The sequence below is a fragment of the Reyranella sp. CPCC 100927 genome (assembly GCF_007859315.1).
Lineage (GTDB): Bacteria > Pseudomonadota > Alphaproteobacteria > Reyranellales > Reyranellaceae > Vineibacter.
In genome coordinates, this window is the sequence record NZ_VOHA01000008.1 from 113,978 (window position 1) to 229,320 (window position 115,343).

89 protein-coding genes (2 of these 89 running past the window's edge) are annotated in these 115,343 nt (G+C 66.7%); 30 read left to right on the forward strand and 59 right to left on the reverse strand.

Annotated elements, in window-relative coordinates:
• From tssF to hisS, 26 genes are all read right to left on the reverse strand, one after another.
• A protein-coding gene (gene tssF, locus FQU96_RS22040) for a type VI secretion system baseplate subunit TssF (protein ID WP_146543499.1) crosses the window boundary here: on the reverse strand, nucleotides 1-23 show its start. Its footprint begins 1,792 nt before the window's first position; the window shows 23 of its 1,815 coding nt (coding positions 1-23); it begins with the start codon at nucleotides 21-23; the stop codon falls past the left edge of the window.
• A gap of 8 nt (nucleotides 24-31) precedes the next feature.
• Nucleotides 32-517, reverse strand: a complete 486-nt coding sequence (tssE, locus tag FQU96_RS22045) for a type VI secretion system baseplate subunit TssE (protein ID WP_146543500.1) — start codon at nucleotides 515-517, stop codon at nucleotides 32-34.
• A gap of 21 nt (nucleotides 518-538) precedes the next feature.
• Complete coding sequence (locus FQU96_RS22050; protein ID WP_146543501.1) at nucleotides 539-1,375, reverse strand: type VI secretion system accessory protein TagJ; 837 nt, start codon at nucleotides 1,373-1,375, stop codon at nucleotides 539-541.
• Between the two features lie 9 nt (nucleotides 1,376-1,384).
• Nucleotides 1,385-2,890 carry a type VI secretion system contractile sheath large subunit gene (gene tssC, locus FQU96_RS22055; protein WP_146543502.1) on the reverse strand — a complete coding sequence of 502 codons (1,506 nt, stop codon included), beginning with the start codon at nucleotides 2,888-2,890 and terminating at the stop codon, nucleotides 1,385-1,387.
• Between the two features lie 9 nt (nucleotides 2,891-2,899).
• Nucleotides 2,900-4,381 carry a type VI secretion system contractile sheath large subunit gene (tssC, locus tag FQU96_RS22060; protein WP_146543503.1) on the reverse strand — a complete coding sequence of 494 codons (1,482 nt, stop codon included), beginning with the start codon at nucleotides 4,379-4,381 and terminating at the stop codon, nucleotides 2,900-2,902.
• A 3-nt stretch (nucleotides 4,382-4,384) separates the two neighbouring features.
• The gene (tssB, locus tag FQU96_RS22065) at nucleotides 4,385-4,894 is read right to left on the reverse strand and encodes a type VI secretion system contractile sheath small subunit (protein WP_146543504.1); all 510 of its coding nucleotides are present in this window, start codon (nucleotides 4,892-4,894) and stop codon (nucleotides 4,385-4,387) included.
• 92 nt (nucleotides 4,895-4,986) lie between these two features.
• Complete coding sequence (tssA, locus tag FQU96_RS22070; protein ID WP_146543505.1) at nucleotides 4,987-6,120, reverse strand: type VI secretion system protein TssA; 1,134 nt, start codon at nucleotides 6,118-6,120, stop codon at nucleotides 4,987-4,989.
• Between the two features lie 271 nt (nucleotides 6,121-6,391).
• Nucleotides 6,392-7,081 carry an OmpA family protein gene (locus FQU96_RS22075; RefSeq protein ID WP_178130643.1) on the reverse strand — a complete coding sequence of 230 codons (690 nt, stop codon included), beginning with the start codon at nucleotides 7,079-7,081 and terminating at the stop codon, nucleotides 6,392-6,394.
• 181 nt (nucleotides 7,082-7,262) lie between these two features.
• Nucleotides 7,263-10,337: a CHAT domain-containing tetratricopeptide repeat protein gene (locus FQU96_RS22080; RefSeq protein ID WP_178130644.1), complete on the reverse strand. Its 3,075-nt coding sequence runs from the start codon at nucleotides 10,335-10,337 to the stop codon at nucleotides 7,263-7,265.
• 17 nt (nucleotides 10,338-10,354) lie between these two features.
• The gene (locus FQU96_RS22085) at nucleotides 10,355-23,419 is read right to left on the reverse strand and encodes a filamentous hemagglutinin N-terminal domain-containing protein (RefSeq protein WP_146543508.1); all 13,065 of its coding nucleotides are present in this window, start codon (nucleotides 23,417-23,419) and stop codon (nucleotides 10,355-10,357) included.
• Between the two features lie 120 nt (nucleotides 23,420-23,539).
• Nucleotides 23,540-25,195: a ShlB/FhaC/HecB family hemolysin secretion/activation protein gene (locus FQU96_RS22090; RefSeq protein ID WP_178130645.1), complete on the reverse strand. Its 1,656-nt coding sequence runs from the start codon at nucleotides 25,193-25,195 to the stop codon at nucleotides 23,540-23,542.
• Nucleotides 25,196-25,502: 307 nt separating this feature from the next.
• Nucleotides 25,503-27,620, reverse strand: a complete 2,118-nt coding sequence (locus tag FQU96_RS22095; RefSeq protein WP_146543510.1) for a serine/threonine-protein kinase — start codon at nucleotides 27,618-27,620, stop codon at nucleotides 25,503-25,505.
• Nucleotides 27,610-28,473, reverse strand: a complete 864-nt coding sequence (locus tag FQU96_RS22100; RefSeq protein WP_218574810.1) for a PP2C family serine/threonine-protein phosphatase — start codon at nucleotides 28,471-28,473, stop codon at nucleotides 27,610-27,612. The genes FQU96_RS22095 and FQU96_RS22100 overlap by 11 nt, the downstream gene beginning before the upstream one ends.
• Nucleotides 28,470-29,693, reverse strand: a complete 1,224-nt coding sequence (gene tagF, locus FQU96_RS22105; protein ID WP_178130646.1) for a type VI secretion system-associated protein TagF — start codon at nucleotides 29,691-29,693, stop codon at nucleotides 28,470-28,472. The genes FQU96_RS22100 and tagF overlap by 4 nt, the downstream gene beginning before the upstream one ends.
• Nucleotides 29,666-33,199 (reverse strand): type VI secretion system membrane subunit TssM, encoded by a 3,534-nt coding sequence (tssM, locus tag FQU96_RS22110; RefSeq protein ID WP_146543512.1) that lies wholly within the window; start codon nucleotides 33,197-33,199, stop codon nucleotides 29,666-29,668. The genes tagF and tssM overlap by 28 nt, the downstream gene beginning before the upstream one ends.
• Nucleotides 33,200-33,235: 36 nt before the next feature.
• On the reverse strand, nucleotides 33,236-34,750 hold the full coding sequence (gene icmH, locus FQU96_RS22115) for a type IVB secretion system protein IcmH/DotU (RefSeq protein ID WP_146543513.1): 1,515 nt from the start codon (nucleotides 34,748-34,750) through the stop codon (nucleotides 33,236-33,238).
• 15 nt (nucleotides 34,751-34,765) lie between these two features.
• Nucleotides 34,766-36,112 (reverse strand): type VI secretion system baseplate subunit TssK, encoded by a 1,347-nt coding sequence (gene tssK / locus FQU96_RS22120; protein WP_146543514.1) that lies wholly within the window; start codon nucleotides 36,110-36,112, stop codon nucleotides 34,766-34,768.
• 262 nt (nucleotides 36,113-36,374) lie between these two features.
• The gene (locus tag FQU96_RS22125; RefSeq protein ID WP_146543515.1) at nucleotides 36,375-37,127 is read right to left on the reverse strand and encodes a metallophosphoesterase family protein; all 753 of its coding nucleotides are present in this window, start codon (nucleotides 37,125-37,127) and stop codon (nucleotides 36,375-36,377) included.
• Nucleotides 37,128-37,209: 82 nt separating this feature from the next.
• A complete protein-coding gene (locus FQU96_RS22130; protein ID WP_146543516.1) occupies nucleotides 37,210-38,496 on the reverse strand; it encodes an outer membrane beta-barrel protein in 1,287 nt (428 codons plus the stop codon).
• A gap of 282 nt (nucleotides 38,497-38,778) precedes the next feature.
• Nucleotides 38,779-41,412 (reverse strand): ATP-dependent chaperone ClpB, encoded by a 2,634-nt coding sequence (gene clpB / locus FQU96_RS22135; protein ID WP_146543517.1) that lies wholly within the window; start codon nucleotides 41,410-41,412, stop codon nucleotides 38,779-38,781.
• Between the two features lie 219 nt (nucleotides 41,413-41,631).
• Complete coding sequence (locus tag FQU96_RS22140; protein ID WP_146543518.1) at nucleotides 41,632-42,684, reverse strand: DUF4167 domain-containing protein; 1,053 nt, start codon at nucleotides 42,682-42,684, stop codon at nucleotides 41,632-41,634.
• 250 nt (nucleotides 42,685-42,934) lie between these two features.
• Nucleotides 42,935-43,792 carry a peptide chain release factor N(5)-glutamine methyltransferase gene (gene prmC, locus FQU96_RS22145; protein WP_146543519.1) on the reverse strand — a complete coding sequence of 286 codons (858 nt, stop codon included), beginning with the start codon at nucleotides 43,790-43,792 and terminating at the stop codon, nucleotides 42,935-42,937.
• Nucleotides 43,793-43,940: 148 nt separating this feature from the next.
• The gene (locus FQU96_RS22150; RefSeq protein WP_146543520.1) at nucleotides 43,941-44,435 is read right to left on the reverse strand and encodes an L-2-amino-thiazoline-4-carboxylic acid hydrolase; all 495 of its coding nucleotides are present in this window, start codon (nucleotides 44,433-44,435) and stop codon (nucleotides 43,941-43,943) included.
• Nucleotides 44,436-44,570: 135 nt separating this feature from the next.
• Nucleotides 44,571-45,302, reverse strand: coding sequence for a sulfite exporter TauE/SafE family protein (locus FQU96_RS22155; RefSeq protein WP_146543521.1), 732 nt, complete (start codon nucleotides 45,300-45,302; stop codon nucleotides 44,571-44,573).
• Nucleotides 45,303-45,314: 12 nt separating this feature from the next.
• Nucleotides 45,315-46,391, reverse strand: a complete 1,077-nt coding sequence (gene prfA / locus FQU96_RS22160; RefSeq protein WP_146543522.1) for a peptide chain release factor 1 — start codon at nucleotides 46,389-46,391, stop codon at nucleotides 45,315-45,317.
• A 17-nt stretch (nucleotides 46,392-46,408) separates the two neighbouring features.
• On the reverse strand, nucleotides 46,409-47,740 hold the full coding sequence (hisS, locus tag FQU96_RS22165) for a histidine--tRNA ligase (protein ID WP_146543523.1): 1,332 nt from the start codon (nucleotides 47,738-47,740) through the stop codon (nucleotides 46,409-46,411).
• Nucleotides 47,741-47,852: 112 nt separating this feature from the next.
• On the opposite strand from hisS, the gene FQU96_RS22170 reads away from it, so the two are divergent.
• Both FQU96_RS22170 and FQU96_RS22175 read left to right on the forward strand, forming a co-directional pair.
• Entirely contained in the window at nucleotides 47,853-48,443 is a 591-nt protein-coding gene (locus FQU96_RS22170) for a PadR family transcriptional regulator (RefSeq protein WP_146543524.1), read from the forward strand.
• Complete coding sequence (locus FQU96_RS22175; protein ID WP_146543525.1) at nucleotides 48,422-49,210, forward strand: SDR family oxidoreductase; 789 nt, start codon at nucleotides 48,422-48,424, stop codon at nucleotides 49,208-49,210. The genes FQU96_RS22170 and FQU96_RS22175 overlap by 22 nt, the downstream gene beginning before the upstream one ends.
• Before the next feature lie 4 nt (nucleotides 49,211-49,214).
• Here FQU96_RS22175 and ispG read toward each other — a convergent pair whose 3' ends face one another.
• The 4 genes from ispG to FQU96_RS22195 form a co-directional block, all read right to left on the reverse strand.
• Entirely contained in the window at nucleotides 49,215-50,327 is a 1,113-nt protein-coding gene (gene ispG / locus FQU96_RS22180) for a flavodoxin-dependent (E)-4-hydroxy-3-methylbut-2-enyl-diphosphate synthase (RefSeq protein WP_146543526.1), read from the reverse strand.
• Between the two features lie 156 nt (nucleotides 50,328-50,483).
• Nucleotides 50,484-51,608 carry a helix-turn-helix transcriptional regulator gene (locus FQU96_RS22185; protein ID WP_178130647.1) on the reverse strand — a complete coding sequence of 375 codons (1,125 nt, stop codon included), beginning with the start codon at nucleotides 51,606-51,608 and terminating at the stop codon, nucleotides 50,484-50,486.
• A gap of 202 nt (nucleotides 51,609-51,810) precedes the next feature.
• Nucleotides 51,811-54,018 (reverse strand): phosphoenolpyruvate--protein phosphotransferase, encoded by a 2,208-nt coding sequence (gene ptsP / locus FQU96_RS22190; RefSeq protein ID WP_146543528.1) that lies wholly within the window; start codon nucleotides 54,016-54,018, stop codon nucleotides 51,811-51,813.
• Between the two features lie 398 nt (nucleotides 54,019-54,416).
• On the reverse strand, nucleotides 54,417-55,664 hold the full coding sequence (locus tag FQU96_RS22195) for an aspartate kinase (protein ID WP_146543529.1): 1,248 nt from the start codon (nucleotides 55,662-55,664) through the stop codon (nucleotides 54,417-54,419).
• A gap of 199 nt (nucleotides 55,665-55,863) precedes the next feature.
• Between FQU96_RS22195 and ubiG the strand changes: the two genes are divergently transcribed.
• Complete coding sequence (gene ubiG / locus FQU96_RS22200; protein WP_146543530.1) at nucleotides 55,864-56,604, forward strand: bifunctional 2-polyprenyl-6-hydroxyphenol methylase/3-demethylubiquinol 3-O-methyltransferase UbiG; 741 nt, start codon at nucleotides 55,864-55,866, stop codon at nucleotides 56,602-56,604.
• Between the two features lie 9 nt (nucleotides 56,605-56,613).
• Here the strand turns inward: ubiG and FQU96_RS22205 are convergent, their stop codons facing one another.
• Entirely contained in the window at nucleotides 56,614-57,084 is a 471-nt protein-coding gene (locus FQU96_RS22205; protein WP_146543531.1) for a DUF1178 family protein, read from the reverse strand.
• 113 nt (nucleotides 57,085-57,197) lie between these two features.
• On the opposite strand from FQU96_RS22205, the gene FQU96_RS22210 reads away from it, so the two are divergent.
• Nucleotides 57,198-57,728, forward strand: coding sequence for a bifunctional 2-polyprenyl-6-hydroxyphenol methylase/3-demethylubiquinol 3-O-methyltransferase UbiG (locus tag FQU96_RS22210; RefSeq protein WP_146543532.1), 531 nt, complete (start codon nucleotides 57,198-57,200; stop codon nucleotides 57,726-57,728).
• Here the strand turns inward: FQU96_RS22210 and cobT are convergent.
• The 3 genes from cobT to FQU96_RS22225 all read right to left on the reverse strand — a co-directional run bounded on the left by cobT (nucleotide 57,725) and on the right by FQU96_RS22225 (nucleotide 61,379).
• The gene (gene cobT / locus FQU96_RS22215; protein WP_146543533.1) at nucleotides 57,725-59,650 is read right to left on the reverse strand and encodes a cobaltochelatase subunit CobT; all 1,926 of its coding nucleotides are present in this window, start codon (nucleotides 59,648-59,650) and stop codon (nucleotides 57,725-57,727) included. The genes FQU96_RS22210 and cobT overlap by 4 nt on opposite strands.
• 22 nt (nucleotides 59,651-59,672) lie before the next feature.
• Nucleotides 59,673-60,647, reverse strand: a complete 975-nt coding sequence (cobS, locus tag FQU96_RS22220; protein WP_146543534.1) for a cobaltochelatase subunit CobS — start codon at nucleotides 60,645-60,647, stop codon at nucleotides 59,673-59,675.
• Nucleotides 60,648-60,863: 216 nt separating this feature from the next.
• Nucleotides 60,864-61,379 carry a J domain-containing protein gene (locus FQU96_RS22225; protein WP_218574814.1) on the reverse strand — a complete coding sequence of 172 codons (516 nt, stop codon included), beginning with the start codon at nucleotides 61,377-61,379 and terminating at the stop codon, nucleotides 60,864-60,866.
• 167 nt (nucleotides 61,380-61,546) lie between these two features.
• Between FQU96_RS22225 and FQU96_RS22230 the strand changes: the two genes are divergently transcribed.
• On the forward strand, nucleotides 61,547-61,822 hold the full coding sequence (locus FQU96_RS22230; RefSeq protein ID WP_146543536.1) for a BolA family transcriptional regulator: 276 nt from the start codon (nucleotides 61,547-61,549) through the stop codon (nucleotides 61,820-61,822).
• 102 nt (nucleotides 61,823-61,924) lie between these two features.
• Here FQU96_RS22230 and FQU96_RS22235 read toward each other — a convergent pair whose 3' ends face one another.
• The 4 genes from FQU96_RS22235 to FQU96_RS42500 form a co-directional block, all read right to left on the reverse strand.
• Nucleotides 61,925-62,881 (reverse strand): acetyl-CoA carboxylase carboxyltransferase subunit alpha, encoded by a 957-nt coding sequence (locus tag FQU96_RS22235; protein ID WP_146543537.1) that lies wholly within the window; start codon nucleotides 62,879-62,881, stop codon nucleotides 61,925-61,927.
• Nucleotides 62,882-62,984: 103 nt separating this feature from the next.
• Nucleotides 62,985-63,965 (reverse strand): CoA ester lyase, encoded by a 981-nt coding sequence (locus tag FQU96_RS22240; RefSeq protein WP_146543538.1) that lies wholly within the window; start codon nucleotides 63,963-63,965, stop codon nucleotides 62,985-62,987.
• A 69-nt stretch (nucleotides 63,966-64,034) separates the two neighbouring features.
• A complete protein-coding gene (xerD, locus tag FQU96_RS22245; protein WP_146543539.1) occupies nucleotides 64,035-65,018 on the reverse strand; it encodes a site-specific tyrosine recombinase XerD in 984 nt (327 codons plus the stop codon).
• Nucleotides 65,015-65,365: a hypothetical protein gene (locus FQU96_RS42500; protein ID WP_218574815.1), complete on the reverse strand. Its 351-nt coding sequence runs from the start codon at nucleotides 65,363-65,365 to the stop codon at nucleotides 65,015-65,017. The genes xerD and FQU96_RS42500 overlap by 4 nt, the downstream gene beginning before the upstream one ends.
• Before the next feature lie 15 nt (nucleotides 65,366-65,380).
• Here FQU96_RS42500 and FQU96_RS22250 point away from each other — a divergent pair, with 15 nt between their 5' ends.
• The 11 genes from FQU96_RS22250 (at nucleotide 65,381) to FQU96_RS22300 (ending at nucleotide 77,190) form a co-directional block, all read left to right on the forward strand.
• Nucleotides 65,381-65,950 (forward strand): shikimate kinase, encoded by a 570-nt coding sequence (locus tag FQU96_RS22250; RefSeq protein WP_146543540.1) that lies wholly within the window; start codon nucleotides 65,381-65,383, stop codon nucleotides 65,948-65,950.
• Nucleotides 65,947-67,077 (forward strand): 3-dehydroquinate synthase, encoded by a 1,131-nt coding sequence (gene aroB / locus FQU96_RS22255; RefSeq protein WP_146543541.1) that lies wholly within the window; start codon nucleotides 65,947-65,949, stop codon nucleotides 67,075-67,077. Before FQU96_RS22250 ends, aroB begins: the two co-directional genes overlap by 4 nt.
• A 186-nt stretch (nucleotides 67,078-67,263) precedes the next feature.
• Nucleotides 67,264-68,559 (forward strand): HlyC/CorC family transporter, encoded by a 1,296-nt coding sequence (locus FQU96_RS22260; protein ID WP_146543542.1) that lies wholly within the window; start codon nucleotides 67,264-67,266, stop codon nucleotides 68,557-68,559.
• 333 nt (nucleotides 68,560-68,892) lie between these two features.
• On the forward strand, nucleotides 68,893-69,585 hold the full coding sequence (locus FQU96_RS22265; RefSeq protein ID WP_146543543.1) for a DUF2889 domain-containing protein: 693 nt from the start codon (nucleotides 68,893-68,895) through the stop codon (nucleotides 69,583-69,585).
• 111 nt (nucleotides 69,586-69,696) lie between these two features.
• Entirely contained in the window at nucleotides 69,697-71,133 is a 1,437-nt protein-coding gene (locus tag FQU96_RS22270; protein WP_146543544.1) for an amidase, read from the forward strand.
• A 5-nt stretch (nucleotides 71,134-71,138) separates the two neighbouring features.
• Nucleotides 71,139-71,900 carry an IclR family transcriptional regulator gene (locus FQU96_RS22275; RefSeq protein ID WP_146543545.1) on the forward strand — a complete coding sequence of 254 codons (762 nt, stop codon included), beginning with the start codon at nucleotides 71,139-71,141 and terminating at the stop codon, nucleotides 71,898-71,900.
• Nucleotides 71,901-72,041: 141 nt separating this feature from the next.
• Nucleotides 72,042-73,277 carry an acyl-CoA dehydrogenase family protein gene (locus tag FQU96_RS22280; RefSeq protein WP_146543546.1) on the forward strand — a complete coding sequence of 412 codons (1,236 nt, stop codon included), beginning with the start codon at nucleotides 72,042-72,044 and terminating at the stop codon, nucleotides 73,275-73,277.
• Between the two features lie 34 nt (nucleotides 73,278-73,311).
• Nucleotides 73,312-74,295 (forward strand): tripartite tricarboxylate transporter substrate binding protein, encoded by a 984-nt coding sequence (locus tag FQU96_RS22285; protein ID WP_146543547.1) that lies wholly within the window; start codon nucleotides 73,312-73,314, stop codon nucleotides 74,293-74,295.
• A gap of 62 nt (nucleotides 74,296-74,357) precedes the next feature.
• Nucleotides 74,358-75,509, forward strand: a complete 1,152-nt coding sequence (locus FQU96_RS22290; RefSeq protein ID WP_146543548.1) for a CaiB/BaiF CoA-transferase family protein — start codon at nucleotides 74,358-74,360, stop codon at nucleotides 75,507-75,509.
• Between the two features lie 8 nt (nucleotides 75,510-75,517).
• A complete protein-coding gene (locus FQU96_RS22295) occupies nucleotides 75,518-76,327 on the forward strand; it encodes an enoyl-CoA hydratase/isomerase family protein (protein WP_146543549.1) in 810 nt (269 codons plus the stop codon).
• 479 nt (nucleotides 76,328-76,806) lie between these two features.
• Complete coding sequence (locus tag FQU96_RS22300; protein WP_146543679.1) at nucleotides 76,807-77,190, forward strand: VOC family protein; 384 nt, start codon at nucleotides 76,807-76,809, stop codon at nucleotides 77,188-77,190.
• 196 nt (nucleotides 77,191-77,386) lie between these two features.
• Here the strand turns inward: FQU96_RS22300 and FQU96_RS22305 are convergent, their stop codons facing one another.
• The 8 genes from FQU96_RS22305 to FQU96_RS22340 all read right to left on the reverse strand — a co-directional run bounded on the left by FQU96_RS22305 (nucleotide 77,387) and on the right by FQU96_RS22340 (nucleotide 85,710).
• Complete coding sequence (locus FQU96_RS22305; RefSeq protein ID WP_146543550.1) at nucleotides 77,387-78,043, reverse strand: TIGR02466 family protein; 657 nt, start codon at nucleotides 78,041-78,043, stop codon at nucleotides 77,387-77,389.
• Nucleotides 78,040-78,723, reverse strand: a complete 684-nt coding sequence (locus tag FQU96_RS22310) for a TIGR02466 family protein (RefSeq protein WP_178130649.1) — start codon at nucleotides 78,721-78,723, stop codon at nucleotides 78,040-78,042. Before FQU96_RS22310 ends, FQU96_RS22305 begins: the two co-directional genes overlap by 4 nt.
• 139 nt (nucleotides 78,724-78,862) lie before the next feature.
• On the reverse strand, nucleotides 78,863-80,455 hold the full coding sequence (locus FQU96_RS22315; protein WP_146543552.1) for a bifunctional 3-(3-hydroxy-phenyl)propionate/3-hydroxycinnamic acid hydroxylase: 1,593 nt from the start codon (nucleotides 80,453-80,455) through the stop codon (nucleotides 78,863-78,865).
• A gap of 215 nt (nucleotides 80,456-80,670) precedes the next feature.
• On the reverse strand, nucleotides 80,671-81,519 hold the full coding sequence (locus FQU96_RS22320) for a fumarylacetoacetate hydrolase family protein (RefSeq protein WP_146543553.1): 849 nt from the start codon (nucleotides 81,517-81,519) through the stop codon (nucleotides 80,671-80,673).
• 205 nt (nucleotides 81,520-81,724) lie between these two features.
• A complete protein-coding gene (locus FQU96_RS22325) occupies nucleotides 81,725-82,561 on the reverse strand; it encodes a VOC family protein (RefSeq protein WP_146543554.1) in 837 nt (278 codons plus the stop codon).
• Nucleotides 82,558-83,466 carry an alpha/beta hydrolase gene (locus FQU96_RS22330; RefSeq protein WP_146543555.1) on the reverse strand — a complete coding sequence of 303 codons (909 nt, stop codon included), beginning with the start codon at nucleotides 83,464-83,466 and terminating at the stop codon, nucleotides 82,558-82,560. Before FQU96_RS22330 ends, FQU96_RS22325 begins: the two co-directional genes overlap by 4 nt.
• Before the next feature lie 10 nt (nucleotides 83,467-83,476).
• Nucleotides 83,477-85,144 carry an MFS transporter gene (locus FQU96_RS22335; protein WP_146543556.1) on the reverse strand — a complete coding sequence of 556 codons (1,668 nt, stop codon included), beginning with the start codon at nucleotides 85,142-85,144 and terminating at the stop codon, nucleotides 83,477-83,479.
• Between the two features lie 188 nt (nucleotides 85,145-85,332).
• Nucleotides 85,333-85,710 carry a DUF1330 domain-containing protein gene (locus FQU96_RS22340; protein ID WP_146543557.1) on the reverse strand — a complete coding sequence of 126 codons (378 nt, stop codon included), beginning with the start codon at nucleotides 85,708-85,710 and terminating at the stop codon, nucleotides 85,333-85,335.
• 152 nt (nucleotides 85,711-85,862) lie between these two features.
• Here FQU96_RS22340 and FQU96_RS22345 point away from each other — a divergent pair, with 152 nt between their 5' ends.
• Nucleotides 85,863-86,462: a TetR/AcrR family transcriptional regulator gene (locus FQU96_RS22345; RefSeq protein ID WP_178130650.1), complete on the forward strand. Its 600-nt coding sequence runs from the start codon at nucleotides 85,863-85,865 to the stop codon at nucleotides 86,460-86,462.
• Nucleotides 86,463-86,547: 85 nt separating this feature from the next.
• Here FQU96_RS22345 and FQU96_RS22350 read toward each other — a convergent pair whose 3' ends face one another.
• From FQU96_RS22350 to FQU96_RS22370, 5 genes are all read right to left on the reverse strand, one after another.
• Complete coding sequence (locus FQU96_RS22350) at nucleotides 86,548-87,864, reverse strand: FAD-dependent oxidoreductase (protein WP_146543559.1); 1,317 nt, start codon at nucleotides 87,862-87,864, stop codon at nucleotides 86,548-86,550.
• 64 nt (nucleotides 87,865-87,928) lie between these two features.
• A complete protein-coding gene (locus tag FQU96_RS22355; protein WP_146543560.1) occupies nucleotides 87,929-88,459 on the reverse strand; it encodes a GNAT family N-acetyltransferase in 531 nt (176 codons plus the stop codon).
• A 325-nt stretch (nucleotides 88,460-88,784) separates the two neighbouring features.
• Entirely contained in the window at nucleotides 88,785-89,276 is a 492-nt protein-coding gene (locus tag FQU96_RS22360) for a cupin domain-containing protein (protein WP_146543561.1), read from the reverse strand.
• A gap of 180 nt (nucleotides 89,277-89,456) precedes the next feature.
• Nucleotides 89,457-90,707, reverse strand: coding sequence for an epoxide hydrolase family protein (locus FQU96_RS22365; RefSeq protein WP_146543562.1), 1,251 nt, complete (start codon nucleotides 90,705-90,707; stop codon nucleotides 89,457-89,459).
• Between the two features lie 602 nt (nucleotides 90,708-91,309).
• Nucleotides 91,310-91,948, reverse strand: a complete 639-nt coding sequence (locus tag FQU96_RS22370; protein WP_146543563.1) for a TetR/AcrR family transcriptional regulator — start codon at nucleotides 91,946-91,948, stop codon at nucleotides 91,310-91,312.
• A gap of 309 nt (nucleotides 91,949-92,257) precedes the next feature.
• Between FQU96_RS22370 and FQU96_RS22375 the strand changes: the two genes are divergently transcribed.
• The 5 genes from FQU96_RS22375 (at nucleotide 92,258) to FQU96_RS22395 (ending at nucleotide 97,685) form a co-directional block, all read left to right on the forward strand.
• Nucleotides 92,258-93,808: an ABC transporter substrate-binding protein gene (locus FQU96_RS22375; RefSeq protein ID WP_178130651.1), complete on the forward strand. Its 1,551-nt coding sequence runs from the start codon at nucleotides 92,258-92,260 to the stop codon at nucleotides 93,806-93,808.
• A 102-nt stretch (nucleotides 93,809-93,910) separates the two neighbouring features.
• Nucleotides 93,911-94,867 carry an ABC transporter permease gene (locus FQU96_RS22380; RefSeq protein WP_146543565.1) on the forward strand — a complete coding sequence of 319 codons (957 nt, stop codon included), beginning with the start codon at nucleotides 93,911-93,913 and terminating at the stop codon, nucleotides 94,865-94,867.
• 1 nt (nucleotide 94,868) lies between these two features.
• The gene (locus tag FQU96_RS22385; protein ID WP_146543566.1) at nucleotides 94,869-95,684 is read left to right on the forward strand and encodes an ABC transporter permease; all 816 of its coding nucleotides are present in this window, start codon (nucleotides 94,869-94,871) and stop codon (nucleotides 95,682-95,684) included.
• A complete protein-coding gene (locus FQU96_RS22390; protein ID WP_146543567.1) occupies nucleotides 95,681-96,661 on the forward strand; it encodes an ABC transporter ATP-binding protein in 981 nt (326 codons plus the stop codon). Before FQU96_RS22385 ends, FQU96_RS22390 begins: the two co-directional genes overlap by 4 nt.
• Before the next feature lies 1 nt (nucleotide 96,662).
• The gene (locus FQU96_RS22395; RefSeq protein ID WP_146543568.1) at nucleotides 96,663-97,685 is read left to right on the forward strand and encodes an ABC transporter ATP-binding protein; all 1,023 of its coding nucleotides are present in this window, start codon (nucleotides 96,663-96,665) and stop codon (nucleotides 97,683-97,685) included.
• 397 nt (nucleotides 97,686-98,082) lie between these two features.
• Here the strand turns inward: FQU96_RS22395 and FQU96_RS22400 are convergent, their stop codons facing one another.
• The 4 genes from FQU96_RS22400 to FQU96_RS22415 form a co-directional block, all read right to left on the reverse strand.
• Nucleotides 98,083-99,291 carry a CaiB/BaiF CoA-transferase family protein gene (locus FQU96_RS22400; RefSeq protein ID WP_146543569.1) on the reverse strand — a complete coding sequence of 403 codons (1,209 nt, stop codon included), beginning with the start codon at nucleotides 99,289-99,291 and terminating at the stop codon, nucleotides 98,083-98,085.
• Between the two features lie 10 nt (nucleotides 99,292-99,301).
• Entirely contained in the window at nucleotides 99,302-100,531 is a 1,230-nt protein-coding gene (locus FQU96_RS22405; RefSeq protein WP_146543570.1) for a CoA transferase, read from the reverse strand.
• A gap of 89 nt (nucleotides 100,532-100,620) precedes the next feature.
• Nucleotides 100,621-101,766 (reverse strand): thiolase family protein, encoded by a 1,146-nt coding sequence (locus FQU96_RS22410; protein WP_146543571.1) that lies wholly within the window; start codon nucleotides 101,764-101,766, stop codon nucleotides 100,621-100,623.
• A gap of 19 nt (nucleotides 101,767-101,785) precedes the next feature.
• A complete protein-coding gene (locus tag FQU96_RS22415) occupies nucleotides 101,786-102,229 on the reverse strand; it encodes a Zn-ribbon domain-containing OB-fold protein (RefSeq protein ID WP_146543572.1) in 444 nt (147 codons plus the stop codon).
• Nucleotides 102,230-102,355: 126 nt separating this feature from the next.
• Here FQU96_RS22415 and FQU96_RS22420 point away from each other — a divergent pair, with 126 nt between their 5' ends.
• Genes FQU96_RS22420 through FQU96_RS22440 form a run of 5 tightly spaced genes read left to right on the forward strand, consistent with a single transcriptional unit; the run spans nucleotide 102,356 to nucleotide 107,157 of the window.
• Nucleotides 102,356-103,060 (forward strand): TetR/AcrR family transcriptional regulator, encoded by a 705-nt coding sequence (locus tag FQU96_RS22420; RefSeq protein WP_146543573.1) that lies wholly within the window; start codon nucleotides 102,356-102,358, stop codon nucleotides 103,058-103,060.
• Nucleotides 103,057-104,607, forward strand: coding sequence for a class I adenylate-forming enzyme family protein (locus FQU96_RS22425; protein ID WP_146543574.1), 1,551 nt, complete (start codon nucleotides 103,057-103,059; stop codon nucleotides 104,605-104,607). Before FQU96_RS22420 ends, FQU96_RS22425 begins: the two co-directional genes overlap by 4 nt.
• Nucleotides 104,604-105,398, forward strand: a complete 795-nt coding sequence (locus tag FQU96_RS22430) for an SDR family NAD(P)-dependent oxidoreductase (RefSeq protein ID WP_146543575.1) — start codon at nucleotides 104,604-104,606, stop codon at nucleotides 105,396-105,398. Before FQU96_RS22425 ends, FQU96_RS22430 begins: the two co-directional genes overlap by 4 nt.
• Before the next feature lie 11 nt (nucleotides 105,399-105,409).
• The gene (locus tag FQU96_RS22435) at nucleotides 105,410-106,183 is read left to right on the forward strand and encodes a crotonase/enoyl-CoA hydratase family protein (RefSeq protein ID WP_146543576.1); all 774 of its coding nucleotides are present in this window, start codon (nucleotides 105,410-105,412) and stop codon (nucleotides 106,181-106,183) included.
• 2 nt (nucleotides 106,184-106,185) lie between these two features.
• Complete coding sequence (locus FQU96_RS22440; protein ID WP_146543577.1) at nucleotides 106,186-107,157, forward strand: nitronate monooxygenase family protein; 972 nt, start codon at nucleotides 106,186-106,188, stop codon at nucleotides 107,155-107,157.
• A 210-nt stretch (nucleotides 107,158-107,367) separates the two neighbouring features.
• Here the strand turns inward: FQU96_RS22440 and FQU96_RS22445 are convergent, their stop codons facing one another.
• Entirely contained in the window at nucleotides 107,368-108,084 is a 717-nt protein-coding gene (locus FQU96_RS22445; protein WP_218574816.1) for a FadR/GntR family transcriptional regulator, read from the reverse strand.
• 140 nt (nucleotides 108,085-108,224) lie between these two features.
• On the opposite strand from FQU96_RS22445, the gene FQU96_RS22450 reads away from it, so the two are divergent.
• The 3 genes from FQU96_RS22450 to FQU96_RS22460 all read left to right on the forward strand — a co-directional run bounded on the left by FQU96_RS22450 (nucleotide 108,225) and on the right by FQU96_RS22460 (nucleotide 112,414).
• The gene (locus FQU96_RS22450; RefSeq protein WP_146543579.1) at nucleotides 108,225-109,703 is read left to right on the forward strand and encodes a PLP-dependent aminotransferase family protein; all 1,479 of its coding nucleotides are present in this window, start codon (nucleotides 108,225-108,227) and stop codon (nucleotides 109,701-109,703) included.
• A gap of 283 nt (nucleotides 109,704-109,986) precedes the next feature.
• Complete coding sequence (locus FQU96_RS22455) at nucleotides 109,987-111,171, forward strand: mandelate racemase/muconate lactonizing enzyme family protein (RefSeq protein WP_146543580.1); 1,185 nt, start codon at nucleotides 109,987-109,989, stop codon at nucleotides 111,169-111,171.
• Between the two features lie 40 nt (nucleotides 111,172-111,211).
• Nucleotides 111,212-112,414, forward strand: coding sequence for an ABC transporter substrate-binding protein (locus tag FQU96_RS22460; RefSeq protein ID WP_146543581.1), 1,203 nt, complete (start codon nucleotides 111,212-111,214; stop codon nucleotides 112,412-112,414).
• Nucleotides 112,415-112,609: 195 nt separating this feature from the next.
• Here the strand turns inward: FQU96_RS22460 and FQU96_RS22465 are convergent, their stop codons facing one another.
• From FQU96_RS22465 to FQU96_RS22475, 3 genes are all read right to left on the reverse strand, one after another.
• Complete coding sequence (locus FQU96_RS22465) at nucleotides 112,610-114,163, reverse strand: long-chain fatty acid--CoA ligase (protein WP_146543582.1); 1,554 nt, start codon at nucleotides 114,161-114,163, stop codon at nucleotides 112,610-112,612.
• Between the two features lie 181 nt (nucleotides 114,164-114,344).
• Nucleotides 114,345-115,196: an enoyl-CoA hydratase/isomerase family protein gene (locus FQU96_RS22470; RefSeq protein ID WP_146543583.1), complete on the reverse strand. Its 852-nt coding sequence runs from the start codon at nucleotides 115,194-115,196 to the stop codon at nucleotides 114,345-114,347.
• Nucleotides 115,197-115,214: 18 nt separating this feature from the next.
• Nucleotides 115,215-115,343, reverse strand: the final stretch of a protein-coding gene (locus FQU96_RS22475) for a dihydrodipicolinate synthase family protein (protein WP_178130653.1). The gene runs 777 nt beyond the window's last position; only the last 129 of its 906 coding nucleotides appear in the window; its start codon lies off the right edge, out of view; it ends in the stop codon at nucleotides 115,215-115,217.

Consider the following 115,343-nt stretch of genomic DNA (forward strand, 5'->3'; position numbering starts at 1 on the left):
TACAGAGGAAACAGATCGTCCATGGCACCGCCTACCGGTCGGCAACGGACATGAGGCGCGTAGCGCTGTCGATGTGCGTGTCGAAGGTTACGGGCTCAGGCGCCGGGTCGGCGTGCATCATGGCCTCGATGCGCAAACGAGCCGAGCGCTCCAGACCGTCGCCCCGCGTATCGAACTGTACCCGGACCGAAATCAGACGCGGCTCGAAGCGCCGGATGGCCTCCGTCACCCGCTTGCACAGCATGCTGCGCCATTCCCCGTCCAGCGACAGAGCAGAAAGGTCAGGCAATCCGTATGCCACGACCGAGCTGTCAATCTCGCCGAAGACTGACGGCCAGCCGCGGCACCGCTCCCGGGTATTGAGCAGTATTTCAAGATCACGACGAACGGCCTCGCGCAGACGGGTCATCGTCTGCGCGGCCGTCATCGCCCGCTCCCGTTGATCGTCCGGCCGTTCGTCGATCAGCCGATCCAGAACCGAGAGCTGAGCCCTTAAGGTGTCGTCATCCAGCGCCATGCCAATGTTCCGTCCGCCGTCTCAGGACGCTCCGAACTGGACAGTGCGCAATTCGTCGATGCTCAAACCGTCATCACCGACCAGGAACAGGCGCAGGCCGAGGCCGCGTGTCGGCGTGCCATCGCCGCCTTCCCACTGGGTGGTCTGCCCCAGGCGAAGCGCATCGATTTCACCGTCGGCCGGCAGCGCCGGGTAGGTCGCCGGTACATAAACGACGCCCTCTGGCCCACCACGCACTTCCATGCGGCACTGGCGCCAGATGATATCGCGCGGGCGCGACGGCTTCTCGAACTCCATAAAATCGATCCGGTCCGTCGGAATCCAAAAATACTTGCCGGTGCTGGTCAACACCTCGACGAAACCGGCACACAGATCGTCGGCATCCCGGAAATCCTCGAACGCCGCGCCATCCTCGCCCAACCGGCCCGGTGTGCGGGTGCGCTTCTCGTCCGCTTCGCTCAGGATGGCGGCCGCCTCCTTCGCACGCCCGTCGCGCAACTCCACCAGCGCCAGCAAAGCGGCCTGGACATAGGGACCTGGTTCCGTGGCAACCTCGGGCGCCCGGCCTTTTTCAAAGACCTCCTGGCGGGCGATGGCACCACGCAGGAGCTGGCGCGATAGCGCGACAGATACTCCTAGCTGGACGTTCTGCGTGGACAGCAGGTCAAGCTGTCGATCGGCTTTGTCATAGGCGCCGACCAGCATGTGCAGGTCGGCAAGAAAAGCCCGGCCATCGATGTCCGTGGGTTTGTCGCGGACCACGGCTGTCTGCGCCTCGATGGCTTCCTGCAGCTTGCCTTCACGGAATAAGGTTCTGGCGTCTGTCATCTTATTGCTCCCGTCGATCTGCCGCCCCAATTCACGGCATCACGATGCGCGTTGGGTCTGTCGAACCGTACTGATCAGATTGAATGTGGCACCCATCTCGTCGAGCTGGAACTGCGGCTGCAGGCGCGCGATCAAAGCGTAGTGCCCAGGCTTGTCCGGAAGTTCCCGGACGTCGATGTGCGAGCTTTGCAACGGATAGCGCAGCTTCAGCTCCATCGACGAGTCGCCGCCGCCGCCCATCGTATAGTCGAGGAGCCATGCCGACAGCCGCTCGCGGCACGTATCGGGTGTCGCCGTGGCACCAATGATGTCGCGCGCGATGACCTTGATGTAGTGCGCAAAACGCGAAGCGCACAGAATCTGCTGCAGCATCGACGACAGCTTCGCATTGGCGCGCGCCGCGCTGCGGTCATACTTGGTCGGCTGCCACACCGCCTGATTCGAGTTGAAAACGATGTACGACGTCAGGCGTGCCGTCATCACCGGGATAAAGCCCAGCTCCGACAACTCCCGTTCCTGACGCTCGGTCAGGAACGTTTCCACCGGCGGCCGTGTTGCGACGCCGGGCCGATCGGTGTGGAACCACGGCAAGGGCAGGCTGTCGACCATGCCGCCGCCGGGCAGGTCACGCCCGGCGCCGCGAATGTCGCCGAACCAGGCGTAGGTGCCGAAGGACCGGATTACAACGGCGGCAAAACCATAGGCCGCCGTGCCCCACAGCCAGTGCCCTGCATTCTCGGCATGCACCGTCTCGCGGTACACAAATCCATCCGCGCGCGATCCGTCCGGCCGATACGGCAGGCGGATCAATATGCGCGGCAGCGCCATGCCCAGGTAGCGGGTGTCGTCGGTTCCGGTGCGCAAGGAACGCCACCCGGTGAACTCGGGGCGCCGAAACATGCCGGGCAGGTCGATCGTGGGCACCAGTTCGCGGAAACGATCGACGCCGAACATGGCGGGCGAGCAGCCGATGATCGTCGGCGCATGAGGCGCCGCAACCACGCCGGCAAAAGCCCTCAGCGTTTCCATGTCCTTCGGATGCTTGCTTGGCTCGTAGTCGGCGACGATCAGGCCGAAGGGCTCGCCGCCGGGCGTGTCGAATTCCTGCGTGTAGATCTTGTCGAAGGCCTCGCTCTGGTCGAACTCGACAGCGCGCTCCAGGTCGCGCGTCAGCTCGCGCCACGACAGATTGAGCACCCTGATCTTCACGCCCTTCAATCCGTCGGACAGGCGCACCAGCCAAGCGATCCCACGCCACGACGCCTCGAGGCGTTGCAGCCGGGGGTGATGGAGAACGGCGTCGACCTGCGCCGACAAGAGCCGGTCGATCGCTACGATCAGCCGATCGATCCGGGCGCATACTTGGCGGTTACGGCGAAACAGCGCCGCCCGCTCCGCTGGCGTCAGACTGGCTGCCGACGCGACGGGGGCAGCCGGCATTGCCAGCTGCCCCTCGACTGTCGCGGCGACAAGTCCAGCGTCGGACAGCGACAGACCCGTGGAGCCTGCGTGTTCGCTGGGAACGGCGTCCTCGGGTGCTGTCACTTGCCTTCCTTAGGCGGCCGCCTTCGGAATGCGCGCGACCATCCGCAACGACGTCGTCAGTTCTTCCATCTGCAGCCACGGCCGCAGATGCGCCACCGCGTAATAGGATCCCGGCGCGCCGGGTACCTCCTGCACGGTGACACGAGCCTCGCGCAACGGATACTTGGCCTTCATCTCCGGCCCGGCTTCCTCGTTGGCGTTGACGTAGTTGTTGATCCAGCGGTTCAACCACACTTCGGCATCACGCCGCTCCATGAAGGAGCCGATCTTGTCGCGGCCCATGATCTTCAGGTAGTGCGCAAAACGCGACGACGCCATGATGTACGGCAGGCGCGACGAGATCGCCTCGTTGGCGGTCGCTTCTGCCCGATCGTACTTCTTCGGGCGGTGCGCGGTCTGCGCGCCGAAGAACACGGCGTAGTCGGTGTTCTTGTAGTGGCAGAGCGGCAGGAAGCCGAGATCCGACAGCTCCTTCTCGCGCCGGTCGGTGATGGCGATCTCGGTCGGGCACTTCTGGTCCTGATCGCCGTCATCGCTGACGAACGTATGCGACGGCAGGTTCTGGACCATGCCACCGTTCTCGGCACCACGGATTGACGTGCAGAAGCCGCTGCGCGCGAACGAGTCGGTCAACCGGGCGCCCAGCACGTAGGCTGCGTTCATCCAGCAGTAGTGCTCGTGAGTCAGCGCCTTGCCGGGTTCGCCTTCCTCGTAGTCGAACTCATCGATCGGCTTGGTTTCCGCGCCGTACGGCAGACGCGCCAGCGCCCGCGGCATGGTGAGCGTGACGAACCGCGAATCCTCGCTGTCGCGGAACGAACGCCAGCCCGCGTACTTGACGCTGTCGAAGCCCTTCTTGAGGTCGCGGATGTCCCGCAGCCCGCGGAAGTCGCTCAACTCGAACATCTTCGGGTCGGCAGCCGAGATGAACGGCGCGAAGGAGGCAGCCGCGACGCCGCCCAATCCGCGCAGCAACTCGACATCGTCCGGATGCGGCGAGAATTCATAGTCGCCGATCAGTGCGCCATACGGCTCGCCGCCGGGCGTGCCGAACTCGTTCTCGTAGATCTTCTTGAACAGCAGGCTCTGGTCGAACTCCGTCGCCTTGCTGAAATCGTTCAAGAGCTGACGCTTGTTCAGGTTGAGAACGCGGATCTTGAGGCTGGTGCCCGTCTCGCTGTTCATCACCAGGTGATGCAGTCCCCGCCAGCTCCCTTCGAGCTTCAGGAACTTGTCATGATGCATGACCTCGGCCAGCTGGCTCGAGATCTTGGCATCGATGAGCGCGATCGCGCGGCGGATCGTCTGGCTCAGGTTCTTGCTGAACTTGACCGTGCCGGCCATCGCCTGCTCGGTCAAAGCCTTCAGCAGGTCCTGTGCCTCGTTGGCGTCGGTCTGCTTGGTGGCACCGATGGCGGCATCGAGCAACGATGCGCCTTCTTCCGTCGCGACTTGCGCCGCCTGTGCCTGGGTCTGTGTCTCGCCAGCCATGGATTAGCCCTCCCCGCCGCGCTTCTTGATCTCGTCGTGCAGCTTCTTCACCGCGTCCTCATCGGCGAGAACCTTCTCGAGAAGCTGTTCGAGATCGTCGGAACGATCGGCCTTGGTCATAAGGTCACGAAGCTTGTCACGCGTTTCCTTGAGCTTCCGCAGCGGCTCGACCTGGTCGACGATCCGCTTCGGCTCGAAGTCTTCCATCGAGTTGAACTTCAGGTTCACGGCCATCTCGCTGCCGTCATCCTGCAGCTTGTTCTGAACCCGCATGTTCAAGCCCGGCGTCATGTTCGACATGATCTTGTCGAAGTTGTCGCGGTCGATCTGGACGAACTTGCGATCCCGAACCTCGGGAAGCTTTTGCGTCGGATCGCCCGAGAAGTCGCCCATCACACCAACGACGAAGGGCAGTTCCTTCTCGACTTGGGCGCCCTCGGTTTCGACTTCGTACTTGATGTGCACGCGTGGTTTGCGCACGCGATCCAGCTTTTCCTGAGTAGAACCAGCCATCGGAACACCTCCCTCGAACCCCTAGAAGAAAATAACACAACGGGTCTCGCATGCGCGACTCCCGTATTCCCGGCGACCCGCCCCGGCCGCGGCTACTCCTGAACTTCAGGCGGTTTGGGCGGCCGGATCCCGGCGTTTTGAAGAACACGCGTACGCACATCTTCGTCCGGCAACAAATCGGCCAGCAGGTCGAACAGAGGCATGCGAGCCCGTTCGATCATCGAGTCGAGCGCATAGGAAATCGGCGAATGCGGCTCGCGCTCGCGAAAGAATTTTGCGACGGCGTTCAACATCTCCAGCGCTTGCTCGCGGCTGGCAAAAGACCCCGGCCGCGCGATCATGGCGGCGACGCCACCACCGTCGGTGGCACCCGCCGTACTATCACCGCCGCCGGCGGAGGCGCCCGCGGCCGCCGACTCCTCGTCGGTCAGATAATGCCCGCCCAGGAGGCGAACCATGCGGTCGGCGGCTTCAAACGCTTCCCTGATCTGCGACGATCCGGGCGCGTCGCGGCCCAGCTTGTCGTCAAGCAGCGTCGTGACACGCTGATAGGCCGCCGCAGCAGCAGTGAGGTCCGCCATGAGCGGCTGGTAGAACGCGGCGCCACCCTGACGGGCCAGGTTTTCAGCCTCGGCTATCTGCTTGTCGCGCTGAAGCTGTTCGCACTTGCCCAGGCCAAAGGCACCGTTGTCCCCGACGGGGGTTATCGGCACATTCTTCAGCGGCCTGATCAGCGCCCCTTCGCGGTCGGTGCCATTGAGACCGGCGAATGGCTGCCCCTTGGCGCCGGCATCGCCGTCCTCGGTATCGTAGTTCAGGTTGTCCCAGTAGCGTTCGATCAGCTCAGCCGCCAGGGTAAAACCATCCCTGAGGCCGGCATAACCCTTGTCGTCGGGGCTCACGCGAACCAGCGCCTCGATCATCCAGGACACAACTTCAATGTCCTTGGTCGTCTCGCGCAGGGTTTTCTCGCACATGTCGAGAAGGCTCTGCCACTCTCTCTTGACGGCCGCGTCGTCGCCGGCATCGCTCTCGCCGTCCTGGGCGGCGACTGCCGCCATGGCAGCCTGGCGCTCGGCCGCACGCGCCTGACCCTGCAAGCGGCGCAATGCGTAGTACGGTGCATTGTCCGACTCATCCTGACGCAGGTTGGGGCCGCACGGGTTCTCGCCCTCGAACGGAGCCGCCAACGCCTCGATGTCAATCACAGGCGGCGTGCCAGCCATCACCGCTCCTTGGCTGCCGATATCAGAATTCCGGACATGGAGGCGTCCCCCACCGACTACATCCGATCATCCGGAATCGACCGGGCCCGCGCCAATCAGCAGCGCCCACGACCGCCCCGGCGGCCACAGCGCCCGATCACCGTTGCCCTCGCAGCCGCTGGTCCACACCATCAGCGCAAACCAGCGGCGACGATGCCATTCCGGCTTCATTCGCCCCAGAACGTGCTTTGCACCACACCGCCGCCTGAGCGGGGCGTGGCGTCCCCCAAAGTCACGAACCGATATTTAGCACCTGCACACGACGGTTGCGACCGTTCGTCGGGTCGTTCGGCAACAGCAGCTTGGCGCTGCCCAGCCCGCGCCCCTCAAATCGGTCGCGCGACAGCCCATGCTGACTGACGAGATAGTCGATCACCGCCTGAGCCCGCCGGTCGGACAGGCTCTTGTTGTAGGCTTCGCCCCCGGTCGTATCGGTGTGACCTTCGATCACGAACCGATCCGTTGGGTTCAGTTTGAACACTTCGGCGAGCTGATCGACGACGCGCTTGGCGTCCGGCGTCAGCTGATCCGAGTCGATCGCGAACTGGACAGCCAGTCCCAGGCCCTTCGGCGCGGAAGGCTGCGGCGCGGTCGTGCTGTCGGCGGCCGGCGCTCCGGCTGCGGGCGCCGCTGCCGCAGGTGCCCGTGTCCCGGCAGGTGCCCCTGCCGCCGGTGCCGCCGGCTTGGTGCCCGAGTCCGGCGTGCCGATGACGACGCGGCCGCGCGTCGTGTCACCACCAGGACGGCCCGTGCCACCACACTCGGGCGGCAAATTACGCCCCAGCGCGCGATGCATATCGCAGCGGCTGACTTTCCCAGCCGTGCCATCGACCACCTGCGCCTGGACCGGCAAGCTGCAGAAGGCCAGTCCGATGGCGGCCGACGCGGCAAGCGCGCTGGCCAGCTTGGTTCTCTGAAACATGGATCCCCTCCATGGGAATAACGACTGAGCCATCGAGTCATTCCCACTCAGCAATAACTCTATCGACTCTCTCGTCATACCGCAATATGAAGTGAGTGATTACTCGCAGTAATGCCTTACTCGTTACTCAACGTCAAGCGCGAAATCCGTTTTCCGTATCAGGATCCGGTCCGTTTCCGGATCAAGTTCCCGTCCGCGTTCCAGACCCGGCGAACACGAACGGCGCCCAATAGAACGGGTGCGCCCAGCGCGCCGGATCCTGGCCGGTCCCCGCGCCGCTGAGCAAGTCCAATTGAGTCTCGCGCAGAACGTGGGCCGGGTTGCCGCCTTTGCCGATCGCGGCCAGCACATTGACCATCATCAGTGTCGTCGTTTCGTCGGCGACATTCCAGTGCGATGCCATCAGGCCACGCGTGCCGGCCGTGAAGAAGGACCGCGCCAGCCCGGAAAACGCTTCACCGGCGCTGCGCCCATCGGGACCAGCCGTGTTGCAGGCCGACAGCACCACCAGGTCGGCATCCAGGCGCAGGGCCGCGACATCGGCCGCGGTCAGCAGCGCCTCGGCGCCATTACCCTGGCCGGTCAGGATGACCGGTTGGCGCAGGCAACGCAGTTCGGTCGGCAACAGGGCGTGGGCGGCAAAATGAACGACGCGATACTGATCCAGCCCGCCGCGCGTCACGGCGCTGCGGCTGAAGGCGGTGCCGAGACGGGTCGCGGCGGTACCGCTGCCGAGTTGCCGGGCCGCCAGTGTTACCTCGCCCTCCGCCAACGGAAGGCTCGGCAACGACGCCAATTCCCGCGCATCGCGATCGCACGACTGGGTCGTACCGTCGTTGGGGCGCGTTACCTGCACGACGCGCGCCGCCGTGGCCATGGGCAGGGGTGCGAAGCCGCCGAAGCCGATATAGCGGTTGGGCGCCCGGGATTGGGCAGCGGCGCGGCGCAGCAAAACCAGGGATTGCGGCGCCGGCACGTAGGACATCGCCAGAGACTTCGCCAACCACGCGACCTTCTTGTAGTCGGTGACGTCTGCAATCGGCGGCGGCGCGGTGCGGACCAGAAGCGCGAACGGCAAGGACTGCAGGGCACCGTTCGTGGCGATGACCAGGTCGTTCAGCCCTTTGAGCTGACCGTCCACGGGGCCCAGGAGGCGCTTGTAGAGGTCATGGGCCAGGGCTACGTCGTAGGCCGGCAATTCGCCGCGCCCATCCGGCATGAAAGCAGCGCGCAGCTTCGCCACCATGTCGGCGGCATCATCCAGCGTCAGGGCGACGCGATAGGCCGTTACGCGGCCATCCCGGGCCAGGAAGCCGTAGCTTCGTTTCGGGCCCAGCACGATTTGCAGGAACCCCTCGCCTGGCCTCAGTACGCCGATGATGTCCTTGGCGGCCGCCTGACCTTCGATCAGCTGGAAGTAGTTGGGCAGGATCCGGCGCACTTCCTGCTCGGCGGCGTCGCGACGCTGGTTGGCATCCGTGATCTGGGCGTCGATCGTCTGCAAGGTCGCCAGTTCGGCGCCGCGGTTGGCGGCGATATCGCGGCGCTGATAGAGGTCGGTCAGCCGCGTCTCGAGGTCCTGCAGTTCGCGCACCTTCTGGTTGCCGTCGCCCAGACGCACGGCTGCCTGCGCCACGTAGGCGGCCGTGACGCCGGTGCTGATGAGCTGCGCGGCATCAAACATCTCAGCCGCGGTCGCACCCTCCGACACGCCTGACCTGCCGGCCAGAACGTCGAGATACGGCAGGACCGCATCGCCCGGGACCGTGTTGCGCCGTGCCCGCAGGATCTGCGCCCCGCGGCGGAACTCCGACAAGGCCGCGGTGCTATTGCCGCGCTGCAACTGAATATCGCCGGACTCGAGGAACGTCTTGCCCGCCGGCTGCGACTGCGGCAGCGCCTCGCTGAGGCCACGTGCCGAATCGCCGAGATCGGCGCCGGCGGTTCCCAGATCCTTGGTCGACGCCGCACTCAGCCCAGCGATCCGGATCGCGCGCCAACGGATGCCGCCCGGGTCAATCCCGATCCCCTCGAGCAGGGTGACGGCGCGCATCGCGTACTCGCGACTCTGTGCCGGCTGCTTGTCGGCCAACGCCAGCAAGGCGCGTGTGCGATAGATTTCAGCGACGCCCTGGGCGGCCAGCTGCATCGCCGGGCTGATCGTCACGGCGCTGGCAAGGTCCTGCCCCATGCCCCGCTTGCCGCGCGGATCGGAGAATTGCTGGCCGCGAACGCCAAATCCGTAGGCCGGTATCTGGTTCTGGCGTGTCGCCTGGCGGGCCATGAACGGCCGCAGATCGGGCGCGCTCACGAAATAAAGCTCTTCGGCTTCGTCGAGCATCGTGCGCGCGTCGCTGCGCTTGCCTTGGTTGGCGAGGTTCTGCGCCGTGTATTGCCGCACGCGGGCCTTGACCAGCGGCTCCTGGACACCCGCCACCAGTGCCCCGGCGCGACGGTACAACTCCGCCGCCTCGTTGAACCGGCCCTGATTACTGATGTTCAACGCCAGATGCACCAGGGCATCGACTTGATCGGGGTTGTCGCGCCCGAACAGGCGTTGATGCAGCGCCAGCGCGTCACGATAGGCGCGCTCGGCCTGCTGATAGTCTTCCTCGACGTTGTGGCGCGCGCCGACCCGCATCAGGCTCTGGTAGCGGTCGATGTCGCCGGATCCGAAGCCCGTCGTGAAGCGGCCGCCCAGCGAATCGGTGATCGACCCGCGTCCGGCACCCGCGCCAGCGCCGCCCAGCGCGCTGATCGTCGCCTCGATCGCGGGCGCGGCCGTCGACAGGCCGTCACCGAGGAACGTGAAGTTGCCGCGGATCGTCACGACTCCGACATAGGGCACGCCCCCGGAGCGCCGCGCGCAGGGCAGCAGGACGGCCGGGTTGGATCCCAGTGTCGTGCTGGTGGGATTGTTGCAATGAGCGCGCCCATCGAGGTAGCTGCGCCACGGCCCCGTCGCAGCCAGGCCGCCGAGATTGGCGACCGGCTGCGCGCCGTCGAGCTGGAAGACCCGCGCGACCGGATCCAGAGCCTTGCCGCAGAAAATATCGTAGGCACCGCGCGCGGCCAGCGCCTGATCGACGCCGACCGCCTTGTAGGTGCACGCCTCGCCGGCGCGCGACTGACCCGCCGGCGCGCCGGCAGGCTGCGGCGCGGCCGGCGTCTGCTGCGCCCACCCGCCATCGGCGGCCCCGATCATGGCCAGCATGGCCAGGGTCAATGCCCGACCGCCTGCCCGATGATGTTTCACGACTATCACCTTGTCGCTCATCGCTTCTGGGCACGACGTCGTTCTTCGTCGTCGTCCTCAATGAAGTCCTCGTTGCCCTGGTTGACCAGGATGATGCTGGAATCGTCGAGCGAACTGCCGGCAACGCCGATCACGGCGTCGTCGGCCGCGGTTGGCGGATTGGCGATCTGCGTGAAGATCGTGGTGCAGCTCGGCCCGGCGATCACACAGTTGTTGAAGCGCTGATTGATCGACGGCAGGCCGCCCTTGCGCACGAAGTCGCGGGCGACGACATCGGGCGGCGAGCCGATCGCACCAGGATCATTCGGGCCGAAAGGCCCGATGGGCCGGATCGTCGTGTTGGGGATGGCGCGCACGACGGACTGCAGGTTCACCCGCGAGCCTTCCTGCGCGTAGACACCGAGGATGCCGAAGAACCCCGGGGCCGTGCTGGTCATCATGCTCGTGGCGCCGCCGGCGAGATAGATGGCGGCGTCGAGGCCCTGCAGCGCCCCGACGGTCAGCTGGCCGCCGCTGTTGGGGCCACCCAGGCCGGACGGAAACTGGGTCGTGGGCGGGGTCGGCGTCGTGAACAGGCCTCTGGGCGCACCGACGCTGCCGGCGCCGGACTCGGTGAGCCCGGTCAGCCCCAGTGACGAGGACCCGGTCAGATCGACGACCACGAGATAGGCGCCACCGACGCCGTTGCCGGGATTGCCGGCGGCACCGCCGACAGTGATATCGCCCACGGGCGCACCGGCAACGCGGCGGTAGAGAAGCATGCCGGCAACGGCGCCGACCGGCCCCTGAATGTCGAGGTCGCCGATCGACACGCCGAGATCCACCAGACGGCCGGTACCGGCCGTCACGCCGGTCGCACCATTGATGCCCAGCCCGGCATCACCGATGACGGCCATATTATTGACCGTGAGATCGTTGCCGTTGATGAAGCGGAAATTGCCGGCGGCCGTGCCGGCAACAAATCCGGGGTTGCCCGTCGCGCCACCCGCGCCGCTGCGCACCAGGTTGGTGTGATTGGTCAGAACGATGTCACCCGCCCCCACCGTGTTGGCGAGCAAGGTGCCGGCGATCACGTTGCCCGCCGCGCTCTGCGTAATGTTGCCGTTCGTGGCCTGCAGCCGCACCACCGCCGTGGTGGTGCCCGCCGCGCCGCGCGCATCGACGGCCTGGTTGAGCGTCAAGTCCCCACCGGCGTGGATGCCGATATCATGATCGTTCGCGGTGATGCCGGCGATGCCGCCGATCGCATCGATGGTGAGCGCATTGGCATCGCGGTAGCGGAACGTGCCGGTCCGTGAAATGCCGGCGATTCGGACGACATCGTTGGCCGCATTGGCCAGATCGACATTGCCCGTGGCATCGACCCGTAGATCGTTGCCGACGATGGCCGCGCTGCCGACCTGGGTAACGCTGCCGCCCTCGGCCAGCAACGTGATGTTGCCGGCGCCAGGGCCCGCCGTGGCATTGCCGTTGGCCGCATTCAGCATGCCGGCCAGCACGATGGAGCCGCGGCCTTGCAGCAGGATATCGCCGTTGTTGGCGACAATGCCGTTGGCGCCTGATGTGATCGTATCACCCGCGACCCCGGTCACGGTCACGCCGCCGGCATTGCGCAGCGTGAACGTGCTGCCCAACGCGGCGCCGGCCACATCGACGATGTTGTTGATGGACCCACCGAGTTCGACCGATCCATGAAGGGCAACGGCCAGAAGTGCCTGGGCCGTGATCGGTGATGCGGCGGCCTGGGTGATGTCGCCCTGGCCGGTCTGCAGCCGCACGGTGCCCGTACCGGCATTGATCGCGGCGTTGATCGCGATGCCGCCACTGACGCCGCCATCGCCGCCCACGATCGTGATATCCCGGTTGGCGGTGGTCACGCCGCTCACCACGGTCCCGGTCGAATCGACCAGCGTACCGATGGTCGCCGCTGTCGCGTCGCGATAGCGGAACGTGCCCGTACCGGACGCGCCGGCGATCACGCCGATGTCGTTCCCGGACTGCACCAGATCGATATCGCCGGGCGCACGCACAATCAGCGACCGGGCCGTGATGGTGCCGCCGGCTTGCGTGATCGCGCCGCTGCCGCCGGCCACGAGCTGAACCTGCCCGTTCACCGCCGACAGCGTGCTGCCCAGGTTGATCCCTGCCGTCATCGAGGTCAGCGAGATGTCGCCGTTGGCCACGACAATGCTGCCCGGCAACGTGAAGGCGCCTTGCGTGGTGAGGATGACGCCGCCATCGGCGATCACCGGCGCACTGAGGGTCAATCCGCCTGTCGAGTCGAAGACGGTGAGCTTGCCGGTGCCGAGGTTGGTGTTGCCGACCGCCTCGATGGCGTTGCTGGTATTGACGAGCATGGCGTCGCGACTGGCGGTCACGATTCGCAGCTCACCGCCCACGATCCGCGCGCCGGCAACCGCGTCCTGCCCGACCGTGCCGTTGTCGGACTGCAAGCTGACGACCTGGCCGAACGCAACGGAAGCTGTGACGCCATTGCCCTGGATCACGCCACCCGATTGTGACGTTACACCCACGGCGCCGATATTCACGGCACCGGCGTTGCGGAACGTCACGCTGCCGCCGGCGGCCGCGCCGAAGAAATTGCCGCTCACCGCGTTGGATTGGTCGAGCACAACGTTGCCATTGTCGGCGCGCGCGCCGAGCCCGCCGCCGGCCGCGATCGCCGCGGCCTGCGTGATGCTGCCGCTGCCGGCCGTCAGGATAGTGGCACCCGCCGACGTGATGCCGGCAACGCCACCGACGGTATCGACGTGGATCGCCGTGCTGCTCGAGAGGACGAAGAAACCGCCGTCGGCACGCCCCGCCAGCCCGCCGGCGCCGATCGCGTTACCGGCGCGCGCCAGATCGACATTCACGCCAGCCCGCAGCACGCCGCGATTGCCGGCCACGAGGCCTGCCGCCGTCGTCGATACGATGGAACCGGCGGTCGACGTCAGGCTGACCGTGCCGCTGGCGGCATTGGCATTGACGCCGGCGGCGAGGCTGAGATTGCCGCTGGCTGTGCTGATCGTCACGTCACCCGTCGCCGAGGCGACGCCGACCGTCGAGCCCACGGTGCCGACCGTCAATGCGCCACTGTTGCCATAGGAGAAGCCGTCCTTGGCCGAACCTGCCACGGTTGCGACGTTATGGTTGGCGGCCCCATTGGTCAGGTCGACCGAGCCATCGACGGCGACGGCCAGCAGAGCGTTGGCCTGGACGCCGCCTGTCGACGAGCCGGTGATGCTGCGCGCCGCAACAAGGCTGACCGATCCGGCAGCCGAAACGATACCGTCGACAGCGAGGTCACTGCCGACGCCGGCGGCCGTCAGCGTGACCGAACCAGCCACCGACGTAACCCCACCCACGCCCACAGTCAGCGACTGCGCCGACGTCACTCTAAATCCGGCAGAGCCCGCTCCCGTGACCACGTCGATGGCATTGAGTGCGACATCGAGCGCAACAACAGCGCCTGCACCGCTCGCCCGGGCATCGAGGCTACCCGCTGCAATCACGCCGCTGGCGGTCTGGGTAATGTTGCCGGAAGACGCCGCCAGGACAACACGCTCCGCCGCGATGCCGCCGGCCCCGATCGTGATGCCGTCACCGCCAACCGACGTGATCGTGACGGCGCCGCCCGTCTTCAACGCAAAGGTGTTGCCCAACGCGCTGCCGGCGACATTGCCGACCGCGTTGGTCGATCCGTCGAGTTGCACCAAACCGGATACCGCGTTGGCCAGCAGGGCCCCCGCTGTGATCGCAGCGCCCGCCGTCTGGGAAATGTCGCCCAGACCGGTCTGAAGCCGAACAGTTCCCGCGCCGGCATTGATCGCGGCGTTGACCGCGATGCCGCCGCTTGCGCCACCGTCGCCCGCCACCAGCGTAATGTCCTGACCAGCCGTCGTGATCCCCGCCACGGTGATGGCCGTCGCGTCGCGATATCGGAACGTGCCGGTGGTGGATCCGCCGGCGACGGTCACGACATCATTGCCTGCCTGGACCAACTCAACATTGCCCAATGCATTGGCAACCAGCGATTGAGCCGTGATCGTGCCTGCCGTCTGCACCAGCAGACCGCCCTTGGCGTTCAGCTGCAGTTGGCCACTTGCGGACACGTCGCTGCTCAGGCTGATCCCGCTGGTAAGCGACGCCAGCGAGATATTCCCGTTGGTGGTAGAGACACTCCCCTCAACCGCCAGCGCGCCGGCCTGAGCAGTCAGCAGAATATCGCCCTTGGCCGTCGTAATGATACCTTGAGCCGTTATTGCTCCCTGGGCAGTTATCGACACGCTGCCATCGCCAGCGATGATACTGCCCTGCGCAATCACGGCGCCGGCCTTGTTGACCAGCGATATGTCGCCGTTGGTGGCGGTGATGGTCCCCGGCACCGTCAGGAGGCCCCCCTGGGTCGTCAGATCGACGCCACCGTTCGCTTGCACCGTGCCTCTGACATCAAGTCCGCCTGCCGAATCAAACAACACAAATTTGCCGCTACCGAGGTTGACGTCACCCACCGCAACAAGCTGGTTGTTGGCATTGCCCAGCGTTGCATCCTTGTTGTTGGTCGAGATCCGCAGTTCACCACCGACGATCCCGTCCTTCGCGCCGGTGCTTTGCGCAATCGCGCCTGTATCCGAAATCAGGGATACGAATTTCCCGGCTGCCGTGGATGCCGTGATGCCGTTGAGAGTCGGCACATCGAGGCCGGCGGTGTTGATCGGACCGACCGTGCCGATGTTGAGGTCCCCCACCGTGCGGATGACAACGTTGCCGTTCGTCGTATTCGCCACGGCGACATTGCCGGTGACGACGTTGGCCTCGGTCAGAAGAACGGATCCGTTCTGGGCCTCGAGCCCGAGGCCGGCACCGGCGGTGATGATCCCCTTGCTCGTCTGGCTGATATTGCCGCTGGTCGTCGAGATGAAGACGGCGCCACCCGCGGTGACCCCGTTCACACCACCGACCTGGTCGAGTTCAATGGCACCGCTGTTCCTGAAAACAACGAACCCGGTCGTCGCCTGAGCGGCGAATCCCTTGGCGCCCACGACATTCGTCGACTGTGCGATATCGACGTTCACTTGCGCAAAGGCGAGCAACTCGGCCGCCGCAATGGAGCCGCTGGCGGTCTCGACGATCGACCCTGTCACCGACGTCAGGCTGATGCGGCCGGTGCTCGCGTTGGCGGTCAGTGCGCCGGCCACGTTGAGGTTGCCGTTCGATTGCAGCGTCACGTTTCCGCCGGCCGTGATCTTCCCGGCCGTCAACAGCGGCGTATTGTTGTCGACATAGGTGAAATTGCCGCTGGCGCTTCCGCCGACCGCGGAGACGTTATTGGACGCCGCTGCCTGTGACAGATCAACCGATCCGACCGCCGATGCCTGCAGGCTGGCTGCCGTGATGCCACCCGCGGCGGTATCGAAGATGCTGCCGCCCGCCACGAGCGATACGGTTCCCTTGGTCGCGGTGATCTTGTTGTCTACCGTGATGTCATGGCCGGCGCCGATCGTTGATAAACTGACCGAGCCGGACGCCGACTGTATGCCATCAACGCCAATGGTCAGCGCACGCGTCGTCACCGCACTGAACCCAAGGGCGCCGCTGCCGGAAATGACGTCGAACGCGTTCGCGCTGGAAATGAGCGAGACCGACCCGGCCAGTGCGGTCGCCTCGACATTGCCGGCTGTCACGGCACCGGAGAATTGCCTCACGCTGCCGCCGGCACGTAGCGCGATCACACCCGCTGCCCCAGCGGTGATACTGTCGTTGAGCACGATGTCCCTGCCGGTGCCGGCCGCGAGTGAAACGTTTCCGTCCGTCACCGCACCGCTGGTTGCCTTGCTGGTGTCGATCGTCACGCCGGACTGCTGGATCAGGGCACCGCTCGTGCTGACCGTGTAACCGCCACCGGCCCTGCCGTCCCCGACGAGCGTCAGGTCCCCAGCGTTGATGAGCGTGAAGGCACCCTGGCCGATTGAAATCGCGCCGAGGGACGCGACATCATTGCCGGCATTGTTGAGGGTCACGTTCGGATTGGACCCGGCTGCACGCGCAATACTGAGCGTGCCGGTCGAAACGATGTGCCCTGTACCGCTCGCTTGAGTGATGTCGCCGCCAGCAATCAGGCTGATCGAGCCGCTCGACGCGGTGCGCAGCCCCGATCCGAGACCCGCCGTCAGGGTGCCGACCGCAGTCGAGAGGCTGGCAAAGCCGCCTACCTGGTAGCTGCTGCTGTTCGTGAAATTGATATTTCCACCGGCCGCACCAGCGCTGAGTGTCACACGGCCAGTCACGCTGTTGCCGGCGCGGCTGAGAACAATATCTCCTGTCGGATCGACGATCGTCGCCAACAGATCAGCGGCGACGATCCGCCCACCCCCCTGCGAAATGCCGCCGGATGCCGAGAACAGTCCGACGGAGCCTGCGCCGGCGTCGACAGTCGCATTGAGACGCAGCGCCGACCCCGCTGCAAATGAGCCCAGCAGGATCGTGCCGCCATTGGAGGAGAGCGCACCGCTGACGATCAGATCGCCGGCAAAATTGCGGATGCCGATCTCGCCGCCTTGGGTCGTGATGCCGCTGACGACCATGTCGCCCGCGGTGCCATTCGACCTGATGACGAGGAAATCGCCTGATGTTGTGGAACCGCCGACGGTACCAACGACGACGCCAGTGCCATTCAGGTTGACAGTACCGCCTGCCGTCACATCCAGCGTGCCGGTACCGCCACCGACCGTCAGCAACCCGGTCTGGGTAATGCCGGCAGCTGTGATAAGGTTGAGGGCGCCGTTCGCCACGGTCGCGTCGGCGACACGAAGGGCGCCTGTATCGGACTTGCCGATCGTCAACGTACTCGCTGACGTCAGGAAGGCCAGCTCGCTGTTGTCGATGTGCAACCCGACCGGGCTGGCCGTGTCGCCGATCGTCACTTGCGTGTTCTTGGAGACCGGTGCCAGCGTGATGGTGCCGGATGTCGTCGCGTTGATCTTGGCGCGAATATCCATCTGATCGGCGAACAGGCTGACGCTGGGGGCGGTGATCTCGCCTGTCACGGTGAGCAGCAGGCCGGCACCGATCTGAATGGTCAGCGTATCGCCAACCGTCACGTTGCCGCCGACCGTGACCTGGCCCTGGTCGGAGATCAGCGAGACGTTCCCGCCGCTGGGATTCGCGGCCGTGATCACTGCCGTACCGGTGTCGAGCGCTTCACGAGAATGCAGCGTGATGCCACCGGTGTTCGACGTCACTTCACCGCCGGACAACACGATCTTCCCGGTCTGCGACGTCAATGCGATGTTGCTGCCGGCGACGATGCTGTCCGATATCGTGAGATCGCCGCTGGCGATGAGTGAAACGCTGCCGCCCGTCGAAAGAAACGCCGATGTCGAGAGGTCACCGCTGCTGTTGGTGATGCTGATGCCGCCGTTGGCGATGATCGTACCGACGTTCAGCGCGATGCCGGCGTTGTCGACAAACGTGAAACTGCCGGCGCCGACGTTGATTGTCCCCAGCTCCCGGGCATTGTTGGCGCCATGGTCCAGGGTGACGCTGGCGCCGGCTGTCGTGACGTTGAGCGTCCGGGTCGTGATCGCCTGCGTCTGCGTGATCGTCCCGGCCGCGGCCTGCAAGGTGACCGCTCCGGAGGCGCTGTTTGCCGTGATGCCGTTGATAGTGCCGACCGAGCCGATGTCGAAGCCGCCCGAGTTCTTGAACGAGACGCTGCCGCCGATGGCTTTCGCGGCGAAAACAGAGACGGTATTGCTGCTGGTATCCAGGTCGATGTTGCCGACTGTTGTTACCGCGCTCAGCTCGGCCGCAGTAACACCGGCACCGCCAGTCTGGGTGATCGGCCCATCGGCCACGAGCATGACGGTCTTGCCAACAGCCTTGATCTGACCGGCGACCTGCAGGGCGCCGCCGGTGTCGATCGCGATCGTGCCTGCTGCCGTCACCGGTCCGACGCTGAAGCCGGCCAGGCGACCTTGCTGGAATACCAGGCCACCGCTGCCGATCCCGATGCCGGTGGTGGAAAGAGCCGCGATATTGTGGCTGCCCGTGATCGTGGCCTTGCCGTCAGCGCCAGTCTCCAGCGTCAAGCGCCCCGCCGCGATGGCGGCTGTTGTCGCGGTGATATCGCCCAGGCCGCCCGACGTCAGCGCTACTGTCCCTGTACCGGCGCTCAACGGGGCGTTGATGCTCACCGCATTGTCGATCGAGGTCAGCGTGATGTTGCCGTTGCCGGCCGCCGTGTTGAGGGCGCCCTCAACGGACAATTTGCCCGAGGTCCTGAGGGCAAGGGCGCCCTGACCATTGATCTCCCTGACGACGAGTCCGCCATCACCATCGACCACCGAGACAGCGCCCGTCCCGAGGCCAGCCGTGCTCTTGACGGTCCCGATGCGATTGTCGGCAAGGGTCAATGCCAGGCTGGCGGGCCCGGTCGTGCCGATATCCAGCGTATCGGTGATGATTGCGTGCGTCTGGGTGACCGCGCCGGATGTCGCCACCAGCGTGACCGTGCCCAACGCACTGGTGGTGATCCCGGTGACACCGGCCACAGCGCCGATCACGAGATCGCCCGACGCCTTCAACGCAACGTTGCCCTTCGCGGCCTCGGCAGCAAATGTGGCCACGGTATTGGCGGCGCCCGCGAGCCCGACGTCGCCGTCCGTCGCCGTCGCAGCCAGGCCGCTGGCCTTGATCGTGGCCCCGGCGGCTTGCGCGATCGACAACCCCCGCAGCGCCACGTCGCCGTCGGCTGTGATGGCCGCGTTGATCGCAAGTGCACCGGCCACATCCAGCGTGATGTTGCTGCCGGCCGTAATCCCGCTCACAGCCGACAACGCGCCGACCGCCGTCACGGTACCCACCGCGACACCTTCGGCATGCTGCAGCGACACGGCACCGGTCGAGGATGCCGCAAACGTCGTGAATTTGTTGTCGGCGTGGGCCAGGGTGATGTCGCCCTGTGCCGTCACCGCCAGGCCGGATGCGATCACCGCCTTGTCCTGCGTCACGCCACCGCCGGCGTTCAGCATGACGTTGTTCTTGGCGGTGATCCCATCGACCCCGCCCACCGAGCCGATCAGCAAGTCTCCGGACGTCTTGAACCCGACGCTACCGCCCACGGCACTGGCCGCCAGCGTGTCCACTGTGCTGGTGGCCTGTGTGAGATCGATGTTTCCCGTGGTGGCCGTGACCACAAGGCTGCTGGCCTTGATCGCGCCGTCGGCGGTCTGACTGATTGACGTCGACGACAGCGTGACGTCGGCGCCTGCCGTGATGCCGCTGACTTTCGCCAGCGCACCCAGGGACGCTACGGCGCCGACCGCGAAGCCATCGGCCTCTTGCAGCGACACGGCGCCGGTCAACGCGGCAGCCGCGAACGTAGCGAGCTTATTGTTGGTGTCCGTGAGCGTGATATCGCCTGCTGCCGTGACGGCCAGACCGGCCGCCGTTACGGCGTTGGTCTGTGTCACCGCACCGCCGGCGTCGAGCACGACATTCGTCTTCGCCGTGATCCCGTCGATACCGCCAACCGACCCGATCACCAGTGCATCGGACGTCTTGAATCCGACGCTCCCGCCCGCGGCACTAGCCGCCAGCGTACCCACCGTGCTCGTTGCCTGCGTCAGGTCGATGTCACCGGTGGTCGCCGTCACCGCCAGGTTGGCGGCCTTGATCGCGCCGTCGGCCGTCTGGCTGACCGCCGTCGAGGTCAGCGTGACGTCGGTGTCCGCTGTGATGCCGCTCACGGCAGACAGCGCACCCAGTGCTGTCACGGTGCCGATCGTGACGCCATCTGCTTCTTGTAGCGACACGGCGCCAGTCGACGAAGCTGCGAACGTCGTGAGCTTGTTGCCAGCATCCGTGAGCGTGATATCGCCCGCTGCCGTCACCGCCAGGCCAACGGCCACCACCGCCTTGTCCTGTGTCACCGCGCCGCCAGCGTCGAGCACGACATTGGTCTTGGCCGTGATCCCGTCGATCCCGCCAACCGAACCGATCGCCAATGCACCCGACGCCTTGAACCCGAGACTCCCGCCAGCGGCCTTGGCAGCCAGCGTGCCCACGGCGTTGGCAACCTGGGTCAGATCGATGTCGCCCGCGGTCGTCGTGACGGCCAGTCCGGCCGCGGTCACCGCTTTGGTCTGAGTCACCGCGCCGCCGGCGCTCAGCACGACATCGGTCTTGGCCGTGATGCCGCCGATGGCGCCAACAGAGCCAATCGCCAAGGCCCCCGAGGTCGTAAATCCGACGCTTCCATCAACCGCGCTGGCGGCCAGCGTCTCCACAGCATTGACGGCCAGAGTGAGGTCGATATTGCCCGCGGTCGCTGTTACCGCCAGGCCTTTCGCTGAAATCGCGCCCGCGGTTGTCTGCGTGACCGTCGTTCCTGACAGCGCAATGCTGGCTGTACCGAGGTTGACGGCTGCGTTGATGGACAGTGCGCTGGCGGCGGCCAGGGTCACATCACCTGCCGTGGTGAACGTATCGGCGACAGTGATACCACCCACGCCGGTCTTGAACGTGGCCTGGGCGCCGCCGTTGACCTTGTTGAGCGTGAGCGCCCCGCCATGCATCACCACGATATCACCGGCGATGGTGCTGGTGGTCGAGAAGATGTTGAAGGCATTGGCCGTGTTCGTCAGCGACACGACGCCAGCGGACGCCACCGCCAGCGACGTGCCGGTGATGACGCCCGTCAGCGCGATACCGCCCGCCGCACCTGACGACAGCGACAACGTCGTGCCTGTGATGTTGCCCGCGCCCGTCAAGGCACCGCTCGCCGTCAGCGTCAGGCCAGCCGTCGTCGCGATCACGTCACCGACCGTCAGGTTGCCGCCGGTGTTCGTCGTGATGCCGATGTCGCCGCCGGCCTGCACCGCCCCCAACGCCAGATCACCTTTGTGAACGATGGTGAGCTTGCCGGCGACAGCGGCGGCCGTCTGGAACGTGCCGAACGTGTTGTCCGTGTTGTTGAGCGTGACGTCATCGCCGGACTTTGCCGTCAGGCCGGTTGCCGTGATCTTGCCGCTGAGGCCGACATCACCGTCCGCCGTCAGCGCGACACTGCTCGTGCCGCCGTCGACGGCACCCGCGCCGGTAAGCTTGCCGCCTGCGGTCAAATTGATACCGGTGCCGGACAGCGCCCCTGTAATGGTCAGGTCCGATGTTGCGCCCGTGGTCGTGATCGATATCGCGCTGTCCTTGCCGGCTGTGAGGTTGCCGCCGACCACCAGCGCCCCATTGTTGACCACCGTGATGGCGCCGCCGCTCGTGCCGCTGATGTTGCCGAATTTGTTGCCTGCATTGTCGAGGGTGACCGCACCGCCCATGTTCAACGTCACGGCACCGGCGGTAACGGCGCCGCTCGAACCGACGAGCGCGCCTTTAGTGCTAATGAAGGCTAGCGTGCCCGTGCCGACGTTGATGTCGGCGTTCAGCGTAATATCGGCCAACGCGTTCAGCGTCAGGCTGTTGTCCGACGTGCTGATGACGGCATTGGCGACAGTGATCGAGCCAGATCCCTTGCCACCACCTCCCGCTGCATCCACCGTGACGTTCGCCAGCTTGAGCGCCGCGATCAGCACGTCGACGTCGAGGATCGACGTGTCGCTCTTGCCCGTGATGACATTGCCGGTCTGGGTGGTGTCGTTGGTGCCGCTGGCAATGACGATGTCGCTAGGGTCGAGCAGCAGCGTGCCCGTGACCCCGTGCGGCGCACGCAGGTCGACCTGGCCCTTGAAGTCCAGGAAGACCTTGCCGGAGACCTCGGTAAAGCCGCCATCGCCGCCCTGCGGGCCGCCCTGAGCGGAGACCGTGCCGCCGAACACGGTGGCGTTGTCGGCCCAGACGATGACCGTGCCGCCGTTGCCCTTTCCAGTCGCGTCGGCGCGGATGGTCGCGCCCGAAGCGACGGTGGTGTTCTTGGCGTTGGCGACCGGCCCCTGGCCCTGCTTGCTGCCGCCGATCTGAACGGTGCCGCCGCCAGCACCGCCGGAAGCGTTGATCCGTGCCGTCGCCGCGACGTTCACGGTGCCCTTCGCGGCGCTCGCCACCACCTGGCCGCCGCGCTGGCCGTGGCCGCCCGACACGTCGACCGTGCCGGTGACGTTGACGGTGGCGCCTTCATCGCCGCCGAAGACGACCACGCCGCCTTCGTTGCGCACGGCGCGGGCGTTGATCGTGCCGCCGGCGTTGACCACGTTGTCGACGACGCCGCGCGCGGCGCGCGCGCTCAGGGTCACCACGCCGCCATCGGCATTGATGGTGCCGGTGTTGGATACCAGCGGCCGCTTGTTGCCCTGGGGATCGACCGGCTGGCGCGAGACCGGCTTGCCGAGTTGGAAGTTGATCAGGCCGTCACCGGCCAGATCGACCGTGAAGGTCTCGGCGCCACCGATCGTGACATGGCCCAGCCGCGCGTTGATGGTGCCGCTGTTGGATGCCGTGTTGCCCACCAGCCCGACCAGGCCGCCGTCACGCACCGTGATGGTGCCGGCATTGACGACCCCCGCATTAGGGTCACTGGACGGCCGATCGAAGGTGACGGTGCCGCCCTGCATGAAGCGTTGCGGATCGACGATGTTGGACGTCGCGGCGACCAGGCCGGCGGCGTTAACCTGCGCGCCATTGGCGAATACGACGCCGGCGCCGTTCACCAGGATGAGCTGACCGTTGGCCGAGAGGCTGCCGGCGATGACCGAGGGATCGGGTCCGGTGACGCGGTTGAGGGTGACCGAACTGGTGCGGGGCTGCACGAAATCGACGCGCTCGCCGGCGCCGATGGAGAAGCTGCGCCAGTCGATGATGCCGCGGTCGGTCGACTGCGTGACGGTCACGTGGCCGCGCGTCGTGTTGGCGATCGTCGCCGAACCGCCGACAACCGTGCCCCCCGTGACGCCACTGACCTGCGCCGACGCGGGGCCGCTGAAAGTAAACAGCCCGCAACCGACGAGAAAGGCCAGCGCCGTGCCCGCCAGCAGGTCGCCACGGCCGCGCCGCGCCTGCCCGCGGCGGACCTGGATCGCGGCAGACCGCGCGCGTCGCGCCCGACCGGCCCGCGCCTCCCCCTTCGCCATCACACGCTCCCTTCGCCGGACGCACCCCGATGGTCGGCGTCCGTCCGCACTCCTCGACCCCACTATCGCCAGACGCAAACTCTACTACACCAACCGGCCTCACCATGCCGATCGGTGTTGTCAGAACCGCGACGTCAACCGAAGGTAGACGCTCCACGGATCAAGCTTTTTTGCATTCGGTCCGTCGACATCCAGGTCGAGGCGGCGTGTTCCTTCCACCTCGACGGTCGTCGTCTCCAGAACATTGATACGGGCGCCGGCGCCAAACGAACGCGCATACAGACTGGGAACCTCGAACTCCGCGTTGTTCCAAACCTTGGCGTGATCGTAGAACGCGTAGAGCTGCACGGGTGTGCCGCGCGAACGGGTCTCCGCCGAGACGCTGCCGCCGGCGACTTCCTCGTACGGCACCACGAAATTGAACTGCAGTTCCAGGCTGCCGGCGAAAGCCTTGTCGCCAGTGACCTGACCGGCGTAGTAGCCGCGACCCAGGCGATCGGCGCCGGCGAAGAACTTCTCGTTGGCCGGCAGGGTGTCGCTGGTGTACTGGCCAGCGAGCGTACCGAACAGGTTCAAGGCAAAATCCTCGTTGGCGTAGATGGCTTGCAGCCGCGAAACTTCGCCGTTGATCTTGCGGAAGCCAGGCTCCGATCCCAGGCGGTTCAACAGCAGATCACCTTTCTTGGAAGCACCGAAGCCGGTCAACCCCTTCGAGAGGCGGATGCTGCCGAACGTGACGCCATTCCAGTCGTCGCGATAGCTGGCGTCGGCACCGATTCGCGCGATGCGCAGATTGGTCCGGTTCAACAGGGTGTTGAATGTAACCTTGACGTCTGAACGGTAGTAGTCGAAGCCGGCGTTGACATTCAGATTGAACTGCCGCGAGCGGACGACCGGGTACTGTCCGGAAATCCCGGCGATGGTGATCAGGCCGTCGTAGTCGGTCGCCTTCAGCGGACCACCCGGCATGATGTAGCCCCGGCCGTAATAGGCGCGGACGCGAAAACCCTCGGAGCCGATGAAGTTCGACCATGCCACCTGGCCGAAATTCTGCTCCCGGCTGAGCGTGGTGAAGAAGGTGGCTTCCAGGCGCTCCGCCAACCCCGTGAACGAGTTTGCCCCGACCACGGTGGTCACCTGCCGCGGTCCCGTATGCTTGAAACCTCTGTTGTCGACCTGGGCGAAGAGGTCCGCCATCTGACGCTTGAGTTGCACCACCAGTTCCGACGAGCTGGGCTCCTTGCCCGGCCGCAGAACGGCGCGCACCGAAACGCCCGGCATGTCCTCGGTCAGAAGCAAATAGCGCTCCATGTCGCGCAGGTTGACCGGCTTGCGATCGACGAGGTTGCCGAGAAACCGTCGTGCCTGCTTGGCTGCATCGCCGATGTCCCCTTCGACCACCACGCTGGATACGTAACCTTCGATGACCCTCAGCTTGACCCGGCCGTCGGCGATGCGCTGGGCCGGCACGGCGACTGACGTCAGGAAGTAGCCGTCCTCGCGGTACTTGCGCTCGAGGTCCTTCGCCACCTTAAAAATCTCGGTCGCCGCAATCCGCTTGCCGATCAGCGGCTGGGTCAGCGCCGCAATGACCGCGGGCGGATATACGGTCGCCCCTTCGACGTCGATCGCCACCGGCGTCAGGAACACCTGGTCGGCGCCCGGCGGCGCGGTCGTCGTCCCGGCCGGCGCCGCCGGTATCGTGCCCGGGCCGGCGTCAACCGGTGGCTGTAGCCCCGGACGAAGCTGAGGCGGCGGCGTTTGCAGTACTGGCACCTGGCGCGGAGGGACTTCCGGCGGCGGCGCCTGAGCCGCGGCTGATGTCGCACAGACAACGGTCAGCGCGCACGCGCCCACCCATCGCCCTGCAAGCGACCGCACACCCACGGCAGGGGCCGTGACCTCCCCCATCTCAGCCTCAACGTCAACTACTCAACCCCACAAAATAATAACTCATTTGAATGATTTATCCACCTATCTTCATAGAAATGAGTAAATACTCTTAAAGCATGGGCAAAAACCGCCGCGCCGGCAAGACGATTCGCTGCCGGATGCGGTTGGAGTTCTCGCCAGATCGGCTGAATTAGTCGACGGTGTCGAAGGCGACGTAGCTCACGACGGCGTCGGCATGACGTGCCAACGCCAGTTTCAAGGCGGTCAGATATTCCTTCGTCGGCTGCTCTTCGGGCTGCGGCGTGGCGAACAGCGGCTCGTTGGTGATGACGGCAATGATCGCCATCTTGCCGGCCGGCGGCGCCAGCGTAATGGACAGCTTGTCGCCGAACGTCTCCGTCTGACCGGGCCGGATGCGGATCTTCGACCACGGCTCGTAATGCCACGCCGTCCGATCGGAGTTCAGGAACACCACGTTCAGCAGCCCGCGCCGTCCGGGCGGCGGGAAGACCTGAAACATGACCCGATCGGCGCGGATCTTGTACGGCCGGTCGAGCTTGTTCGGCACCACCCGGAAATCGGGCGACGTCGCCCCGGCGGCAACGCGGACCAACTCGCACAACGGCCAAGGCTGCACGGTGACACCAGCATCGACGCGGCGCACGCCCTCGATGCCGCGCGCCGCCGCCAGCAGTTCCGTGCGATCCCCCTCGGACTCGACGTAACCCTGCAGACGCACGGTGAGCTCCGAATCGACCCGGGCGGCCAGGTCGGCGCAATCGAAGCGCGAGATGAGCGCATCGAGCCGGTTGCGAATCGAGGTCGCGTCAGGCTGCGCCGGGACAGCCGTCGCCGTGGTTGCCGGTGGCGTCGTTGCCGGCGGCGCGGTCGTCGTTGTGGCCGGCGGTGGTGATGTCGGCGTCGCGGACGTCGACGGCCCCTCGGGCGGCTTTTGACTGGCAGCCGTCGTCTCCGGAACCGACGGCGTTGGCGATGTGCTGGTCGACGCCGGCGGTGGCGATGGACCAGTGGGCGCCGTCGGTGGCGGTGTCGTTGTCGCCGTCGTGCCCGAAGGCCCTGATGGCGGGGTCGACGGATCGGGTGACTTGGGCGTTGCCGTCACCGGCGGAGTCGGCCCCGGATCCGGCGGGAACAACCGATCCTTCAGCAGGAAGCCGGCGCCGCCGATCAGCACCAGCACGGCCACGGCGATGCCGGCGATCATCGGGCCGGCGCCGCTGCGGGCGCCCGACGTGTTCGACCGTGCCGATCTCGCCTGCACCTGTGTCGCGCCTGTCCGCCCGACCAGTTCCGCCATGCTCTGCGGCCGGTCGGACGGATTGGGCTGCAACATGCCGGAAATCTCGCCGCGCAGGCCGGTTGGCACGCTGGCAAGATCGGGAACCCGCATGCGCGCCTGCACCGCCGACGGCAGCGCATTGCCCATATCGAGTGGTGTGCCGGTCGCGGCAGCGGCCAGCACCAGTCCCAGACTGTAGACGTCGGCGCGAGGACCGACCTCGCCGCCCTGCAAGCCCAGCTGTTCCGGTGCGGCGTAGGAATACTTGCCGGCGAAGTCGTTGCCGATGACCGTCGCCTTGGAGCTTTCAGTCTGCTTGGCGATGCCGAAGTCGATCAGCTTGGCCGCATCGATACGGCCGCCCGGCAGGATGACGTTGTCCGGCGACAAGTCGCGATGGATGACGCCTTGGGCGTGTGCCGCCGCCAGGCCGTCGGCGACCCGATCCCGCAGCCGGCGCACATCGGCTTCCGCCATGGGCCCGTTCTGCATCAGCCGCGACAGCGAAGGCCCGTCGACATACTCCATCGCGATGTAAAGCTGACCGGTCCCGTCGTCGAACACGCCTTCGTAGGAAACGATGGCCGGATGGCGAATATTGCGCAGCGCCTGCGCCTCGCGCTTGAAGAGCTCGGCAATCTTCTCGTCGCCGGCCAGTTCGGGCCGGATGGTCTTGATGGCGATTGGATCGCCCGTGATGCGATGGCGCGCGCGATAGACCTCGCCCATCCCGCCGCGCGCCACCAGATGCTCGATCTCGAACGTGCTGCTGAGCACGACACCGGGCGCCAAGGGTCCACCCGTCGGCGGCGGCGGCATTGGCGCCTGCCCCGGCGGAGACGGACTTGCCTGAACGCCCGCCAAATCGGTTTCCGGCAGCGGATTGCCGCCGGGTGCAGGGGAGTCACCCCAGTCCACGCCCGCCATGCCACGCGACGACGTGTTGTCGCCGGCCGGTGCGGTGCCGGACGATGACGGCCCTACGACGGTCGCGTCGTTATCGGACATCACCCGCCCCCGTCACCCACGGCGCGCCTGGCGCCATGGCGTCGGCACCGTTGGCTTCGCAGGTCACGACCATGACCGTCACGTTGTCGTGGCCACCCGCCGACAACGCAGCGGCGATCAGCGAACTGGGCACATTGGCGATATCGGACTCGGTCAGGAGCGCTGCGATCTCCGCGTCGCTGATCATCCGCGACAGGCCATCGGTGCACAGCAAAAAGCGATCGCCCGGCTGCAGGCGGCCAGCCACCCGATCCAGCTGCACACGCGGTGCAACACCCAAGGCGCGCGTGATCACGTTCGACCGCGGGTAGCGCTCCGCCTCCTCCGGCGACAAGGCGCCAGCATCGATGAGCTCCTGCACTTCGCTGTGGTCATGCGTGATCTGGGTCATAACCCCGTCGCGCAGCAGATAGCAACGGCTGTCTCCGGCCCACAGGCAGGTGTAGTGCACGCCGCGCGCCAGCAGCAGCACGACGGTGCTGGCGGTCATGCCGCCGCCGCGCTCGGCGGCACGCTCCACCATGCGCAGGTTGGCCGCTTCGAGCCGGGCCACGGCATTGGCGAGAAACTCCGGTGCGGTCGTGGGCACGGGCATTTCCTGCAGCGCCTCGACGATCTGGGCGCTGGCCCAGTCGCCGGCCTGCGCGCCACCGACGCCATCGGCCACCATCCACAGTCCCGCTTCCGGGCGCAGCAGAAGGTTGTCTTCGTTGTGCTTGCGCACCATGCCCTGATGGGTGGCACCGACGCCATGCAAGCGGAACGATCCGGCCTCGCTGGACGCGGTGGCGTGCAGGGCCATGGAATTGAACGGTCCGCGCTGAGTCGGCACGTTGGTCGGATCGTCACTCATGACGCCGAGTCCTTGCCCTCCCTGGGCCCAAAGAGGTCACTATCACTGGGCGCTGACGGGACATCGTCGCGGATGTCACCGAATAGATCCCTGGGCGATGGGGCCATTTCTTTTTCACGTGCCGGAGCAACGTCGACGAACTCACCGGCTGGCTCGGTCATACCACTATCAGGCGCCGTCGTCGCCGGGTCAGTGGCCGGCGGCTCGTCGGTCTGCATCCACCGCACCGGCTGCTCGGCCGGCGGCATCGGGGCTGCGTCGGCGCCGAGGGGATCCAAGCTCCGATCGTCAAAGAGCTGGTCGAATGCCCCGCCCGGCGGTTCGCCTGCCACCGCAGGTCCCACGTCGGTTGCATATTCGGAGCCGAACAGGCTGGCGGCATGGCCAAGGTCGGTGTCGGCAGCGGCCAGAGGCGCAACAGGCATGGCACCAGCGATCGCCAACGGCACGGCCATCCCGGCGGGTACGGCACTGGGTGCGTACGAGCCCCCGCCCGACTCGAGGTCGCTGATCATGTTCGCGAACGACCGATGTGGCGGCAGTTGCGGCAGCACCCACATTGCCGGAGCAACCCTGCCGCCGCCGCGCGTGATGAACACACACTGCGCGCTGCGGGCTTCAGCACCCGCCACGGCCAGCGCCAGCGTCAAAGCCGTCGCATCGTCCGGCGTACCCTGCGCGCGCCATCCGCCGTGCCAACTCTCCAGGCGGATGGCGGGAAAAGCCGGCAGGCGCGCCACGCTATCGGCGAAACGGTCGAAGCTGCAGGCCTCTTCCAGCGCCGAGAGGGCAACGGCCTCGACAGCCTTGATCCAGTCTCCGGCGAGCATGGCCGTTGCCGGCAAACCTGCCGGCACGGCGGCCGCCAACGTCAGGGGGAAATAGCGCCCGGCGCGGTCGACGCTGGGCATCATGACGCCAGCCCAGGCGTCGGCGCCGCAGATGCCGTGCGGCAGCGCAAAGCGCCACACGGGCGCGCACAGCCAGGCGTCCAGCCAGGCGTCGCCGAGACTAGCCCGGCTGGCCGCCAGGCCATGCTGCAGCCACACGTCCCAGACATCGACGAAAGCATTCGGCAAATCGCGCCGGACGAAATCGCCGCGATCCGGCAACTTGCCGAAAAACCCGGTACGCCCCGGCACCAGCGCCGCAGGCGACGCCGCGGCGCCCGAACCGCCGGTATCGAGAGCCGTCACCGGGACGGGGTGAAGGGCACGCACTGGAATTGCCCGAGTGTGGGTCGGACCGAAAGTGGGTTCTTGTTGCTCTGGAAGTCGACACGCATCGAGAAGCCGCCGGCAATCTGCAATTGCCACTGCATGGCACTGCCGCGCGGCCCCAGGCTGTTCATGAGGCGGAAGAACGCCCACTGCCCCGGGATCTGTGTCTCGGTCGTGCCGCAGATCACCTTCCCATCACGGGCACCCGACCAGGCAACGTCCTTGCGCCGCGCATCGGGCTCCAGGGATACGAGGTCGCTGCCGAATTCGACCGTGCAGCCCTTCTCGCGCTGGTCGCCGGGGACAACCGTAAATCTCACGTCGGGCGCGAAACCACCCGGCCCCAGGAACGCTTCGCTGATCTCCGTGGCGCGCTGCAGCATCGGCGGAACGTCGGGCGACAGGCTGAAGGTGGTTTGAGCGTTGGCCTTCCACGCCCACGGCTGCCGACCCTTGTCGAGATACCCCTCGACACTCTGGATGAACTTGTCGATCCGCTTGGTCTTGCCGAACATCTCGACGAAGTCGTCCAGAGCGATGTCCTGGCGGGAGCCCAAGGAGACCGGGAACCGGTTGGCGATGCGCTCGCGGCAGAACGGATAGACCGTCTGATTCCAGAGGTTCTCCATCTGCTCGCGCGTCAGATCGACACCGCCCTTTCTCAGATCCTGGGCGATCGTCGCAAGGAGTTCCCGCAGGTCCGGCGGGTACTCCCTCTTGTTGGCTTCCAGATCGATCTGATCGGCGATCTTCGTGACATTGTCGCCGGCGGCCTGCGTACCGGTCAGTCGCACCGAGAAATCCTTCAATCTCTTGAGGAGATCGATCATCGGTGATGCCGTGGGTTCCAGGGTTTGTGGCGCTACAGCGGTGAGACGGCGCACCTCCTGGAACGGGACCTCGACCTGGCGCCCCAGATTCTGCGTCCCCAGCACGTCCTTCGAAACCGCCGCCCACAGGATGATGTTGTCCACCCCCCGCCGCAGCCGCTCCACGTACCGACCCGGCGCTTCCATGACACTGGACGGCAGCGTTTCCACGGCGCTCAGCATCGTCTGGCGTGCGACTTCGACATAGATGGAGCGCAACGGTCCTTCCAGGTTGGCGATAACGTCGGCACCGTCGTTCGTGCTCTTGAACCGCCGCGCGCGGACATCCTGGAGGATGGCCATCCAATATCTGTTGTAGCGATCGAAGTACGTCTTCAGCGTCTCGTCGAGCGCCCGGCGGTAGGCTTCCGCGCCCTCGAGCTTGCTCTCGTTGAGCACCCAGGCATCCGCGTTCGCCGCCGCCGTGATGGCCGTCACTGTGGGCATGAAGACTTCGAAGTATCCTCGACGCGTGTACAGGAACGGAATGGCGTCGGCTGTCATCGATTCGCCGCTCTTGCGGACCAGGATCTGATCGACGTCCGAGCGGCCGACCACGACGGCATCGATGATACGCCACGCCGGCTTGCCGACCAGGGTGGACCGCTCCAGCATCTTGAGCGCCCGCGTCGCCATCGTCAGGCCGGCCAGGCGGTTCTGCACTTTCGCAATCACCGCCTCATCGAGGGCGACCTTGTCCCAAACGCCGTAGGCCGCCAGGGCCTTCACATGCGGCACGATGCTGACGAGGTCGCCGGCCGTGTAGCCGTCCTTTTCGAACTCCGACTTGAACCACTCCTCCAGGAAGTCGACATAGATCGGCTTGCGCAGCCGCGTCGGTTCACCCAGCAGCAGATAGGCCTTGAGCGTCTCGAACAACGCCTCGTTGGCCTTCTCCGCCGCGAGCCCCGTCGGATTCTCCTTGAGGCCATCGCCCAGCCGCTTCTGCGAGTACATCAGCAGCCGCGGCAGCAGCAATGCCACCAGGCCACGATGATACAGATCCTGGGTCTGGACACCCAGCCGCACGTCCTGGTTGAGCCCGAAGCGGGGCGCCAGATACACCTGCTTGGGATGCTGATTATCGTAGCCGGTCGGCAGGCGTCGCAGATCGTTCAGCAGCGCCAGGTGCTTGCGCGGATCGGTATCATTGGGGCTGAAACGCTCCTTGTCGGCCAGTGCGACGCGCGCGTCGAGTTCCTGCGCACGCGCTTCCACACTCCTCACCAGGGCGTTGTTCTCGATGTAGCTCCACGTCCACAGACCGGCCAGCGTCAGCAGGACCACGGCGGTGGCGGCAAACGCGGAATAGCGGATGATCGCGTTGCGACGTTCGACCTTGGGATTGGTGCCGACAAGGCCGGCCTCGTTGAAGACCACGTCGTCGAACAGCCGGCGCAGGAAAAATCCGCGTCCTTGCCCGACCTGCGGCGGCAGAGCCTGCCGCTGGATGCCGAACTTACCCGAGATCGCGTCCATCAGGCGGTCGATCGGGCTGCCTTGCTGCGTGGCCGATGTGAAATACACGCCGCGCAGCGACAGCCGGCTGGCGAAGCGCGAGTCGTTGAACGTCTCGCCCAGCAGTTCGTCGATCACCTTGCCCAGCGAGGCAAACTGCGACGGGAAACCATAGATCAAAGTCCGCCGGCCCAGATCGCGCTCGCTCTGCAGTCGATCGAGCAGCCGCGACCGCTGCCGTTCAATCAGGCGGTCGAACAGCGCAGAAAACTTGTTCTGCGGCATGTCATCCTTGTTGCCCGTTCCCAGAGGGAGCGTCAGGCCCAGGACCTGCTCCCGGCCCTCACGATCCAGATCGTCGAAGAACTCGACGAAGCCGGCGATCATGTCGAGCTTGGTCAGCACCACGTAGATCGGCAGCGTCAGCCCGAATGCCGCCTGCAGCTCGAGCAGGCGCGTGCGGATGGCACGCGCGTGGTTCACACGTTCGTCGCGCGAGATGTTGAGCAGGTCCGGGACGCCAAAAACCACCAGGATGCCATTCAGCGGCTGCCGCTCGCGGGTGCGCTTGAGCACACCGAGGAAATTGGTCCATGCCGCCTGGTCGACCTTGGCGTCGCTGTCCTGGGTCGCCCATCGGCCGGCGGTGTCCAGGATCACGGCCTTCTCGGTGAACCACCAGTCGCAATTGCGCGTGCCGCCCACCCCCTGCAGAGCCTGTGCGCCATGGCGCTCGGCGAGCGGGAAGCGCAGGCCCGAGTTCAGCAGCGCCGTCGTCTTACCGGCACCGGGTGGACCGATGATGGCGTACCAGGGCAGTTGATAGAGCGTCTGCCCGCCTTTGCCCAACGTCTGCCTGAGATCAGCCAGCGCCGTTTTAAGCTTCTCCTCGATCTGCTTGTTCTCTGACGAAATCGCCTCGCCGGTAGGATCGACCTCGACGGTGGCGATGGAGGCTACAAGCTCCGAGTCGGCTTTGCGCCGCTTGCGCCAACTCAGGAACAGCAGCAGCGCGAACAGCAGAACGATGAAAACGATGACGCCGATTCGCACCCACTCGCTGGCCGGAAAATCAAGCCCGACCAGCGGTGGAATGAACCAGACCAGCAACGACAGCAGCACCGCCCCGAGCGGGTACAGGAACCAGGGGCTAAGCAGTGCCTGACCGACACGCTTCATCACTCATGCTCCTCGCCAAGGGCTGCCGCCCGGCAATCAGTTCTCATCTGGCGCGACCAGCAGAATTTCCACACGCCGGTTGCGGGCCTTGCCTTCCGCTGTCGTGTTCGGGGCAACGGGATCCAGCGCCGCCCGACCGATGATCTCGTATCGGCTCCGCTCGCCGGTCTGCGCGATCAACACGTCGGCCGAATTTTCGGCACGCCGGCGTGACAGAACCTCGTTGTTCTTGAACTCGGCAGTCGCGATCGGATCGCTGTCGGTGTGTCCGATCACCTTGACCTTGCCCTGGCCCTCGGGGGTCTTCAGTTCCTGCCCGATGCGGGTCAGCAAGGCGGACAGTTCGGGCCTCAGCTTTGCAGAGCCGACCTCGAACATATCCTTGAAGTTGATGGTGATCTGCAGCGCCTTGCCCTTGTCCGTGACGGTCACCTTGCCGGCGGTGATCTCCGGCTCGAGAAGCTTGCGCAGGGAGGCGCTGATGGCGGGCGGCGGGTCCGGCTGGCGGGGCTTCACGACCGGCTGGACCGGTTCCTTCGGCAGGTCGATCCCCGCCGGCCTCAACAGCGGTTCCAGCCTGTCCTGGGTCGTACCCGAGCGGACGTTCAGCGCCAGCAGGAAGGCACCGAAGAGGAGAGCCGCCAGCACGGCGGCGAGCGTCGCCACCAACCAGATCGGAATCTGGCGTTGCTGCAGCTTGGCCGGTGCGTCGACCCCGCGCCAATCCGGCGACAGCTCGCGCTCCAATGGTCCCGCGAGATTACGCAGGATCTGCCAGACCTTCTCGCGCACCTGGTCGTGTTCGGCCGGGCCCCGCGCGCGCAGGCGATAGCGGCCCAGAAAGCCCAGCGACATGCAGTCGTACATGATCTGCAGGACCGGCCGGTTGACGGTCGGCGCCTGCGTCATGCGCTCGAGATAGGCGTAGAAGCGTTCGCCGCCTTCCACATCGCCGTGGAAGGCGCTTACCATGGTGCGCTTGTTCCAACCGCTGTGCGCACCCCATGGGGTGTTCATCACCACGTCATCGATGGTGGCGGCCACCGCATAGTGCGAGGCGCGCAGAAGCTCGGGCTGGACGTTGGCCTCGCGACCTGCTTTGGCAAAACCGTGCAGCTCCTGATAGACGCTCTCGCGCACGGCGTTGACATCGACCTGCCCCGTCATGGCGCGCAATCGCGCCGACAGGCCCAGCAACGGGACCGCGGCGGCCGCCAGCGGCGAGCCGGTACCGCGCGCCAGATCGGCGACATCGAAGGCTGATCCGCCAGGCCGACCGGCCGCGACCGCCGCCAGCCCACCCCGCTGATTGGGTGCCGCGAACGGCGCTTGCTGTTGCTGCTGCGGTGGGTAGCCAGCGGGCGGCGCGTCAAACGCCGACGGTGCCTGCTGCGGCGCGGGCTGGTAGGGCGGCGGCTGGAAGGATTGCGGTGCGGGCCCGGGCGGTTGGGGCGATGCCGGCTGCTGCGGCCGGCCACCGCCTGGACGCAGCACAGTCCGATTGTCGCCGCCGTCGTTGGAGCCGAACGGATCGTTGGGGTTGCCGGCCATTGACGCCTCCCGCCCTCAGGACTGCTGCCTGATGGCCCAGAGTTCCATCTGCAATTTCGGCCATTCGCCGCCGACGTGAATGGCGATACCGCCGGCGTTGGCAAGGGCCCGGAAAAACTCGCTCGAACGATCGAGGTCGAAGTACACCGTGCTGGCGTTGAACGGCAGCTGCGGCGGTGCCACCGGCAACGCTGACAGCTTGATACCCGGCAGGGCCACGTTCACCAGCTGAACGATCTGCTCGACGGGGCCGATCTTGACGCTGGCCGGGAAGGTCCGCCGCAGCGCGTCCGGTGTAACCTCCGACCGCACGGCGAGGACAAAGGGCGCATTGCGCAGCAGGGTCTTGTCCTGGATGACGCCGACATGCACGCCGTAGCGCCGCTCCTGCAGCGGGATCTGGACGGCCCCCTGCTCGAGCACCGCCGACAGCGCCTGGCGCAAGGCGGCGATCACGGGCTCATAGACCTTCTGCAGGTCGTCGTGCTTGTAGATCGGAAACTCGGCCGGGCGTCGGCGCTGTGAAGTAAAGGTCGCCAATTCGCCGGCCATCTGCACCAGCAGCCCGTACCAGTCCTGCGGATGCGGCGTCGGGGTCTGCGCGATATGCGCTGCCAGGGGCGCGTATTTATTGGTGATCTGCAGCAACAGCAGATTGGCCATCTCCATGGCACCGCGCATGCTGGGCTGTGCCAGCCGCGCGGCGATCGCCTCGGCACGGTTGTGCAGCAGGCCGTGCAGTTCCACGGCAAAAGAACTGAGCGGCTGTGAGGCAGCAATCGTCATGCACGGCGGTATGTACTGGTCATCGATGATGACCTGCTTACTGTCGCCGCGCACCTCGACGATCCGTGCGATTGGCAGTGCCGCAAACCCGCCCAGGTCGCCAAACCCCTCGATCGCGAACCGCAGCCTGAGCTGGCCCACGCTGACCGGGGCGACAACGTCACTGCCGACAATCGAGTCCGTGGCATCATAGTCGCCGGCCGCGTAGCGCGCGGCAACGTCATCGCGATCGCCCTGGACCGTGTCCGGCATGCCGGCGCGCGCCAGCGGCAGGGTGATGCAGACCCGCTGGTTACGGGTCAGTTCCGGCACGTCGATCGGCACCGGCGGCGGGACATCGTCCGGGATGGCGAAGGGCGTCCCATCGTCCAACACGCCGGTCGCGGACGCCAAGCCGAACTTGCCGATGTTCAAGGCCGCCTTGTCGATCTGGAACTCGGTGACCCCCCAACCGAACGACCGCACCGCCGATACCCGGTGGTGTACGATGCGGTCGATGTGCCGCGTCTGCTGCTGAAAGTGCTGCGGCCGGAGAAACATGCCCTCCGACCACACGACCCGGCTGTTCGTCCCCATGTCCCGACCTACTCCCTGGACCGACGGCACGGACACAACACCGTCCGGCGCCGCGTCTTCCGGGCCCCCAATCCGACGCCACGATCATAGTGCGCGAACGCCGCCGTTCTGAAAAGAGGAAACGTGAGCGCGCGCTAACTTTCTGCCGAGAAGACGCACCTTGTGGCCGACGGTCGTCCCCTAGCCATCGGATGACGTCCATTACCGGGCCGGGCCCTGCTCCACAAGACGCGATCAACCCCGTACTGGACCCGACTCTTCCTCACGTGTGTAGGAAGCGCCGTTCTACCCCCTCCAAGACCAGACAGGTCAGCCGCCCGCTGGCATATGCTCCCGTATCAATGTTGATCCGATTTGGACGGATTTCCGGCCGTTCGCAGATCGTATGGCCGTGCACAATGACTTTGCCGTGGTTGGCCCGCGAGGAAAGGAACGCATCACGAATCCACAGCAGGTCATCCGCCTGCTGACGCTCCAAGGGTACGCCCGGCCTCACGCCCGCGTGTGCGAACGCGTAATCACCCTCGACATGCCACAGCTTGCAATCTTGCAGGAAAGCAACGTGCGCCGCCGGCACCGCCTCGACCGCCTGGCGGCGAAGCGCCTCCATCTCGGACGGCCCGGACGGCCGGCGCGGAATGGGCACGTCATAGGAATAGAGGGTTTCCAGGCCGCCATACTTGAACCAGTCAAAAGCGATCGGCGTTCCTGCAAGGAAACCAAGGAACGCTTCCTCGTGGTTACCCAGCAAATGAATGGTCTCGAATTCCTCAAGCGGACGACGCAACAGTCGTTCGATCACCTGCCGTGAACCCAGGCCGCGATCGACGTAGTCACCGAGAAACAGCAGCACGCGCCGCGCATCGTCGCGGGCTGATTGAGCGTCGCGCCCGATGGCCTGCAGCAACTGATCCAGCAGGTCGTCCCGGCCATGGATATCGCCCACGGCATAAAGTCGGGTCCCATCGGGGACCCGAGCCACGGAGGGGCGGGACTTATTGAACCAGCCGAGCATCGGTCGCGCCATATTCGCAGCGCCATCGATGGCCGTCTACGTCGTTGACCAGTCCGCTTCGCTCCCGCCGCGCGGTCGTTGCCTAGAGCTGCGCCCCGATGCGCAGCATGAAGATGTGGCGTGCGAAATCGGTATCGGACAGGTTCGAATTGCGCGTGGAGAACTGGTAGCTCGGCCCGATGAAGAAATTTTCAGTCGGCAGGTAGCGCACGCCGATCTCGAAGGTGATGTAGTCGTCCTTGCGGTTGAATGCACCGACGGCACCCTTGGCCTTCTTGTAATCGGCGATCGTGTAGCTGAATCCGCTGTGCACCTTGATATTGGGCCGCATATCGTAGTCGACGTTGACCCCGAAGCTGGTGGCCCAATAGCCGATATGCGTCGTTGATACGGTCTCCTCGATGGACCGTTTCACATAGGGCTTCACGAACAGCGGAACCAATGGGTTCCATGTACCGGTCAACCCGAACATCGCGCCGCGCAGATGGCCGAATCGCGAATCGTCGTAGTTCTGATCGCGGTAGCCGCCGAACACCTCGAGTTGGGTGATGCCGCCGAAGTCGAGCGTGGCGCCGCCCAGCACCTCCCACCCGTCGGAGCTGCGGCGAACCCCGCCGCTATCGACCCGGCGGCTGTAGCGACGCTGATTGAGGCCGCCCTGCACCCAGACTTCATAGCCATCCATGAACTCGTAGGCCAGTCGCAGCGACTCGGTATATTCGGATCGATCGCGATCGCGGCTGGAGATCGTGCCCAGGCCGGCGGAATCGTTGCGCAAGTAGGTATAGTCGTCGAAGCGACCGTCGAGCTTGACGCTCAGTCGATTGAACTTCTGATAGTAGCCCACGTTGGCGGTGGTCTGGTTGTACTTGCTGAGCTTGCCGAACGACGTGGCATTGGGATCGGTGCGATCTTCGTGAAGCCGGTTGAACTGCACGCCGCCATAGACATACCAGTTGCGCTGAATATCCAGCCGGCCGTTGAAGCCAACCCGGAAATCCTGGAAATCTTCCGTGCTGTACTTGCTGTAGATGCCGAATCCCGCCGAAGCAAAGAAGTTCAGCATGTGATTGTTCCAGTTCGAACGCAACTCGAGCGAGGGCTGGATCAAGGTGACGAAGTCGTCCTTCTTGCCGCGGTCGACGCCAAAAATGTTCGTGTTGTACTGCTCGATCAGCTCAAGCACGGGAAACAGGCGAAACCCGCCCAAGGGAATCCCTCTGGGGTCATAGCTTTCGCCGGGACGGGGTTCAGGATCGCCGGGCCGTGGCTGCGGCGGCGGAGTCTGGGCCTGCCCTGTCGTCCATGTCGCGCTCACCAGCGCGGTGGCGACCAAGGCGATGACGCCAGTCCTGGCGATGTTACTCATGACAAGCCCCCCGAACGCGGTAGGTGACCCGCCATCCGTCCAGACGGCGTGCCCGAAGATCTCTGTTGAGCCGAATCTTCCCCGTAGAGACGATGAAACGCAACCGGTCACCGAGCCAAAGGAGGTTGCGATATAGTGACAAAATTGTGGTGAAAGGTCTACCAACTATTTGAATCTGCCACAGATTTACTGCCAAGCGCCTCTTCGAGCAGCGGACATGAGGCCAAAAAAGAAGCCCGCCGAAGCGCGTCCGGCGGGCTGAAGAGGCTGCGTAGATCCAATCTATTCGGCTGCGAGTGTGCCCACGTCGCCGACACCCACGATGCGGCCGGCAACGCTGAGTTCACCGTTCTGGACGGTGACCTTGACCGAGTCGCCGTCGTGCACCTCGCCCTCGAGAATCAGCTGGGCCAGCGGATTCTGCAGGCTGCGCTGGATGACCCGTTTCAACGGCCGGGCGCCGTAGATCGGATCGTAGCCTTCATTGGCGAGCCAGTTCAGCGCTGCCGGATCGACCTCCAGGCTCAGCTTACGCGTCTCGAGCAGCTTGCGCAGGCGGCCGAGCTGGATCTCGACGATGTCGCCCATGTCCGCGCGGCTGAGCCGGTTGAACAGCAGGACCTCGTCCAGGCGGTTGAGGAACTCCGGACGGAAGGCCCGACGCACCTCATCCATCACCTTGCTGCGCGCCAGTTCGGCCGGTTGACCCTCCTTGAGCGCCGCCAGGTGCTCGCTACCGAGGTTGCTGGTCAGCACGATCAGCACGTTGGTGAAGTCGACCGTCCGGCCCTGACCGTCGGTCAGCCGGCCGTCGTCCAGCACCTGCAGCAGCACGTTGAACACGTCCGGATGCGCCTTCTCGACTTCGTCGAACAGCACGACCTGGTAGGGACGCCGCCGCACCGCCTCAGTCAGGGCACCGCCCTCGTCGTAGCCGACATAGCCCGGTGGCGCGCCGATCAGCCGGCTCACGGAGTGCTTCTCCATGTATTCCGACATGTCGATGCGCACCATGGCCTGATCGTCGTCGAACAGGAACGCCGCCAGCGCCTTGGTCAGCTCGGTCTTGCCCACGCCAGTCGGCCCCAGGAACAGGAATGAGCCGATCGGCCGGTTCGGATCCTGCAGCCCGGCACGCGCACGGCGCACGGCATTGGCGATCGCGGTGATCGCTTCGTCCTGGCCGATGACGCGCTTGTGCAGTTCACTCTCCATGCGCAGCAGCTTGGCCCGCTCGCCTTCGAGCATCTTGTCGACGGGCACGCCGGTCCAGCGCGAGACGACGGCCGCGATGTCCTCGGCCGTGACCTCTTCCTTCAGTGCCCGCGCGCCGGCCGTACCGCTGCCGGCATCGCCCTGCTCCGCCGCCTTCAGCTTCTTCTCCAGATCGGGGATGACGCCGTAGGCCAGCTCGCCGGCCTTGGCCAGCTCACCCTTGCGCTGTGCGATCTCGAGGTCGGCCCGCGCCTTGTCGAGGAGCTCCTTGATCTTCTGCGAGTCAGCGAGCTTGTCCTTGGCCGCCTTCCACGCTGCCGTCAGCGAGGCGGATTTCTGCTCCAGCTCGACCAGCTCCTTCTCGAGCTTGCCCAGCCGCTCCTTCGAGGCGGTGTCGGACTCCTTCTTCAGTGCCTCGCGCTCGATCTGCAGCTGCAGGATTCGCCGATCCAGTTCGTCGATGTCCTCCGGCTTGCTGTCGACTTGCATGCGGATGCGGCTGGCGGCCTCGTCCATCAAGTCGATGGCCTTGTCGGGCAGGAACCGGTCCGTGATGTAGCGGTGGCTCAGGGTCGCCGACGCCACGATCGCAGCATCGGCAATGCGCACCCCGTGGTGCAGTTCGTACTTCTCCTTCAAGCCGCGCAGGATCGAGATCGTATCCTCGACCGTCGGCTCGGCGATGAACACCGGCTGGAAACGACGCGCCAGCGCCGCGTCCTTCTCGACGTGCTTGCGGTATTCGTCCAGGGTCGTGGCGCCGATGCAGTGCAGTTCGCCCCGCGCCAACGCCGGCTTCAGCATGTTGGACGCATCCATGGCGCCATCGGCCTTGCCGGCGCCGATCAGGGTGTGCATCTCGTCGATGAAGACGACGATCTCACCTTCGGCGGCGGCAATTTCCGACAGCACCGCCTTCAACCGCTCCTCGAACTCGCCGCGATATTTGGCGCCAGCCACCATCGCGCCGAGGTCGAGCGCCATCAGGCGCTTGCCCTTCAGCGACTCCGGCACGTCGTCGTTGACGATGCGCAGCGCCAAGCCCTCGGCGATGGCGGTCTTGCCGACACCGGGCTCACCAATCAGCACGGGGTTGTTCTTGGTCCGCCGGCTCAGCACCTGCATCGTGCGACGGATCTCCTCGTCGCGACCGATCACGGGGTCGAGCTTGCCATCGCGCGCCGACTGGGTCAGGTCGCGGGCATATTTCTTGAGTGCATCGTAGGCGCCCTCGGCGTTGGCGTTGTCGGCCGTGCGACCCTTGCGCAGCTTGTTGACCGCTTCGTTGAGCGCCGTCGGCGTGACGCCGGCGCGCTTGAGAAGCGTCGCCGCTTCGCTGCCGCTGACCATCGCCAGCGCCTGCAGAAGCCGCTCCGCCGTCACGAAGCTGTCGTTGGCCTTTTTGGCGAGCTTCTCCGCCTGCTCGAAGACACGCGCGGTCTCCGGCGCGAGATAGACTTGGCCGGCGCCGGTCCCTTCGACCTTGGGCAGTTTCGCCAATGCCGCTTCGGTTTCGCGCAGCGCCAGGCGCGAATCGCCGCCAGCGGACGAAATCAGGTTGGCCGCAAGGCCCTCCTCATCGTCCAGCAGCACTTTCAAGATGTGTTCGGGAACGAACCGCTGGTGGCCGGACCGCAGCGCCAGCATCTGGGCGCTTTGCAGGAAGCCGCGCACACGGTCGGTGTATTTTTCCTGATCCATTACGACACCCTTTCTCTCGTGCCCCCGTCAAGCGGCGGGCGATCGGGTGGACCCCACAATAGGCATCCAAGACCCATATGGGGGCTTATCGATCTGGAGCAAGACCCCACAGCCGACGCGGGATGGCGGTGCCGGCATGGGCGCGCTTCGCATGGCGCATGCCCAACGCAAAACGGGCGGCCCAAGGCCGCCCGCGTGCTTTCGCCATGCTCGGCGCAGTTACGTGCCGTTGCCGGTACCGCCAGAACCGCTGCCGGAGCCGCCACCCAGCAGATCAGGCTGGTCCTGTTGCGCCGGATCAACGCCATTCTGGCCGCGCGGACCGCCACGGAAGCGGCGGAAATGGGGGTGCCGGGGACGGAAGGGACGACCATCCCGCGTGGTGCGGTTGTCCGCCGCAGCGCCCTCGGCGGCGGGAGACTCCTGGGCCGCTTCCGATACCTCGACAACGGCAGCTTCGCTGGGCGCCGGCTCGTTTTCCGCGACCGGTTCCGGCCGAACCTCGGCCGCTGACGCCCTCTCGTGGCGCTCTGGGCGATCTTGACGCTCCGGACGATCTTGACGCTCTGGGCGATCTTGGCGCTCCGGACGATCTTGACGCTCTGGGCGATCTTGGCGCTCCGGACGATCCTGGCGGTCCTGGTAACGCTGCTCGGCCCGGGTCACGAAATCCCGTCGACCGCGCTGCCCATAACCATCTTCGTCGCGGCGGTCCTGCCGACGGCCTTCATATCCCCGGCCATCGCCGCCGCGGTTGTCGCCGCCGCGGCCATCGCCACCACGGTTATCCTCCCGCCCGCGGTAGCGGTCTTCGCCGTTGTAGCCATTGTCGCGCGACGGCTGGTAATCCTCGCCGCCGCCATACGCCGCGCCGCCCTGCTGCGAATAGTCGACCGAAGGTTGCGGCCCGTCAGAGGGATCGGAACCGCCGCTCATCCCATCAGCACCGCCTTCGCCACCGGCTGCAGCGGATTCGTCACCGCCTTCCGCGTCCTCCCACGGCTGTGGGTACCGCGGTTGCACAAAACCACCCTGCGCCTGGATGATCCGAAAGTAGTGCTCGGCGTGCTGATAGTAGGCTTCCGCCATCACCCGGTCGCCCGACGTTGCCGCCTCGCGCGCCAGTGCCTGGTACTTCTCGAAAATCTGGTGGGCTGTTCCCCGGACCCGTACGTCTGGGCCGTTGCTATCGTAGCTCTGGTTGCGGTTGGGAAACTTATTGGGTTTCCCGCCGTTGCGGCCGCGTTGCCGCCGCTGATGGTTGGGTCGCATTCAATCTGCCGATCGTCGGCCGTGACAGGCGCTCATCATCCGACATCTGTCTCCGCCCGCTATCACAGGCCCCGTCACGGACATCAGGGAGGGGGTTCAACGCGCCAGCCAATTGAGCCGGCCTTCACCCTTGTCGGATAGCGCAACCTATAGCGTTCCCAAGTAGTTGCCAACCGAATTCTCCGGAGAAAACCCTGGATAACGCTTATCGGTCAAATTTCAAGGTAGTCCGTCTCTATACAAGACCCACTTAGCCCGGGCTCGACCGTCGGGCAAGAATAGCGCGAGGAATACCGGCCAGGTCATTGTGGGTGCTGACGTCGATAAAGCCCGCGGCACGAATGAGCCGGGCGACTACCGCCGCCTGTCCTTTGCCGACTTCCAGCGCCACGATGCCACCAGGCCGAACGAGGTAGCCAAGCTGGCCGGCCAGCCGACGGTAGCAGTCCAGCCCATCAGCGCCGCCATCCAAAGCCAGCCAAGGCTCATGTTCCGATACTTCCGGATCCAGGGTCTCGATATCGTCGCTGGGCACGTAGGGCGGATTCGACACCACGATATCGAACACCTCCTCGATACCGTCCCCCCAGTCGCCGGCCCTCAGCTCGGCCCGCCCGGCCAGGTCCAGTGCCCGCGCATTCTGACGCGCCACCACCAATGCCCGGGCGCTGCGATCGATGCCGACGCCGCTGGCCTGTGGCAACTCGTGAAGCAACGACAGGAGCAGACAGCCCGATCCCACCCCCAGATCGAGAAGCCGTAGCTTGGCGGCGCGATCCGGCAGCGCGCGCATCACAGCCTCGACCAGAGTCTCGCTATCCGGCCGCGGTGTCAGCACGTCCGACGTGACCTTGAAGCGCAAGCTCCAGAACTCGCGCCAGCCCAGGACATGGGACATCGGCTCACGCGCCAACCGGCGCGCCGCCAGCCGTTCGACCCGGGCCACGACGCCGGACTCAAGCGGCGTATCACGTTCGGCGACAATCTTCTCCAGCGTCCAGTCGGCCGCCTCCCCCAGCAACAGGCGTGCCTCCAGCCGGCCTTCGGTGATGCCGACATCTTCCAGCCGCCGCGCGACCGACTGCACCAGTTCTGCGACCGTAACCATTGGCTTGATCTACCCCCGCCTCAAGCTGGCGATCCGGCCGACGCGACGCAAGGTTTTTGCCGCACGCGACTCGCGGGATGAAACGGCGATCTCATGCCGTCGCTCCATGGCGGTACTCCCGACCGTACGCGCGGCAACTGGGAAGGGATCAGCTCTTGCCATCCTCCGTCATCCGGTACCGGAAGTCGCAATGACTGGCGCCTTGCATGATGGTCTGGCTGCGATCCATCTTGATCCGGGGATCATAGCCCTCGATGAACGTCCCATCGCGGTTGCACGACAGCAGATGGCCGATCTCTCCCAGACCCATGGCACGGTACATCTCGGCGTAACGACAGCGTGTCACGTTGAATGCCAGCGTGGCGTCGTCCTGCGCCACGGGTTCGATGCGCAGCGCATCGCCTTGCGTCCACAGCGGCTGGATGGCGGCAAAGCTGGCGATCGATGTCCCAGCAGGTGCCTGGGCGGCGAACTGCCGGCCCGCCTCGACGGCCGCCTTCTTGACGGCGCGCTCGATGACCCCCCGGGCGGCAGCCTCGCCAAAGGCCGCCTTCATCTCCTCGTAGATCGGCTTGATGATCTCCGCCTCGATCCGGCGACGCTCGAGGATACCCATCGGCTGCGCCGAGGCCGGTTCACTCATGGCAAGTCCCTCACGCGATCCACTGACGATTCCGGGGACCTTATCGCTTGCCGCCCCCGCCTACCACCATCGCCTCAGGATCTGCTGAGCCTTGAAATGACACCCGCATGACGCCAACGGCTGCCGGACAGGGAGTCAACGCAGCAGCAGCCGCACGCCGGCAAAACCCAGGATCAAGGCGAGCATGTAACGCGTCAGGCGATTGGACATCCACTGCGTGGCGATGGCACTGCCCATCATGGCACCGATCAGGGCCGCCACGGCATACACGGTGATCTCCGGCGCGGTCCGTTGGCCTGCAATGGACACACCGACAAAACCGACCACGGAGTTCGCGAGAATGTACGGCGCCGCCAGGCCGGCGGCCTGTCGAGGCGAGGTCCAGCCCAATGCGATCACCAGTGGCGCCAGGAAGGCACCGCCGCCGATGCCGGTGAGGCCGGCAAGGAAGCCCGTGACAGCGCCCGCGAGCAGTGCGGGGCCGATATCGACCGGTCGCCCGATGGCATCATCGGCGTTACGCTTGATGACCATCAGTGCGGCGGCTGCCAGCAGCAGCACGCCCGTCAGGACAAGGTAGAGGCTGTCTTCGAGAACGATCAGGCCGCCGGCGAATGCAGCCGGCAAGGCTGATGCCAGGAAGCGGGCCAGCAGAGGCCAGTCGATCGCGCCGCGACGGTGCAGCCAGATCGTCGCATAGCCGGCAGCAACGATGTTGAGCAGCAGTGCCGTGGGCCGCATCTGTTCGGCAGGAAATCCGGCCAGCGCCATCGCTGCCAGGAATGCCGTGCCCCCGGCCTGTCCCGCCGTGGCGTAGAGCAGAGCAATCGCGGCAATGATGACGGCCAGTGACGACTGGTCGTTCATCGCAACGGCCCGTCAGGCCTCGACCTCGGCAAGACGCGCCGCCTCATCGTCGGCGGTCAGCGCCTCGACAATCTTGTCGAGCGATGATCCATCCATGACCTTGTCGAGTTCGTACAGCGTCAGGTTGATGCGATGATCGGTACAGCGTCCCTGGGGAAAGTTGTAGGTGCGGATGCGCTCGCTGCGATCGCCGCTGCCGACCTGCCCGCGGCGCGAGGCGGCACGCTCGGCATCGAGCCGCTGGCGCTCGGCTTCGTAGAGCCGCGCCCGCAGGATCTTCATCGCCTTGGCCTTGTTCTTGTGCTGGCTCTTCTCGTCCTGCTGGCTGACGACGATGCCCGTGGGCAGATGCGTGATGCGCACGGCGCTGTCGGTAGTATTGACGGACTGGCCACCCGGACCCGATGAGCGGAAGACGTCGATGCGCAAATCCTTCTCGTCGACCTTGATATCGACCTCTTCGGCTTCCGGCAGCACCGCGACAGTGGCTGCCGACGTGTGGATCCGGCCCTGCGCTTCGGTCGCCGGCACCCGCTGGACGCGGTGCACGCCCGACTCGAACTTCAGCCGCGCGAAGACGTCCTTGCCGGTGATTTCCGCAACTGCCTCGCGATAGCCACCCAGGCCCGTCTCGGAGATTTCCATGATCTCGAACTTCCAGCCACGATGGCCGGCATAGCGCTGGTACATGCGGAACAGGTCGGCCGCGAACAAGGCTGCCTCCTCGCCGCCGGTGCCGGCGCGCACTTCCAGGATGGCGTTCTTCGAGTCGGCCTCATCACGCGGCAGCAACATGAGGCGCACCTGCCGATCGAGCACCGGCACCTGCTCCTTCAAGGCCGAGAACTCTTCTTCGGCCATCGACTTCATGTCCTTGTCGACGGCGGGATCGGCGATCATCGCCGCAAGATCGGAAGCCTCCTTTTGCGCCTTGCGCAACGCGCCGACGGCGTCGACCAGCGGCGTCAGATCGGCGTACTCCTTCGATACCTGGCCGAACCTGGCCGAATCCAGGGTGCCGGCTGACAGCATCGCCTGCAGCTCCGCGTGGCGATGGACCACCTGATCGAGTTTGGTGTCGAGCGACATGGCGCTAGTCCTTCACCTCAGCGCGTGTCGTCGTCTTCGTCATCGTCCGCGCCGACAAGACTCATCAACTCGTCCAGGGCATGGTCGCCCAGCGCGTCGACCACTTCATCGAAAGGCACTTCTTCCTGGGTCCCGGCATCGAGATCCTTGAGGGCCACGACGCCCTTGGCCAGTTCGCTGTCGCCGATGATCAGGGCATGGGAGGCGTTGAGCTTGTTGGCGCGTTGCAGCCGGCGTTTCATGTTGCCGCGATAGGCCAACTCGACCGGAACATCCGCCCGTCGCAGGTCGCGCGCCAGCGCCAGCGCGCGCTGCTCGGCCGCCGTGCCCATGGGGACGATCGCCACGGGCCGTTCCAATGCCGGCGGTTCCTTTTCCAGTTTCTGGACCAACGTGACCAGTCGGTCGATCCCGCCGGCCCAGCCGATGCCCGCCGTCGGCGGGCCACCCAACAGTTCGATGAGGCCATCGTAGCGGCCGCCACCGATCACGGTGCCTTGCGCACCCAGCAGGCTCGTGACGAACTCGAAGGCGGTGTGTGTGTAGTAGTCCAGCCCGCGCACCAACGCCGGATCGACCTCGTAGGCGATGCCGGAAGCATCGAGACCGGCGCGCACGGCGTCAAAAAACGATCGCGAGGCCTCGTTGAGGTGCTCGGCGAACGACGGCGCGTTGGCATTGACCGCCTTGTCACCCTCGTCCTTGCTGTCGAGGATGCGCAGCGGATTGCGCTCCAGGCGGTCCAGCGACTCTTTGGACAACTTGGATTGATGGCCGCGATAATAGCCGACCAGGACCTCGCGGTAGGCCGCGCGGCTGGCGGGATCGCCCAGCGAGTTCAGTTTGAGGACGCAGTGCGGCAGGATGCCCAGCCGGTCGAGGATATCGGCGGCGACGCTGATCACCTCGACATCGCACTCGGGCTCGGGTGCGCCCAACACCTCGATATCGATCTGGTGAAACTGCCGATAGCGGCCCGCCTGAGGTCGCTCGTAGCGGAACATCGGGCCATGCGCGAACAGCTTCAGCGGCAGCTGCTGGCGCAGTTCGCCGTTGGAAATGAAGGCACGACAGATCCCGGCGGTGTATTCCGGCCGCAAGGTCAGGCTCTGCCGGTCCTCCTCCTCATCACCCCGGCTCAGGAACGAGTACATCTCCTTGGAGACGACATCGGTCGTCTCGCCGATGCCGCGCGCGAAGAGGTCGGTGAATTCGAAGATCGGCGTCGACATCTCCTGGTAGCCGTACAGCCGCGCCACATCGCGCGCGGTGTCGACGACATGCGCGAAGCGCGGGAACTCGTCCGGCAGGATGTCGCGGGTACCACGCGCGGGCTGAAGTCTGGACACGAAACTCTCCATCGCTACGCGGCGTTCTTATCGCCCCCGATGGGCCGTGAACAGCCCGTTTGTCGAGGGCTCTGCCACATGTGGCATATATGATCTTGCGCATATATATCACATGTATTATATGGACATCATGTCGCTGCGGGCCGCCATCCTCGGGTTTCTGTCCATCGAGCCGACCAGCGGCTATACGCTGAAGCAGCGCTTCGACGGCTCGGTGCGCTCGTTCTGGTCGGCGACGCAAAGCCAGATCTACCGCGAACTGCATGCCCTGCAGGCCGAGGCGCTGGTCAGCGTCGAGACGGTACCCAGTGACGGCAAGCCGGATCGCAAGATCTACTCGCTCACGCCGCGCGGCCGCGAGGCCCTGGCGCGCTGGCTGGAAGAACCGCTCGATCCGCTCGTTTTGCGCCATCCGTTGCTGCTGAAGGTGGTCTTCGCCGCCCGCCTGCCGCCCGAGCGGCTCGATGGCATCCTCGCCCACTACGCCGATGGCATCACCGCGACACGCGCCGAGTATGCCGCCCGTCTCGACGACGAGCAGATCTTCTCGCTCACCCGATCGTCCCGCGAGCGCGACATCTGGAGCGTGGCGATCGAACACGGCATCGCCTGGTGTGACATGGAACTGGCCTGGATCACCCAGGCGCGCGAGCGCCTGGGCCGCCGACCCGGAGGCAAGCGATGGAACCGAAAGACAAAGTGATCATCATCACCGGTGCATCCAGCGGGATCGGCCTGGCCAGCGCCCGCGCACTGGCGCGCGCCGGCGCCCACGTCGTGCTGGCGGCACGATCGACCGACAGGCTGCGGACCGAGGTCGAGCGCCTCACGCAGGCCGGCCACAGCGCCGTGGCCGAGGAAATGGACGTCACCTCCGACAGCTCCGTCAACGCCGCCGTCGCGCAGGTACTGCAGCGCCTGGGCCGTATCGACGGCGTCATCAATTTTGCCGGCAACGGCGGCCGGCTCGCGCTTTGGCATGAAACGGCCGCTGACCACACCCGGACCATGTTCGACGTCCATGTGTTCGGCGCCGAACGCGTCGCCCGCGCCGTGCTGCCGGCGATGCTGGCCCAACGCAGCGGCACGATCGTGAACATCGCTTCGTCGGTCGGCTGGGTCGCGATGCCGGCGGCGGCCGCCTACAGCGCGGCCAAGGCAGCGATCCTGTCGCTGTCCGAGGCGCTGCGTGGCGAGTTGGCCGATCGCGGCATCGACGTCGTCGTGTTCGCGCCACCCCACACCGACACCGAAGCCGGCCGGCAGTGGCCTCTGGAAGGCCCGCGCGTATTCGCGCCCGACTGGGTCGCCGACGAACTGGTGCGCACGTTGAGGCGTGGCCGACATCGCCATCTGGCCGGCAGCTCGAACCGCCTGCTGCTCGGCATCCAGCGCCTGTCGCCGCGGTACGCCGCCTACATCATGCGACGCATCGGCTTGCGGGCGGCCATGAAGGCCGCTGCAACCTGAAGGTCTACTCGGCCGCGGCCTTGGCGGCCTCGATTTCGGCAGCCTTCTTCTCGATCATCTCAGCCAGGTGTTCGACAATGCCGGCATCCTTCAGCCGGTGATGCGGTACGCCCGCGATATAGACCTGATGGGTGCCGTTACCGCCGCCGGTGAAGCCGATGTCGGTCTCGCGCGCCTCGCCCGGACCGTTCACGACGCAGCCGATCACCGACACCGTCATCGGCGTGGTGATATGGGCGACCCGCTTCTCAAGAGCCTCGACGGTGCGGATGACATCGAACTGCTGGCGGGCGCAGGACGGGCAGGAAATGATGTTGACACCCCGATGCCGCAGGCCCAGCGCCTTCAGGATCTCGAAGCCGGCCCGCACTTCCTCTTCGGGCTCGGCCGACAACGAGACGCGCAGCGTGTCACCGATGCCGGCCCAGAGCAGCGATCCCAGGCCGATCGATGACTTGACCGTGCCGGTGCGCAGGGCGCCAGCTTCCGTGATGCCGATGTGCAGCGGGTAGTCGCACGCCTCCGACAGACCCTGGTAGGCAGCCACGGCCAGGAAAACGTCGGACGCCTTGACGCTGATCTTGAACTCGCGGAAGTCGTGATCCTCAAGGATCCGGGCGTGGTCCAGAGCACTCTCGACCATCGCCTCGGGACAGGGCTCGCCGTATTTCTCCAGGAGATCCTTTTCGAGCGAGCCGGCGTTGACGCCGATGCGCATCGAACAGCCATGGTCCTTGGCCGCCTTGACGACCTCGCGCACGCGATCGGCGCTGCCGATATTGCCCGGGTTGATGCGCAGGCACGCGGCCCCGGCCTCGGCCGCTTCGATGGCACGCCTGTAGTGGAAGTGGATGTCGGCGACGATCGGCACCCGCGATGCCTTGACGATGGCCGACAGTGCCTTGGTCGAATCCTCGTCCGGGCATGACACGCGGATGATATCGACGCCTGCCTCTTCGGCACGACGGATCTGGTCGATGGTGGCAGCCGCATCGGCCGTCAGCGTATTGGTCATGGTCTGGACGGTGATCGGTGAATCGCCACCGACCGGCACCGTACCGACCATGATCTGCCGCGACTTGCGGCGCTGGATGTCACGATAAGGCCTGACACTCATCTCGTCCGCTCCGGCGGCTGTGCTGCGGGCCGATCGTCCGAACCAGCCCGGTTACCCGACCACGGCCGCATCGATACAAGGGGGCCGGCTCCAGCGCAACGCAAGACGCGCGTTGCCGCAGTGCGGCCACCCCAAATGGCGTGAAAAATCAAATAGCTAGCGGCTTGCCGGGGTCAGGACGTAACCCACGTACTCCGGCACGGTATAGGTCGAACCGGCGTGCATGTACGTCGTCGCCAGCACTTCGCCCGTCGGTCCCCGCAGTTCCAGCGTGCTGTTGACCTCCGCCCGTACGGTCCGCGGCTGGGCGGCGGCAGGCGCCGAGATCGTCCTCGGCTTGGCCGCCGGCTTGGGCTCTGACGCTGGCGGTACGGCCGCTTGCTGCGCGGGCTGCGCCTCGCTCGCAGGCGGTGGCGCCGAGCGGGACGGGATCCGATTGCCCTGGGTCGGGTCGGCATCCGGCGCTACGGCGCTGTCACCGGTGGTCGCCGTCGAGTCAGGGCGTCGGGCCGGGGTTGGCGCTGGGCGCGCCGCAGGCGCCGGCGGCGCTATCACCGGCGGCGCAGCAGCGGCAGTCTGAGGACTGGCCGGTTCGGTACGCGGCGGGCGCGGGTTGGCGGCATTCAGCTGCGGATCCGGCGTCGTCCCGGTGGACGGGGGCTGTGGTACCGGCACCGCCGGGACGCTCGCTACGGGCGCAGAAGCTGGTGCGGGCGCCGACGCTGTTGCAGGCGCCGCGGTGGTCGCGGGCGACGGCGGTGGTGTGGCTGGTGCGGCAGGCGGCGCGGCAGCGACCGCGGGGGCTGACGGCGCTGGCGTGGCAGCCGCAGGCGCCGGCGATGTCGACGGTTCGCCCGGAGATGCAGCAGGCTTCTGATCCGCGAGCAGCCGTTGCGGCACCGGTGGCACCCGTGCGTCCTGTGGCACCTGATCCCGGGTCAGCGTGTGCCATGTCATGTAGGCACAGACCAACAGGACGGCTGACACCACCAGCATGGTGCCACGCGGCATCCGCCGCTCGGGCGCCACCAGTGGGAATTGATGCGCCGGTACTGGTGCAACGACAGGTGCATCGCCCGAGCGATAGACCTGCATCACCCGATCGACATCAAGTCCGACGCAGGCAGCGTAGCCGCGCAGAAAGGCCGGTGCGTAGGCACTGCCCGGCAGGTTGTCGAAACGACCAGCCTCGATCGCCTCAAGAAATGGCAATCGGATGCGGGTGCTTTCGGCGACTTGCGTCAGATTCAGCCCGAGTGTTTCGCGGGCTTCGCGCAGCATCTGTCCAACGGCAGCTGCGCCGGTAGGGACGCTCGCGTCGGCTTGCCATGGCATATCGTCGCCCATGCGGTCGCGGAAAAAGTTCTGAGAAGAGAGACCGGAAGACAGAGGACTCTTAGCAGAGACAATGGAGACGTGAAACCGGACTCTTTTCTTTCGGGTCCGAACCGGTGAACAGTTTCATCCGAATCTGCCGATAGTTCTACAAGCGCACATTCCGATCGCGGGCGTAGAGCGCGATCTTATCGCGCAGACTGCGTTCCGATCCATTGAGTAGGCCGCGCAAATAGGCTGTGAAATGTGCCAAGTCCAGCGACCGCAGCATCGACTTCACGGCTCCGAGCGAACCTGGCGACATCGACAGCGTGCGCACACCCAGACCCAGCAGCGCCAGGGCCTCGATCGGACGACCCGCCATTTCGCCGCAGATGCTGACCTCGACGTCGGCCTTGTTGCAGCCATCGACCACAAATTGTAGCACCCGCAACGCGGCCGGAGACAAGCAATCGTATCGATTGCCCAACCTTGGATTGCCGCGGTCTGCTGCAAAAAGAAACTGCATCAGATCGTTCGTGCCGATAGAGACGAAATCGACCTCGGTCAGCAGGGCATCCAGCTGCCAGATCAGTGATGGCACCTCCAGCATGACACCGACGGACAGGCGCGCCGGCGTCGAGGTTCCGCGCGTCTTGGCGCGCTGCAGTTCAAGCTCCAGCAGATGGCTCGCGGCACGGAATTCCGCAACGTCGGCAATCATCGGAAACATGACTTGCAGCGGCCGCACGCCGGCGGCTGCGACCAAGGCACGCAACTGACGCCGCAGCATGGCGGGACGATCCAGGCCGATACGAATGGCGCGCCAGCCCATCGCCGGGTTTTCATCATCGAAGGCGCCGACATACGGCAGCACCTTGTCGCCGCCGACATCGAGCGTGCGGAACGCAACGGGTCGACCCGCCGCGGCGTCCAGGACGCGCGCGTAGATCGACGTCTGTTCCTCGACGTCGGGAAACGTCGAACGCACCATGAACGGTATCTCTGTGCGATACAGGCCCACGCCGTCGGCGCCCGTGGGTTCGAGATGATTGAGGTCAATCATCAGGCCGGCGTTGACGCGCAGTGACACCGCCACGCCGTCACGCGTCGCCGCCGGCAGGTCGCGCAGCCTGGCATACTCCTGCCGCTGCGCTTCGCGCAGGCTGATGGTGTCGGCGATCTGCTGCTGGATCTCTTCGGCCGGTCGCACGAACACTTGCGCCGTGTCGCCATCGACGATCAGCGCGTCACCCGGCTCCACCCGCTGCAGGATGTTCTCGACGCGACCAACGACGGGAATATCGAGCGCACGCGCGACGATGGCGACGTGCGATAGTGCCGAGCCTTCCTCCAGCACCAGCCCGCGCAGCTTGTTGCGATCATACTCGAGCAGTTCGGCTGGCCCGAGATCGCGCGCGACCACCACCATCTCGTCGGACCACTGCGTGGGATCGACCGCCGACTGGCGGCCGCTCAACCGCAGCAGCAGGCGGTTGGTCAGATCGCTGAGGTCGCTCAGACGCTCGCGGATGTAGGAGTCCGTGATATCGGCGAAGCGCGCCCGCGTATCGTCGAACGCACGCTGAACAGCGGCCTCCGCGGTCAGGCCATCGGCGATCCCTTCACGGATGCGTTCAACCCAGCCGCGATCATCGGCGAACATCCGGAACGTCTCGAGCACCTCGCGGTGCTCGCCGTGGCCGAGATCACCGTCTTCCAGCATGCGGTCGAGATCGGCGCGCACGCCGTGCAGGGCGTCACCGAAGCGCTTGAGCTCGGTCTTGGGATCTTCCGCAACCACGCGGCTGATGAAGATGCGCGGCTCGTGCAGCACGGCGCGGCCGATGGCGACACCGCCGTTGAGCTGCACGCCATCGAGACGGATCGGCAGCAGGCCGATGCCGTCGACCTGCTTGATCTCGTTGGGGTTGACCAGCTCGCCGCCCGCCACCAGCTCGGCCAGCACCATGGCGACGTTCTGGAGGGTCTCGATCTCCTCCTCGTCGTACTGGCGGCTGCGCCGGTTTTGGATCGCCAGCACGCCCAGCACGCGATCGCCGCGCAGGACCGGCACGCCCGCCATCGAGTGATAGATTTCCTCACCGGTTTCGGGCCGGTAGGCGAAATTCGGGTGGCTCTGTGCGTCGGCCAGCGACAGGGCGCGCGCATGGGCTGCGATGTCGCCGACGATGCCCTCACCCACCCGCAGCCGGGTGCGGTGCACGGCATCCGGATTGAGGCCCTGGGTTGCATAGAGCTCCAGGACTTCGCCGGCGCGCAGGACGTAGATCGAGCACACCTCGGCCACCATCTCGCCGGCGACGAGGCGCACGATCTGGTCGAGCCGTTCCTGGGCGGAACCAGCACGCGCCATCACATCCCGGAGCCGCCTGAGTACCAATCGCGGCCCGGCCAACGGAGTCCTCTGCTCCATGGTCAGACCGCTCCGTACTTGTCTCGAACTTGCAACGGAACGGTGGTGCGCGCTTTGAGAATTTGCCAGCCGCGCACGCCACAACAATGGGCTACGCGCATGGATGCCGCGGCGACACGACGCGCGGGCGCATCGGCGGCCGTCCCGGAGACGGCCGGCGCAGGAGCCCATCCACTGTCGCGCATCGCGAACATGGACGCCTTATCGCTGCTTTCCCCGACGCCGTCCAGCATGACAATCGGGACAGAGACCGCACGTCGGGCAAGGGGTTTCAGCAGCGCGCAGAGCACTGAGAAATTGACATGTCTCCGCTATGAACGCCTGACAAGCACCCCCGGTCAGGCCGCATCCAGACCATAAGCGGTGTGCAGTGCACGCACGGCCAGCTCGGTGTATTCGGCCTCGATCAGCACGCTGATCTTGATTTCCGAGGTCGAGATCACCTCGATATTGATGCCCTTCTTGGCCAGCGTCTCAAACATGGTCAGCGCCACGCCGGCATGGCTGCGCATGCCCACGCCAATCACCGAGATCTTGGCGACGTTGGTGTCGGTCTTCAGTTCCTTGAAGCCGATGTTGGACTGGCACTTCTCCAGCTCGGCGACCGCCCGCGGCAGATCGGCCTTGGGCAGCGTGAAGGTGATGTCGGTGGCCTTGCCGTCGAGCGACACGTTCTGGACGATCATGTCGACGTTGATGTTGGCCACCGCCAGCGGCCCGAACAGGGAGGCCGCGATGCCCGGCCGGTCGGCGACGCCGGCCACGGTGATCTTCACGTCGTCCTTGGCATAGGCGATGCCGCTGACAACCGACTGCTCCAGACCCTTTGCCATGATCTCTTCCTCATCGACGACGAGCGTGCCGGGCAGATCGCTGCCCAGCGCCTCGGAGAAGGTCGACAGCACCTGCACGCGCACGCCGTGGTTCATCGCCAGCTCCACCGACCGCGTCTGCAGCACCTTGGAGCCCAGCGATGCCATTTCCAGCATCTCCTCGTAGGTCACCATCGGCAGCTTGCGCGCCTTGTCGGTGATCCGCGGATCGGTCGTGTAGACGCCGTCGACATCGGTGTAGATGTCGCAGCGATCGGCTTTCAGCGCCGCCGCCAGCGCCAAGGCCGAGGTATCGGATCCGCCGCGGCCCAACGTGGTCACCCGTCCCTCGGGGCTCACGCCCTGGAAGCCGGGCACTACCGCCACGGTGCCGTCGTTCATCGCCGCCAGGATCTCGTCGGTGCCGATGGTGTCGACCCGCGCCTTGCCGTGGGCGTCGTTGGTCCGCACCGGCAGCTGCCAGCTCGTAAAGGAGCGCGCCTTGACGCCGATCTGCTGCAGCGCCAGCGCCAGCAGGCCGATGGTCACCTGCTCACCGGTCGAGACCACCACGTCATATTCGCGCACGTCGTACAGCGGCGCGATCGTGTCGACATAGCCCACGAGCTGGTTGGTGACGCCGGACATGGCCGAGACCACGACAGCCACCTTGTGGCCGGCCTCGACCTCTTTCTTCACTTTGACGGCAACGTTCTTGATGCGGTCGATATCACCAACCGACGTCCCACCGAACTTCTGAACAATCAGGGCCATGCCAGCCTCGAACCCATGACAAACTCCCGACGCACCCCGGCGCCCCGCGATATCACCCACGCGATCGCGAAGAACAGGCGGTCAGCCGGCGATGGTTTGTCGCGCCGGCTGTCGGCCTGAAAAAAGGCGCGTATATCTAGCGTCGGGTCCGCCGTCCAGCAAGCGGTGCTGCAAGGGCGGTCCCGCGGGAGATCATTCGATGAACGCCACCACCGTCGATCCGGCCGAGGTCGAGCGATTCTCGCGGATCGCCGACGAATGGTGGGATGCCGGCGGTAAGTTTGCGCCCCTGCACCGGCTCAACCCGGCACGCGTCGGCTTCGTGCGCGACCATGTCGCGGCCCGGTTCAACCGCGACCCGCTGCAACCGGCGCCGCTCGCCGGCCTGCGTCTGCTCGATATCGGCTGCGGCGGCGGCCTGGTCTGCGAGCCGATGTGTCGCCTGGGCGCCGATGTTGTCGGCATCGATGCGTCGGACAAGAACGTCGCCGTCGCCAAACTGCACGCCGAGCGCATGCGTCTCGCGATCGATTATCGCTGCGACACCGCCGAGGCGCTGCAGGCGGCCGGCGAGGCGTTCGACGTGGTGCTGGCACTCGAGATCATCGAGCATGTCGCCGAGCCCGGCCTGTTCCTGAACTGCTGCGCCGATCTGGTGCGGCCCGGCGGGCTGCTGATCCTGAGTACGCTCAACCGCACGGCCAAGGCATTCGCGTTGGGCATCGTCGGCGCCGAATACGTGCTGGGCTGGCTGCCGCGCGGCACCCATGACTGGCGCAAGTTCGTGAAACCGTCGGAGGCCGCTCGTCCGCTGCGCACCGCCGGCCTGTCGGTCGAAACGCTGGCGGGCCTGGTCTACAGTCCGGTCACGGGCCGCTGGCGGGTCCATCCGCGCGACCTGGATGTCAACTACCTGATGGTGGCGACAAAAGCGGCCTGACGCGGGCGATCAGTTGCCCTTGGGCAGCCAGGGCAGCTTGCCGAACTCGATTCCCTCATCGGCCAGGGCGGCCGCTTCGTCGTCCGTCGTTTCGCCGTAGATGCCGCGCTGGTCGGTCTCACCGTAGTGGATCTTGCGCGCTTCGTCGGCGAACTTGTCGCCGACATAGTCGCAGTTCTTTTCAACCTGCTGGCGCAGTTCCATAAGCATCTTGCGCATCTCGGCCGGCATGGCAGGGCCGGGTACGACCGCCGGCACGCTCGGGGCCGCCGTGTCGGGCGCGGCCGCCGGCACCACCTCGGTCCTGGCATTGCCCTTGCGGCCGACATTGGGCGCCATGATCGCCCGCTCGACTTTGGGATTGCCGCAGACCGGGCACTCCAGAAGCTTGCGCTTCTCCTGCCGTTCGTAGGTGGCACTGTCCTTGAACCAGCTTTCGAAGGCATGGTCGTTTGCGCAGCGCAGGCGGTACTTGATCATCGCTCGTCAGTATACACAGGTCCAGATCCTTGGCACTCGGTGTAGCCGAGTGCCAAGAGACATGGGGTCATTGTAACCTTTTGGCAAGATGGCGCAAAAGAGACCAGCCCAGCATGGACATACCTCCCTCGCCCTGGATTGCCCGGTGGGCGCCCCTGATCGAACCGGGCGGCCCGGTGCTCGACGTCGCGGCCGGCAAGGGCCGCCACACCGCCCTGCTGACGGCCCTTGGCCATCCGGTGACAGCGATTGACAGGGACGTCAGCGCCTTGTCGGCGCGCTTCCCCGCGGCGGCGGGGGCGGTGCGAATCATCGCAGCCGACCTGGAGGATGGCGGCCCCTGGCCGCTGGCCAGCGAAACCTTCGCCGGCATCGTCGTCACCAACTACCTGTACCGACCGCTGTTCCCGGCTCTGCTGGCCGCCCTGCGGCCCGGTGGTGTGTTGCTTTACGAAACCTTCATGGTCGGCCACGAGCGTTACGGGAAGCCGAGCAATCCAGACTTTCTTCTGGGCGATGGGGAGTTGCTTGAGTTGACCCGGACCGCCCGCCTGTCGGTCGTGGCCTACGAGGCAGGGCTCACTGAAACGCCCAGTCCGTCGGTCCGCCAGCGCATCGCGGCGCGCCGGGTCTCGTTATCCTAGGCCCGGCGGCGCTTCTGGGCGCCCAGCATGGCGGCGTTGATCTTGCGGCCGGCCCGGCGCAGCTCGCCGGCGACGCGCTCGCTCTCGTCTTCGTCGAACAGCGAGGCCAGCTGCTCCATCATGGTGCCACCCAACTGGTCGGCGTCGACGATGGTGACGGCGCGGCGATAGTAACGCGTCACGTCGTGGCCGATGCCGATGGCGACCAGCTCGACCGGTGAGCGCGACTCGATCCAGTCGATGACATCGCGCAGGTGGCGCTCCAGGTAGTTGCCGGGGTTCACCGACAACGTCGAGTCGTCGACCGGCGCACCATCGGAAATCACCATGAGGATGCGGCGATCCTCACCGCGCGGCAGCAGCCGGTTGTGGGCCCACAACAGCGCTTCGCCGTCGATGTTCTCCTTGAGAATGCCCTCGCGCAGCATCAGGCCGAGGTTCTTGCGTGCCCGCCGCCACGGCGCATCGGCGGCTTTGTAGACGATGTGGCGCAGGTCATTGAGTCGGCCGGGGTTGGCCGGCTTGCCCGCCGCCAGCCACTGCTCGCGGCTCTGGCCGCCCTTCCAGGCCCGCGTCGTGAAGCCGAGGATCTCGACCTTCACGCCGCAGCGCTCGAGCGTGCGCGCCAGGATGTCGGCGCTCATCGCCGCCACGGTGATCGGCCGACCGCGCATGGAGCCGGAATTATCGATCAGCAGGCTCACCACGGTGTCGCGGAACGTGGTGTCTTTCTCCTGCTTGAAGGACAGCGGCTGCGTCGGATTGGCGACAACCCGCGCCAGCCGCGCGCCATCCAGCATGCCCTCGTCGAGATCGAACTCCCACGAGCGGTTCTGCTGCGCCATCAGCTTGCGCTGCAGACGGTTTGCCAGGCGCCCGATTACACCGGACAGGTGCGACAACTGCTGGTCCAGGTGCTGGCGCAGGCGGCCCAGTTCGTCGGCGTCGCACAGATCGACGGCGTCGACCACCTCGTCGAACTTGGTCGTATAGGCGTGGTATTGCTGGCCGGCCGGCTCGTTGCTCAGCGCACCGGGCGGCAACCACGGCCGCTCGGCGCGGCCCGGCTCGTCCTCGTCGCCGGCGCCCATCTGCATTTCGGTCTGGGCCTGGTCGGCAACGGTCTCCGAGGAATCGTCCTGGTCCGAGGTGTCCTCGGTCTCCTCGCCCTGCGCGCCGTAGCCGTGGGTCTCGGTCGAGTCCTGGCCGTCCTCGCCGGTCTCGTTGGATTCGCCCTCGGGATTCTCGCTCGAATCCTGATCCTCGTCGCTGTCGTCGTCGAGGTCGGCCGAATCGTCGCCCAGGTGCAGGTCCTTGATCAGCCGGCGCAGCGCGCGGGCGAACTGCTCCTGATTGCCGATGGTTTCGGCCAGCTTGTCGAGATCCTTGCCGGCTGCCTGCTCGACATCCGACCGCCAGAGATCGACCATCTCGCGCGCCGATTCGGGCGGCGCCGCGCCCAGCAGCCGCTCGCGCACCAGCAGGCCGACGACATCGGCCACCGGCGCGTCGTCCTTGGTGCGCACGCGGCGATAACCGCGCTGCTCGCAGCGCTCGGTCCACACCGCATCGAGGTTGTCGGCCACGCCCGGCATGCGCCGTGCGCCGATCGACTCGACGCGGACCTGCTCGACCACATCGAACACCGCGCGCGCCGCTTCGCCGGCCGGCATGCGCCGCAGATGCATGCGGCGGTCGTGATAGCGCATCTTCAGCGCCATCGAGTCGGATTCGCCGCGGGCGCGCGCCACGTCATCGGCCGGCAGATCGCGCGCCGGCACCGTGATGCGGGCTTCCTGACCCATGAGTTGGCCGCCGTCAGGCACGAACGTGACGTTCACGTCGCGCCGCGAGACGGCGCGCATGGTCGCGGCCGTCACACGCCGGAACTCTTCGAGCGGTGTAGTGTCCTTGCCGGCCACGTCGGGCCCCTATGACGATGTCTTAGTGCAGCTTGGCCTTGCCATGGCCCATCGGCAGTTCCTTGCCGAAGCAGCGCTGGTAGTACTCGGCCACCGTCGTACGCTCGACCTCGTCGCACTTGTTGAGGAAGGTCAGACGGAAGGCAAAGCCGACGTCACCGAAGATCTGCGCGTTCTGCGCCCACGTGATGACGGTGCGCGGCGACATGACGGTCGAAATGTCGCCGGCGACAAAACCGGCACGCGTCAGGTCGGCAAGCGCCACCATGTTGCTGACGACCTTGCGGCCAGGGTCGGTGGCGTAGTGCTTGGCCTTGGCCAGCACGATGCCGACTTCCTGATCGTGCGGCAGATAGTTCAGCACGGTGACGATCGACCAGCGGTCCATCTGGCCCTGGTTGATCTGCTGCGTGCCGTGATAGAGGCCGGTCGTGTCGCCCAGGCCGACGGTGTTGGCGGTCGAGAACAGGCGGAACGCCGGGTGCGGCTGGATCACCTTGTTCTGGTCGAGCAAGGTCATCTTGCCCTCGACCTCCAGCACGCGCTGGATCACGAACATCACGTCGGCGCGGCCGGCATCGTACTCGTCGAACACCAGCGCGCAGGCGTGCTGCAGTGCCCACGGCAGGATGCCTTCCTTGTATTCGGTGACCTGCTTGCCGTCGCGCAGGACGATGGCGTCCTTGCCGATCAGGTCGATACGGCTCACGTGGCTGTCGAGGTTGACGCGGATGCAGGGCCAGTTCAGCCGCGCCGCCACCTGCTCGATGTGCGTCGACTTGCCGGTACCGTGGTAGCCCTGGATCATGACGCGTCGGTTGTGCGCGAACCCGGCCAGGATGGCCAAGGTCGTGTCGTGATCGAACAGGTAGTCGGGATCGATCACCGGCACGTGCTCGGTGGCTTGGCCGAACGCCGGCACCATCATGTCGCTGTCGATGGCGAACTTCTCGCGAACGGAAACGGATGTGTCGGGCTGACCGGAGTCGGGGTTCATCACAAAAGGGTCCAAGGAGGAAGGGCGCGCGAGGATGGCAGGCCACCGATCCCCTCGCAAGGGCTGAAATGCTGTCCTATCTTGCAGCTACCGCAAAGCTGCCCATCGCGCGTTTTGAACAGAAATTTCAGTTACTTAATTCAACAGACGCGCATTGGTTCCAACAGCGTAGCCAAATTGGCACCCCGGCACGGCGGGCTGTCGAAGCGCCTCGCATCACGCCGCGAAATGCGGACTCTGGCGCAAGGTCGTATAGGCGCGGTTGATCAGCTTGAGGCGCTCTTCGGCTTCCTTGCTGCCGCCGTTGGCGTCGGGGTGGTGGCGCTTGGCCAGCTGCTTGTAGCGCACCTTTACCGAGTCCAACGTCTGCGGCCATGTGAGATCGAGGATCGACAAGGCCTGCTGCTCCGCCGGCGTCAGGTTGTTGGGTTGCGCCGGCGCCCGACGCTTGCCCTTGGCCTGCAGCACTTCCGAGTCGGCAAGGATATCGTAAGGGTCGAGCAGATCTTCCAGCGGATCGTTCGTCGCCCGCCGATCGGTGCGCGCGCCGACCTTCCAGGTCGGGCGCCGCCATGTCTGGTCGGCGCGGATCTGCGCTTCGATCTCGGTCTCGTTCATGCCGGCGTAGAAGTCCCACTTGGCGTTGTACTCGCGCACGTGCTCGAGGCAGAACCAGCGGTATTGATGGAGCTGGGTGCGCGACTTTGGCGCCCGGAATTCGGCCGCCGCCATGCAGCCCGGATGCTCGCACACGCGCCCTTCAATGCGTATGTCCGAAGCCGTCAAAACCGATTTGCGTCGTCCGCCAGGCATTCTAGATATATGCGCGCCACCAGCCATCTGAGCAAGATGCCGACGGCGAAGATTGCCGTTGACATCACAACAGCAGGAGTTCGTTCATGGGTGCCGTCGCCGATGCCATCGAGCACAAGATCCGCGAAGCGTTAGCGCCCTCTGCGTTGAAGGTCACCGACGATTCGGCCAAGCACGCCGGCCACTCCGGCGCCCGCGACGGTGGCGAAAGCCACTTCACCGTCGAGATCGTGTCGGCGGCCTTCGAAGGCAAGAGCCGCGTGGCGCGCCAGCGCCTGGTCTACGATCTGCTGAAGGGCGAATTCGCCCAGGGCTTGCATGCGCTGGCGCTGATCACCAAGACGCCGACCGAAGCCGGTTGATCGCCCGTCATCCCGAGCGCAGCGAGGGATCTTTCTCAAGAAATGCTCGGTGCGCCGCGCGCAGAAGATCCCTCGCTACGCTCGGGATGACAGCGCTGCCCCTCACAGCCCCTTCGAGCCCATCGCCAGGAACTTATCGCGTCGGTGTTGGCGCAGCGCCACCGCGTCCATGCCGTCGAGCGCCGCCAGTTCGGTCTCGATCGCATCGCCGGCGGCCTTGACGGCGGCGTCGGGGTCGCGATGCGCGCCGCCCAGCGGCTCGCCCACCACGGTGTCGCACACACCGAGCTTCTTCAGATCGTCTGACGTGAGCCGTAGCGCCTCGGCGGCGTCCTTGGCGTTCTCCGCCGAACGCCACAGGATCGAGGCGCAGCCCTCCGGCGTGATCACGGAATAGACGGCGTGCTCCATCATCAGCACGCGGTTCGCCGCCGCCAACGCCACGGCGCCACCGGAACCGCCCTCGCCGATCACGAGGCTGACCAGCGGCACGCCGAGTTCCAGGCACACCTCGATGCTGCGCGCGATCGCCTCGGCCTGGCCGCGTGCCTCGGCGTCGACGCCGGGATAGGCGCCGGCGGTGTCGACGAAGGTGATCACCGGCAGGCCGAAACGATCGGCGAGCTTCATCAGGCGCTGCGCCTTGCGATAACCCTCGGGCTTCACCATGCCGAAATTGTGCTTGATGCGGCTCTCGGTGTCGTCGCCCTTCTCCTGGCCGATCACCAAGCACGGGCGGCCGCGGAACCGGCCCAGGCCGCCGACGATCGCGGCGTCCTCGGCAAAGGCACGATCGCCCGCCAGCGGCGTGAAGGTCTCGATCAGGCTATCGACGTATTTCAACGCATGCGGCCGCTCGGGGTGGCGCGCCACCTGCACGCGCTGCCACGGCGTCAGCTTGGCATAGGTCGTCTTGATCTGACGCTCGACCTTGGCCTGCAGGCGCGACACTTCCTCGGCGATGTCGACGCCTTCGCCATCACCACGATGGCGCAGCTCCATGATGGCGCCCTCGAGGTCCGCGATCGGCTTCTCGAAGTCGAGGAACGTTGTTGGCATATCGGCTCCGGTTGCCCGCTGTCGACCGCTAGCCGGCCCGCTGCGGCGGTGTCAAGCACGCCGCAGCGCAGGCCGGTGCATCATTCACTGCGCTGCAAGAGGCTTACACCGCCATGCCCAGCCGCTTGGCCATGTTCAGCAGCACCTCAGCCTGCTTGATCGACGCGTTGTCGATCAGCTTGCCGTCGAGCGCCACCGCACCCTTGCCTTCGCGCTGTGCCGCCAGCATGGCATCGAGAATGCGCTTGGCCTTGGCGATCTCCTCGGTGCTGGGACCGAAGACTTCGTTGGCGAGTGCGATCTGCGAGGGATGGATTGCCCACTTGCCTTCGCAGCCCAGCACCGCGGCGCGGTTGGCCTGGGCGCGAAAACCCTCGGCATCGGAGAAGTCGCCGAACGGACCGTCGATCGGCCGCAGGCCATGCGCGCGGGCGGCCACCACCATGCGCGAGATCGCGTAGTGCCAGACATCGCCCCAGAAATAGGTGCGCTTGCCCTCGGCATCGGTGTCGGTCAGCACGCCGTACTGCGGATGCGGGCCGCCGATGTTCACGGTCTTGGCCTTGGTCGAGGCGGCATAGTCGGCAACGCCGAAGTGCAGCGACTCGTTGCGCTTGCTGGCGCCGGCGATGGCATCAATGTTCTGCATCCCCAGCGCCGTCTCGATGATCATCTCGAAGCCGATGCGCTTGCTGACCTTGGTCGCCGCCTCGATCTGCGTCACCAGCATGTCGACGGCGTAGATGTCAGCCGCCGTGCCGGCCTTGGGAATCATGATCAGGTCGAGCTTGCCGGGCGCGCCTTCCAGGACGTCGACCACGTCGCGATACATCCAGTGCGTATCGAGCCCGTTGACGCGCAACGAGATCGTCTTGCCGCGCCAGTCGATGTCGTTCAGCGCCTGCACGCAGTTCTTGCGCGCGCGCTCCTTGTCGTCCGGCGCCACCGCGTCCTCGAGGTCGAGGAAGATCACGTCGGCGCTGCCCTTGGCCGCCTTCTCGAACAGCTCGGTCCGGCTGCACGGCACCGCCAGTTCGCTGCGGTTCAGGCGCGACGTGACCGGCTCGACGATGGTGAAGCTCATGACAGGATCCTTACGGCGGTGTTCTTGTGCGACGCAATATCACGTAATACTGCAGCGCAACACCCGATTTCAGCCGTCGCTTTTGGCTAGCGGGTGCTTGTCCTCGACCAGCTGACGCAGCTTCTCGTCGAGCACGTGCGTGTAGATCTGCGTCGTGGCGATGTCGGCATGACCCAGCATCAGTTGCACGCTGCGCAGGTCGGCGCCATGCGCCAGCAGATGGCTGGCAAAGGCGTGGCGCAGCACGTGCGGCGAGACGCGCTGCGGATCGAGACCGGCCTCGATCGCCAGCTCCTTCAGCAGCTGGGCAAAACGCTGACGCGTCAGATGGCCCTCGCGGCTGCGCGAGGGGAACAGGTAGGGTGACGCCTTGCCGCCCTTGAGACCTGAAGCGCGCGCGCCGAGCCAGGCCAGGATGGCATCGCGCGCCGGTTCGCCCAGCGGCACCAGGCGCTCCTTGTCGCCCTTGCCGCGCACGATCAGCGCCTCGGGATCGCGTTCCACCGCCGCCAACGGCAGGCCGACGAGTTCCGACACGCGCATGCCGGTGGCATAGAGCAGTTCCATCAGCGCCGACAGGCGCAGGCCCTCGCGCGCATCGCGCTTGGATGCCGCCGCGATCAGGGCTGCGACATCGTCTTGCGACAGCACCTTGGGCAGCGGCCTGTCCAGCCGCGGCGAATCGAGTACCGCCGAGGGATCGTCCGTGCGCTTGCCCTCGGCCAGCAGAAAGCGAAAGAACTGGCGGATCGACGACAGGCGCCGCGCCGAGGTGCGACTGGCCATGCCCATATGTCGCAGGCTGGCGATGTAGGCGCGCAGCGCATCCGACGTGGCATCGAGCGGCCCTTCCTTGCGGCGGGCCAGGAAGGCGCACAGCGCGTCGAGATCGCGGCCATAGGCTTCCAGCGTGTTGACGGCCGCGCCGCGCTCCGCCGCCAGCATCTCGAGGAACAGCTCGACCTCGGTGACGCGGCGCGGCTCCTCCTTGGGCCGCCGACCCCGCCGGCGGACCGGCGGGGGGCCGGGGCGGGTTGTCGCAGCCGTCGTCATTTGGCGGACGGCGGCGGCAGGATGGGGATCTCGCGCGTGCGCTGGGGCGGCGCCACGTCGATGAACGCGAGCACGACAAAGCCCGCCACCAGGACGATGGCGAGGATGATCAGGAGAACGGAACGGAAGCTCATCCCGCTTTGAAACTGGCTACGCTTACCGAACACGGGCGCCGGCTTTGGTCGGAGGGAACGACCCGCGCCCCGCTTGTGTGGCGCGGCGCGAGCGGCGATATTGGCCACACTAGCGTGTACGGATCGCGATGACAATTGCGGTTTGGTGCGCAACACATTGAGAAAGTTCGGTGAATCGCCTTTTTCCCGCCCCATTTGGCGGTCCTGCAGCAAGTCGGGCCCAGCGCCATGCTGACCGCTAGGAGCGTGCCCGCGCCCGACCGCACGGTAGCGCTGGTCGGCTTGATGGGTGCCGGCAAGAGCGCCATCGGACGGCGGCTGGCCCACCGGCTGGGCCTTCCCTTTATCGATGCCGATATCGAGATCGAGAAAGCGGCGGACTGCAGCATCGAGGAGTTCTTCGACCGGTACGGCGAGGCGCAGTTCCGCGCCGGCGAGCGCCGCGTCATCCAGCGCCTGCTCGACGGGCCCGCGATCGTGCTGGCCACCGGCGGCGGCGCCTTCATGGACCCGCAGACGCGCATGGTGATGCGCGAACGCGCCATCACCATCTGGCTGCGGGCCGAACTGCCGGTGCTGATCGAGCGCGTCGGGCGGCGCACCAACCGGCCACTGCTGAAGCAGGACAATCCCGAAGCTGTGTTGCAACGTCTCATGTCGATCCGTTACCCCATCTACGCCGAAGCCGACATCACCGTCGACAGCCGCGATTCGCCAGCCGACCGCACGACGGACGAGGTGATCGACGCGCTCGCGGCGTTCCTGCACACCAACACGCCGGCCGGAGCCGCGTCATGAGCGACACCGTCCGTCAGGTCACCGTCGAGCTGGGCGAGCGACGCTACAGCATCGACATCGGCGCCGGCCTGCTCGATCGTGCCGGCGCCTTGTGCGCGCCACTGATCCCGGGACGCCGCGCCATCGTGGTGAGCGACGACATCGTGGCGCCACTGCACCTGGACCGCGTGGTGCGCGCGCTGGACGCGGCCGGCATCCGGGCTGCCACGGTGATCGTGCCGGCCGGCGAACGCAGCAAGGAATTCGGCGCCTTCCAGCGCCTGATGGAGGCGCTGCTCGACCAGCGGCCCGACCGCGGCACCGTGCTGATCGCGCTGGGCGGCGGCGTGGTCGGCGACCTCACCGGGTTCGCCGCCGCGGTGCTGCTGCGCGGCGTCGATTTCATCCAGATCCCCACCACCCTGCTGGCGCAGGTCGACAGTTCGGTGGGCGGCAAGACCGGCATCAACACGCGCCACGGCAAGAACCTGGTCGGCAGCTTCCACCAGCCGCGCCTGGTGATCGCCGACACCGCCGTGCTCGACACCTTGCCGCCGCGCGAGCTGCTGGCGGGCTACGCCGAGGTGGTGAAGTACGGCCTGATCGACGATGCCCCGTTCTTCGCCTGGCTGGAGGCCAACGGCGGCGCGCTGCTGGCGGGCGATCATGCCGCGCGCATCGAGGCGATCGCGCGCAGTTGCCTCGCCAAGGCGCGCATCGTGGCCGGCGACGAACGCGAGACCGGCGACCTGCGCGCACTGCTCAACCTCGGCCACACGTTCGGCCATGCGCTGGAGAAGGAGACCGGCTACGGCGGCGACCTGCTGCACGGCGAAGCGGTCGGCATCGGCATGGTGATGGCGTTCGACATGTCGGCGGCCCTGGGCCTGTGCCCGGCACCGGATGCGGCGCGCGTGCGCCGGCATCTGGAGTCGGTCGGGCTCGCGACCTCGCCGCGCGCCATCCCCGGCGACAACGCGCGGGCCTGGGATGCCGCACGGCTGGTCGATCACATGCGCGGCGACAAGAAGAACCGCGACGGCCGCATCACCTTCGTGCTGGTGCGCGGCATCGGCCAGGCCTTCGTGGCCCGCAGCATCGACGAGGCCCCGGCGCTGGATACCGTGCGCCGCGCACTCGCGGCCTGAGCGATGGGCGAAGTTGTTTTCTACCTTCCCCCGCTTGCGGGGGAAGGTGCCCGAAGGGCGGATGGGGGGAACCTGATACAGACTCCGTCTGATCGCGAGGCACCCCCATCCGGCGCTACGCGCCACCTTCCCCCGCAAGCGGGGGAAGGTAAACCGATGCCAACATCCCAACCATGACGCCCCGTCATGGATCCTGATTTCGACTTCGGTATCGGGCCGGAGATCGCGGGGCCGCTGATCCTGCTGTGCCTGGCGCTGTCGGCGTTCTTCTCGGCGAGCGAAACGGCGATCACCGGCGCCTCGCGGCCGCGCCTGCACCGCCTGGCGCACACCGGCAACCGCCGCGCCGTCATCGTGAACGCCCTGCTCGACCGCAAGGACCACGTCATCAGCGCCATGCTGCTGGGCAACAACGTGGTCAACATCCTGGCCGCCTCGCTCAGCACGGCGATGCTGACCGATGCCTTCGGCGCCGCCGGCGTTTTCTACGCCACCATCGCGGTGACGGTGCTGGTGGTGATCTTCTCCGAGGTGCTGCCCAAGACCTGGGCCCTGCTGCATGCCGACCGCGTGGCGCTGGTGCTGGCGCGGCCCATCCGCTTCTCGACGGCGCTGCTGGGACCGCTGGCCACCGCCATCGCCGCGATCGCGCGCTATCTGCTGCGGCTGCTGCGGGTCAAGGCGGCGGCGCATGCCGATGCCGCCGACGAACTGCTGCGCGGCGCCATCGATATGCACGGCGAAGGCGGACACGAGCCGGAGGCGCCGGCGGAAAAGCAGATGCTGCGCTCGGTGCTCGACCTGGCCGACCTCGCGGTGTCGGCGGTGATGACCCACCGCGCCAACGTCAAGGCGTTCGACATCGACATGCCGACCGACACACTGGTCGACCTCGTCCTGAAAAGCCCGCACACGCGGCTGCCGCTCTATCGCGGCCAGGTCGAAAACATTGTCGGCGTGATCCATGCCAAGGCGCTGTTCCGCGCCGTTCACCGTCACGACGGCGCTCTGGCGGCACTCAACCTCGACGCCTTCGTGAGCGAACCCTGGTTCATCCCCGAGACGACCTCGCTGCTGGACCAGTTGCAGGCCTTCAAGCTGCGGCGCGAGCACTTCGCGCTGGTGGTCGACGAGTACGGCGCCCTGGAGGGCGTCGTCACCCTGGAGGACATCATCGAGGAGATCGTCGGCGAGATCGACGACGAGCACGACGTGCGCGTGGTCGGTGTCGAGCCCGCCAGCGACGGCAGCTACGTCTGCTCGGGCAGCGTGCCGGTGCGCGACCTCAACCGCGAGTTCGGCTGGGACCTGCCCGAGGACCTGGCGACCACCATCGCCGGCCTGGTGCTGCACGAGGCGCGGCGCATCCCCGATGTCGGCCAGACATTTGCCTTCCATGGTTTCCGTTTCGAGGTCCTCAAGCGCGAGGGCAATCGCATCGCCCAGCTGCGGCTGGTGCCGCCGACCGCCGCGGCAGCGTAGTCCCCGCCGCACGCGGGCAGAAAGGGCAGATACGGCCAGAAAGTCACATTGTCGTTTGGTTTCAATGGCTTGTTGGCCACGATCCGACGCGGCCAAGCGGCGGCAGATAGCGGCCAGTTACGGCCAGAAAGTCCGTGAGAGCCCGTCATGGCCGCACCCGAAACGCCCGTCAGCCTCGACGGCGGGGGCCACAGCCGCCGTCATCTATATAGAATTCTCGTTTTGGAAACAACAAAAATCGTGCGAGAATGACGCTCTGTCCATGGGTTGCTTCGAGAGTGCGCGTGACTATAGTCCGCGCCACATGAACATCCGTTCACGACCGAGGATCGAATGCCGCTTCCCGTGCCGGCCGCCCGCCGGCCTCTGCATACGCGCAAGGTGACGTGCCAGGGCTATTTCCGTGACGATGGCCTGTGGGATATCGAGGGCCATATCACGGACGAGAAACACTATCCGCAGGACGAAGGCTGGCGTGGCGTGCTGCAGCCCGGCGAGTACATCCACAACATGTGGATCCGCCTCACGGTCGACGAGACGATGACGATCCGCGACGTCGAGGCGGCGACCGACAACGCGCCCTACCGGATCTGTCCCGACATCACCCCCAACTTCAAGCGGCTGATCGGCCTGCGCATCGCCGGCGGCTTCCGCCGCCAGGCGCGCGAGCGGCTGGGCGGCACGCAGGGCTGCACCCACCTGGTCGAGCTGCTGGGTCCGGTGGGCACCACGGCGTATCAGACCATCCATTCCAGCAAGGCGGTCGAGCTGATGCGCGCCCACAAGGCGCAGCAGGCCGCCGCCAAGGGCGAGCCTGTCCCGGGACGGCGCCGGCCGCGCGCGCCGGAAGCGCATCGGCCGCCCTACATGATCGACACCTGCCATGCCTGGGCGTCCGACGGCGAGGCCGTGAAGCAATGGGCGCCGCTGTTCTACAAGGGCCCCGACGGCGAGGCCGTGCGCGAGGACGCCGCCGCGAAGATCCGCAGCCGCATCGCGGCGTATGACGCCGCGGCGGGCGATTGAAACATACGCCAGCCGGACTCGCGCTCCTGGGAGCGCGGGCCTCCGGCCCGCTCATGTCTTGGCGCAACACGCTTGATGCGGGCGGGACGCCCGCGCTCCCAGGGGTAAACGATGACTGATATTGCCTGGAAATCGGCGAGCGAGCTGCGCGGCCTTTATCGGCGGTTGGCGTTGTCGCCTGTCGAGGTGGCCGAGACCGCGTTCGGGCGCATCGAGCGCTACAACGGCGCGCTGAATGCGTTCATGGTCATCGACCGCGACGGCGCCATGGCACAGGCGCGCGCGTCGGAAGCACGCTGGCGGCGCGGTGCGCCGCTGTCGCCGATCGATGGCGTGCCGGTCACCATCAAGGACACGGTCGACCTCAAAGGTTTTCCGACGCGGGCCGGCTCGCGCACGACGCCCGATACGCCGGCGGCGCAGGATTGCCCCGAGGCGGCGCGGCTGCGCGCGGCCGGCTGCGTGATCCTGGGCAAGACGACGACGCCGGAATACGGCTGGAAGGGCATGACCGACGGGCCGCTGTTCGGCACCACGCGCAACCCCTGGAACCTCGAACGCACACCCGGCGGCTCGTCCGGCGGCGCGGCGGCGTCCCTGGCCGCCGGCATCGGCACCCTGGCGCTGGGCACCGACGGCGGCGGCTCGGTGCGCATCCCGGCCACCCACTGCGGCCTGTTCGGCCTGAAACCCACGTTCGGTCGCGTGCCGCACGCGCCGCACAAGGGCGCCTTCGGCACCCTGGTCGCCACCGGACCGATCACGCGATCGGTGGCCGACGCGGCGCTGATGCTGAACGAAATGGCCAAGCCCGATGCGCGCGACTGGTACGCCCTGCCCTACACCGGCGAGGACTTCGGCGCCGATCTGTGGGCGGGCGTTGCCGGGCTCAAGATCGCGGTGACGACCACGTTCGGCGGCGCCCAGACCGACCCCGAGGTTGCGGCGCTGGTGCAGACGGCGGCCCGTGCCTTCGAGGCACTGGGTGCCATCGTCGAAGAGGTTGGCGAGGTCACCGCGCCGTTGCGCCCGCGCTTCGAGACCTACTGGCTGGCCGGCTTCGGCGAGACCTTGTCGCGCATCCCCGAAGCGCGCTGGCCGGACCTCGACCCGGGCTTCCTCGAACTCGCGCGGCGCGGCCTTGGTGTGTCGCGCGCCGAGGCCTATGAGGGCGAGCTGGCGCGCATCGCCCTGGGCACCGAGATGGCGCTGTTCCATCAGCGCCACGACCTGTTGCTGATGCCGACCATCCCGGCACCGCCGGTGAACGCCGCGATGCCGTATCACGCCCAGGGCAACGACCGCTGGGCGCGCGCGACGCCGTTCACGGTGGCCTTCAACTATACCGGCCAGCCCTGCGCCACGATCCGCTGCGGCTTCACGTCCGACGGCCTGCCGGCCGGCCTGCAGATCGTCGGCCCCAAGTACAGCGAACGCCTGATCCTGCGCGCCGCCGCGGCGTACGAAGCGGCCTCGCTGGCATCATCGTGGCCCACGCCGGCGCTGGCGGCGTCGCTGGTGAGAATGGCGGCCAATCCGGCGGCCTAACGCCGATGCCACCAGAACGCACGGTGAAATCGGCGCGCCGGGCGCTTGAGATCCTTGATCTCTATGAGAAGCTACGTCGGCCAGCGGGAGTCGGTGAGATCGCCGCGACGCTCGGCTACCCGCAGTCGAGCACGTCGTTTCTGATGAACGACCTGCGACGCACGGGATATCTGAACTACGACACCGAGACGCGCCGCTTCGCGCCGACCATGCGCGTGGCTCTGCTCGGCGGATGGATCCACGCCGGCACCCTCGGCCGCAACGAGATCTTCGGAATGCTGGCGCGGCTTCGCGAGCTGACACGCATGACGACGATGCTCGCCACGCAGAACGGTGTCGAGCTGCAGTATATGTATGTCATCGAGGCGCGCCGATCGTTGACCAAACTGCCGCTGCGGCCAGGAGTGTCACGGCCGATCTGCCGCACTGCCGGCGGCCTGGTGCTGCTGGCCGAGCGAACCGATGCGGAGATCGGCCGCATCGTGCGACTGATCAACGCCACCGCCGCCGGCCCGCAGGAAGATGTCGAGCACGTCCTGCGCCATGTCGGCCGAACCCGTCGCGAAGGCTACGGCTGGATTACGGGCGGCGTGTTCCGCAACATAGGCTCGGTCGCCGTACGGCTGCCGTTCAACGACATTCTAAACAAGCCGCTGGTGCTCTCTGTAGCGGGGTCAGCGCGCCGTATCCGCGCAGAGCATCGGCGCCTCGCCGACCTGCTGCGCAAGCAGGTCGCCTTGCACTGCGAGGCCATGCCTGACGTGTAACCGGAAGCCTCCCCGAATCTTCAACCTGAGCCCGACACGCTCAGTATTGCATATGCAATATCGCGCGTGAGGGGTGTCGCTGCCGTTCAGTCCACCATCGACGGGTGCTAACACGATCCGCCGACCGAGGGAGGAACGGACATGAACGCCATCGCCTACGAGTACCCGGAAGATGTGCGCGCCGTGCGCGATGGCATCGAAGGCTTCCTGCATGCGGAAGTCTTCACGCGACACGAGCGGCACGAGGCGCTGCTGGACGACGACCGCAAGCTCTACGCCGAGGATGGCCGCTTCAGCCCGGCGGTGCTCGACATCATCCGCGAGATCCGCATGGCCTCGGCCGCGGCCGGCTACTACGCCATGTGCGCACCCGAGCAGATCGGCGGTGCCGGGATGGGCCATGTCGCCTGGTTCGGCGTGTGGGAAAAGATCTTCCATGCCTGCGGCTACAAGCATTGGCTTGGCCACTACGCCGTGAGCCACTGGGCGATGGGACCAAGCCCCGTGCTCGCCAAGATGACGCCGGAAGCCAAGCGCCGGATCCTGCCCGACATGATGTCCGGCAAGACCAGCATGTGCTTCGGGCTGTCCGAGCCCGGCGCCGGCTCGGATGCAGCTCGCATCAAGACCCGCGCGGTCGCCGACGGCGAGGGCTGGCGCCTGAGCGGCGGCAAGATCTGGACGACGAACAGCCCGCATGCCGAGTTCTGCATCGTCTTCGCCGTCACTGACGCGGAGCGCGCATCGCAGGGCAAGGGCGGCATCAGCGCCTTCCTGGTGCCGACCGACGCTCCCGGTTTCAAGGTCGAGCGCATCATCAAGATGTGGGGTAGCGCCGGCGGTGACGAAGCGCTGCTGCACTTCGACGACGTGCGGATCGAGCCCTACCAGCTCGTCGGCGAGCTGCATCGCGGCTTCGCTACGGCGATGCTGGGGGTCAACCTCGGGCGCATCTACAACTCGGCCCGCGCCGTCGGCGTCTCGCGCTGGGCGCTGGAGATGGGCTTCGAGTACACCAAGGTGCGCCAGGCTTTCGGCCATCCGATAGCCGAATACCAGGGGGTCACCTTCCCGCTGGCGGAAGCGGCGATGCAGATCCACGCCGCGCACCTAATGAGCCTCAACGTCTCGCAGCTCCTCGATCGCGGCCTGCCTGCCCGCAAGGAGCTGTCGATGACCAAGGCCTTTGCCGTCCAGGCCGGCGCCAAGGCCCTGGACTCGGTGATGCAGGTACACGGCGCGATGGGCATGACCAACGAGCTGAACCTGACCGAGGCCTATGTGTCGATGCGCAAGGTGAACATCGCCGACGGCTCGAACGAGATCCTGCGCCGCGCCATCGCCCGGGCGATGCTCGACGGCGACATGGCGTTGTGACCGGTGCTGCAGGACAGGCGAGGAGATCACAGACATGCTGACGAGACGACGCCTGGCAACGCTGGCATCCGCCCTGACGCTGCCCGCCGCTGCCGCGCGCGCAGAAGAGCGCTGGCCAACGAAGCTGTTGCGTGTCCTGGTTGGATCGGCGCCGGGCAGCAGCGTCGATGCACCGGTGCGCGCCGTCTGCCAACGGCTCAGCGAGCGCTTCGGCGTGTCGATCGTCGTCGAGAACAAGGTGGGTGCTGCGGGTACGATCGCGGCGACCGAAGCGCTGCGCGCGCCGGCCGATGGCTACACGCTGCTGATCGGCACCAACGGCGAGCTGGTCAATGGCGAGTTTCTTTGGCGCAACTCGGGACGCAGCTTCCCCTATGACCCGGCCAAGGACTTCGTCCCCGTGGCCCTCGTCCAGCGCGGCGCGGGCATGCTGGTCGCGCGTCCGGGCCTGGGTATCACCTCCCTCGCCGAACTGATCGCGAAGGCCAAGGCAAACCCGGGAAAGCTCACCATCGGCTCCGGCGGTGTCGGCTCGACGGTGCATCTGGTGGCAGAGCTGTTCAACAGGGAGGCCGTAATCGACACGCTGATCGTGCACTTCCGCGGCAGCCCGCAGACTCTGATGGCCCTCCGGTCGGGTGATATCGACATGATGTTCGCCACGCCGTTCGAGATCATCGACTTCGTCAAGCAGAAGGACATGATCCCGCTGGCCGTGAGCCACACGCAGCGTATCCCGCTGTACCCGGACGTGCCTACGTTTGCCGAGCTGGGCTTGCCCAAGGTCATCAATCTGCCGTTTGTCACGTTCTGCGTGCGCAGCGGCACGCCGGATCATGTGGTGCGCGCACTCAACCAGGCCGTTATCGAGGAGATCGCCGGCGGTCCCGGCAAGCCGCCGCTCACATCGCCCGGCCGTGAATCGCCACCGCTGACGCCGGAACAGCTCGCCGCCTTCATCACCCATGAGCGCGAGCGCTGGGCCGACATCATCCTCAAGGCCAAGATCGCCACCTGACACGCAAGCCAACCGGAAATCCGGGCGCTCGCGCCCATGTCGCAGAAGCGGGGTACACGGCCATGCAGCCGCTGAAAGGCGTGCGCGTGATGGAGTTCACGCTCAACATTGCCGGCTCCCAGGCGGGACAGATCCTCGCCGCCCTGGGAGCCGAGGTAATCAAGATCGAGCGCCCCGACGGTGGTGATGACTGCCGCGCCTGGGGTCCTCCCTTCGCCCGCGGCGCCAGCATGATGTTCAACACCATGAATCGCGGCAAGAAGAGCATCCGGCTCGACCTCAAGAACGCTGAAGCCGTCGCCTGGGTCAGGCAGCAGCTCGCCAAACACGACGTGCTGATAGAGAACATGCGCCCCGGTGCCATGGAAGCCGCCGGTCTGGGCGCTGCCGCGTTGCGCGCCGAGCACCCACATCTCGTCTACTGCTCGCTGTCGGCCTTCGGCTCGCGCGGCCCGCTGCAGGGGAGTCCGGGCTACGAGGAAGTCGTCCAAGCATTTTCGGGTCTCTTCAGCGTCAATGGCGACGAGGCCTCGCCGCCGGCACGCATCGGCACCTCGGTGCTGGATCTTGGCACCGGGATCTGGGCGGCGCTCGGCTGCCTTTCGGCACTGATGGAACGACACCGCACCGGGCAGGGCTGCCTCGTGGAGGGTTCGCTGCTGGAGACCGCGCTCGGCTGGCTTGCCCTTCCGCTTGCCACCTATGCCGCGTCGGGCGAATTGCCGCGCCGCTCCCGGTCAGGGAGCGCCAAGGTGGTGGTCTATCGCTGCTTCGACGCCCAGGATGGCGAGATCATGATCGCCGGCGCCAATGACCGCCTGTTCGCCAAGCTGGCGCGCGCGCTTGGCCATCCCGAGTGGGCTGGCGACGAACGCTTCCGCACCGCGCGCGGCCGCAGCGCAAACCGCGAGATGCTGAACGGCATGATCGAACCGCTTGTCCGCAGCGCAACGCGCGCGCAGTGGATGGCTCGCCTGGCGGCTGCCGGCGTCCCGTGCGCACCGGTCAACACGCTTCCGGACGTGCTTGACCACCCGCAGGTCCAGGCGCTGGATATCTTCGACAGGGTCGAAGGCTCCGACGCCCGCCTCGTTCGCCTGCCGGTGTCGTTCGATGGCCTGCGCCCGCGCGCAGCGCGACCGGCGCCGATGCTTGGTGAGCATGATCCCGATCGACCTGTCGCAGGCGCAGCCGCGCGAACCGCCACCGAGTGAGGATGACGATGCAGCTCACGCACATTCGCTTCGAGGTCGCCGACGAGATCGCCACCATCACGCTCAACCGTCCCGATGCGCGCAATGCGCTGTCGACGGAGATGCGCCAGGACCTCGACCAGGTGCTCGCCCTGCTCAAGGAGCAGGCCGGCAGGCAGGTCAAGGCGGCGATCATCACCGGTGCCGGCGGCAACTTTTCGGCCGGCGGCGACGTCAAGCGCATGCGCGCGCAGGAGGAACCGCCTCTGGAGATGCGCAAGCGCATGCGCGATGCCCACAATCGCCTGCATGACCTCGTCAATCTCGAGCTGCCGGTGATCGTCGCCGTCGATGGCGCTGCGGCCGGCGCGGGATGCAACCTTGCCCTGGCGGGTGACTTCATCCTGGCCACGCCGCGCGCCTTCTTCCTGCAGGCCTTCGGCCGTATCGGCCTGGTGCCGGATTGGTCCGGGCTGTTCCTGCTGCCGCGCATCGTCGGCCTGCAGAAGGCCAAGGAACTGATCTTCAGCGCCCGCCGGCTGCCCGCCGCGGAAGCCAAGGAGCTCGGAATCGTCTACGCCATCCATTCCCCTGAAACCCTGATGGCCGAGGCGCGCAAGCTCGCCGGCCGGTTCCGCCATGCGTCAACGGCTGCAATCGCCATGTCGAAAACGATCCTCAACCACTCCTTCGAACTCGACCTGCACGCGGTTCTGGAGATGGAGGCCACCAGCCAGGCGATCGCCCGCAACACCGATTATCACCGCCAGGCCGTGGCGCGGTTCAGCAACAGGCAACCCAGCCTGTTCGACTGGGAAGCGATGGATCGCGAAAACTGACCAACCCGCGGCTTGATCGGGATGCAGCACTTCCAGAGCGGCGCTGCCCCGCGCCCGCTCCGCCGCGACTTCACGTCCGGCGGCCGGCCTGCAGATCGTCGGCCCCAAGTACAGCGAACGCCTGATCCTGCGCGCCGCCGCGGCGTACGAAGCGGCCTCGCTGGCATCATCGTGGCCCACGCCGGCGCTGGCGGCGTCGCTGGTGACGATGACGTCGGCATAGCCTGGAGCGCGGGCGCTCCGCCCACTCATATCGTGTCAGGCAAAAGCAAGCCTTCGCCATGAAGGCGGGCGGGACGCCCGCGCTCCCGGGCGCATGCAGACAACGAACCCGGTAACGTGCAAGCGGCCGCTTCCGCATGGGAGGGTTGTCGGCTGCGATCGTGAAGGGAAGCGGCTGGATTGTACAATCTGCTTCGTGCCGGCGGGCTCATCTCGCCGGCACAGGGTTGTTGCGTTCACTGGTCAAGGGAGGACCGATGTTCACTCACATTTTTGTCGGCGCGGACGACGTCGCCGCATCGAAAAAGTTCTACGACGCGGCGCTCGGCGCCATTGGCGTCCCGGAGGGTAAGGCCGATCCGAGGGGGCGGGTCTTCTATCGCACCCAGAGCGGCACGTTCGGCATCACGAAGCCGATCGATGGCAAGGCAACGACACATGCCAATGGCGGCACCATCGGCTTCGCCTGCGACAGCCCTGAAAAGGTGCAGGCTTTCCACGATGCGGGGGTCGCAAACGGCGGCAAGAGCATCGAGGATCCGCCCGGCCTGCGCGAAGGTGGTGGCGCGAAGCTCTACATTGCCTATCTGCGCGATCCTTGCGGCAACAAGATCTGCGCGTTGCACCGCGCCAAGGCCTAGGCGCCGTTTCCGACATAACAAGAGCAGCCTGCAGCGCGCGGCGCTGCAGGCTGCGTTGCCCAACAATGCGGACTTGGCGATGACATGAGCGGGCCGGAGGCCCGCGCTCCCAGGGGACGACCACCTGAGCATCCCTGGCAGCGCGGGCGTCCCGCCCGCAGTTTGCGGAGCGCTGGAGGCCGCCCGCGATCCGGGTTCAACCGGGCAGCTTGATCGGGATGCGGCCCTTCCACAGCGGTGCCGAGGCTGTCTCGCCGTACTGGTGGAACATCAGGTTGAAGGCGATCGACACGCGCTCCGCGTTGGAGGCATTCACCGGCACCTGGTGCACCAGCCAGCCCGGAAACAGCACCAACCGCCCGTCACGGGCTTCGATGGTCACGCTGTTGCCGTTGAGCAGGTTGAACTCTTCCGGCTGCGGCATCAGCACCGAAGCCTGCGCACGGGGATCGAGGAACTCGATGCGGTCGGCGCCCTGCGGGATGGACACGTAGTAGACGCCGCTCAGGAAATTGTTGGGATGGCTGTGGCTGGAGTTCACGCCGCCGGGCGGATTGATGTTGGCCCAACAGCCGGTGACGAACATCGTGTACTTTGCCAGGTGCATCGAGCGCAGGGCGCCGCGCGCGGCCGTCTCGATCAGGCCGACGAACTCGGCGAATTGCGGCAGCTTGTGAATCACTGGATCGGTCTGCCAGTTGGTGCCTCTGGGGATGTCCGGCCGCGGTGTCGCCAGTGCCGTGATCTCGGCCATCAGCTTGCCGTTGAGCGCCCGGGCCGCGTCCGGCTTCAGGTCGACGATCCATATCGGCGTCGGGAAGACCTGTCGCATCTCGGTGCGTTCGATGGTCATGGCGCGTCCTGTTCGGCCTTGCGGGTCGCGACGTTACCCTTCCACATCGGGGCGCTCAGCGTCTCGGTGTAGTGCGGGATCATGAAATTGAACGCGATGCTGATGCGCTCCAGTTCGCTCTGGTTCGACACGACGTGATGCTGCAGCCACGACGGAAACAGCACGATACGGCCGTCCTGCACCTTCACCGACAGGCTGTTGGTGTTGCGGGCGTTGAACTGCGTCGGCCGCGGCATCAGCACGTGCGCCTGCGGCCGCGGATCGGACACCACGATCTCGGCCGCATCCGGCCCGGATTGTATGTAGTAGGTACCGCTCAGCAGGTTGTTGGGGTGCGTGTGGCGCGGATGATGGGCGCCGGGCGGATTGATGTTGGCCCAGCAGCCGGTGATCACCAGCGGATGCGCCTCCAGGCCCCACCAGCGCAGGGCGCCGCGCGCGGCCATGGTCACGACCTCGCACAGCCGGGCGAACTTGGGGCTTTCGTGCAGATCCTGCGCCGTCTGCCAGTTGGCGCCCTTGGGGATCGTTGGGCGCGGCGTGAGAAGGCGTTCGATCTCCGCGCGCAGCGCATCGTTGAGCGGCCGGTACGTCGTGGGATCGAGGTCGACGATCCACAGCGGCGTCGGAAAGATCTCCTGCACCTCGACCTTGCTGATCTTCGGCTGCTCACCCGCCATGCACCTGCACTCCCGTCCGTCCGCGGGCGCAGTATAGCGAAGCACCGCTGTCATTCCGAGCGCAGCGAAGACTCTTTTGGTGGTCTGCGGACCGGCCGCATCGACAGATCCTTCGCTGCGCTCGGGATGACAGCGCGCCTCAGGACATCGCGTCCAGCAACACCTCGACGTGGCGGGCACCTTGCCCGGCGTCGGCTAGCGCAAAGGCCGCGGCGACGTAGTGATCGGGGCGCAGCAGCAGGGCGTGATCGGGATAGTCGGCGAGCGTGGTGGCGAACGAGTCGTCGTCCTCGGCGACGGCCTCGTCAGGAACGGTCGTGGTCCCGGCGGGCAGGACGGCAAGGCGGCCGGCGCCCAGGCGGTCCCACACGGGGTGCCGTAAAGCGGCGAACGCCGCGGCCGGTGATGCGGTGCGGACCACCAGCATGAAGCGGTTGCCCAGCACGGTGTCGAGACGCACACGCTCGCCCTGCTGCGTGCGCACGAAGGGCTGCGGGAAGAGCCGACCCACCAAGGTACGCCGCGCGCTTCGGCCATCGGGCACCACGAAGCCGGCGGCGAAGCGCGGCTTGGGTTTGTACTTCATCTGCGCAACGTAGTCGTGCGCCGGTGGGCAGGCCTTGAGCGCGAGGAAGCCGGTCTGCACCAGGAAGCCCGACAGCCAGCGCCGCGGCGCCATGATGCGCCCCATGCGCAAGGCCAGCCGGATCATCTCCCAGACATGGGCCATGCGCTCACGCTCGTAGCTGTCGAGCAGCCGCGAACCGACCTGGCCCCGGACCACTGCCGCCAGTTTCCAGGCAAGATTGTGCGCATCGCGGATGCCGCTGTTCATGCCCTGGCCGGCGAACGGCGGCGTCAGATGCGCGGCATCGCCGGCCAGCAGCACTCGGCCCGTGGACCAGCGCGGCGCGACGCGGGCGTGGAAGCGATAGACGACCTGGCGGCGGATGGTCGCTTGCGGATCGGCGCCGTGCGTGTCGAGCAGGTGGCGGATCATCGTCGGCTGCAGCAGATCGGCGTCCGCCTCGCCGGGCAGCAGCTTGAATTCGAAGCGCCGCGTGCGGTCGGGGCCGGGCAAGGTGATGCAGGGCCGCCGCCGGTCGCAGAACACCTCGGTATGCTTGATGCGATTGCCGTGGTTCTCCAGATCGACGATCAGCCAGCGCTCGTCGAATGTGGTGCCGGTGAGCGCGATACCCAGCTGCTCGCGCACCGTGCTCGCGGCGCCATCGCAACCAACAAGATAGCCACCCATCACCGTGCGCGCCTCGCCCCGTGGCCCGGTCAGATGCAACAGCACGCCGTGCGGCTGTGGTTCATGTCGCTCCAGGCGCCAGCCATACAGCGTGGTGACGTGATCGAAGCGATGCAGCGCCTGGCGCAGCTGCTGCTCCAGCACCGGCTGGCGGAAGGCGTTGCGCCGGGGATAGCCGTAGGGCGTGCCGATCGGCTCGACCCGCGCGAAGCAGATGCGCCGCGGCGAGTAGTAATGCGAACCATAGCCGGCGACGACGTGCGACAAGACATCGTCGATCACGCCGGCGGCCTGCAGGGTACGCAGCGACTCATCGTCGATCGACACCGCGCGCGGCTCCTGCACCGTTGTGGTGTTGCGCTCGACGACCAGCGTGTCGATGCCGTGAACGCCCAGCAGGTTCGCCAGAACGAGCCCGGTGGGACCGCTGCCGATGATGGCGACGGCATGGTGTGACGCAATGTCATGGAGCATGAATGCCTCGCCTATTCCCTCCCCCAGCTTCGCTGGGGGAGGTGGCCGTTTCGGTGCTTCGACGCTTGGCGTCGAAGCACCTGAGCCGGAGGGGGAGCCGACGCGGTTTCCGTTACAGAGACCACGTCGGGTCCCCTCCGCCCACCGACGTTTCGACGCTGCGCGTCGAAACGTCGTATCGGGGCACCTCCCCACTGCGTGGGGAGGAAGATACGTTACACCTCGTCGGCGACGCCGTTGGTGAGGCGGCCGATGCCGGTGATCTCGACCTCGACGGTATCACCCGGCTTGAGGAAGGTGGGCGGCTCGCGCTTGAAGCCGACGCCGCCCGGCGTGCCCGTGGCGATGACATCGCCCGGCTCCAGCCGCGTGAAGGTCGAGCAGTAGGCGATCAGCCGGGGAACTGAAAAGATCAACTGATCGAGACCGGCGTCCTGGACGGTTGCGCCGTTGACCCGCGTCGTCAGACGCAACGCTGCGGGGTCGACAATCTCGTCGCGGCTCACCATGACCGGGCCGAAGGCACCGGTGCCCGGAAAGTTCTTGCCAGGCGTGAACTGGTGGGTGTGGCGCTGCCAGTCGCGCACGGTGGCTTCGTTGTAGCAGGCATAGCCCGCGACATGCGCCAGCGCCTCGCTCTCGGCGATATGCCGGCCGCCGGTGCCGATGATCACAGCCAGCTCGCCTTCGTAGTCGAGCTGGTACGAGACGCGCGGCCGGATGATCGGCGCCTGGTGTCCGATCTGACTGTCGGGCAGCCGCAGGAAGATCGTCGGATGCGAGACTTCCGATCGCCCGGTCTCGCGCCGGTGGCTTTCGTAGTTGAGGCCGATGCAGATGATCTTGCCGGGGTTGGGGATCACCGGCCGCCACGTGATGGCGTCGACCGGATAGCGCCGGGCCTTGTCACGCGCATGGTGGACCGCTTGCCAGGCCTGCGCCGCGATCGCCGCACGCAGATCGGTGCACTCTGCACGAAGAAGGGCACCGACATCGGCGACCTCGTCGCCCTCGACGACGCCCCATGTCGGCTGTTCATCAACCTGAAAGCTGGCCAGTTTCATTCGGTGTTCCTGTTGGTTTGCCGTAGCGTTGGCACCGCGCTCCCTCATCCTGAGGAGCCGGCGCAGCCGGCGTCTCGAAGGATAGCTACAGTCTCGTTTGACGTTCCCGCGATTGTCGAAGCATCCGTGCGGTAGCCCACCCTTCGAGACGCTCGCTTCGCTCACTCCTCAGGGTGAGGTTAGGGCTGCTACACACCCGCAACGTTCAACTGCGCAGCAGGCCCTGGCCCCAGAGGTTCAGCGTGTGCTCCTCGTGCGGCCATGTGCCCGCCGGCCGGTCGTCGGGGACGCGCTCGAGTTCGGCGGACACCTCCAGCCAGTTGCCGTCGGGGTCGTGGAAGAAGAGGAACAGGTTGTTGCCCGGACCGTGACGCCCAGGCCCCCACTTCACGCCGATGCGCCGGGCCGCGAGGCGATCGCCCCAGTCGCGGATCGCGTTCCAGTCGGGCAGTTCATAGCAATGGTGATCGAAGCGGCTCTGCGCCGTCTGGAACACGGCGAAGCTGTGATGCTCGTCGTCGGTGCGCAGGAAACAGGTCTTTATCGTCTGGTCGGTATCGAGCACGCGGTCCGACACGCGCAAGCCCACCACGCTGTTGTAGAAATCCGCCATGCGCGCCGCATCCGCACTGCCGACCACGACATGCTGCAGGCGACCGGGCACCACGGACGACGGTGTCGACCCGGCGTTGGCGATGCCGAAGACGATCTGGTTGCCATCGGGATCACGAAAGGCAATGGCGTCGGGCGCCAACAAACGGGTGGGGGACGGTACCCGCGCCACGCCGGCCTGTTCCAGGCGCGCTGCCAATCCGTCGAGCACGGCAGCGTCGTCGACGGCATAAGCCGCGACCTGCAGCGTCTTGGGTTCGCCGGCAGCGAAGGCGAGACACCGCGCCGGGCCGCGGCATACCCAGGTTTCGCCGATCTGCCGGCACGCGCCATCGAAGACGTCGGCGTAAAACCGCGCCAGACGCTGCGGTTCAGGAGAGCCGAGCTGGAGATGGTGCAATCGCGCCCTCAGCGGTGGTGCGGCGTTCATGGCAGGTTTGCCAGGATCGTTGCCAGCGCAGCGGGGCTGGAGGCGAAAGGAGAATGTCCCGTGGTCATGGTCTCGACCTTGAACATGTTGTGCGGCGTGACGCGATCGGCATCGGCGATCATCCTGTCCTGGATGGCGGGCGCCAGTGCCCGATCGTTCAGGCATCTTATGTAAGTCCGGGCGATGCGTCCCCATCGATCCGGCGACACAGTCACCGCGGTGGTCCAGAACGACAACGGCAGGTCCGGTGTCAGCATGGCTGCATACGGAAGAAAGTTTTCGTAGGCGACGTCGTTGTAATAGGCGTCGCGCAGCTGGCGCAGATAGGCGGCATCACCGCGCGGGTTGATGCGCACGGCACCGATCGCACCCGGGTTGCCGATGAACAGGGTCTCGCCGTAGCCGGTGCGCGCCTGCGGCAGCGCGCCATAGGCCATCGGCGATCCCAGCCCGATCGGCGCAAAGGCTGCAAGATAGACCAGCCTGTCGATACGTTCCGGCACCAGTTCGGCCGCGCGGGTGATGACGGCGCCGCCGACGCTGTGGCCGACCAGCACGCACCGGCGATCGCCCTGTGCCCGCAGCGTCGTCACGACGGCTTGCGCGGCATCCTCGAGCGTGACGTCTTTGACCGGCGAGACCTCGGCCGCAAGGCGCGCGCCGTTGCCGGTGATGTACGCATCGGGGAAGCGCGCGTTAAGCCCGTGTGCCGGCAGGTCCACGGCAACGCTCCGATGGCCCAGAGCCGACAGGCGCGCCGCAACGGGTTGCCAGTGCAAGGCGTTGTGCCAAGCACCATGCACCAGCACGTAGGTCCTGTCGCCTGGCACTGGGGCTGCGAGCGCCGGCCCCGCCATGGCGCCGGCGACCAGGCCGCCTTTCAGAACATCCCGACGATCGACCATGTGCTGCCTCCTACGCTGCGATGTCCGTGCCGCGCGTCTCGGGCAGGAAGAGCAGCGCGACGGTGAAGGTGATGCCGGCGACGACGATGGGGTACCACAGGCCGTAGAACATGTTGCCGGCCTCGGCGTTCATGGCGAACATCGTGGCGGGCAGCAGACCGCCGACCCAGCCGGTGCCGATCTGGTACGGCAAGGACATCGACGTGTAGCGCAGCCGGGTCGGGAACAGTTCGACCAACGCCGCGGCCGCGGGCCCCTGCACCATCTGCCCGAACATCACCAGCAGAACGAGCAGCCCGACCAGCGCGAGCGGCCGTGGCGCGAAGAGATCGGCGATGGCCGTGAGCTTCAGCGTGTCGGGATTTCCGATCGCCGGATAGCCGGCGGCGGCGATCGCCTGCGCCAGGTCCGTCACCAGATCCGGTCCAGCGAGGATCGTGCGCGCGCCGATCACGACGCTGGTCGGCGTTTCCCGCGGCACGGCCTCGTTGCGGTAGGCCACGGCGGCGCGGGCCAGCGTCGCTTTCGCCACATCGCACGGGCTGGTGAACTTGGCCGTTCCGACAGGGTTGAACTGAAAGGCGCATGTCGCGGGATCGGCGCGGACGACGGCCGCGACGGTCCGCTGCGCTGCCGCCAGGGCCGGGTTCGCGATCTGCGCCAGGGTCTGGAAGATGGTGAAGTAGCCCAGCGCCGCCAGCAGGCAGCCCGCTAGAATGAGCGGCTTGCGGCCGATGCGATCGGAGAGCCAGGCGAAGAAGACGCAGCTCGCGGCGCCGATCAGCATGGCGACGGTAAAGACCAGGTTCGCCGTGTAGCCATCGATCTTCAGCGCCGACGTCATGAACACCAGGACATAGAACGTGCCGGCGTATCCCGTGGCGGCAACGCCTGAAGTCATGCCGAACAGCGCGATCAGCGCCACGCGGGTATTCTTCCAGCGACCGAAGGCCTCGGCGATGGGTGCCTTGGACTGCCGGCCCTGCGATTTCATCTTCAGGAAGGCCGGGCTTTCGTGCAGCCGCAGGCGGATCCAGACCGAGACGACCAACAGCAGCGCCGATACCAGGAACGGCACGCGCCAGCCCCAATCGTTGAATACCGTCTCGCCCAGGGCCAGCCGCGTCAGCAGCACGACCAGCAGCGACAAGAGCAGGCTGAGCACGATGCAGGCCGGAATCCACCCGGTGTAGAAGCCGCGTCGACCGGCCGGCGCATGCTCGGCGACGTAGATGATGGCGCCGCCGAACTCGCCGCTGATGGCCAACCCCTGCACGATGCGCAGCACGACCAGGCAGATCGGCGCCGCGATTCCGATCTGTGCCGACGTCGGCAGCAACCCGACGGCGAACGTGGCGGCGCCCATGATGATCAAGGTTGCCAGGAAGATGTTCTTGCGGCCGATCAGGTCGCCGAAGCGGCCGAACACCAGCGCGCCCAGCGGACGCACGAGGAAGCCCAGGGCGAAGGTCAGCAGCGCGAAGATGTTGCGCGTGGTCTCGTCGAACTGGCCGAAGAACTTGGCGCCGATGATGGCGGCCAGCGCGCCGTACAGGAAGAAGTCATACCACTCGAAGATCGTCCCGACGCACGAGGCGACGATGACCTTGCGGTCCGCACCAGTGATCGGCCGAAAGGACGTCTCGTCCGCTGCCAGCGCGGCATTGATGTTGGCCATGGTGTTTCTCTCCTCCCTGATTTTCGCTTTGTGACCTCTCCCCACCGGAGAGAGGTCGGCGCGCCAGCGCCGGGTGAGGGGGCCGCGGCATATGCGAGGTGCCATTCATCCAGCACCGCGTGCGGCTTCGACGCCCCCTCACCCGACGAACGCTTCGCATTCGTCGACCTCTCCCCGGTGGGGAGAGGTCAGCGCCAGATGACCGCGCCGGTGGCGTCGACGCCGGCCTCGCGCGGCGGCGCCTTGCCGGCGGCCGGCGCGCCGGCCGCGGCGAGGCCTTCGATGGCGATCGCTTTGGCAGGCGCACCGCCGGTTCCAGCCACGCGCGTGCGCTTCAGGCGCTGGTTGGCCTCGGAGTGGTAGTAGCGCTCGATCGCCGCGACATCGGGAAACTCCACGATGACGATCCGTTTGGGATGCCAGTCGCCCTCGATCGGCTTGTAGTTGTTGCCGCGGACGATGAAGCGGCCGCCGGCGGCCACGACATGCTCCGTCACCTCACGCTCGTATTCCGCCAGCTTGGGCCCGTCGGCGACGTCCAGTTCGATCACGAAATAGGCCGGCATGGTGTATTCTCCTTCTATTTAGGAATGATCATTCCTTAATTTGGTAAGGCCGATCCACCCGGCCTGTCAAGCAGAGTCCGCCCCGCGAATTGTTTTTTAGGAACGCCCGGTCATGAATGCTAGGATGCCGGCCTGATGTCGGGAGTGATGCGATGACGGCCGGACGGCCCCGGGATTTCGACGAAACCCACGCGCTTGACGCCGCGATGCGCGCGTTCTGGGATCGCGGCTACCACGCCACCTCGATCGGCGAACTGGTCGATGCCACGGGCGTGCACCGCAACAGCCTCTACGCGACGTTCGGCGACAAGAAGACGTTGTTCCTCAGGGCGCTGGATGCCTACATCGACGGCGCCCTGCAGCGCTTCGAGGAGAAGCTGGCACCGCCACGCCCAGCGCTGGAAGCGTTGAAGGAAGCGCTGGTCCACTACGCACGCATCGTCGCGACACCCGCCGGGCCACGCGGCTGCTTCGTCACCAACACCACGATCGAGCTGCTGCCGCAGGACAAGGACGTGGCGGGACGCATCCGCAACGGCTTCAAGGGCATGGTGACGCTGCTGGAGACGACGATCCGGCGCGGCCAGCAGAACGGCGACATCGCCGCCGATCTCGATCCGCGGGACACGGCGCTCTATCTCTACACGTACGGCCAGGGACTGCGTGTCGTGGGACGGGTCTGGAGCATGGCCGACCTCGGCCCGACGGTCGACCTGGCGCTGCGGGGGGTGGTCTCGAACGATAAGCCTTGATCTGCTCTTCCCGCCGGGAGCGCGCCACTCCAGTGGCGCACCTCCGGCGAAAGCGAATGCTTTCGCCTTTACCCGAAGGGCCGGCTCATGACTTGGCGCTACGCGCCAATGCGCCACTGGAGTGGCGCGCTCCCGGCTTGTCGAGTGCCTGCGCATCGATCAGTGCGCCCTGGTCGACGAGGATTCGCCTGACCGCATCGGGCGCCGCCGCGCCCTGATCGGCGAAGAGCGCGGCGGCCACGCCGGCAGCCTGGCCGGTGGCGAAGGCCGTGCCCATGACGCGCAGGCTGGAACCGGCCTTGCGGTCGGCATCGGCGGCCCGTCCGGCGGCGAAGAGATTGGGCGTGTCGACGCTGATCAGGCAGCGCAGCGGGATCTCGTAGGCGCCGCCATCCGGCGGATAGATGAAGCTGCTCTCGTACGTGGCGCGATCGTGCCATTCGGCGCCCCACGCACCGAGCGCGATGCTGTCGGGCATCGCGCGGCCGTCGACGACGTCCTGCCAGCTCAGCTGGTAGACCGCATTGACGTGCCGCGATTCGCGGGTTCCGAAGTCGGGACCGGTGGAGACCAGATAGGCCTTCTCGCAGCCGGCGATACCGCGGATGACGTCGAGGTACCGCCAGGCCTGCTGGCGGCCGCGTCCCTCGGCGCGGCTGAACCCGCGTGTATCGCGCGGATCGTAATCCTCCGACGCAAGATAGCACACCAGGTCACCCGAGATCGGCAGCCGGGCAATGACGCTCCTGTCCTTGCTGAGCGGGCCGACGCCGCGCTCGCGCGCCGCATGCACGGCGGCGCGGACCTGGTCGGCCGTCACGGCAACATCGCGCGGGATGCCGCCGAATCGCGTCCCCAGAGTCGCCAGGTTGACCTCGCCATGGTTACCGTAGCGCGTCGAGGCACCGGCGAACCAGGCGAGATCGCCGTCGCCGCTGGCATCGACGAAGGCCTTGGCCCTGACCCGATGCTGGCCGACGTGATCCTGGTAGGAAACGTCGACGACGCGATCTTCCTGCCGGGTCGCGGCACTGACGAACGCGTGCAGGAAAACCGCGACACCCGCCTCCAGGCACAGATCGTCAAGGACGCGTTTCACCGCTTCGGGGTCGAAGACGACGAAGACGCCGCGATGGCGCTGCGGCGGGGTGACGGCTTCCATCTGCCGCAGCCGTGCCAGCACGTCGTCGGCGACGCCGGCCACCGCCTGCCGCGGGTGTTCGCCCAGCGTGTAGAGACCGCAGTAGGTCAGCACGTTACGCATGGTCGAGGCGCCGCCGAGGCAGCCGGCCTGCTCGATCAACGCCGTGCGTGCGCCGGTGCGTGCCGCGGCGACCGCGGCCGCGACACCCGCACTGCCGCCACCCACGACGACCACATCGAACTCTTCGACATCTTTCATGGTGCGTCCGATATTCAGGAACGATCAGTCACGAATGACTACCCGATGCGCCATCCGCGGTCAATCATGCGTCGTCGCGCAACGTCCGGCGCATCAGCACGCGACGCCAGACGGGATGGCCCAGGCGGCGCTCGGTGGCGCGCACATCGCGCAGCGCACGCGTGTAGTCGCCCAACGGTATCGCCGCGAAGCCGCGCCTGGCGTAGTATGGCGCATTCCAAGGTACGCCCGTGTATGTCGACAGCAGCACTGTGCGATGTCCCGCCGCGCGCGCCGCATCACAGACCGTCGCGATCAGGGCCGAGCCGACGCCGCGGCCGGCGGCCTGCGGCAGTACCGACAACTGGTGCAGGTAGGCCTCGCCGCCCACGGTCGTCAGCAGGGCAAACCCCAGCGCGCGGTTGGCAGCGCCGGTCGCCACCCACAGCCAGCCACGCCGCCGCGCCTGTTCCAGCGCGCGCAGTGCCGCCGGCTGCATGGCCAGCACCCAGGGCATCGCGATGCGCCGGAACATCAGGTCCGCCGTGTTCTCGATGTGCTGGATCGCCCGCAGTTCGTCGCGGCGCGCCAGCCGGATGGAAAACGTGTGGTACATGATGGCGGAACGGCTTCACCGCAGAGGCACAGGGAAGGCACAGAGGGAAAGAGAAACAGCGCGCCAAAGGCACGCTCAAGACTTTCTCTCTGTGCTCGTCTGAACTACTGACGTCAAGAATCGTCGCAGGCCTCAACGGATCCCTTGCGCTGGCCCAGTGAAGGCGTCGCTGGCGACGGCTGGGACCGCGCCGCTCCAGCGGCGCTCATGATCCGGCGCTGCGCGCCGGGGCGTCGCTGGAGCGACGCGGTCCGACCCGTCACCAGCACCATCTACGCTTTGGTTGCGGCCAACAGCTGCGCTGTGCCCCTGTGGTGATTCTTTCTCAGTATTCCGTGGTCTCGTCTTCGAGCTTCTTGCGCCTGGTCACGTTGAAGCGGCCGTCATAGATCGGCGCCTGGCGTGTCGAGGGCCCCATGTACTGGACATAGAGGATCGTGCCGCCGGTGTCGGTGACCAGGTCATGCTCGAAATGCGGGTCGGGATGGAAGATCATGGTTCCCTTCCCGTAGGTCTTGCCGCCGATCCTGAATTCGCCGTCGAGCACGTACCAGATCTGCGCAAAGTAGTGGCTGTGCACCGGATGGCTGGAACCGGGTTCGTAGTGCACCAGGCCGGCATTGGGCACCGTGGGGTCATCCGCGGTCGGGTGGAAGAGCATCTTGCTCGTCTGGCCTTCGTAGCGCAGCAGCGTCCAATCGTGGTCGTCGGGGTGTTCGACCCGCATTGCCTGGTGCGCTGCCGTCAGCGGCGCGCCCTTCTCGGCCGAAACGGTCTCGTTCGTGATCGGATCGATCCGTGTGGACTGTGTCGACATGGAACCTCCCTGTGATGTCCAAAGCTACGGCATCGCCGTTCGCGCCGCCACCTCCCCCATTGGGTACTGTCGGATTCACACAATCTTTCCTGGGAGCGCGGGCGTCTCGCCCGCATTGCGATCGACACATGACATGAGCGGGCGGGACGCCCGCGCTCCCAGGAACGCGACAGGCGGGACTCAATCGTTGGCGGCGCCGAAGCGCATCGGGCGGACGAAGTCACGGATGTCATCGACCCAGCGGTCGGGTTCCTCCAGCGCCGCAAAATGGCCACCGGACGGCATCCTCGTATAGCGGCGCAGGTTGAAAGCGCGTTCGACCCAGGCCCGCGGCGGGGGTGGCGACAGGTCGGCCGGGAACGCGGCAAAAGCGGTCGGCACCTCGACACGGCGGCCGGCCGGCAGTGCCAGCGATTTCTCCTCGATCACGCCGCGGTAGAGCCACGTCGCCGTGCCCGCGGTACCTGTGAACCAGTAGACCATGATGTTGTCGAGCAGGCGGTCCATGGTGAAGCGTGTGTTCGGATCGCCGTGGCAGTCGCTCCAGCCGTGGAACTTCTCGACGATCCAGGCCGCCAGCCCGACCGGCGAATCGGCGAGGCTGACCCCCAGGGTCTGCGGCTTGGTGGACTGGATGCGCTGGTAGGCGGTCTTCTGGCCGCGCTCGGCGCGGGCGGCGGCAAGCCATTGCTTTTCTTCGTCGGCGAGGTCCGCCGTGCGTTCATCGATGCCCGGACGCAAGGCCATCATGTTGAGATGCAGCGCGCGGCAGCCGGTCTCGACGTCGCCCTCGCCCTTGGCGGCAGGATGATCGAACGCCAGCCACGCCGATACCGTGCTGCCCCAGTCGCCGCCCTGTGCGATGTACGGCCGCTGATAGTTCAGCGCCTCGACCATCAGCCGCTGCCACAGGCCGGCGATCGCGCGCGGACCGATCGGTCCCACCGTACCATCGGCGCGCACTGGCGGGCCCGACCAGCCGTAGCCCGGCAACGACGGCACGACGACGTCGAAGGCATCGAGTGCGTCGCCGCCGTGGCGTTCCGGATGGGCGAGCGTGTCGATGACATGCAGGAACTCGACGACCGAGCCGGGCCAGCCATGCGTCACCAGCAGCGGCACCGGGGGCGGCGCACCCCGCACGATGGTGCCGGGCTCACGGATGAAGTGCAGACGCTGCGGCCCGATATCGACGAGATAGTTGGGAAAGCCGTTGAGTTCGTCCTCGAACCGCCGCCAATCGTAGGCATAGCGCCAGTGATCGACCAGCTCGCGCAGGAACGCAGGGTCGGTCCCGTAGTCCCAGGCCGCGTTGTCGATGGCGACCGGCCGCTTCCAGCGCCGCAGCCGCTCGTCGAGATCGTCGAGCTGCTGGTCGGGAACGACGATGCGGAACGGTTCGGGCGTTTCGTAGCGGGTACTCTCGGACATGCCTGGCGATCTACTCGGAAAGGGCGCTCACATTGCCTTCCCGGCGGGTCAAAGAGCAAGATCGGCTGCCGTGACGGCAAAAGACCTCACCACAGAGTTCCCCACCGGCTACGCCGACCACAAGGACCTGAAACGGGTAGAAGGCGGGTTGCGAGCGAAGCGAGCCCCTGGGAGCGCGGGCGTCCCGCCCGCTCATGCTTCGGCGCTGCGCGCAAAGGCGAAAGCTACGCTTTCACCGGAGATGCGGGCGAGACGCCCGCGCTCCCAGGAATGATCGTCCTGGCTCCGAGACTGTTGTTTCTTGTTAGCGGCGCGCTCCCAGCGAAGATGTACCGTTTCCTTTCAGAGCACAGAGGCACATAGAGGTAAGGCAATGGCGCGCATTTGGCACGCGAAGACGATTTCTCTGTGTCTCTCCGTGCTGAAAGGAAACTGGCCAAGGCGGCTCGATCACACGCTGGGGTGCGCGACTCCGTCGCGCGTCTTCGTCTGGATCGACATATGACGCGCCACAGAGTGGCGCACCCCCAGCGTCTGTCCGCACGATCGTACGCAATTTCGACCTTGTGGTCGGCGTAGCCGATGGGGAGCTCTGCGAGCTCTCAGGTCGCGATCGTGCGCTTCACGTGTTCGATGAGTTCGGCTGCCACGGCGGCGATGTCGACATCGTCGGGGGCCAGCAGCCACTGGGCGCGGGCGCCGCGCAGGGCGGCCAGCAGCAGGGTCGCCTCGGTCGTGGGGTCGATATCGGAACGGATGTCGCCCGCCGCCATGCCGATGCGGATCTGCTTCTCGAGCCCCTCGATGGCCAGGCGGTTGGTCTTGCGCACGACGCCGCGGAACTCCGACTGCTGCGTCAGGGCTTCCTTCTGAATGAGGTAGAGCGCCCGCGCCGCCGCGACATCAACGCTGACATTCAGGTAGACCGCGATGTCGGCCAGCAACCGCGGCAGGCCGTCCGCCGGCGGGTTCGTGGCCCGCAGGCGGGCGCGGAAGCGGCGCTGGATCTCGTCGACGACGGCGCGGACCAGCCCCTCCTTGGTCTTGTAGTGATGCGCGGTAAGCCCGCGACTGTAACCGGCTGTTTCGCCGACATCGCCCAAGGTCGTGCCCTTGATGCCACGCTCGGCGATCAGCCGGATCGCGGCGTCCAGCAGGCGCCGTTCGGCGGCCTCGCGGCGATCGGCCTGCCGTCTGCGTTGTTGCGGCGCCGGAGCCTCACCCGGCCGACCTGTTGCCATCGACTTTCTACCCTGCACCTGTCATGCGGCCGAGCGGCAAGAAGTATGGCCTTGCCGCCGGTGCCACAACCGATTTCGGCCCGTTTTCCCGGCGTCCAGAAGCTTACCAGAAAATGCTTGCTTCTCGATAAGCAAATTAATAATAGTGCCTGCAAGCGGTCCGGAAAGGTCCCAGGCGGAGGAAACACAGATCACGCGTCACGGCGCGCACAGCCGTTCAGCATTCGATCGTGTCTCGCAACGCAACGGCTTCGGTCCGCCGCGGCGATGTTCGCGGCCGGCACCAGCCACAACAGGAGGAACGTCAGCATGATCCGGTTGAGCACCAGAGCGCGTTCGCGTCAGATGCTATCGGGAGTCGTCGCGGCCCTCCTGCTGGGCAGCACGGCGTTTTCCGCCGGGGCAGTGGAACCCAAGCGCGGCGGCACCTTGACCGTGGGCCTGGCGCAGGACCCGCCGATCGTCGACCCGATCCGCACCGGCAGCTTCACCGAGCGGCAGTTCGCCACGCCGGTCTACGAGACGCTGTTCGACATCGACGCCAAGGGCCAGCCGGTGCCGTTCCTGGCCGAGAGCTTCACCGTGTCGGAGGATGCCAAGACCTACCGCGTGAAGCTGCGGCCCGGGATCAAGTTCCATGACGGCACGCCGCTGGATGCCGCAGCGGTGCTGGCCAATCTCGACCGCACGCGCAATCCGGCCAACGGCTGCCGCTGCCTGTCGTTCGTGCAGGAGATCGAGGCGGTCACCGTGATCGATCCGCTGACGGTCGAGTTCAAGCTGAAGACCGCCAACGCCGCCTTCCCCACCATCCTCGCCGACGCGCCAGGTGTCATGGTGTCGCCCACGGCCTTCAAGGCCGATCCCACCGGCATCGGCACCAAGCCGGTCGGCACCGGGCCCTTCAAGTTCGTCGAATGGGTGCGCGGCAGCCGCTATGTCGTGAACCGCAACCCCGACTACTGGCGCCCGGGCCGCCCCTATCTCGACCAGATCGTCTTCCGCGGCATCCAGAATACCGAAACCCTGGAGGCGGCGTTCCTGTCGGGCCAGACCGACATCATCATCCAGCCCTCGCAGCGCTTCGCGTCGCAGATGAAGAAGAACGCCAAGTACATCGTGCTGCAGCCCGGCGGCTTCGGCTACGACGGCGTCTACATGAACCTGACCGAAGCGCCGTTCGACGATCAGCGCATCCGCCAGGCCGTCGCGCAGGCGATGGACCGCGAACTGCTGCGCAAGACCCTGGCGTATGGCGTCCCCACGCTCGCCGAGAGTCCGTACGGGCCGGGCATGACCGTGCACCAGCCGGTGCCGACCTATCCCAAGTACGATCTCGCCAAGGCCAAGGCGCTGGTCGCCGCCTACGGCAAGCCGGTCAGCTTCACGCTGCAGTTCAACAACTCGCCCGGCGGCCAGCGGCTGGCGCAGTCGCTGCAGGAGATGTGGGGCCTGGCCGGCATGAAGGTGGAGCTGCAGCCGGTCGACCAGAACCGCATTGTGCAGAACATGTCGTCCAAGCAGTTCGTGGCCTCGCTGTATCGTTTCACAGGCCGCGCCGATCCGCACATCAACACCTACCCGTTCTTCCATTCCAAGTTCGCCGACGTCACGCCGTCGTCGAACTACGGCCACTACAAGAATCCCAAGGTCGACGAGCTGCTGGAACAGGGCGTCGCCACGCTCGATCCGGCCAAGCGCAAGGCCATCTACGGCGAGCTGGCCAAGGTGCTGGCGCAGGACCTGCCCTACGCCTACCTGTTCTACGTCGCCGACAACATCGTGATCACCCGCAAGGTGAAGGGCCTGCCGGCGGTACCGGACGGCCTCGTGCGCTTCGCCGACATGTGGCTCGAGTAGGGTGATGGCCTCTCCTGGGAGCGCGGGCGTCCCGCCCGCTTTCTTGCCCTATCGACGCCTGCAGATGCGGGCGGGACGCCCGCGCTCCCAGGGCTCTCGGCGATGACCCTTCGTCGCTGGCTGTGGAGCATCGCGGGTGTCGTCGGCACGCTGCTGGCGGTGTCGGTGATCAGCTTCCTGCTGGTCGCGCTGCTGCCGGGCGACGTGGCGGTGCTGATCCTGGCCGACTCGGCCACGCCCGAGCGTGTCGCCGCGCTGCGCGAACAGATGGGCCTCGATCAGCCGCTGCACATCCGTTACCTGCAATGGCTGGGCAACGTGCTGTCGGGTGACCTCGGGCGCGCGATCCATTCCGGCGAAGCGACGCTCGATGTGATCCTCTCGCGCCTGCCGGTGACGCTCGAACTGATCGTGCTGACCCAGATCGTGGCGCTGGGCGTCGCGATGCCGTTCGGCATCTGGAGCGCCTATCGGCGCGGCAGCAGCATCGACACCGCCACGCTGGTCGGTTGCCTCGCCCTGCTGTCGACGCCGGCCTTCGTCGTCGGCTTGTTCCTGATCTACATCTTCGCGCTCAATCTGCAGTGGCTGCCGGCCACCGGCTTCGTGCCGCTGCGCGAGGGCATCGGCGCCAACCTGCAGAGCTTCGTGCTGCCGGTGGTGTCGCTGGCGCTGATCGAGGTGCCGGTCTATCTGCGCCTGCTGCGCAGCGAGATGATCGGCACCCTGCAGCAGAACTTCATCGCGCTGGCGCGCGGCATGGGCCTGCCGACCTGGCGCATCCTCTTGGAGAACGCGCTGCGGCCCTCGTCGCTGAACCTGATCACGGTGGTCGGCATCAACATGGGCCGGCTGATGGGCGGCGCCATCATCATCGAGCAGATGTTCGCCCTGCCCGGCGTCGGCCAGCTGCTGGTGGAGTCGATCTACCAGCAGGAATACCTGATGACGCAGGGCATCGTGCTGTTCGTCGCCACGATGTTCATCGTCATCAACCTGCTGACCGACGTGGTCTACGCCCTGGTCGATCCCCGCCTGCAGCGCGACGGCGGACACTGACATGCGCCGCTATCCGCTGTCCGTCGTGTTGTCCGCGGCCTGGCTCGCGCTGGTGGCGCTGGCAACGCTGCTGGCCGCCTGGCTGCCGATGCAGGATCCCACCAAGCAAAGCCTGCTCAACATGCTGGCACCGCCCGGCCTGGAACGCTGGTTCGGCGCCGACTCACTGGGCCGCGACGTCTTCTCGCGCACCATCCACGGCTTTCGCATCTCCTTCGCCGTCAGCTTCGGCGCCGCGGCGGTGGGCCTGGTGTTCGGCGGCGCGCTCGGCATCTGCGCCGGCTATTTCCGCGGCTGGAGCGAACGCGTGATCCTGGTCGGGGTCAACATCCTGCTGGCCTTCCCGCCGCTGGTGCTGATCATCGCCATGGTCGCCTACCCCGGCGAGGCGTTGCTGAAGGTCGTCATCGCGCTCGGCATCGTCTACATCCCGACCGTCACGCGCGTTGCCCGCGCCAATACGCTGCTGTTCAGCGAGAAGGACTTCGTGACGGCAGCCCGCGCCGCCGGCATGAGCGACGCGCGGCTGATCGTGCGCGAGCTGCTGCCCAATCTCGTGCCGGTGCTGCTGACCTATTTCCTGCTGCTGGTCGCGGTGGGCGTGCTGGCCGAGGCGGGACTGAGCTACCTGGGTCTCAGCGTGCCGCCGCCGACACCGACCCTGGGCCAGATGATGGCATCGGAACAGGCCAATGCGCTGGAAGCGCCGCACGCGATCTTCTTTCCGGCCGGCATGCTGTTCCTGACGATCTTCGCGCTGAACCTGATCGGCGAGGAAATCCAGCGCCGGATCGACGACAGGGCGGGCACCGCATGACGACGCCGCTGCTCGAGGTCGACGACCTGCAGACACACTTCCACCTGCCGCACGGCACCTTGCGCGCGGTGGACGGCGTGTCGTTCACGCTCGATGCCGGCCGCACGCTGGGCATCGTGGGCGAGTCGGGTTCGGGCAAGTCGGTGCTGGCGCGCAGCATCATCGGGCTGCTGCCGATGGCGCAGGCGCGCCGGGCCGGCGGCCGCGTGCTGTTCGCCGGCCGCGACCTGCGGCAGCTGTCCGAGTCCCAGATGCGCCAGGTGCGCGGGCGGCAGATCGCGATGATTTTCCAGGACCCGCTGACGTCGCTCAATCCTGTGATGACGGTGGGCCGCCAGATCGTGCAGGTCCTGCGCCAGCACACCGACCTGTCGACGGCCGCGGCCAAGACCCGCGCCGTCGAGCTGCTGAACGAGGTCGGCATTCCCGATCCCAAGCAGCGCGCCGGCGAATATGCCCACCGCATGTCGGGCGGCATGCGGCAGCGGATCGTGATCGCCATTGCGCTGGCCTGCAATCCGCGCCTGCTGATCGCCGACGAACCGACGACGGCGCTGGATGTGACGGTGCAGGCGCAGATCCTCGACCTGCTGCGCCGCCTGCAGGACAGGCACGCCATGGCGCTGATCCTGATCACGCACAACCTGGGTGTGGTGGCCGAGATGTGTGACGACGTCGCCGTCATGTATGCCGGCCGCATCGTCGAACAGGCGCCGGTCGGCGACATCCTCGAGCGGCCGCGCATGCGCTACACCCACGCGCTGCTGCAGTCGGTGCCGGACATCGACACCCCCAGCCACGCGCGCCTGCCGGTGATTCCGGGCCAGCCGCCCAACCTGATCGCGCCACCGGTCGGCTGCCGCTTCGCGCCGCGCTGCGGCTTCCGCCAGGACCGTTGCGAGGGCGAGGTGCCGCCGCAGCGCGAGGCCGGCGCGCATCACCGCTTCGCCTGCTTCAATCCGGCGCCGGAGCACTGACATGGCCGGCAGCGGAACAGCCCACCTGCAGCGCGACGGCGCGCTGCTCTCGGCCCAGAACCTGGTCAGGACCTACAAGGCCAAGGGCGGCCGCCGCGTGCAGGCGCTGTCCGACGTCTCGCTCGACATCGTGGGCGGCGAGACGCTGGGTGTGGTGGGCGAATCCGGTTCGGGCAAGTCGACCCTGGCGCGCGCGATCATGGCCCTGCCGGCACCCGACAGCGGCGCGGTGGCTTTCGACGGCGCCGACATGCTGGCGGCGCGCGGCGCTGCGCTGCGCAGCCTGCGCCACCGCATGCAGATGGTCTTCCAGGACCCGCTGTCATCGCTCAACCCGGCGCATCGCATTCTCGATATCGTCGCGATGCCGCTGCTGGTGGCCGGCCGCGGCACCGCCGCCGAGCGGCGGCAGATCGTGCTGGAAACGCTCGGCCGCGTCGGGCTCGACGGCGAGCAGATCGGCCATCGCCGGCCCTACGAACTCTCCGGCGGCCAGTGCCAGCGCGTCAGCATCGCCCGCGCCCTGGTGCTGCGGCCGCGCCTGCTGGTATGCGACGAGCCGGTCTCGGCGCTGGATGTCTCGGTGCAGGCGCAGGTGCTCAACCTGCTGGAGGATACCAAGGCGGCCTTCGCGCTCACGATGCTGTTCATCTCGCACGACCTGGGCGTCGTGAAGAGCATCAGCGATCGCGTCGCGGTGATGTACCTGGGCAAGCTGTGCGAGATCGCGCCGACGGATTCGCTCTACGCCGCGCCGCGCCATCCCTACACCGCGACCCTGTTGGCCTCGGTGCCCTCGCTCAAGCCGCGCCGGCGCACGCAGCAGCCGCAGATGCCGCGCGGCGAGACACCCTCGCCGCTGGACGTGCCCTCGGGCTGCCGCTTCCGCACCCGCTGCCCCGCCGCCACCGACCGCTGCGCCCGCGAGGAACCGCAGATCCGCGCGATCGAGGGTACGCCAGGACATTTCGTGGCCTGCCACCACCCGGGGAGCGCGGACGTCTCGTCCGCATCGGCGCGCTGAAGTCTGTCCCGATCAGTCGGTGCGTGTTGAAACGAGAAAAGATTCACCACAGAGGCACAGAGGACACAGAGAAAAACACAGAGGATAGCGAGGGCGTACGCTGGTCGTGCGCAACGACTGTTCTCTGTGTCCCTCTGTCATCTCTGTGCCTGAAAGGAAAGTGGCCAGGGCGGCTCGATCACACGCTGGGGGCGCGCCACTCTGTGGCGCGTCATGTGTCGATCCAGACGAAGACGCGCCACAGAGTGGCGCGCCCCCAGCGTCTGCCCACACCACCGTGCGCCGTTTCAGTCCTTGTGGTCGGCGTAGCCGGTGCGGAACTCTGTGGTCAATCTTTCCTGCCTCAACACGCGCTATTCCATCTCGTCGGCGCACCGACAGAGCCTGCGCTCCCGGGTCACTTCAGGATGCCGGCTTCTTCCATGGCGGTGATTGCGTCCGCATCGTAGCCGCCGATGTCGCGCAGGATTTCCTGCGTGTGCTCGCCGATGCGCGGGCCGCGCCGTGTCTCGCGCGGCGGCGTGCGCGCGAGACGGAAGCGCGGGCCTTCGATCACGGCGTCGCCGACGACGGGATCGTTGATGGTGCGGTAGTGGTCGCCCGTCAGGTCGGGATCGTGCGCGAGATCGTGGGCGCTGCTGACGACGTGCGCGGGCACGCCGGCGGCCTGCAGGCGACGCTCCACCGCTTCGGCATCCTGCGGTGCCGTCCACGCGGTGATCGCCTCATCCAGCGCCTGCCGGCGGCGCAGGCGACCGACCAGGGTGTCGAAGCCCGGATCGCGCAGGCCGTCGCCGACGACGGCTCGAAACTGCTGCCAGGCATCACCCGCCGATGCATCGATGGCGATCCACCGGTCCTTGCCGGCGCAGCGATAGAGGCCTTCCGGCGCCTTGAGCGGCGAGCCGGCATGACCGCGGCGCTGCGGCACCGTGCCGTTGGCGGCGTACTGGTACCAGGCCGGCGACAGGAACTGGATGCCGGCCTCGGCCTGCGCCACGTCGATGTGACAGCCCTCGCCGGTGCTGCGCCGCCGATGCAGTGCCGCCAGCACGCTGGGCACGATGAAGCGCGGCGCCACCGAGTCGGTCCATGGCCCGTAGGTGCCGCACGGCGGATGATCGGGCCAGCCCAGCAGCAGACTGGCGCCCGACATCGCCGCACCCATGGTGCCGACGCCGCTGGTGCCGCGCGCATGCGGGCCGGTCTGGCCCAGCAGGCTGGTCGACACCATGATGACGCGCGGGTTGCGCGCGGCGATGCGCGGATAGTCGAGCTGCAGCCCCTCCAGCACGCCGGGGCTGAAGCTTTCGATCACCACGTCGGCCCAGTCGACCAGGCGCAGGATCGCCTCGCGGCCGCGCGGATCCTTGATGTCCACCGTCAGGCTGCGCTTGCCGGCATTGAGGTTGTGGTAGCTGATCGAGCGTTCGAGGCCGGGCTTGCCGTCCTTGAACGGCCCCAGGGTGCGCAGCGGATCGACGCGGCGGGCGCTTTCCAGCTTCACCACCTCGGCACCGAGATCGGCGAGGTAGCGGCCGGTGACCGGGCCCACCATCACCCAGCCCATGTCGAGCACATGCAGTCCGGCCAGCGGTGCACTCATGGTCTGCTCCTCAGATGATGCCGTGGACGAACAGCGCCTGGATCTCGAGCCACGACAGGCCGAGATCGGTTGCGAGAATCTCGGCCGTGTGCTGCGAGAGGGACGGTGCCGGTCGCGCGACGTCGATCGTGTAGTTCGAGAATTGCGCGAAGCGCGCCGGGTCGCGGATCGCCGGGCCGTCGGCACCCAGGTTCACGGGTGATGACCACAGGCCGCGCTCGCGATACTGCGGCGACTGGTCGATGTCCTGCATGTCCATCAGCGGCGCCGCCAGCAGGCCGAGCCGGCGCGCGGCGGCGCCGAAATCGGCCTTGGTATGCTTGATGCAGAGCGCGCGGATGCCGTCGACCGCGGCCTGGATGTCGGCGGCGCCAAGGCTGCCCTTCTCGACCTGCTGCGGCACGGTGGGCCAGTCGAGCGCGCCCAGGCGCGCCTCGAGACAGCCCTGCTCCACCGCCCAGCGCATCAGGCGCTGGGTCATCGGACCGAAGGCCTGGCCGAACGCCAGCGAGATCAGAACGTAGCCGTCCTGGCAGGCATAGATGCCGGGCAGGCTGATGCCGGCCAGCTGCTGGCGCGCCGGCGTGCGCTGCAATCCCGGATTCCCCGCCGGCACGACGATGGGCACGCTGAGCGCGCTCATCATGCCGGCGAGCCGCGCCGGCACCTCGATGTCCTGCCCCTGCCCGTCGGCATCGCGAGCCGCGAGCGCGGCGAGCGACGCGATCGCCGCCTCGGCGCCCGCCTCCATCATCGCCTGCGGCACGGGGTAGAAGATCGGCGGCCGATCGGGATGGCCGGTGATGCCAGGCACACCGGTGGCCGCCGTCACGATCAGGTCGGAGGCCTGGTAGTCGCGCTTGGCGCCGGTCGACAGGAACGGCGTGATGCGGCAGCGCACGGTGGTGTCCGGAAACGTCACGGCGATGCGCGGTTCGCTGGCGCATGCCTGTGCGGCTTCGAGCACCAGGGCGGCGCTGCGGCCAAGGTCGGCCAGCAGCGCGCGGCCGTCGTCCTGCGCCAGATCGAGCGTGATGCCGCGCTTGCCGCGGTTGAGCGCATGCCAGGTCAGGCTGCGCTCGAGGCCGGGCATGTCACCCAGGAACGGATCGAGCCGGCGGCCGGGCGCGCCACCGGGTGGTTCGACCACGATCACGTCGGCGCCGAGATCGGCCAGGATGCGGCCGGCCATCATGGTTTCGGGCGCCGACAGTTCGATGACCCGGATGTCGTTCAGCATGCGGCGGGTTCCTTTTCTTTTGGACCGCGCGTGTCCACACGCGCACTGGCGCGAAGCGCCAGCTCATGAGCGCGCGCGGTCCGAAAAAACTACGGCCGCTGCAGGACGTGCACGTAGCAGACGGCGCCCAGGCCGACCATGTGCGCGAGGCCGGTCTTGGCGCCCTTGTGCTGGCGCGGGCCGGCATCGCCGCGCAGCTGCAGCGCGATCTCGCCGATCTGGCCGACACCGGTGGGGCCGATGGGGTGGCCCATGGCGATCAGGCCGCCCGATGGGCTCACGGCGCACTGGCCGCCGATGTCGAAGGCGCCTTCCTTCAGCAGGTGGATGGCCTCGCCCGGCTTGCAGATGCCCATCGCCTCGACGTAGTGCAGCTCCTCGATGGTGAAGGCGTCGTGCAGCTCGACGATGTCGACCTTCTTGGGCGCGACCTGCGCCTGCTTCAGCGCCTCGGCGATGGTGTCCTTGGTGATCGCGGCATCGGCCCCGGCCTGACCGCCCGCAGCTTCGCTGGACGCTGCCGACGCGGTGACGCGCACGGCGCGCGCCGGGTCGATGCCCAGGCGCTTGATGGCGTCCTCGGAGGCGATGATCACGGCGGCGGCGCCTTCGCCGACCGGGCAGCACTGCAACGTCGTCAGGGTGCCCGAGACCGGTCGGCCGCCGAGAACCTCTTCCAGGGTGCGCGCCTGCTGGCGATGGGCGTGCGGGTTGAGTGCGCCGTTGCGATGGTTCTTCACCGCCACCAGCGCCACGTCCTGCGGCGCGACGCCGTGCCGATGGGCGTACTCGTTGGTCAGCAGCGCGAAGTGCGTGAACGGCACGATCGCATCGTCGGCGAGGTTGCCGATGCCGGTCTTGGTGAAGGCACGCTGCACCACGCCGGGCTTGTCGATGCCGATCACCAGCGAGACGTCGGCGATGCCGGCGCCGACCTCGATGCAGGCGTGGCGGAACGCCGCCGAGCCCGACGCCGAGGCGTTCTCGATGTGCACCAGCGGACGGCCGGTGGCGCCGAGATGCTTCAGCATCGCGCGGCCGGCCGCCATGCCCAGCAGGCCGGTGCCGATGTAGGAGGACTCGACGTCGGTCCAGGCGATGCCGGCATCGGCCAGCGCCGCGCGGATCGCCGGCAGGCCCAGCATGACATAGGGCGTGTCGCTGAGCGGCTGGTAGCGATGCCAGCCGACGCCGACGACATAGACGGAGCGCAGATCCTTGAGTGTCTTGGCCATGGTCGTGGTCCGCCGTTCATCAGGTCGCAGGGGTGAAGCGCAGGTCGAGGATCGCTTTCGCGCCGGTACCGACCGGCACCAGCGTCGTCACCATCGTCTGGCCGGGCTTCAGCGTCTTCTCGTCGACGCCGACCAGCACCGTGCGCACGGTCGGCCCATCCTCCAACGCGATCGAGCCGATGGTGAACGGCGCTTCGTGCGGCTTCACCTCGGCGTTGGGCGCCGGCGCGCGCGCGGCATGCATGTGCACCGTGGACGACGCCACCAGCTTGCCGCGACCGCTCAGGCGCACCGGCTGCAGCGCGTCGCCGTGGCGGCCGCAGACCTCGCAGCCATAGGTCTGCATGGGAAAGAAGACGTGGCCGCAAGCGCATCTGCCGCCGTTCAGTGCGGGATGGTCCGGGACCTTTTCGGTACCTTGCTCGGCATAGAGTGCAGGCTTCAACAACGCCGACTGGCTCATCTCTTCCTCCCGGCTGGCGCCAAAGAAAATACTTGTTAACGGATAAGCAAGCATATAGTTTGCCCGACAGCAAGCGCCATTTAGACGCTTGGCCCGGGATGAAACGAGCCAGGAGTTCGCCCCCGCATGCCGCCAACCGGTAACAAGCCGCCTGCGTCTGCACGGACCATCAAGCGCCGCGAGCCGATCGCCGCGCCGGCAGGAGCCGAGTCCACCGACGGCCAGGACGCGTCGCGTCGCACGCACGCCGAGCGGCGCGACGAGGCGGAGCGCCGCCTGCTGGCGGCGGCGGTCGGCATCGTGTCGGATCGTGGCGTCGAGGGCATGACCTTGGCCGAGGTCGGCGAGGCGGCGGGCTACAGCCGCGGCCTGCCGGCGCATTATTTCGGCCGCAAGAACGACCTGGTGGCGGCGGTCGCCAGCCACATCGCCGATGGCTTCGCCAATCGCCTGGCGCAGACATCGACCCAGCAGCCCGGCATGGAGTCGCTGCTGCATTCGGTGCGCGCCTACTTCAACGGCGGCCTGCAGACGCCGGCCAGCACGCGCGCACTGCTGATTGCGCTGGCCGAGGCGCTGACCGAGCCGGCGCTGTCGGATGCGATGTCTGATGTGACGCGACGCTCGGTGCGGCGCCTGGCCGCGATGCTGCGGCATGGCATCGAGCGCGGCGACATCCGCCGCAACATCGATCCGCACGCCCAGGCGGTGATGATCCTGGGCACCCTGCGCACGATGATCGCGCAATGGACCATCGATCCCGATCGCATCGATCTGAAAGCGATGCGCGATCGCTACGTCGCCTCCCTGCAGCAGAGCCTCGCCGCATGACGCAAGCCCTTCCCGGCACAGTCGAACACTGGGCCGCCGCGACGCCCGACGCGATCGCCATCATCGACGGCGACCACCGCCTGACATTTGCCGCGTGGAACGATGCCGCCGACCGCGTCGCCGCCGGCCTGGCGGCACGCGGCGTCGTTCGCGGCGACATCGTCGTGCTGCGCACGCAGATCCGCCACGAATGGGCCATCCTGTCGGCGGCGCTGGGCAAGCTGGGCTGCTCGCTGCTGGCGATCAACTGGCGGCTGACACCGGCCGAGACCCAGTATGTGCTGGGCAACAGCGGCGCCACGGTCTTCGTCTGCGACGATGCCGATCCCGGCGCCATCGTCGCCGCCTTCGAGGGCTTGCCGATCAAGCTCGCGGTATCGATCGACACGCCGGCCGACGGCTTCGTTCCCTATGCCGCGCTGGCCGCGCGCGACGGCGCGCCGCGCTTCGCCGACGGCACGCCGCCCCTGATCATCTACACCTCGGGCACGACGGGCCTGCCCAAGGGCGTGGTGATGCATGCACGCGAGGTGGCCAAGACCGATCGCAAGGCGGCGGAGTATCTGCAGGCCGTCGCCGCCAGCCGGCCGCTGGTCAGCGGCGACATCACGCTGCTGACCCTGCCGATGCATCACGGCGCCGGACCGTCGGCGCTGTGGGGCACGCTGCGGCTGGGCAACCGCATCATCCTGATGCGCCGTTTCGATCCGGCCGGGGCGCTGGCGTTGATCGCGCGCCACAAGGTGACGGCGTGGACCGGCGTGCCGACCATGTACAAGCGCATGGCTGCGCTGCCTGCCGAGGAGCTGGCACGCCACGACGTCTCGTCGCTGCGCCAGCTCGGCGTCGGCGCCGCGCCGGTGCCGCCGGCGCTGAAGGACTGGATCGACAACTATTTCGGCGCCGACCGCCTGAGCGAAGGCTACGGCGCCACCGAGGTGGGCATGATCACCCATCTCGCGCCCGGCATGCACACGATCAAGCCGGGCTCCAGCGGCCTGCCGCACATCCATGTCGACATCCGCATCCGCGACGAGAACGGCACCGACCTGCCGACCAATGCCGTGGGCGAGATCTGGGTGCGGACGCCGGCCACCATCCACAGCTACCTCAACGGCAAGACGCTGGGTCCCGATACGCTCGATGGCGATGGCTTCTTCCGCGTCGGCGATGTCGGCCGGCTCGACGAAGACGGCTATCTCTTCATCACCGACCGCGCCAAGGACATGATCATCTCGGGCGGCGTGAACATCTATCCGGCCGAGATCGAGGCGGCGCTGCTGAAGCACGCCGCGGTGCAGGACGCCGCCGTGATCGGCATCCCCGACGACGAGTTCGGCGAGCAGGTGAAGGCCTTCATCGAGCTCAAGCCCGGCGCGACGGCGATGCCCGACGACATCATCGCGCACGCCAAGGACCATCTGGCTTCCTACAAGCGGCCCAAGTCGGTCGACATCGTGGCAGAGCTGCCGCGCAACACCATGGGCAAACTGCTCAAGCGCGAGCTGCGCGAACCCTACTGGAAGGGACGGGAGAGAAAAGTATGAGCGAGATCCTCGATCTGGGCGGGCGCGTGGCGCTGGTCACCGGTGCCGGCCAGGGTGTCGGACGACAGGTCGCGCTGCACTTGGCCGCGCACAAGGCCGGCGGCGTCGTCGTCAACGACTACGTGTTGGAGCGCGCCGAAAGCGTGGCCAAGGAAATCCGCGACGCCGGCGGCAAGGCCGTGGCGATCCAGGCCGACGTCACCGATCTCGCCAGCGTCAAGGCCATGGTGGCCAGGGCCCAGAGCGAATTCGGCCCGATCGGCATCCTGGTGAACAACGCCGGCAATGCCGGCGCCACCCCGTCGCCCGACGCGCGCAAGCCGTTCTGGGAGACCGGGCCGGAGGCGTGGAACAGCTTCATCGGCGTCAACTTCTACGGCGTGCTGAACTGCACCAGCGCCTGCATCCCGGGCATGATCGCGCGCAATGCGCCGGGCCGCATCATCACGGTGATCTCGGAGGCGAGCCGCTACGGCGATGCCGGGCTGGAGGTCTATGCCGGCGCCAAGGCCGGCGCCGCCGGCTTCACGCGCGCCACGGCGCGGGCAATGGGCCGCTACAACATCACGGCCAACTGCGTGGCAATCGCCGCGACCTTGACGCCCGCCATCGAGGCGCGGCTGAAGGCCGACCCCGAGCGCTACAAGAAGATGATGAACAACTACGTCATCCGCCGGCCGGGCCAGCCCACCGACATCGCCAACATGGTGCTGTTCCTCGCCTCCGACGCCAGCAGCTGGGTCACCGGCCAGACCTACGGCGTCAACGGCGGCTTCACCTTCGGCCTGTGAGAGAGAGCGGAATGTCCGAGTCATCCCAGCGCGTGCTCACCGAGCGCCGCGGTCCCATCCTGATCGTCACCATCAACCGGCCGGAAGCGAAGAACGCCTTCGACGGCGAATCCTCGACCGCGATGGAAGCGGCGATGGACATGCTCGATGCCGAGGATGAGCTCTTCGTCGGCATCATCACCGGCGCCGGCGGCAACTTCTCGGCCGGCGCCGACCTGAAAGCCGCCGCACGCGGCGGCCCGCGGCCGAAGCTGGCCCGCGGCGGTTTCGGCATCATGAAACGCCCGCCGCGCAAGCCGGTGATTGCCGCGGTCGAAGGTTATGCCGTGGGCGGCGGGCTGGAGATGTGCCTGGCCTGCGACCTGATCGTGGCGGCGCGCGATGCCAAGCTCGGCCTGCCCGAGGTGCGCCACAACGTGGTGGCGATCGGCGGCGGCCTGTTCCGCCTGCCGCGCCGCATGCCCTATCACGTTGTGATGGAGCTGGCGCTGACCGGCGCTTTCAAGGACGCCGCGTTCTTCCAGCAGTACGGTCTGATCAACCGCATCGCCGAGCCGGGCAAGGCGCTGGAGGAAGCGATCACGCTCGCCCAGTCGCTGCTGGTGAACGGACCGACGGCGCTGGCGGCCAGCAAGGAGATCATCTTCCAGTCGCTGAACTGGCAGGACGGCGAGGGTTGGGACAAGCAGATGCCGATCGCCCAGAAAGCGCTCGACTCCGAGGACCGCCGCGAAGGGCTGAAGGCCTTTGCCGAAAAGCGCAAGCCGGTCTGGAAGGGACGCTGAGCATGTCCGCGCCGCGCCGGGGCAAGCCACTACCCGACAGCATCACCCGGCGCCTGCGGCTGCCGGTGATCGCGGCGCCCATGCTGCGCGTGTCGGGGCCCGATCTGGTGATCGCCGCCTGCCGCAGCGGGGTGGTGGGGGCCTTCCCCACCGCCAACGCGCGCACGGCCGAGGAACTCGACCAGTGGCTGGTGCAGATCGAAACCGCGCTGGCCGCGGCGCCGACACCGGCGGCGCCCTATTGTCCCAACCTGATCATCCGCCGCCCGAACCTGAAGGACGATCTCGCCTGCCTGGTGCGGCATCGCGTCGAGATGGTGATCACCAGCGTCGGCTCGCCGGCGGCGGTGGTCGGACCGCTGCACGACATCGGCTGCCAGGTCTTGGCCGACATCGCTTCGCTGCGCCATGCCGAGAAGGCGATCGCATCAGGCGCCGACGGCCTGATCCTGCTGACCGCGGGCGCCGGCGGCCAGACCGGCTGGGCCAATCCCTTCGCCTTCGTGCGCGCGGTGCGCGCCATGTTCGATGGCCCCATCGTGCTGGCCGGCGGCGTCAGCGACGGGCCGTCGCTCTATGCCGCGCGCGTGCTGGGCTGCGACCTCGCCTACATGGGCACGCGCTTCATCGCCACCACCGAGAGCATGGCGGCGCAGCGCTACAAGGACATGCTGGTGGCCGCGAGCCTCGATGACGTGCTGCTGACCAAGGCGTTCACCGGCCTCGATGCCAGCATGCTGCGGCCCTCGATCGAGGCGGCTGGCCTCAATCCAGCCAAGCTCGACGAAGAGGTGAGCGTCGAGCGCGCCAAGCAGCAATATGGCGGCGGCACCGGCGACGCACGGCCCAAGCGCTGGTCCGACATCTGGAGCGCCGGCCACTCGGTATCCGGCGTCGACAGCGTGCTGAACGCCGCGGACCTCGTCGCACGGCTGGTGGGCGAATACGAGGCGGCGCGGACCGCCGCTCCGTAAGAAGGTTCACCACAGAGTTCCCGCCGGCGACGCCGACGACAAGGGCGCACGGTCGTATGGACAGACGCTGGGAGCGCGCGACTCCGTCGCGCGTCTTCGTCTGGATCAACGCATGACGCGCCACGGAGTGGCGCGCCCCCAGCGTGTGATCGAGCCGCCTTGGCCAGTTTCCTTTCAGGGCACGGAGAGCGCGGGTACGAGCGCGCCGTTTCAGGCCGGTGCGTTGTTGGTGAGCAGGCGCAGGCGCACGTCGGTCTCGAGGAAATTCTCGTCGACGGCCAGCGCGGCGGCAGCCGGGTCCTGGCGCGCGATGGCCTCGATGAGGCCGTCGTGGAAGTGCAGCATGCTGCGCAGCGGGCCCAGCGCCAGCACCAGGCTGACGTAACTGGCGAAGGATGCTTCGAGCGCGCGATACGCCTCGATATAGAACGCGTTGCCCGAGGCCTGGATGATGGAGAAGTGGAACCTGAAATCGAGGCGGGCGAATTCGTCTGAACTGTCGTTCGCGACCGCCACCTGGCAACGATCCCACGCCACGCGGATGTCCTGGAGCTGATCGTCGGTGCGACGCTCGGCCGCCAGCCGGGCACCGGGCACCTCGAGCGCGCGGCGGAATTCGTACAACTGCCTCAGGCTGGCGGATGTCAGCGGCTGATCGACTTGGCCGCCCGGCATCCGGCGGTCGACGACGTAGGTGCCCAGCCCGCTGCGCGCCTCGACCAGACCCAGATGTCCCAGGACACGCAGCGCTTCGCGCACCGTTGACCGGCCGACGCCGAGCTGGCGTCCCAGTTCCAGTTCCGACGGCAGCTTGGCACCGGGCAGCCACGCTTCTTCGCTGAACATCTGGCGCATGGTCGCGATCACCTCGTCGACCAGGGAGGTTCGCGCGATCCGCGGCAGGGATATTTTTTCTTTTGTTGTCATATAGATAGAGATTTCTGGGTCCACCCTCTGTCGCCAACGCGCGCCTCTCTCCACCCCTATCACATGCATTGGATCCGCCCAAATCCACTCTCAGGCAGTCAGCTTGTCAGACAGCCTGATATCCTCTAGCTTTCGATGAAATGCAACTGCCCATCCAGATCGACCGAAACTCACCCACACCGCTGCAGGCGCAGCTGACCACCCAGTTGCGGCAGCTGATCCTGGGTGGACAGATCAGGTCCGGGACGGTCCTGCCCGGCTCGCGCGAGATGGCCGTCAACCTCAGGCTCTCGCGCAACACGGTGCTGCTGTCCTACGACCGACTCACGATCGAGGGATTCCTCGAGACGCGGGCTGCCAAAGGCACGTTCGTGAGCCGGCGCCTGGCGCGCGAGCAGGCCGTGCCGCGGACGTCGCCCTGCCCGCCTATCGACACCACCCGGGCCTGGGCATCGCGGTCGGTCGAGGTGACGCAGGCCCGGCCTTCGTTCGATTTTTCATTCGGCAACCCGGGCGCCGATGCATTTCCAGCACTCGCCTGGCGACGCCTGGTCCTGCAGAAACTCGCCCAGACGGGCACGCTGCTGGCGCGTCCCGGCGATCCCTCGGGACTGCCCGAACTGCGGCACGCCATCGCCGACCACCTGGGCCCGGCGCGCGGCCTTGCCATCCACGCCGACCAGGTGATCATCGTGAGCGGCGTCCAGGAAGCGCTCAACGTGATCTGCCGGCTGTTCGCCGTCGGCGGCACATCGGTGGTGATCGAGAATCCCGGCTACCGCCGCGCGTGCGAGGTCTTCGACAGTTATGGCGCACGCCTGCAGCCGGTGCCCGTCGATCGCGATGGCCTGGATCCGGTCCTGCTGCCGGAACAGCCCGTCAGCCTCGCCTACGTGACGCCCTCGCACCAGTTCCCCACCGGCGGGACACTGCCGATCGCGCGTCGCCTGCAGCTGCTGGCGTGGGCCGAGCGCACAGGTGCCTGGATCATCGAGGACGATCACGACAGCGACTTCCGCTACGACAGCCCGCCGGTCGTGTCGCTCGCCGGGATGGCGCGCACTGACAACGTCATCTACCTGGGCACCTTCTCGAAAGCCATCGGCGGTGGCCTGCGTGTCGGCTACATGATCGTGCCATCGCACCTGACACGCGCCGCCATCACCGCCAAGTCGATCTTCAACGGCGGCACCAGTTGGCTCGACCAGGCGGTCCTGGCCGATTTCATCACCGGCGGCGGCTACGCCAAGCATCTGCGCCGCCTGCAGCGGATGTACAAAGGCCGCCTCGAGGTCTTGCTCGACGCGCTGCGCAGTCACTTCGGTGCTGTCGACCTTCACGGCCAGCAGGGCGGCATGCATGTGCTGTGGCGTTTACCGCGCGGCTGGCCCGCCGCCCCGCATGTCGAACACGCCGCCCGCAGCCGGGGGATCGCCGTGTACGGTTTGCGGAGCGGCATGGCGGTGGAATATGGCGCGAGAACCCACACCGACACGTCGCTGCTGCTGGGCTACGCGTCGATCTCCGAAACCCTGATCCGCAAGGGGATCGCAAGGCTCGCGGAGATCATCAGCGACTCTCCGGGGAGCGCGGGTGTCCCGCCCGCATTTGGCGCCTAGAGCGCGCTTCACGTTTGATAGAAGCGCAGAGGCCTGGTCGGCCGCCGCTGTCATCCTGAGCGAAGCGAAGGATCCTGCGGTGCTGGTATAACCGCTATCGGCACGGATGATCACCAGCGCCGGCGCTCATTGAGCGATCCACCGCAGGGTCCTTCGCTACGCTCAGGACGACGGAAAAATGCGATCGTAATCGACTTGCGGTACTACGCGATCACGAACGGCTGGTTCTTTCCGTTGCGCCGTCGGCATTGCATTGCTGGCGGTGCACGCGCGAGAGCCGCCCATGAAGATCACCGACATCAAGGCAACACCGGTCAACATTCCGCTGGAGGTGCCTTTCCTTTTCGGCGTCGGCACCTATCCCGGCGACACCAAGGTGGTCATCGAGGTGATGACCGACGAAGGCCTGGTCGGGCTGGGTGAGGCACCCTCGCCCGATTGCGCCGACGTCATCAACCATCGGCTGGCGTCGATCCTGAAGGGCATGGACCCGTTCGACATCCAGGCCTGCGAGCTCGCCTGCGTGCCCGACGTGCAGGTGATGCCCAACACCAGCGACAGTTCGGCGTTCCGTGCGTTTGGTGGAATCGAGATCGCACTGTGGGACATCCGCGGCAAAGCCTGGAACCTGCCGCTCTACATGCTGCTGGGCGGCGCGGTACGCAAACAGATTCCCTTCGCCGAGTATTTCGCGTTCCGCCAGCGCAACGGCACCATCGGCGGCGAGCGCACCGCGGACGAGATCGCCGCCTACTGCGCGCGCATGAAAGGTGAGCATGGATCGACCTTCTTCGAAGGCAAACTGCAACTGGGCGATCCGGCGCTGGAGATCCGCTCGGTCAAGGCGATCCGCGACGCGATCGGCGATGACAGCCTGCTGCGCCTGGACGGCAACATGTCGTGGTCGCTGCCGACGGCACGCCGAATCCTGGCTGAAATCGCGCCCTACAACGTGCGCAACTACGAGGATCCCGCCGCGACGTTCGAGGACATGGCCAAGCTGCGCCAGCACAGCGCCATCTCCTTCTCGACTCACCATGTCGATCTACCCAAGGCCGTGCGCCTGGGCGTACCGGACTTCTTCGTCACCAACCTCGCGGTGCTGGGCGGCATCTCCAAGGCCCAGCGTTTCGTAGCGGCCTGCGAGCGCATGGGCGTCGGCTTCTGGACGTTCAGCGGTGAGACCGGCATCGGGATTGCCGCCTACCTGCACTTCATCGCCGCCACGCAATGGATCCGTGAACCGGGCCAATGCATCCTGCATTGGCAGCGCGACGACGTCATCGAGGAAGGACCGTTCAATCCCAAGAACAACATGGTCGCGGTGCCCGAGGGGCCGGGCCTGGGCGTAACGCTCTCACCGTCCCGGCTGAAGCGCTGCCACGAACGGTTCCTGCAGCAGGGCGCCTACAACTACTTCCTCGATCCCGATGCACCGCGGCGGCATCGCCGCATGCCACTGGCGTGAGACGACACGCACAACTGTTCATTCAATGGGGGGAACGACGATGTCAGCCAAACCAGGGCGGCGGCGCGCCATTGCGGGCATTCTGGGCCTGCTGATGCCGACGCCGGCCATGGCACAGAAGAAATACGATCCCGGAGCCAGCGACAGCGAGATCAGGATCGGCAACATCATGCCCTACAGTGGGCCTGCGTCGGCCTATGGCACGGCCGGGAAGGTCCAGGCCGCGTACCTGAAGATGATCAACGACCATGGCGGCATCGGCGGGCGCAAGGTGACGTTCATTTCATACGACGATGCGTTCAGCCCGCCCAAGGCCATCGAGCAGACGCGCAAGCTGGTCGAAAGCGACCAGGTTCTCCTGGTTTTCGCGCCATTGGGCACCGCGTCGAACACCGCCATCCACAAATACCTGAACCAGAAGAAGGTGCCGCAGCTGTTCGCCCTGTCCGGCGCCGCCAAGTGGGGCGATCCGAAGAATTTTCCGTGGACCATCGGCTGGCAGCCGCCCTATCCGACCGAAAGCCTGCTCTATGCCCACTACATCCTGGAGACCAAGCCCAACGGCAAGATCGCGGTCCTCTACCAGAACGACGACTACGGCAAGGAATACGTCAAGGGCCTCCGGGACGGCCTGGGCGCCAAGGCATCGATGATCGTGGCCGAGGTCTCCTACGAAGTCACCGATCCGACGGTCGATTCGCAGATCATCTCCTTGAAGTCGTCGGGTGCCGATATCTTCTTCAACGTCGCCACGCCGAAGTTCGCCGCGCAGGCCATCAAGCGGATGGCCGAAGTCCAGTGGAAGCCGCTGCACATCCTCAACAACGTGGCGGCCTATGTCGGCACCACCATGAAGCCCGCCGGCTTCGAGAATGCGCAGGGCATCATCAGCAGCGCGTTCCTGAAAGATCCCACCGACCCGCAGTGGCGCGACGATCCCGGCATGAAGGACTGGAGCGCCTTCATGGACAAGTACTATCCGGAGGGCAACAAGACCGACAGTTCCAATGTCTTCGGCTACATCGCGGCCAAGGTCCTGGTACAGGTGCTGACGCAGTGCGGCGATGACCTGACCCGCAGCAACGTCATGGCGCAAGCGGCCAACCTCAAGCATTTTACGGTCGACCAGCTGTTGCCTGGCATCACCGTGAACACGTCTCCGACCGATTTCCATCCGCTGGAACAACTGCAGATGATGCGCTTCGAGGGCGAGAAGTGGGTGCTGTTCGGCCCGGTCCGGTGAGTATGCAACCCTCTCCGCCCGCGCAGCGGGGGGAGAGGGAGGGGCCCACGCGCAGCGTGGGAGGGTGAGGTGGGCGGTCAAACGCGCGCGGTTTCTCTGGCGAGATCAGGTTCGTCTTCGACACCCACCTCACCCTCCCATCGCTACCGCGATGGGCCCCTCCCTCTCCCCCCACTGCGTGGGCGGAGAGGGGCATCAGTTCACGCCCTTGCTGCGGCCGGTCCAGTGCGGGGCTCGCAGCTGGGCCTTCTGGATCTTGCCGGCACCCGTCAACGGCAATGGATCCTGGCGGATCTCGACACTGCGCGGGCACTTGTAGCGCGCCAGTCGCTGGCGACAATGGTCGATGACCTGTTCCGGCTCCAGCTGACAGCCGGGCCGCGGCACGACGACCGCGTGCACCGCCTCGCCCCAGCGGTCGTCGGGGATGCCGATGACCGCGCATTCGGCCACACCGGCCAAGGTCGATATCGCGCTCTCGGTCTCGGCCGGATATACGTTCTCGCCACCGGTGATGATCATGTCCTTGATGCGATCGACGATGAACACGAAGCCTTCGTCGTCCATCCAGGCGGCATCGCCGCTGTGCAGCCAGCCGCCGCGCAAGGCTTCCGCGGTGGCTTCGGGATTGTTCCAGTATCCCTGCATCACGGTTGGGCTGCGCACAATGAGTTCGCCGACGGTGCCGCGCGGCACCTCGCGATCGTTTTCGTCGACGATCAGGACCGTGGCCGACAGCGCTGCCTGGCCGCAGGACCGATAGCGGCCGCCGGCAATATGTTCCGGTGCGGTGTAGCGCGCCGGCAGCACGGTGCCGATGGGCGACAGCTCCGTCATCCCCCAGCCGGTCATGAACCGGGTGTCCGGCCACAGGTCGAGCGCGCGGCGCAAGATCGCTTCCGGCATCGGCGCGGCGCCGAACACGATCTGCCGCAGGCGTGATGTGTCATAGCGCGCCACGTCGGGCAGATTCAGCATCAAGGCGATCATGGTCGGCACCAGCATCGTGTCGGTGACGCCGTGGTCCGCGATCGTGCGCAGGCAGGCCTCGGCATCGAACCGGGGAATGAAGCAGTGGCTGCCACCCAGCATCGTGACCGCGAACGTCCAGGCACCGTCACCCAAATGAAACATGGGCGCGGCGTGGAGAAACATCGGTGTCGGCTCGAGCCCGATGCTGGGCGCGGCGTTCATGGCATTGATGACCAGATTGGCATGGCTCAGCATCACGCCCTTGGCCTTGCCCGTGGTGCCGCCGGTGTAGAAGATGCCCGCGAGATCATCGCCGCTGCGCAGCGCCTGCGCGGCTGCCGTCTCGGCCGCGATCAAGGCTTCGTAGGCAGCGAGCCCCGCAGGCGGCGCCGTACCGAGATGGACGATCGCGCGCATCGGCGCCAGCACATCACGCAACCGATCGAGCATGGGCACGAAAGCATCGTCCACCAGCAGGACGACGGCGCCGCTGTCGCTCAGGATGTAGGCGATTTCCGGCGCTGCGAGGCGCGTGTTGATGGGCACCGTGACGGCGCCCGCCCACGCGACGGCATAGAAGTGCTCCAGGTAACGATCGCTGTTGAGCGCCAGGATCGCCACCCGATCGCCCGGCGCGACGCCGAGCCGGCGCAAGGCGGCAGCAAGGCGCGCCACGCGATCCACCGTCTGCGGCCACGCGCGGGTGCGGCCCTCGAAATGCGTCGACAGGCCGTTCGGCCGGGTCTGCGCCGCGCGCAGCAGTCCTTGGATCAGCATGATGGCGCCGATGTCCTTCCTTGGCTGCCGGCCTTGAGCCTGTTTCGCTCGAATGCGATCACGCTGTCATCCCGAGCGCAGCGAGGGATCTAGTCTAGGCGCCGCCCCTAGATCCCTCGCTACGCTCGGGATGACAGCAGAGGTCGAGCCATCGCGTGCGCTCATTCGATCGGAACAGGCTTTAAACCGGCACGTCATCGTCAGTCGCGGGACCGGGCGGGACGCCCGTATAGGTCGGCGCACGCTTCTCACGGAAAGAAGCCTCGCCTTCGACGTTGTCGCGCGAGCGGCGATTGACGACGAAACGGTCGACCTCGTGCGCCAGCGACGTCTCCAGGCTGTTGATCAGGCCAAAGTTCAGGTTTGCCTTGTTCGTCCCCAGACAGAACGTCGGCATCTGCGCCAGGGATTGCAGGAACGCTTCGGCCTGGGCATCGAAGGCCGCCAGCGGGTGCACGGCACTCACCAGGCCGATCTGCAATGCCTCGACCGCATTGCACCGACGGCCGGTCATCAGCAGATCGGTCGCCCGGCCCAGGCCGACGATCCGGGGCAGGAACCAACTGGCGCCCGCCATGCTCGGGATGGCGCGCAGGGGCCGCTGATCACCGATCGAGGCATTGTCGGCCGCAATCCGGAAGTCACAGGCAAGCGCAATGTCGAAGCCGGCGCCGACGCAGTAGCCCTTGATCAGCGCAACGATCGGCTTGCGCAACGCGCGCATGCTGTGGATCAGCACGGCATGGTGCGTGCGCGCGTTGAAGCGTACCTGCGAGCGCGGTTCGGGGATCTTGTTCATCCGGAACATGTCATCGCCGCTGCTGAAGGCCCGCTCGCCGACTCCGGTGATCGCCACCACCCGCACCGCGTCAAGGTGTGCTGCCTGCAGGATGCTTTCGGTCAGTCCCTCGATGATGTCGTAGCTCAGTGCGTTCAACGACGGCTCGCGGTCGATCGTGAGTCGCAGGATGCCGTTGGCGAAGGTTGCGCGCAGATCGACGAGGGTCTGCTCCCAGGGCTTGGTCAGCGCCATGAACGAAGACTCCGCCGCTCAACCGCGCGATGCGCCGGCCTGATCCAGGACACGATCGAGCCTGGCGCGATCCTCGGCGTTGAGCAGGCGCATCGGCCGGCGCGGCGGCCCGACGGGACGACCCAGGATGTCGAGCCCGGTGTGCGC

What these genes read in the sequence shown, in the direction of transcription:
- cobS (WP_146543534.1), bottom strand. Translation starts at nt 60,647, where the DNA reads ATGAACCCCGACTCCGGTCAGCCCGACACATCCGTTTCCGTTCGCGAG.
- FQU96_RS22290 (WP_146543548.1), top strand. Translation starts at nt 74,358, where the DNA reads ATGCAGCCGCTGAAAGGCGTGCGCGTGATGGAGTTCACGCTCAACATT.
- tssK (WP_146543514.1), bottom strand. Translation starts at nt 36,112, where the DNA reads ATGGGGACGAACAGCCGGGTCGTGTGGTCGGAGGGCATGTTTCTCCGG.
- FQU96_RS22425 (WP_146543574.1), top strand. Translation starts at nt 103,057, where the DNA reads ATGACGCAAGCCCTTCCCGGCACAGTCGAACACTGGGCCGCCGCGACG.
- FQU96_RS22150 (WP_146543520.1), bottom strand. Translation starts at nt 44,435, where the DNA reads ATGAGTGAACCGGCCTCGGCGCAGCCGATGGGTATCCTCGAGCGTCGC.
- FQU96_RS22315 (WP_146543552.1), bottom strand. Translation starts at nt 80,455, where the DNA reads ATGCTCCATGACATTGCGTCACACCATGCCGTCGCCATCATCGGCAGC.
- FQU96_RS22350 (WP_146543559.1), bottom strand. Translation starts at nt 87,864, where the DNA reads ATGAAAGATGTCGAAGAGTTCGATGTGGTCGTCGTGGGTGGCGGCAGT.
- FQU96_RS22410 (WP_146543571.1), bottom strand. Translation starts at nt 101,766, where the DNA reads ATGGCCAAGACACTCAAGGATCTGCGCTCCGTCTATGTCGTCGGCGTC.
- FQU96_RS22295 (WP_146543549.1), top strand. Translation starts at nt 75,518, where the DNA reads ATGCAGCTCACGCACATTCGCTTCGAGGTCGCCGACGAGATCGCCACC.
- aroB (WP_146543541.1), top strand. Translation starts at nt 65,947, where the DNA reads ATGAGCGACACCGTCCGTCAGGTCACCGTCGAGCTGGGCGAGCGACGC.
- ubiG (WP_146543530.1), top strand. Translation starts at nt 55,864, where the DNA reads ATGAACGCCACCACCGTCGATCCGGCCGAGGTCGAGCGATTCTCGCGG.
- FQU96_RS22405 (WP_146543570.1), bottom strand. Translation starts at nt 100,531, where the DNA reads ATGCTGAACGACATCCGGGTCATCGAACTGTCGGCGCCCGAAACCATG.
- FQU96_RS22470 (WP_146543583.1), bottom strand. Translation starts at nt 115,196, where the DNA reads ATGGCGCTGACCAAGCCCTGGGAGCAGACCCTCGTCGATCTGCGCGCA.
- FQU96_RS22085 (WP_146543508.1), bottom strand. Translation starts at nt 23,419, where the DNA reads ATGGCGAAGGGGGAGGCGCGGGCCGGTCGGGCGCGACGCGCGCGGTCT.
- FQU96_RS22325 (WP_146543554.1), bottom strand. Translation starts at nt 82,561, where the DNA reads ATGAACGCCGCACCACCGCTGAGGGCGCGATTGCACCATCTCCAGCTC.
- FQU96_RS22285 (WP_146543547.1), top strand. Translation starts at nt 73,312, where the DNA reads ATGCTGACGAGACGACGCCTGGCAACGCTGGCATCCGCCCTGACGCTG.
- tssE (WP_146543500.1), bottom strand. Translation starts at nt 517, where the DNA reads ATGGCGCTGGATGACGACACCTTAAGGGCTCAGCTCTCGGTTCTGGAT.
- FQU96_RS22170 (WP_146543524.1), top strand. Translation starts at nt 47,853, where the DNA reads ATGTATTATATGGACATCATGTCGCTGCGGGCCGCCATCCTCGGGTTT.
- FQU96_RS22195 (WP_146543529.1), bottom strand. Translation starts at nt 55,664, where the DNA reads ATGGCCCTGATTGTTCAGAAGTTCGGTGGGACGTCGGTTGGTGATATC.
- tssB (WP_146543504.1), bottom strand. Translation starts at nt 4,894, where the DNA reads ATGGCTGGTTCTACTCAGGAAAAGCTGGATCGCGTGCGCAAACCACGC.
- FQU96_RS22395 (WP_146543568.1), top strand. Translation starts at nt 96,663, where the DNA reads ATGGCCGGCAGCGGAACAGCCCACCTGCAGCGCGACGGCGCGCTGCTC.
- FQU96_RS22320 (WP_146543553.1), bottom strand. Translation starts at nt 81,519, where the DNA reads ATGAAACTGGCCAGCTTTCAGGTTGATGAACAGCCGACATGGGGCGTC.
- clpB (WP_146543517.1), bottom strand. Translation starts at nt 41,412, where the DNA reads ATGGATCAGGAAAAATACACCGACCGTGTGCGCGGCTTCCTGCAAAGC.
- FQU96_RS22335 (WP_146543556.1), bottom strand. Translation starts at nt 85,144, where the DNA reads ATGGCCAACATCAATGCCGCGCTGGCAGCGGACGAGACGTCCTTTCGG.
- FQU96_RS22130 (WP_146543516.1), bottom strand. Translation starts at nt 38,496, where the DNA reads ATGAGTAACATCGCCAGGACTGGCGTCATCGCCTTGGTCGCCACCGCG.
- FQU96_RS22210 (WP_146543532.1), top strand. Translation starts at nt 57,198, where the DNA reads ATGGACATACCTCCCTCGCCCTGGATTGCCCGGTGGGCGCCCCTGATC.
- FQU96_RS22270 (WP_146543544.1), top strand. Translation starts at nt 69,697, where the DNA reads ATGACTGATATTGCCTGGAAATCGGCGAGCGAGCTGCGCGGCCTTTAT.
- FQU96_RS22125 (WP_146543515.1), bottom strand. Translation starts at nt 37,127, where the DNA reads ATGCTCGGCTGGTTCAATAAGTCCCGCCCCTCCGTGGCTCGGGTCCCC.
- FQU96_RS22275 (WP_146543545.1), top strand. Translation starts at nt 71,139, where the DNA reads ATGCCACCAGAACGCACGGTGAAATCGGCGCGCCGGGCGCTTGAGATC.
- FQU96_RS22455 (WP_146543580.1), top strand. Translation starts at nt 109,987, where the DNA reads ATGAAGATCACCGACATCAAGGCAACACCGGTCAACATTCCGCTGGAG.
- FQU96_RS22250 (WP_146543540.1), top strand. Translation starts at nt 65,381, where the DNA reads ATGCTGACCGCTAGGAGCGTGCCCGCGCCCGACCGCACGGTAGCGCTG.
- FQU96_RS22375 (WP_178130651.1), top strand. Translation starts at nt 92,258, where the DNA reads ATGATCCGGTTGAGCACCAGAGCGCGTTCGCGTCAGATGCTATCGGGA.
- FQU96_RS22230 (WP_146543536.1), top strand. Translation starts at nt 61,547, where the DNA reads ATGGGTGCCGTCGCCGATGCCATCGAGCACAAGATCCGCGAAGCGTTA.
- FQU96_RS22420 (WP_146543573.1), top strand. Translation starts at nt 102,356, where the DNA reads ATGCCGCCAACCGGTAACAAGCCGCCTGCGTCTGCACGGACCATCAAG.
- FQU96_RS22345 (WP_178130650.1), top strand. Translation starts at nt 85,863, where the DNA reads ATGACGGCCGGACGGCCCCGGGATTTCGACGAAACCCACGCGCTTGAC.
- FQU96_RS22330 (WP_146543555.1), bottom strand. Translation starts at nt 83,466, where the DNA reads ATGGTCGATCGTCGGGATGTTCTGAAAGGCGGCCTGGTCGCCGGCGCC.
- FQU96_RS22075 (WP_178130643.1), bottom strand. Translation starts at nt 7,081, where the DNA reads ATGTTTCAGAGAACCAAGCTGGCCAGCGCGCTTGCCGCGTCGGCCGCC.
- FQU96_RS22430 (WP_146543575.1), top strand. Translation starts at nt 104,604, where the DNA reads ATGAGCGAGATCCTCGATCTGGGCGGGCGCGTGGCGCTGGTCACCGGT.
- FQU96_RS22370 (WP_146543563.1), bottom strand. Translation starts at nt 91,948, where the DNA reads ATGGCAACAGGTCGGCCGGGTGAGGCTCCGGCGCCGCAACAACGCAGA.
- FQU96_RS22415 (WP_146543572.1), bottom strand. Translation starts at nt 102,229, where the DNA reads ATGAGCCAGTCGGCGTTGTTGAAGCCTGCACTCTATGCCGAGCAAGGT.
- ptsP (WP_146543528.1), bottom strand. Translation starts at nt 54,018, where the DNA reads ATGGCGCGTGCTGGTTCCGCCCAGGAACGGCTCGACCAGATCGTGCGC.
- FQU96_RS22465 (WP_146543582.1), bottom strand. Translation starts at nt 114,163, where the DNA reads ATGCTGATCCAAGGACTGCTGCGCGCGGCGCAGACCCGGCCGAACGGC.
- FQU96_RS22450 (WP_146543579.1), top strand. Translation starts at nt 108,225, where the DNA reads ATGCAACTGCCCATCCAGATCGACCGAAACTCACCCACACCGCTGCAG.
- tssC (WP_146543503.1), bottom strand. Translation starts at nt 4,381, where the DNA reads ATGGCTGGCGAGACACAGACCCAGGCACAGGCGGCGCAAGTCGCGACG.
- FQU96_RS22240 (WP_146543538.1), bottom strand. Translation starts at nt 63,965, where the DNA reads ATGAGCTTCACCATCGTCGAGCCGGTCACGTCGCGCCTGAACCGCAGC.
- tssM (WP_146543512.1), bottom strand. Translation starts at nt 33,199, where the DNA reads ATGAAGCGTGTCGGTCAGGCACTGCTTAGCCCCTGGTTCCTGTACCCG.
- FQU96_RS22155 (WP_146543521.1), bottom strand. Translation starts at nt 45,302, where the DNA reads ATGAACGACCAGTCGTCACTGGCCGTCATCATTGCCGCGATTGCTCTG.
- FQU96_RS22175 (WP_146543525.1), top strand. Translation starts at nt 48,422, where the DNA reads ATGGAACCGAAAGACAAAGTGATCATCATCACCGGTGCATCCAGCGGG.
- FQU96_RS22100 (WP_218574810.1), bottom strand. Translation starts at nt 28,473, where the DNA reads ATGAGTGACGATCCGACCAACGTGCCGACTCAGCGCGGACCGTTCAAT.
- FQU96_RS22355 (WP_146543560.1), bottom strand. Translation starts at nt 88,459, where the DNA reads ATGTACCACACGTTTTCCATCCGGCTGGCGCGCCGCGACGAACTGCGG.
- FQU96_RS22280 (WP_146543546.1), top strand. Translation starts at nt 72,042, where the DNA reads ATGAACGCCATCGCCTACGAGTACCCGGAAGATGTGCGCGCCGTGCGC.
- FQU96_RS22185 (WP_178130647.1), bottom strand. Translation starts at nt 51,608, where the DNA reads ATGCTGCGCGAAGCCCGCGAAACACTCGGGCTGAATCTGACGCAAGTC.
- xerD (WP_146543539.1), bottom strand. Translation starts at nt 65,018, where the DNA reads ATGACGACGGCTGCGACAACCCGCCCCGGCCCCCCGCCGGTCCGCCGG.
- FQU96_RS22095 (WP_146543510.1), bottom strand. Translation starts at nt 27,620, where the DNA reads ATGTCCGATAACGACGCGACCGTCGTAGGGCCGTCATCGTCCGGCACC.
- FQU96_RS22440 (WP_146543577.1), top strand. Translation starts at nt 106,186, where the DNA reads ATGTCCGCGCCGCGCCGGGGCAAGCCACTACCCGACAGCATCACCCGG.
- FQU96_RS22435 (WP_146543576.1), top strand. Translation starts at nt 105,410, where the DNA reads ATGTCCGAGTCATCCCAGCGCGTGCTCACCGAGCGCCGCGGTCCCATC.
- FQU96_RS22260 (WP_146543542.1), top strand. Translation starts at nt 67,264, where the DNA reads ATGGATCCTGATTTCGACTTCGGTATCGGGCCGGAGATCGCGGGGCCG.
- FQU96_RS22140 (WP_146543518.1), bottom strand. Translation starts at nt 42,684, where the DNA reads ATGCGACCCAACCATCAGCGGCGGCAACGCGGCCGCAACGGCGGGAAA.
- FQU96_RS22460 (WP_146543581.1), top strand. Translation starts at nt 111,212, where the DNA reads ATGTCAGCCAAACCAGGGCGGCGGCGCGCCATTGCGGGCATTCTGGGC.
- FQU96_RS22300 (WP_146543679.1), top strand. Translation starts at nt 76,807, where the DNA reads ATGTTCACTCACATTTTTGTCGGCGCGGACGACGTCGCCGCATCGAAA.
- FQU96_RS22225 (WP_218574814.1), bottom strand. Translation starts at nt 61,379, where the DNA reads ATGGCGGCGGCCGAATTCCGGGCGCCAAAGTCGCGCACCCAGCTCCAT.
- icmH (WP_146543513.1), bottom strand. Translation starts at nt 34,750, where the DNA reads ATGGCCGGCAACCCCAACGATCCGTTCGGCTCCAACGACGGCGGCGAC.
- FQU96_RS22380 (WP_146543565.1), top strand. Translation starts at nt 93,911, where the DNA reads ATGACCCTTCGTCGCTGGCTGTGGAGCATCGCGGGTGTCGTCGGCACG.
- FQU96_RS22390 (WP_146543567.1), top strand. Translation starts at nt 95,681, where the DNA reads ATGACGACGCCGCTGCTCGAGGTCGACGACCTGCAGACACACTTCCAC.
- prfA (WP_146543522.1), bottom strand. Translation starts at nt 46,391, where the DNA reads ATGTCGCTCGACACCAAACTCGATCAGGTGGTCCATCGCCACGCGGAG.
- FQU96_RS22445 (WP_218574816.1), bottom strand. Translation starts at nt 108,084, where the DNA reads ATGACAACAAAAGAAAAAATATCCCTGCCGCGGATCGCGCGAACCTCC.
- FQU96_RS22360 (WP_146543561.1), bottom strand. Translation starts at nt 89,276, where the DNA reads ATGTCGACACAGTCCACACGGATCGATCCGATCACGAACGAGACCGTT.
- FQU96_RS22310 (WP_178130649.1), bottom strand. Translation starts at nt 78,723, where the DNA reads ATGGCGGGTGAGCAGCCGAAGATCAGCAAGGTCGAGGTGCAGGAGATC.
- FQU96_RS22400 (WP_146543569.1), bottom strand. Translation starts at nt 99,291, where the DNA reads ATGAGTGCACCGCTGGCCGGACTGCATGTGCTCGACATGGGCTGGGTG.
- FQU96_RS22235 (WP_146543537.1), bottom strand. Translation starts at nt 62,881, where the DNA reads ATGCCAACAACGTTCCTCGACTTCGAGAAGCCGATCGCGGACCTCGAG.
- FQU96_RS22385 (WP_146543566.1), top strand. Translation starts at nt 94,869, where the DNA reads ATGCGCCGCTATCCGCTGTCCGTCGTGTTGTCCGCGGCCTGGCTCGCG.
- FQU96_RS22305 (WP_146543550.1), bottom strand. Translation starts at nt 78,043, where the DNA reads ATGACCATCGAACGCACCGAGATGCGACAGGTCTTCCCGACGCCGATA.
- FQU96_RS22265 (WP_146543543.1), top strand. Translation starts at nt 68,893, where the DNA reads ATGCCGCTTCCCGTGCCGGCCGCCCGCCGGCCTCTGCATACGCGCAAG.
- tssA (WP_146543505.1), bottom strand. Translation starts at nt 6,120, where the DNA reads ATGGCTGGCACGCCGCCTGTGATTGACATCGAGGCGTTGGCGGCTCCG.
- FQU96_RS22365 (WP_146543562.1), bottom strand. Translation starts at nt 90,707, where the DNA reads ATGTCCGAGAGTACCCGCTACGAAACGCCCGAACCGTTCCGCATCGTC.
- FQU96_RS22205 (WP_146543531.1), bottom strand. Translation starts at nt 57,084, where the DNA reads ATGATCAAGTACCGCCTGCGCTGCGCAAACGACCATGCCTTCGAAAGC.
- ispG (WP_146543526.1), bottom strand. Translation starts at nt 50,327, where the DNA reads ATGAGTGTCAGGCCTTATCGTGACATCCAGCGCCGCAAGTCGCGGCAG.
- FQU96_RS22340 (WP_146543557.1), bottom strand. Translation starts at nt 85,710, where the DNA reads ATGCCGGCCTATTTCGTGATCGAACTGGACGTCGCCGACGGGCCCAAG.
- prmC (WP_146543519.1), bottom strand. Translation starts at nt 43,792, where the DNA reads ATGGTTACGGTCGCAGAACTGGTGCAGTCGGTCGCGCGGCGGCTGGAA.